The sequence below is a fragment of the Mycobacterium sp. BK086 genome (assembly GCA_004362315.1).
Taxonomy (GTDB): domain Bacteria; phylum Actinomycetota; class Actinomycetes; order Mycobacteriales; family Mycobacteriaceae; genus Mycobacterium.
Map to the genome: position 1 here is coordinate 1,316,727 of SNWL01000003.1, position 109,736 is coordinate 1,426,462.

A 109,736-nucleotide genomic window follows, 5' to 3' on the forward strand; every position below is an offset into this window, starting at 1 on the left:
GCTCCCCTGTATACCGACGACCTGACGCTGGGGTCGTTCAATTTGTACGGGCGGGCGTTTCACGCCTTCGACAGCCTCGATGCCGAGATCCTGGACCTGTTGACCACCGCGGTATCCCGGGCGATCGGCGACTTCGCCCGGTTCAAGTCCGCCGAGGACACCGCGGAGTCGATCCAGCGCGTGCTACAGACGCGGGCACCGATCGAGCAGGCCAAGGGCGTGCTGATGGCGATGCGGGGCATCGATGCCGACGAGGCGTTCGATGTGCTGCGCGTGCAGAGTCAGGCGACGAATGTGCCTGTCCGAGTACTTGCTGTGGATTTCCTGGACAAGGTCACCGGAAGCGCCGGCGAGCAGAACTAGAAGGTATTGACCAGCGTTCGGCGCTCGGACATTTCCCGCGACATCGTGTAGTGGTGGTAGTGCGTTGCGCACTTGACCACGCTGACGAACAAGACGCCGGGATCGGGCCGGCTGCGCAGCATCTTCCACATCCGACGCCGATAGACCTGCCGTAGGTGTTGATCCGGCACGTTCTTCATCAACAGCAGGAACAGACCGAACGCGCGGCCGCCGTCGAGCAGCTGCGCCTTTCTGCGCCGCCACGGATGGGCGTTCAGGTAGGCGTTACGGGCCCGTCCGAAGTCGAATTTGCGTGTCAGATAGAGACTTTCGAGCCGCTCGAAGTAGGAGTCGGGGTCGTAGAGGTCTCGCATCAGGGCGATGTAGCCGTCCCGCAACTCGTCGCGACTCATGTTGAGCGGAATCACGTTGGTGCCGAACGTCTGCTCGTCGTCGAGATCGAGGCGGCCCTCGGTCTTCAGGCGCGCGTGCAACGGGGTCTTGGGAATGGCGGCGAGCATGCCGACCATCGCGTGCATGATGTCGGTCTGATTGATGAATTCGGCTTGTTCCTTGAAGATTCGGGCATCGTCGTTGTCGAAGCCGACGATCATGCCGCACCAGACTTCCAGGCCGGAGTCCTGCACCTTGCGGACCCGGTCGACGATCGTCCCGCCCTTTTTCACGTTCTGATACTTCTTCGCCTCTTTCAGCGAGTCTTCGTTCGGGCTCTCGATACCGATGAAGACCACCGTGATGTTGGCGGCGACCATCAACTCCATCAGCTCGTCGTCTTCGGCGAGGTTCAGTGACGCCTCGGTGAAGAACTGCAAGGGATAGCCCTCGCGTTCCTGCCACGCGTGGACGTCGGCCAGTAGCACCTTGACGGCGGCTTTGTTGCCGATGAGGTTGTCGTCGACGATGAAGCCGATCGACAGGCCCGCCTTGCGCATCGCTTCCAGCTCGGCGATCACCTGGGCGCTGGTCTTCAGCCGCGGCTTGCGACCGAACGTGACGATGATGTCGCAGAACTCGCACTGGAACGGGCAGCCCCGGCTGAACTGAATGCTGCCGAAGACGTAGTTCTTGGTCTTGAGCAGGTCGTAACGCGGCACCGGGACCGTCGTCATATCGGTGCGGTCGGCTTGCTCATAGCGGTACTGGTGCCGGCCGTGCGCCCAGTCGTCCAGGAATTGCGGCCAGGTGGTCTCGGCTTCGCCGACGAAGATCGCGTCGGCCAGGCCGTCGAAGTAGTCCTCCCGCACGCTGACCCAGGGTCCGCCGACGACGACGAAGACGCCGCGGGACTTGAGCTCGCCCAGGATCTCGCGCATGCGCTGGCGCTGCACGATCATGCCGGTCAGCCCGACGATGTCGGCCCGCGCGACCTTCTCGAAGTCGATTTCCTCGACGTTCTCGTCGATGAGCGTGACGTGATGTTCGTCGGGCGTCAGCGCGGCCAGCAGCGGCAGGCAGGCCGTCGGCACATTGCACTTCTTGCCGAGCAGCGGAAGTGCGTGTTCCAGGCCCCAGTAGGACACCTGAAACCGAGGATTGATGATGACAATGTTGGCCACAGCGTCTGCTCCGAATCGAACTCGTAAGACGTCAGTCGGCGTTGCTTGCCAAGCGGAGCCTAGCAACATGACCTGGCCAAACGAGTCAATCGCACATAGTCGGGACGAGGCCCGGATGGAGCCTCTGCCAAATTGACGGTAACGCTGCGTCCTCGGTTCGGTCACGACCTTTCCCGGGCTCTGCCGATTTGGTCCTCACGGTGGTGTGATCGGACCGTGGATGCGGTCGGAGCGGTGAGTTATGTCCTCATCGGGGTCGCCGCCCTCGCCGCGCTCGGCGGCTACATCGCCGGGGTCGTGCGGCAGCGCAACAAGCGCCGCGTGCGTGGTTACTTCGCCCTCGGCGTCGTCACCGGATTCATGGCGGCGGTGATCACGCGACGACGGCTCGATCGGCTCGTGCCTGTCGCCCGTCGACTGGCACTCCCCCAGCGATTCGACAATCCGCTGACTCTCGCAACCTTGCAACTGCGACGGGGCTTGAATTCGGTGCTCACCCGGTAGCGTGCGGGCGTATGCGCTTCGGTAACTTCATGGCCCCCTTCCACCCGACGGGGCAGAACCCGACTCTCGCGATCGAGCGCGACCTCGACTTGATTGTGGCGATGGATCGCCTGGGGTTCGCAGAAGCCTGGATCGGTGAGCATCACTCGGCGGGATTCGAGATCATCGCCTCGCCCGAGGTGGTCATCGCCGTTGCCGCCGAACGCACCAAGCACATCAAGCTCGGCACGGGTGTGAGCTCGCTGCCGTACCACAATCCGTTGATGCTGGCCGACCGCATGGTGCTGCTCGATCACCTCACCCGGGGCCGGGTGATGCTGGGCTGCGGACCGGGACAGCTGACGTCTGACGCACACATGCTCGGTATCCCCGCCGACGAGCAGCGGCCACGCATGGAGCAGTGTCTCGACGCGATCATGCGGCTGCTGCGCGGCGAGACCGTGACCATGCACACTGACGGGTTCATCCTTCAAGACGCGCGCCTGCAACTGAAGCCCTACAGCGATCCGTGCTTCGATGTCGCTGTCGCAGCGTCGTTTTCGCCCACCGGGCCGCGCGGCGCCGGCAAGCACGGCATCGGCATGCTGTCGATCGCGGCGACCGCGAGGCAGGGCATGAACATGCTCGCGCATCACTGGGCGACCTGGGAGGAGGTGGCGCGCGAGAACGGCCACGTCGCCGACCGCTCGCAGTGGCGGCTCGTCGGGCCGATGCACCTGGCCGACACCCGCGAGCAGGCCGAGCGTGACGTCGAATACGGCATCGCCGAGTTCTCCCGCTACTTCAGCCACATCCTGCCCGCGGGTCCGGTCCAGGGCGACACGGTGGCCGAGATCATCGCCAACAACCGCGAATCGGGCTTCGCCGTGATCGGTACGCCTGATGACGCCATCGCCAAGATCGAGGAACTCATCGAGGCCAGCGACGGCGGCTTCGGTGCGTTCCTGCTTTTCGATCACGACTGGGCGCCACCGGCGGCCAAGCTGCACAGCTACGAGTTGTTCGCGCAGTACGTGATGCCTCATTTCACCGGCCAGCTCACGGGGCCGGAAGCGTCGCGGGACTGGGTGACCGCAAGCGGGACGCAGTTCGTGGACCGGGCCGCGCACGCCATCGGCAAGGCGATCGAAGACCATGCCGCCGAGCAGAAAGCGAAAACGTCCGCGCAATAAGCGGCTAGTGAAGTTCGGCGGCCAACGCGGTTTGCGACGACGAGGTGGGCGCGGTTGTGGGCGCGACCGTCGCGGGGGCAGGCACTGGCCCCGGCGCAGTCGGCCCGGGCGCCTCAGCGGGGTACCCGGGTGGCAGACCGTGCGAGGCGCTGTCGGGGTCGTAGCCCATGGTCGCCGGACCGTAGCCCGTCGTCGCCTGGTCATATCCGGGCGGCGGCCCATAGCCGGGCAGGTGTTGGGTGTAGCCGGCCAGCAGCTTCGCCGCGGCGAAGGACGCTGCCTGATCCGTGTAGCCCGGGACGTAGCCCTGGGTGTGCCCGCTCCACTCATTGCCTGGACCCGCGTGGCAGATCGGGTCGGCCGGATTGCACATGTCGATGGCTTTGTTGCCGAGCAAGGCGCTCGTCGTCGGCAGCGCTTGATTCGTGCGGGTCGCGACGTTGCCGAAGGTGGCCACGGCCGCGATGTTCTTCACGTATTCGGGCGGCAGCGAGCTACCCCACGGGATGCCGCCCACCGGAACGCCGGCGACGATGTCCATCACGCTGGCACCTTGCGAGTAGCCGCCCAGGATGATCTTGGTGTCGGGGCACGACGACACCGTCTGCTTGATGTGGGAGATCACGTCGTTGGCACCGTCGCCGCCGTGTAGCTGCAGCTTGCCGGCTTTGTAGTTCACCGCGTAGCTGTCGATGTTGAGCCCGGTGGCCTGCTTGCGCAGCGCGTCGACGAAGGCGTCACCCACCCGGCCCATGCCCGGGGGCTCATCGGTGCCGCGGGCGAAGATCACTTCGGCGTCGGCGCAGTCCGCGGCCGAAGCGACGGGCAGTGCAGTGGGAGCGACGAGCAGGACGCCGGCGGTCAGCAGTGCCGACGCGCCGAGCCCGAGCCAGCGGCGAGGAGCCCGCGTAGAGGCCACGAGGGTGCCAGGTAGGCGGACAGTCGGCATGCTGGGCTTTACCCCGCGTGCAGGCAGGGCAAACTTTTGTGCCTGGGATCACACAGCTGAGAATTTAGAGTGGTCGACTACGCATGACTGCTAGGTAGTGCACTACCTACGCTCGCCGGATGACCGCCAGCACGAGTGATCGCGAGCGAGCGTGGAGCTCGTTGTTCGCCGAAGTGAAGCGCCGCTTCCTCGATGTGCGACTCGACGGGCCCTGGGAGCTCGGGCACCGCAACGCGATCGAAGAGGCGGACAACCCCGTTGACTTGGTCGTCGAGCTCACCGGCTATAGCGCCGGATTGGCGGTGCACGGACGCGACAACAAGTTCGTCCAGCAGAAGATCGACGACGCGCTGGCGTTGTTCGTCAAGTACGGCTGAGCCGTCGGGGCAATCGTTGACACAGGCGCCGACACAAGACGGGCCAGGACTTTCGTCCTGGCCCGTCTTTCGTTCGGTGGAGCTGCCGGGAATTGAACCCTTAGGAGCAAAGCGATAGGCGCTGGTCACAGCCGGAATTGTTCGAGACAGCAGGTGCAAACGGACTTGCTTCTACCTGGGCAAACCGGAGGGTTGGTTGAAATTTTCAACAGCACCAGTGGGTCACTCACCCCTGGCCGCAAAGTTCGCTGCAGCCGCTCAGCAGCACAAATGCTGACAGTCCTCATCGTCGGCGGCATGGTGTCCATCCTGTCCATCGCAGCCCTCACCAAGGGCATGTACACCCACACCGAACCCGCCTGGTGGGGCCTGCTGGCCGCTGCCATCGTCGGAGTGGGACTTCTGGCGTGGTGGCTCGGTTCGATCGTTTACGCCGCGCTGCTGCCGCATATGCACCACCCTCTAATCGGATAGTCAGAAGGAGCTGAGATGACACAACACGTCTGCCAGCGCTGCGGCCACGAGGAGCCGTGCAGCTACGGGAGCTGGCCCGACCGTCACCCGGTAGTGGCTACCGTTGGCGGCCTGTTCGCTCTGGTCTTCATGGGGATGATGCTGAGCGTCCACCCGGTCTCCTCAGCTGTCATGATCGCCCTGGCGCTCAGCTGGGCCGGTGTGCGCGCCATCGCGCGGGAGTGGCGACGGCGGAACGCGCTGGTCGCCCGTGCCGACTACGAGCACGCTCAGATCCAGCTGCGGTCCACAATCCCGCCGCTGCCGACGATGCCCTACCCGCGCCGGCCGAGTGACCGATTCTCAATCGCCTGCCCGCCGGCCCGGACGCGCCCACTACCGCAGCGCAGATGATCCGGATATTGGTAGCGACCACCGCGGTCAGCGTGGCGTCGCTGATCGCCGCGCCCGCCGCTGCCGCCACTCCCCTGCCCGGCTGCTACCTCGAGCCCAGCGCCTACAACTGGTACAACCCGTGCAGCGGGCAAGCCCCGTGGAACCAATCGAATTACAGCGGCACCAACGGTGTTCCCGGCCAGTACGGGCCAAACGGCTACACGGCTGACACCGGCCAGCCGGGCGGCCCTCAGTGGTGCTTTGAGCACACCGGATCGTTCACCTGCCCCTAGCGTCGATGAAGACGTCAGCGAGAGCGATCCCGGGCCGGCGTTTCGCGACGAGGCTGGTGGCGTGACGGCGCGCCGCCTGCTCGGTGTAGTGACTCATCGTCGAGGCCTCGGCCCGCCCCTTGCGGCTCTCCGTCCAGTCGAGACGCCACATCGGCCGGCCATCCTCATCGACATCCATGCTCAGCGTCACGCTGGTGACATACGTGCTCATCGTCGCGCCCACGATACGACGAAAGCCGCCCCCCAGCCGGAGGCTGAGGGGCGGATCCCGGAGAGAACGTCAGGTTAAGGCGGGAACGACTTACCCGTCACTTCACGCGCCTCACGTCGATCGTTCTGCTGCTCGCGCACCAAGATGATGATCATGGGCACATAGATCAGCGCGGGGAACGTGTAGATCACGAACCGGATCTGCTGGCGGAACGCGAACTCGGCAGCCCACCACTCGATCCACACCGACGCTGCGGCCTGCAGCAGAAACGCCGACATCGCGACACACTTCACCAGGTACGGGGCGCCAATGAGGTTGGTCCACCACTTCGACCGGAACCCGTACAGGGTAGTGAACGCGGTGACTAGGACCGCAGCGACGGCCAGTGCGATATTCGCCAGGCGCTCGTAGTCGATGTCGAGCCAGATATCGGAGATGAACGTAGCCGGGATCAGCAGCGCGCCAATCCAGTACGCCCACAACAATATCGGCGGTGTGTTCTTCACGCGTGACCCCTCTTACCCCACGATTCCTGCAACATTTCAGTGAACCCGTTGCGCTCGAGCTGCCGCCGCAGCCCAGCCGTCGACCGCCGAGACTCGATGTCCATTACTGCCGCCGCCAGTAGCCGGCGGTCGGCGTCGGCGTTCTTCTGTTGGGCCTCCACCGTCCGCAACTCGGCGTCCGTAGCGCGCTGCCTGGCATCCGCAATATCGCCGCGAGCCCGATTCCAGAACCACATCAGTCCGCCCGCCCTTCACGAATGGCCGTGAGGATGCGTTCATTGACGGCCTCGATGGCGGTCTTCTCCGAGATCGACGTGGACAGCACCGCGATAGTGGTGTCCTTCTTTTCGTCGCTGGCCCGAAGCGCGGCGTTCTCGCGTTCCAGGGCGGCGATCTCGCGATCCCGGCCGGCGATCACCTCCCGGTGGTGGACACCGAGGATCAGGCTGCCGCGCTGCAGCGAAACCAGCAGGATCATCGCGACGATCACGATGACGGTGACGACACCGATGCCGTTCAGCACCTGCGGGTTCAGCAGTCCGCCCATCAGGTCGGCCCGGCGGGCAGGTACATGGTGTGGGTGAACTGGCGTTGGTAGGCGCCACCCCCACCGATCTTCACACCGCCGCCCTCGCCGCTGGACACCGCGGTGCCGTCAGGCAGGGTGACGGCCGTGTGGTGGCTATTCCAGGCGATCACAAGGGAGTTCGGGGCGCTCCCGTACCGGAACCCCCGCGCCAGGAGCGCGGCTTCCTCGTTGCCGGTGTGGAACCTGTCCCCGAATATGGGCCTGCCAGTGGCTGCGTTGGCCACCCACGAGGCCAGCCCAGAACAGTCGGTGCCCGCCGGGGTGTCACCGCCGGGGATGTACGGTGTGCCGCTCACCTGGACGATCAGCGCTGTGACGACCGTCAGCCAGGCGGGCATCAGCACGGTTCCCATCGGCCATTGCGGATGAAGCCGTGCAGTCCGCAGTCCGAGCAGCCGCAAGACGGCGAAACCGTCAGCGGCTCATGCTCGCCGGAAACGATGGTGTGGCCGTTGGGCTCGTTGAGCACCAGGCGCGGCGCGCAGATGATCACACCGCGCTTACCACCGCGATCGCAGGTGTGCCGCACACCGATCGAACCGTCCGGGTACCAAGCGGTCTCGACGCCGTCGCCATGATCCAACAGCACGTTGAAACCTCGGCTGAGGTCAGCGAGCACTTTCCCGGGCATCAGAGTCTGATCGCGTTGAGTCGGGCAATGTCGTCGCGGACAACATTGAGGCTGGCGATGCTCGGCGGCGGTTCCCGATCCTCCGGCAGCGGCTTGCCTTCACGGCCGAGCCGGTGGGCCTCCTCCAGTTCCGCCCGCCGCGCCTTCGCGATGCAGCACCGCGGATCCTGCGGCCCGTAAGCGCAGTTGCAGGCAGCGAGTGAGGGCATCACGGGGTCTTGCCGCGCAGGAACTGGTCGACCAGCCCACCCGGGGCCACGACAGCGGACAGGCCCGGCACGGCCGCGGCCACGCCCTGCACCAGCTGCACGCCCTGGGCTACCGACTGGCTGAAGTCGGTGAACGCGTTCGAGACGGCCTGCACTGACTGGACGGCCGACATCGCCGGCGGCAGCTCGGGTGCGGGAGGCGGCGGTGGCGGCGCATCGAACGTCCCGTTCTTCACCTGCTTGTTCGTCTTGTTCGCGACGAATCCGAACCCGAACGCGCCGGCCAACCCCATCGCGGCGGTGCCAAAGCCGGTGATCGCGTTGGCCTGATCTGCCGACAGCACTCCGAAGGTGGCCAGCGCGCCGATGAGCGGGAAGATCACGGCCAGCACGGCGTAGGTCTTGGTGCGTGTCGGGGCGTTGGGGTCGACGGGTCCTGCGGTCTGAACTGGGGTGGTCATCATGCGGCCTTTCCGATGGCGTTCTGCAACGCGGTCGGGTTGACCGCGAGGATGTAGTTGAGGACGCTGGTGGCCTGCTCGACGGCCCACGGGTCGATGCCGGGGTTGGGGTTGCCGTCGTTGACTTCCCACCATTTGGTGGCGCCGACGCCGCCGTTGGCGGTGGCCTTGACGAGGAGCAGCGCCCACAGCGCCCCGCGGATCGCGTTCGTTTCGACCCAATTCATGTGGCTCGTGGCGTCGGCGCCGAACGAGGCGTCATCACCAGACATGGTGCGGTCGTTGCTCGTTCGGTAAATCGACCGGGAGGTTTGCAGGGCCATGTGGTTCTCCAGTTCTGCGAGACGGTTGTAGAGCTGCTCGGCATCACCCATTCGGGTGTCGTAGCGGTCAGGGAACGCCGAAGACTGCACGGCCTGCGCATAGCTGCCCGGGCTGTTGGGGCCGTTGTAGTTCAAGCGCGCGAGCCGGTCGTAGAACAAGCCAGCCGACAGGGTGGGGTCCATGCAGGTGGCGGCATCACCCCACCACCAGCCGTTGGCGCCGTGGACGACCTGCTGCTGGAAGATCCCGACGCTGAACCCGTCAGCGCCGACCGCTTCACGCAGCGGATTCGTCATGGAGTCAGGGACTTTCGCGTTGGCATAGATGATGAAGTTCGACTCGACGTAGCAGGTCGCCAGCGCGATCTGGATTCCGCGGGGTGTGATGAGCCGCCGGTGTCCTTCTTGGATCACGTCCAGGGCGTGCCGGTCCTTGGCGTTCAGGTCGTTCGGCTCGGGGACGTGGACCGGTGCGGCCTCGCCGCTGGTGTTGGCGTAGCAGTAGCCCTTCGGACTGATCAGCCCGACGCACTGCTCAAGGGTCACCCAGTAGAAGAACGGCCGGAACCCGCTGTCGGCGATGCACACCGCGCGGCCGCCGCGGCCGTCGTAGTTGTCGTCATAGCCGACTGCCGACACGTAGTGGTAGATGGTGTAGCGGCCGTACCCGTCAGGGCTCTGGGAACCTTTGATGCCGCGGGGCGGGTTGGTGGCGGGACTGACCCAGTTGTTGATGACGCCGTGGCCGGTGTCGATCGACTGCTTCAGATTCCGCCAGTACGTTTCGATCTGCGCCGCCGAGGGCGGATCGTTGCGCACGTACACGGTGGTGTAGTTGGCGTCGGGCAACCGCACATCGAGGCAACGGTTTTCGATCCAGCTGACATCGTCGGTGCCGTTGGTGGTGGTGCCGATCTCGGCGATCAGCTGCGTCTCCGTGACGACAATCCCGACGGCGTTGAGGACGACCTGGGTGGCGGCGGGCCCGCAGTCCCAGCCCTTCTCCTGCGGGATGATGCCGTGATCGAACGCCAACACTTTCTCGGTCATGCGGACACTCCGATCGGTGCGGTCGCATCGCCCTGCTCGGCGAGCAGTTTGGTGAACGTGGCGAACGTCATGAAGAACCGGCCATCCCGACCCCATCCGTCACCCCAGCTGTTGAGGAAGGTGAGTGTCTTTGTCTCGTAGGAGATTCCGAGGCACAGGTACTCGTGCCCGCCCTGCACCGCGCCGCGTGGCCACACGAACCCTTGGATGTCGGGCGTGAACATCGCCTCATACCAGTTGGTACCGACGATCACGGGCTGCAGCTGCACGGCCGCTGCGAAGTGGTCGAATCCGAAGCAGTGCCGGTACCCAGTGAAGTAGCCGAGCTTCTTGCCGGCCTTCGCCGCCCCCAGCCCACTCGATCCCTCATCGGTGGGCGGGTAGGTATTGCTGGCGATGCCGTCGAGTCTGGTTGCCAGCGAGTAGATGTGGACGGCGTCGGCCTCGGTGAGGAATCCGCTCGGCAACGCCGGCCGCTGCGTGCTGCGGGACGGTTCGAAAAAGTCGGTGTTGATCAATTGCGCCGTCGCGTTGCCAGTGCACGCCCCCAAGTCGCCCTGATCGAGCACGGGTGCATGGTGGCCCCACAACACAGAGCGGGGCTTGGTGGCGCGCCGAGCCTCGAACTGGCGGGATCGCGCGTCATGATCCAGGAGGCGACCGAGAGTAGGCATCAGGCAATCCCTTTCGAGTAGCTTTGGGAGTAGATGGATCAGCGCAGGTCAGCGCCTGAGCAGCGGAGCCTGCTGGTTTTCAGCAGGTTTAGAGTTCGCGGATCAGCGGTGGCGTATCTCGTGCCAGACGTAGTGGCCGGCGGCGCCCAGGAGAATGAGGGCGAATGCGATCAGCCCGACCAGGACCAGGAGGTCCCAGTCGAGCTGGATGGTCATTTCACCAGTCGGGTTCGTTGCCGAGTGGCAGGTGGCCGAGGATGAAGCCGACGACGGGGATGATGCGGTGCCGACACCACGCTTTCCACCAGTAGCGGAACGGCACGTGATCGATGATCGGGCAGTCACACACGATGCAGCGCTGCTCGGCCATGGCGGTACCTCAATCCCTGGCAATGGCCGGTTTCCACAGATCGCCGTCGAACACCTTCGCCGCGACCGGATAGAAGCTGCCGTTCAACTGAACCACCGCACGACCAACGCTATTGGGGTCAAACGGATCCCGCACCACCGCATGCACCGAGCCAGTAAACACCTGGTCGTCGTGGCCGTAAAGGTTCGAGGCGCGCACCGTGGCGGTGTAACTGCCTGCGGTCGTGGGTGTTCCCGTGATTACACCGGTGTCTTCGTCGAGGTCGACGCCGACCGGGAGTTGGCCTGATTGCACCTCCCAAGTGATTGGCGTGGTGCCTGTGACGGCCAGCGTCTGGCTGAAGGCCTCCCCCACGGTGAGATCGTTCAATGCGGTTGTGGAGATGTCCGGTGCGCCACCGAATCCCACAGTGATGGCGCTGAACAGCCAGGCCGCGATCTTCGCGTAGCCCGAAGCGATCGGGTGAAGAAGGTCGGTGTAGAAGTCGGCGGTGACGAGGTTGATCTGCCGGCTGTCGATCATCCATACACCGTCTTGTGTGGTGGACTGCTGGATCGGTGGGGTGAGCGACAGATCCTCGCCGGGGACGAGGGTGGTAATGAGCGCGTTGAACAGATCGACGAAAAGGACTGTGTGGCCAGGCAGGAACGACTCGTAGGTGATGAACGGGGTGTGCTGGGTGGTGGCCAAAATTGGCGCCCCCGGGCAGCGGGTCTTGACGGCGTCGATGAACAGCAGATACTGCGCCGTGAAGGTGCCGGTGCTGATTTCATTGAACCCGTCCCAGATGATGACTAGTTTCGGGTTCGAGACGGGCAGTAGGTTCGCCTTGTAGGAGTTGTAGGTGGCCATCACCTGGCTGGGGATTCCGCCGAGCATCACCGTGATGGTGGGCGCCCTACCGCGGGTGGCCGTGCGCAACGAGACCGCCGCCCGGTACCCGTTGTTAGTGGGGTAATTCCACAGGTACACCTGAACATTCATGTCGTAGAGGTCACCGAGGAGAACGGCCAGCGGACCTGCCCAACTGTATTGGCTCAGTGCAGCATTCGGCGGGTAGTAGGAACCGTAGGCGGTGGAGTCGCCGACGACTTGGATGGTGGCCGACTGATCGCTGTTCAGCGCCGTGATCAACTGATCGAACGGTCCCGCCATCTATGCCGCCAGGTCCACGGCCATGCCGAGAACGTTGTTCGGTGTCCCGGATGCGACTGTGGCGGTGAACGTCACCGACGCCGCCCCGGCGGCTTCACCGATCTGCATGGGACGGTTCGGGGATGCCCCGGTTGGGTTGTACCGCGAGGTCTGGTTGTAGGCACTGAAACCACTGCCGACGACACCAGCCTTCAGGAAGCCCTGACAGATACGGTGACCCGCCGCCGAGGTGACCGTCTGCGAGGCGCTGGTCGTTCCGGCCGGGTTCGCGGTCTGAAGCGCGCCGACCGTTCCCACACCGGTGTAGGAAATGCTGTTGCACTGGGCAACCCAGGTGATGCCGCTGACACTGACCCCGACTGTCTTTGTGCCCGACGTCGAGTTGGTGTACTTGAACAGCGCCCCGAAGACGTGGTTGGCACCCGACGAACCGTAGTCGACCGGCGAACCCACCATCGTCATCGATGCCCCCCCACACGTCGCCGTCACGGTGCCCGACGAGCTCGACGGGCTGATCCATCCGACAAACAGCAACACCGTGGTGTTGGCGGCCGCCGTGATGGAGTGGGTCATGCCCGACGAGGTGAAGCTCGCCGACGTGGCCGAACCGCCGCCGATCGCGTCGAACGCAATGGGCGGGTTGACAGTTCCGGAATACACCGTGTCGGTGTGGCCGATGCTGTTCGTCACCCGGATGGTGAAGCTGTACGCGCCGGGCGTGGTGGGGGTTCCGGAGATCGTCGCGGTAGCCGAGTCGAACGTTAGGCCAGCGGGCAAAGACCCGGAGGGGTTCGACCACGTGATCGTCGGATAGCCGCTGGCATGCAGCGTTTGGGAGAACGCCACCGACGTGGTGATCGAGTCCAGGCTCGACTCGGTGATCGAGGGGGTGGATTCCAGCACAGATCCGGAGAACGCCTGATCGACAGACCCATAACCGTTGGTGGCCCGCAACGTGAAACTGTACGAGCCTGCTGCGCTGGGGGTTCCGGAGATCTCCCCGGTAGACGTGTTCAGTGACAGCCCAGACGGTAGCGACCCGGTGGGCTTGGACCACGTGATCGGTGTCGCCCCCGTCACCGACGGGGTCAGTGAGAACGCCACCGCCCGGTACAGGGTTCCCAAGCTCGACGTGCCGATCACCGGTGTGCCCGCCGCGATGGTGCCGGTGTATTGCTGGGTGTCGGAGCCGAACGCGTTCTCAGCCTGCACCGTGAAGTCGTAGGCACCCGAACTCGAAGGGGTTCCGTAGATCTGACCGGTGCTGGGGTCCTGCGACAGGCCTGTCGGCAGAGTTCCCGCGCTGACCGTCCAGTCGATGGGGGCCGTCCCTGTATGGACAGGGGTTTGAGAGAACGCCGCGCCCTGGCTCAACGGGTTCAGTGACGTCGTGGTGATGTTCGGAGGTGCCCCCGCAATCGATCCGCTGAAGGCCTGATCGTCGTAGCCGGCGGCGTTAGTGGCACGAATCGTGAACGAATACGCCCCCGACACTGTGGGGGTTCCGGAGATCACCCCGCTGTCCTCGTCGAGGTTGAGGCCGGTGGGCAGCGAGCCAACTTCCACGGCCCACGTCATGGGCACGGAGCCGGTGGCCACGATCACCTGCGAATAAGGTGTGCCGGCCTGCGGGGTGCCCCCGAGTGCGGTGGTGGTGATCACGGGGGCTACAGCGGCCAGGACGGTGCCGGTGAAATGCTGTGTGTCGGTGCCGTACCCGTTGGTGGCGGTGACGGTGAAGTCGTAGGCCCCTGTGGCGGTGGGGGTACCGGACAGCACACCCGCCGAGGTGACTTGAAGGCCCGCGGGTTCGGCACCGGCGGTGACCGTCCACGTGATCGGCTCGGTGCCTGCGGACACCAGGGTTTGTGCCACCGGGATACCTTTGTGGAGGTCGTCCAGGACCGTGGTGGAGATGGCCGGTGAACTGCCGGAGTAGTCCAGCCAAATGTCGCCTTCGAGAGCGTTCTCGGGTGGGACGGTGCCGGCCCAGATCACCGCGGAGGAGTTGTCACTAGGCCGCACATAGTCGGCGTTGCTGCCATGGGTGATGACTTGGCCCGAACCCTGGATCACGGCGGCGGCGACGAACTGCCAGATGGTGCCGTTGTACACGGCGTAGTCACCGGACGCGAACTCCAAACTTCCCGACCCGAGGTTCGCTGTGCCTTCAACGGTGGCCAGCCACGTATCACCTGCGGTGCCCGTGCCATCGTGCAGCGCAGGAATATTCGTACTCGCGTTCCACGTTCCCCGGTACCGCAGCGCAACACCGACGGGGCCTTCCGGGCCCTGTGGACCGTCAGGCAACCTGACGGGATCACCGACGGGAACAGAATCCCCATCAGCATTGGTTTTCATCGGCTGGGCGTAGCGGGTGTCGTCGTCCTGCGTGAACCCATCGAAACCCGCCCCGTCCTTCCCGGGGACGCCGCGCGCTTCTAGGTCGGTGGCGGGAACGGGGGTGAGTTCGTTGAGGGTTCCGGTCCACCCGGGGTTTTGGGCGGTGAACCAGAACGCCGCAAGGTTGATGCGTTTGCCGCCGATAACGAATTTCCCTGGCACATACTGCCATTGGAGTGTGTCATCGAACATGTCATCGGCGGCGGTGAGGGTGACGCCGGGGGTGTCGCTGACGGATTCCTCGTTGTGCTCGTCGAGGAGGATCTCGTACAGCAGGCCGTCGTCGCCGACGACGAACCGCCGCTCGGGAACGTACTCCACGCCGCCGTCGACGGGGACGGGCTGGCCGGCAGGAATGTTCGACACGAACTTGCCACGCAACCCGACCAGAGACTCACTGTCCTGCGGGCCAGCACCACTCGCGACGCGCTGCGACGCGCCGCCCGAAATGTGGAATTCGCCGAGTGTCATAGTCTGCGGTCCTCCATAATCAGGTACTCAGTTGCGTTGAGGGTTTGGCCCGCACTGGTGGTGATGGTGCAGCCCACCGGGTAGGTGCCGCCGGGATCGCCCCCTGAGATCAGAGCCCACGCGGTTTGTTCTTCAATGCCGAAGTCCTCGACCGTCAACCGTTCGGATGTGCTACCGAAGTCGACCTCGGTGACCGTTTCGTCTTCGGCCAGATCGTTGGACCAGTCGAACGGGCAGATCGCCGCACTGGACGGGTCCTTCGCCGGCCACACCGAAGCGGGGGGTGCTTCCAATCCGGGGATGATCCAGTAGCGGGCTGAGCGGTCGGCCTGGCGGGGCTTGTAGACGCTCATGTTGGCGACGGAATCGAACTCGCTCATCGTCGCCGCGGCGCTGAGGTGCACCGTGGCGGGGGTGAGGTCGAAACCCATGGCCGCCCAGTCGTCGTTGCCGCCCGCGCCGGGGAAAATGTATTGGGCGGCCGACAGGGTCACGTCATCATCGCCGGGGCCGTCGCCGAGCATCAGATGCCCGTACAGCACCTGAATGGCGTTAGCCCGCTGCACACCGCCGCTGTAGGCGCCTGTGAAGCCGGCCGCGACCCCGGCGGTGCAGTGCAGGCCCACGACGCGGTGGGCGGCGTTCACAGAGTCCACTTCGACGGCGTTGGCGGTCGCCGTCGACCCGGTGTTGACGGTGACCGCGGACCCCACCGATTCAACCCCGCCGTAGGAGGCCGCTGAAACCAGAATTGCCCGCGGTGACACCTCTGTCGGGATGCTGGACACCACCACACTCAGGGTGTGCTTCCCGAGGTCGACGTCCTGCAGAGCGAACGCCTTCATGAGCCGATGGTTGGAGGCCCACGCCACCGACGCCCCCGAGATCGCCGACAGGGCGTCACCGTTGAAGGTGGCCGCCATTCCGGCTGTCGAAATGTTCGTTCCGCCGACCAGGGCAACACCGACGATCAGGCAGGAATCCTCCAGCGCCGTCGACACATTCAGATCGACCGTGAGGGTCTTTGTTGTGGTCGCACCAGTGATGACCGCGCCGACAGTGCGGGCGGTGTCTTCAAGTACAGGCATCAGCCAGCCAGCCCAGCCGCCGGATAGGTGATGTCATCGGCGTCGAGAACCGGGTTGTCGCCGTCGGCGAGGATCCGCGCCGCCGCGAGCTTCCCGGATCGGATGAACGTTCCCCCGGTGGGTGCACTCCACTCGCTGATGTGGCTGGCGGTCCCGCCCGCGGTGATGGGGAACGGGGCCGTGCCGGCCGACAAGCTCACCGAGCCGCCATCGGCGGCGTTGTGGTTGAGCTGCTGGCGGGTCGCCGACCCGGCAAGGACGTGGGCGGTGCCGTTGGCGCCAGGGTCGCCGTCGTGCAACTGCAGCCACACAGAGCCGAATGAGAACGGGATGTTGTTGTAGACCGCGTCGAGGAACGAATTGATTACCGTGACGCTATATCCAAGGGTCATAACGGATTTCCTCTTCTTCTAGGTCTCTTGGATGGAGATGACGAATGACCGGTCGTCCTGGCGTCCCCGGTTGGTGGTGATGTGGCAGACCACGGTGTAATCCGTGTCGACAGTGCCGCCGCCGATCCAGGCGATAGCGGCGACATCGGTGAACGCCGGCTCGGACGCGAGATAGATACCGGATTCGAGTTCGAATCGGGTGGCGACGATGAAGTCCCCCCGCACAAGCAGGTTCCGCCAGTCGCACGGATAGTCCAGCACTGCGCTGGGGTCTTTGATGTGCACCGGGTGGTAAGGGTCTTCGAACGGGTTGTATCCCTTTGTCCCGGTGCCGAGTCCGACGATCGCAGTCATGCTGTGGCCTTCCGACGAGTCGTGTGGCTAGGAGGGCAGTGGGCCATAACGGGTTTCGTAATCGGCCTGGCTCAGGCTGGCGAGGACGCCGTTGACGGAGACGACGATGTTGCCGACCTCGACGAGCAGCTGCTGGCTGCCCTTGGTCATCTGCATTTTGTCGCCGTCGGCGTTCTCGAAACACATGACGCCGCCGAACCAACCGGCGGCCTTGAGCTCCTTGTAGAGGGCCCACATTTTGTCTTCATCGGAGATCACCCACCGCTTGATCCCGACGGTTACGGTGACATCCTCAGCGGAGCTATCGGTCACGGTTAAGCCCTTTCGTACCAAGAGAATGTGTCGATCACCGGCGCGGCGACGATGCTGGGGAATCCGTCGGCTGAGCGGCCGCCGACCACGATGTCGACGTAGGCCGGGTCAGGCGGGTAGGTCATCGCGGTGTCGTCGTAGGTGTGGAGCTCGAGCCCGTTTCTGCGGACCCGGAACATGTAGTCGTTGCTGCCGTCGGCTTCCCCGAGGTCGAACTCCCAGTACTCGCCGTCGGCCCGGGTATAGGACGACGGTGAGCCCAGCGAATGGAACCCTGGTGTGCCGCCCGACTCCACGATGTAGCCGGCCTGAATGGACGAACTGGTGACCAACACGCAGTACCCCTCGCCTGCAGCGAGATTGATGCGGTTGAACAGCAGCAGCGCCGAGCCTGTGCCGGGGATCTTCGTCGGCAGGTACACCGCCGTGGTGGTGGTGTTGCCGACGAAGTGGATGTCGTTGCGGCCGAAGATGCTGGCGTTGCCGAGGATCCCCGAGGTGGGGAACCGCATCTTGCCGGTGCCGTCGCGGTAGTACTTGTTGGCCGCCCCACCCCAGTGCCGTTCGTCGTACAACGGGCCCGGTGTGGTGAGGGCGGATCCGTCGAAGTTGTCTGAGCCGCACGTTCCGGAGCCCAACGTGATGCCGGCGACGGCGGCGTTGAGGGCCGCGATCTGCGACCATCCGTCGTCGGCGGTCTGCTGGGCGTTGTTGCCGATCCCGAGAAGCCCTGCGATGGTGTCGAATACGTCGGAGAAGATGCCGCCGGGGTTGGTCAGCCCTTGGAAGCCGTGGACGATCGCGTCGATCAGCTTCTGCAGGTCCTCGAACAGGGCCAGCAGGCCTGTGGCGGCGAGGACATCATTGATGAAGGTGGTGGCCGCGGTGACGACATCGAAGGCGGCGTCGGCGAAGTCGATGCCGCCGAGCATGTCTCGGAGGTTCTCGAACGGCTTCAGCAAGTCGGGTAGCGGGGAGTTGACCACGTGCCCGTCGTGGAACCCGAGAACCGCGACCAGCCCGTTGACCCAGTTGATCACCTTGGTCAGCCACACGATCCACGGGTCGATCGCGTTGGTGATCAGCTCGCCGATATCCCCGAAGATGCTGGTGTCGATACCGCGGAACAGGTCGACGATCGGTTTCAGCGCCTGCGCGAACGGCCCCAGGTCAGCAGGGCCGATACCGAGAGCGCTGAACAGTTCGTTGAGCGAGGGGAAGAGGCCGCCGATGCCGCCGAACAGGTCGCTGATCGCGGTCAGGAGAGCTTTGACGTCGGCGACGAACTTCTTGTCGACACCGAACACGCCGGCCCAGGCGGTGATCATGCTGTTGATGACGTCGACGAACTGCTGCTGGGGCACGACGTAGCCGAGGAAGAACTTCTGGGCGGCCTCGAAAAGGCTGATCGGGAACGGCCCGTCGCCGAACCCGAATAGGGCGCCGATCGCCGGCAGGATGTACTGCAGGTCGCCGAAGTCCAAGACACCTTCAGCGAGCTGCCCGCCACCGAGAAGCACCGTGATGTTCGCGACGAACTGCTGCAGCTGCTGGATCGGGTTCTGGGTGGCCTCATTGAGGCCTTGCATCTGCTTCTGTGCCTGTCCGGCAAGGAATTTGATCGCGTTGTCGTGGGTTTGGAGCATCCGGACCAGGTCCTCTTGCCCCATCGACAGGTCGAGGCCCTTGGACTCCTCAATGTTGGAGAGCGCCCGGTTCTCTTGGGTGACGTAGGGCTGCCCGCCGAAGTTCGGCATGCCGCTGGTCATAGCTTGATCTCCGCGTCGTCGAAGCAGACCCGACCTGCGGTCATCCCAGCGCCGACGTGCAGGCGCAGAGCGACTTTCGTCGACCCCGCGGGGGTGAGGACGTTGCCGGTGAGCTGCTGCCACGCCACCAGGCCGCGCAGCCCTTTCGGTGTGGCGATTTCGATGGCGTGGGTGGGGGTGAGGTCGTCGTCGTAGAACTGGGCGACCAGCTGGATCGCGCTGTCACTCGATGCGACGGCGTCGAAGCACTTCACCCACGCGGTCAGGGGGAAGATCTGGAAGTGGCTGACCCCGAACGGATCGCTGAGCAGATCGTGGTCGGTGCCGTCGGCGGTGATGGTGGCGCAGCCGAGCGCATTGTGGCCCTGGCCGGCGTCGTGGGACCAGCCGGGACCGGACGCCGTCCAGTTGTTGAGGTTGAAGTCGAAGCCGCTGTTGGCGTTGATGGTGCTCGACCCGTTCGGGAAGAAGATCGGGTCGTAGTTGAATTCGCCGTCGGCCTTCAGGGTGAGCGTGTAGGTGTTCTTGACGTCGTCGACGGTGATCGCGATGATCTTGTGGTCCTGGGAGATCTCCCCCACCCACGGCATCTCCCCCGACACCGTGATGGTGTCCCCGACGTCATAGGTGCCGAACGGGGCGTTGTCGTGGTGCGGGTCTACGGTGATCGACTCCCAGTAGGCCGGCGTTTGGCGGCGCGCCAGCAGCCGATGCGCCCAAGCTGCGGTGCGCTCGTTGGAGTCGAGGTTCGCGTCGATCTCGTTGAGGTAGCGGCGAACCCGATCGGGATCGGCGTTGGACAGCTCGCTGGAGTACTCGAAGCCCGGGTAGAAGCCCTGGATGCCGATGTCGCTGACCCAGTCGATCTGAGTCTCGATGTGCGGCTTACCCGATGTGACGTTCTCGTTGAAGATGAACGCCAGGTGATCCTGGATCACGCCGAGCCGCGGGTAGCCGAGTTCGATCTTCTTCGTGATGTCGGTGCGGTCGCCGTTCCATGCGCTGCGTTCGGCGTAGTCGAACGGAATGGTGCGGGCCAGGGCGTCGATGTAGTCGCCGCAGTCCAGCTTGTCTACGGCCCGCACGAACGTGGCGAAAAAGTTGATGCTCATCGCCGCGCCGGTGTAGTTGTAGCCGGGCAGCATCTCGATGCCACTCGTCTTCGGGAACACCTCGACACCGAGGTCGCCGTTGGGGAAGTCTTCCTGCAGGTGCCGCCAGATCTCGACCGGTGCCTCGAAGGCGTCGTTGGCGATCCAGTTGAGGTCCTCCAGCCACGGGATGCCCTTCGGGTAGCAGGCGAACCCCTTGGCTTTCAGGTGCAGCACACCGGTTTTCTCGTCGATCGTGGACGGCTGCACGATGCCGGTGGCCCAGATGCGGCGCTTACCCTGCATGGCCTTCTCAAGGTGGATCAGGTGGCCCCACGGCTTGAAATAGATGCCCTGGGCATCGTTCGGGTTGACGTCGAATTGGATGTCACACGGGCCCGAGAGCGCCCGCTGCACGATCAGGTTTGTGAACGTCATGTCCGGGCCGACGATGTCGCCGCTGACAATCTCCTGCACGTGGATCCGCCACCGGTCGTCCGGCCACACCACACCGTCGTCGCCCACCGCGCGCACCAGGTTCCACCGGATGCGGGCCGAGGCGTGGCCGGCCTTGGGGCTCGATCCCATCGCGGAGCCCGTCCACGAGACGCTGCCGCCGGCGGCCGCGAGGCGTTCCCGGCGGCCTACCGCTGAGCCAGCCAGTGCGATCGTGCCGCCGGCCGTACCGGGCATCTAGGAAGAGGACCCGTCGACCGCCAGGGCGGACACGGTGTAGTTGCCGTCGGCGTCGGCGGTGAGGTCGCCGGACAGCAGGAAGTTGCCCATCCACACCGCGCCGGGGCTGGTGTTGGTCCACAGGGAAACCCACTTGATGTCGCCGTTGGGCGCGCACCCGGTGAAGTTCACGGGTGCCGCCAAACCGTAGTCGCCGTCGCCGGTCACGACCGTCCAGGTCGGCACCTGCATGGGTGCGCTGCTTCGGTTGGCGGCGGCACCGTCGCCGGGGTTGTCGGTGTGCAGCCGCATCCCTCCGCACGCTGAGCGGATTGCGTTGGTGCCCACCACCATCGCTGCGTTACTGAATGGCATCGTGTGCTCCGATCAGACGGTGTTGTAGGCGTCGCGCCACAGCACGAGGCACTCGCTGTTGCGGCCGGTTCCGGTCGCAACCCACGAGATGGGGATGGAGGTGTTCGGCGGCATCGTCAGCCGGTCGAGGTACTTGCTGTTCCCGATCAGGGTGCGGCGGCGATTGATGCTGTTGGTGTCGACGATGCGCCGCTGCCACGGGTAGCTGCTGACCTCGACGGTGACACCCTCGTCGATGACGGTCTGCAGCTGGATCTGGTCGTCTCCGACGATCACCAGCGGGTTGGTTTGCGGGCCGGTGAGCAGCACCCGATACCAGGAGTTGGCGTCGCCGCCGTCGCGGGTGAAGCACACGGGGTCTTTGCCGTTGTACACCTCAGCTGCGAACTCGGCGTCGGTGTAGGTGAGGGTGTCGATGCGGGCGAACTCCGCGTTGACCCTGTGGAAATGGCTTCCCGGGCGCTTGCGGGTGTATTCGAATTTCCTTGGGCGGCCATAAATTCGGCGCACGGACCCGTATCCATCGCAGTAGATCAGCGGTTTCAGCGCGCCGTACTGCAGCCTCACCTCGTCGGCTTTCCACTCCGTCTGCAGGGCGGTGAGCAGCTTCGAGGACTTGATCACCAGGTCGTCAGGCAGGCTGTTCGGGATGTAGCCGACGGGTGCGTTGTCGAAGACGCCCATGGTGAAGGTGATCGGCCCGGCCTGCTGGGTGTCCTGACCCATAGTGACGGTGCTCGACAGCGGCACCATGAAGTCCTGGTTGTTGACGTTGTAGGTGCCGATCTTCACACCGACGACCGGGTACTTGGTGTGCTCACCGAAGACGACGTCACCGAGCTGCCACTGGTACGGGCGCAGGTTCTTGCTCATCAGAAGTTCGCCGCCGACAGGGCACCAGTGGTGCCGCCCGTGTGGACCAGCCACATCGTCTCGTTCATCATCTGCGCCGGGGACTGACCCGGTCCGGCGAAGATATTCAACTGAGACGGGCCAGGATTGGAGTTGCCGCGGCCGTTGTAGTCGTAGAAGTAGCGCATCCACGACGGCACCTGGGCCACGTTCTTCTGCTCCGGGTTGTCCATGCTGTAGGACAGCAGCTGGCCGGTGTTTTTGTTCAGCAGGAACCCGACGTTGCCCATCAGCTCCGTACCCCCGAGTCCGGTGAGGTAGCTCATGAACCGGCCGGCATAGCTCATCGTGATCTCGTACACCTGCTGGCCGAAGTCGATCGCCGCGTTAACGCCCTGCAGGACACCGGAAATCAGCGAGGCGATCGACCCGGCGGCCTGCAGCCCCTCACCGGCCGCGGCACCAGGGTTGCCGCCCATCGGGCCGCCGGCCGCTTCGGCGATCGACACAATCGACCCGATGGTCGACAGGATCTGGCCGGCCGAGCTGGCGATGTCAGCGGCGAACGTGATGTATTTCTGGACGTCGTCGACGATGTGGCTGATGTCCTCGGTGTTGCGGATGCCATACACCAGGCGGTCGGTGATGTCCTGTGTGGCGGTGAGCGATTCGAGGCCACTCTGGATCGCCTGGAAGACACTCGTCACCGCGTTTCCGGCGCTGCCCAGGATGCTCGATGCGGCGTCGATCGGGCCCTGCTGATTCTGAGTGAAGCCCTGCTGCTGCGCGATCTTGCTCTGCGTGGACTGCAGCGCGTCGATGGTGTTCTTGTTGCCGACCGAATCCTGCTTCTGCAGGGTGGTGATGGTCGAGCTGATGTTGTTCAGGGTGTCCGAGACGGTCTGATCGCTGGCGCCGGGCACCTGGGCGGCCGAGATCTGCTGAGCCAGCTCCGGGTTGCCCTGCAGATAGGCCTGCAGCAGCTGCTCGTTCACGCTGGCGTTGCGGGCCGTGTTGTCGGTCAGCTGATCGAGGCTCTGCCCGGACGGCAGCACGAGGCCCGCACCCGCGGCGGTGCCGGCCGCCGGGCGCGCCGGTGGGGTTGAGCCCGGGGTGAGCAGCGGGCCCGGCAGAAACCGGGCGTGGAAGTGGTCACCGTGGTTCTCGGTGACGCTGCCGCGGTCCTCCATCGGGGAGCTGGTGCCGTCGGCGTTGTACTGGGTCTGATCCCACAGGCCGTACTGCAGCCCGAAGTACTTGGCGTTGCGCAGCAGATAGTCCTTCAGCTGGTTGCCCAGCGCCTGCCCGGCCGCGGTGCGCACACCCATCTCGCCGCCGGGGTTGATGGAGAAGTCGATCGCCTCACCAGACGAGTGCTCGTTGTAGCCGTCCTTGGGCCGGTAGTCGTTGTTCACGGTGACCCCGGGGAACAGCTGCTTGATGATCTCCTCGGCGTTCGCCACGTTCGGGACGACCGCGCCCTGGGTGTCCTCGGTGTGAGGGCCGGTGTAGATCGATCGGCCGGTCGGCGAGCGCCCCGATGTCACCGTCCCCGAAGCAGTGCTCAGCGATGATCCAGCCAGCTGCGCCCACGACGGCCCCTTGGTCGTCGGCCCATAGGCGGTCATGATGGAATTCGCCAGACCCAGCTGCTGGGTCACGGCATTCCAGTAGTCCGAGCCCTTGGCGTTGCCTGCTAGCTGCGGGTTCTGCGTCAGCACCGCGGCCAGCAGCGGATCGCCGGGGTTCTTGCCGAGCTGCTTGGCGAACGCGTCGTAGAACGCGTTGATCGCGTAGTTCGGGTCGTTGACCTGTTCCAGCGTGCCCCACCCCGAGCTGGGTGACTGCTGGAAGAGCCCCGACACCAGCCCCGCAGAACCCTGGACACCGCCGGAAATCGTTGGGTTGAAGCCACTCTCGGCGGCGGCCACCGCCAGCGCGGTCTGGATCGCCGAATCGTTGAGGCCCCGCGCGCGGCCGGCGGCGATGATGGCCTTCTGGATGTCGTCCTTGCTCGAGGTCGGCGACAGGCCCAGTGGGATGTTCGGTCCGCCTGGTGTCGCGGAGTCGCCGCCCATGACGTCGTTCCACGTCGGGCCCTTCTTCTGCGCCTCGATCGCCTTGCGCTGCAGCTCGGACTGCTGCTGGGCGGTGATCTCCGCGGGGGTGAGCTTGCGCCAGCCGCGCTCGTTCAGGCCGGGGATCATGCCGAGTGCCTGCAGCATCGGTGAGATGACCTGCTGGGTGCCCAGATTGAAGCCGTTCTGGATGACCTGCAGGGCGTCGCCGAGGTCCTTCGCCAGGCCCTTGAGGCCGCGGCGGTCGGAGAACTGGTGACGCAGGTAGGCGGTGAGGATGCTGGTGTCAGCTGAAGCGATGTTGTCGGGCAGGAGGGCCCCGTCGGCGGTTGACCGGCCGCCGGCCGCGGGGGCGCCGCCAGCACTGGACAGGGCGCCCACGACGGCGCCGGCCGTTGCGCCCGCTGCCGCGGCGGCGGCCGGGTGTGCGGCGGCCATGCCGGCGGCGAAGTTGCGGACCACGTTGCCGCCCATCTGGTTGGGCGATGCGTCGTGCAGGGGGCCGCGGGCGGCGGGCGACTTGGTGAGCCAGAAGTCGGCGACGATATCCGCGATGTGCTTGGCGGCGTTGGTAACACCGCTCACCCCGACGCTGTCCGCGAGGCCCTGGGCGAAGTTCTTGAGCAGGTTCTTGCCCCAGTCCTTCGCGTCATCGACGAGTTTGTCCCAGATCTCGCCGACGTAGCCGAAGGCCTGACCCATAGCTGTCCAGACCGCATCCGGAATCCGGAGAATCACATCGCCGAACCCATCAGCCACCTTGCCGAGCCAATCCAGGAACGAGGTGAGCGCGTTGATGTTGAAGGTGATGACCTGGATCAAAGCGGTGATGGCGGTGACGAATTCGCGGATCAGCCCGATGATCGTCGGCATGTAGGGCATCAGCGCCTGGATCAGGGCGGTGAACGATGCGAACAGTTTGGGCAGCTGGGGCCCCACCCGAGTGGCCAGCTCCAGGAAAGTCTCTGTCAGCGGCGCGATCTGGGGCAGTAGCGCGACGAACGCGTTGGCCAAGTCGCCGAAGATCCTCGGCAGCTGCGGCCCGATCGTGCCCATCAGTTGCGCGAACGCCTTGGCCAACCCGGTCAGGAACGTGTTGATCGCCGGGGCGGTCGCCGCGATCTGCGGGCCCAGCTGCGCCATCACCTGAGCGAAGGTGTTGAACACCGTCTGCCAGCCCGGCGCGCTCGCCACACCGAGCTGGACGAACGCGGCACCGATCGAGCCCAGCCCGTTCAGCAGGGGCGGCAGCATCGGCAGGAACGCGTCGGTGGCTTGGCGCATCAGGGTGAAGAACCCGATCAGTGACTTCTGCCCGTCGGCGGACTGTGTCCAGTTCGCAAAGGCCTGCGTCAGTTGCTGCAGCCACCCCAGAAGGCCGCCGCCGCCGAACCGGTCCGCGACGTCCATGATGGTGCCGAACGCCGAGCCGAGGTTGAATACGATCTTGCCCAGGTTGGCGAGCCCGTTGATGCCGGCTTGAATCCAGTTGCGCAGCTGTCCTGATGCCACCATGTGCTCGATGACGGCGGCCAATTCGGTGATGCCCTGGGCTAGTCGGGTACCGATCTGCTCGAAGAACTTGGCGCCGACGACAGTGACGAGCCTGAACATTTGCACCAGCGGTGCGATAGCCGGGATCAGCGCCCCCAGGCCCCGGCCGACGTTAGCGACGAAGTCCTGGAAGCCCTGCATCATCACGGGCTGCTGCAGCAGCCCGATGAACTCGTGGGCGGCCTGCCCGAAGATCCCGGCCAGCTGCGACATGCCCGACGTCACCGCGGGCAGCCACGTCTGGATCAACGGGGTGATGTCGGCGACGATCTGGGCGAAGAACGACTCCTGGACCTCGCCGCCGGCCAGCTTGAACTGATCGCGGAACTGCGCGATCCCGATCATCGCCTGGGCGGCCAGCGGGGCCATGTTCTTGATGTCGTCGAGGAACTTCTTCGGGTCGTCGGCCATCATGTCGGTGAGCGCGTCACCGACCCCGTGGAAGGCGAGTTTCAGTGTCCCGGCGGAGAACACGACACCGGAGATGACAGCCGGCAGCAGTCCGAGCCCGCCCGAGAGCTCCCGGACCGCGTCGGCGAGCTCCACGATGCCCATGACGGAACTTCCGCCCGCCAGCCCGGCCAAACCACCCAGCGAGGTGACGCCCAGGATCAGGCCGGAGATCTTGGCGAACTCCATCTCGAAGCCCGCCATGGCCTTGAACCCGCCGACAGCGGCGTTCACCGCGACGGTCAACGTGTCGACGCCGACGGCCGCGCCCTCGAAGCCGGCCGCAACCTCCGGTTGGCCGAGCATCATCGCGCCCTTGGCGACCAGGCTCAGCGACTGGGACAGCTTGTTCGCCTTGTCGGCCGCGTTCCCGCTCTCCGCAGCTGAATTCGCCAGCCGTGTGGTCCACCCGTCCAGGCTGAGGTTGAGCCGCGGAATGAGCGACGCCATAGTGCTCAGGCCCTCGATGCGGGCAGCCTCGGCGGCGGCCAGCGCAGCGTTGGCTGCGGCGTGCTTGTTCTTCGCCTCGGTCAGCGCCTCCTCAGACGCTTTGATGTCGTCGAGGGTGGACTTGGCGTCCAGAAGCGTTGAGCGGCGGTTCTTCTCGGCAACCTCGACATCGCGGACCGCCGACACGACGTCCCGCTGGCGGCGTTCGTAACCGCTGGCTGAGGTCCCCGCCGAGTCGTAAGCCCGTTCGGTGTTCTCCAGCGTCCTGTTGGTTTTCGCCAGCGACTTGTCGGCCTCTTCCGACGCCACAGCGACCCGGTGCAGGTCGGTTGAGGCCTCGTCGGCGCCCTTGCCGTCGTAGTCGATGTCGATGCGGCCGTGGGCCCGCCCCAACGAATAGTCAGGCATCTAGGTCGAGATCCATGTCATCGGTGTCAGGACGGTCCTCGCCGCCGACGCGGCGGCTGTGGGGGGTCATCGACTCGCCGGGATCCGCGAAACCGGTGGTGGACGTGCTCATGTCAACTCCCATCAGCCGCTCCCACTCCCGTGTCCGTTGGATCTGCGCGATCGCCGCGTTGTTGCTCTGGCTGGCCTTCTCGAGCTGCACGGTGACGTGCCGGCCGAACGCCCAGATGCCACGGTCGAAATAGAAGCGGCCAATGTCGCCTACACACTCATCGAGGAGCGCAACATCACTGGGCCGTTGCCCGAAATGCTTTGCCCGCTCGTAGATCTCATACGCCAGATGTCGGTTGCTGGCGTATACTTTTCAACGCTTCGAGCTGCTCTCCAACGGCAGCCATGAAGATCGCGACCTTGTCTTCGAGTTCGATCTCGGCGACGTTGATCTGGGTGTCGGTGGACGGCTCGTCGAGGACGACCTTCGGGGCGACGACCGCCGCAGCGATGACACGGTCGATCGGGCCGAAGATCTTGGCGTTGCTCTTCGGATCGACCAGCGCGCGCAGCGCTGCTCCCTCGGCGGCTTGGGCGTCCTCGCCGCCGATATCGGCCAGCAGTTCGGGGGTGAACCCGTCCATCACCTCAATGAGGTTCAGCTGCAGCAGGTTGCCCTTGTTGAGCTTGCGGTAGCGCACGAATCCGCCGCTGGGCAGCTCGATGTCGTGCTCGCCGGCCTTGTTGAACCCGTATGCACGGGGAGCCGCCGCCGGCACCTCAGTGGGTGGCGGCGGCGGCTCCTGTGTCTGTACCGGGTCGACGACATCGACCGGCCCCGTGTAGTCCACGGGGTTGTCCTCGCGCGGCTCGTAGGCGCACCCGGGAGTGTGCGGATCCGTGATCGGGGTTCCGCAGCACCAAGTCCGCAGGGGCGGCGCCTCGGCTGCTGCCGGGGCCGACGCTGCGGGCTTGGCGCCCTTCTTGCTCTGCTTGGTGATCGGTGTCGTCATCTTGGCCTCCTACGGGCTCGAATGCGCTGAAGCGCAAGGGGTTGGGACTAGCTGGCGGCAGTGGTGAAGGTGACCGGCTCGCTGTAATCGCCGGTGACGCCGTCGACCACCGCGGCGACCACCGCGTAGTACGCAGTGGCGGCGGTCAGCGTGGTGACGGTCGTGCCGCTGCTGGACGGCTCGCCGCCATGGCCCGACGTGACCGCGGTGTAGGTGATTCCGTCGGTGGAGACCTTCACCTTGAAGCTGTCGGCCACCGCGATGTCGTTCCAGTCGAGGACCGCGGTGGTGGCCGTCAGCGTGCCGACGGTCAGGTTCGACGGGATGGGCAGCGGGTTCGGGGTCGGGGTCGATCCCAGGGTGGTCCGCTGCTCGTTGAAGTCGAACTCCCACAGGTAGTCGTCGGTGTCGCCTGGCATCGGGGAGCCCTTGATGTCGATCGTCGGGCACATGAAGGTGCCGTACTTCATGTCGGCCGAGATCTTGCCGTTGGCCTTGCAGCGGAACACCCGGGCGACGGTGTCGCCGCCGCCGTTGGAGATGACCTGGCCCTCGACGCGGAAGTATGGGCGCGGGTCGCTGGATCGCTTGCGCAGCTTGCGCTGCACGTTGGGCTCCACACCCGACTCGATCAGGCGGGCGCCGCTGAAGATCGAGAAGCACATCAGGTCCAGACCGCCGGCCTCCAGCGAGCAATCGGCGGTAGCGCCCTTGCCCTGCTGTGCGACGCCGGCCTTGTCGTCGCCGTCGAGGCTGTCGGTGTCCTCGGACTCGGCGAAGGCGAACGTGCGGGCCAGCGGCAGCCGGTAGCTGGTGTCGGCCAGGATGGTGCCGTCGGTGTCGATGTAGGGGGTGATCCACACCCGGTGGAGGCCGTAGGGCTTGGCGTCCGGGTTACCCAGTGATGCAACCATTTTAGGAATGGTCCTTTCGGTGTTTCCGGGCTCGGTGGCCTCCGCTAAACGGGTCTTGGAATGTCAACGTTTCGATGGGTTTGCAGTCCGGCAGCGAGTACCGGTGCAGTGCAACGGAATTGCCGGTGGTGCACCGGCGGTCGTTGCATTTGACCTCGAGCGTGTGGCCGTCGATGACCTTGAACTGAAGCGCCCCGCCTGCGCAGCGAACTTCAGCGACCGCCTCACGGGCGGCCACACGCTCAGAGCTCACTAGACCTTGTTGCCGTCGGCGTCGACCAGCTCGAACCGCTTGCTGTAGGTCCGCAGGTAGTCGAGCTGCTCTTCGGTGAACAGGGTCGCCGCGAGCCGGTAGTTGTTCGCCAGGCTCCACTCGTGATCGCGGGTCGCCGCGACACCGACCTTCTTCCAGTCGGCCACACTGATCCTGGCTTCGGTGCCCTCACCGAGGACCGGCTTGCGGGTCTTCAGCGCTTCGGCGGCCGCGGCCAGCTTGCGCGGGCCCGTGTACAGGACGAACTGTCCCTTGTGCGGATGGGCCTGCACCGCAGCCTCTTCGGCGGCGGCCACCTCGGCCTTCTCGTCGTCGGTCGACGCCCGCTTCGCCGCGGCTGCCGACTGGACCTTCGATTCGGTGCTTGTTGCCACCATGTTGAGTTACCTTTCGGTGTTTCTGTTGCCGCGCGGGATTACGCGTTTGCGTTGGAGCTCAACGCCATGTAGGAAGCCGGACGGCAAATCGTCTGGTAGCCGTCGTCTTTCACGTCCATGCCGCGGCCTTCGAACCCGATGTAGTCCAGGCGCAGACCGTCGCTTCCGACGAACGGTTCCCCGGAGTTGCAGGCCGCGCGGAAGATCGCGTCGACGCGGTCCAGCAAGCTGTTGACGCGGCCGAAGTCGGTGGATCCGACACCACCGGGGGTGGCCGGGACCGGCCAGTGGGCGTAGACGTCGAAGTGCTGCTCGGCGTTGTCCTGAATGTCTTCATCGAAATCGGTGTGCCGCCAGCAGATCACGAGGAATCCACCCAGCAGGTTCGGCGCCTGGTCAGCCTCGTGCTGCGGAACCACCACGAACCCCGTACCACCCAGGCCGGCCAGGGTGGCATCGCCGCGGAGTAGCTCGAGGACCGCGGCGCGCGCCATTATCGCTTCCGCAGTGCGGTGAGGCTGCCGCGCAGGCTCTTCATGAGCTTGCGACCCATGTAAGCGACTGTCGGCATGATGATTTGGTCCTTGCCGTGGTTGCTGATCTCCAGCCAGATGCCCCAGTCGACGCCGTGGCTGAACAGGATCGACTTGTGACTGCCGGCCAACTCGGGAGCGGTGAACAGGGCGGCGCGAGTCTCGCCGGGTGTCCGGTCGTCACGGTTGCCGGTGCTGTCGCGCCACGGGGCGTGCTCTTTCATCCGCTCCGCGCCCTGGACGGCGGTGAGCGTCATCAGCGAGTCGACGGTTCGCTCGAAGTCGGAGCCGATCGCGCGGGCGTCGTCAGCCATCGCGACGAGGCCGACGCTGAGTTCGGAAAGCCGGCCGTACCGCTTAGGCGCCATAGCTGTGCCCGGTGACCTTCAGGAAGGCGATGACGATCGCTTTGATCTGGTAGGGCTGAGAGTTGTCGACGCTGTCGACGACGTACTTGGCGGCGTAGTCCTCCCAAGAGTCGCCGACCTCGATCACCGCGTCGTGGGCGCCGACCATCTCGTACCGGAACTTGCGGGTGGTCCCCCGGTCGGTTTGGGCGTTCTCGACGCCGTCGAGGGCCTGCTTGTTGAACTTGGCGAAGATCTGCGGGTCCCGCGGCGCACCGGGCGTGTAGTCCTTGCCGCCGCCAGGCTTCTCGACGACGGTGCCGGTGGCCGGGATCAGGCTAATCGGCTGGCCGCGCAGCGTCAGCAGCTCGTCGACGGCGGCGCGGGCGTCGTCGGTCATGCCGTCGACGGGTGCGCTCATCAGCGGGTGATGTGCCCCGGGGCGACCATGATGGAGCCGAATCGCCGCTTGGGCTTGATCAGTCGGCACTTGTCGAGCTCGGCCGTGGTGAATTCCACCTTGCCGCGCGTCGGGTCCGACGAGTAGTAGCCGCGGCTGGTGGTGATGTCCGGGGTGGTGGTGCTGCGCTGGCTTGCGCCGTCGGGGTTGCGGAACAGGTCCAGAACCTTGTTGGCGACAACGCTTTTCACCCGGTTGAGGCGGTCAGGGTCACCCGCCGCGGTGGACTCGGCGGCGATCTCACCGGTCGACTTCCGCAGCGACGGGACCTGGTACATCAGCTCGCTCTCGACGTCGCCTATGCGGAGTCCGACCCAGGGCAGGCGGCTGTCGGGGAAGTTCCCCTCGTACCGGCCAGTCACATCCTCCGGGGATGCGAACTTGCCCTGGGTCGGCTCCGGATCAGTCATTCGACGCGGATGCCCTCAGCCTTCAGCGCTTCGACGATCTCGTTGCGCTTGAGGCCTTCGACTTCGAACCCCTGCTTGGCGGCGTAGGCGGCCCAGTCCTTCACCCCGGAGCCCTTGCCGATCATCGGGGGCGGCGGGATGTCCTCCGGGTCGACGTCGTCGTCCTGGCCGCTGTCGGCGTCGGCACCGGAATCATCCGCGTCGTCGACCTCGACGACGGCCGGCGCGCCGTCGGTCTCCTCCCCCAGAACGTAGGGGTTGGTGACCTGATCCGCGGCCCAGGCCGGGATCTTCTCGCCGGGCAGCACGATGACCGGGGCCCCCGTGCTGTCCTTGAGGTGCAGAGCGAACTGACTCTTGTTGACTGCCATGTGATCTCGCTCCTATCGGACCGTCGCGACGAACAGCTTGCGGCCGTCCTTGATCACCGGCATGACGACGGCGTCGACGTACGCGTGCTTGGTGAACGGCGGGTTGTCCTCGCGGATCAGCATGCCGACGATGCCCTGGGCCATGTTGACCTGAACGTTCTTGGCGTTCAGCTCGTACACGGTCGTCGGGACGCCCCAGGCGGTGAAGCCGACCTCGCCGGGATCGGCCGGCAGGAACAGGAACTTGTTGGCGGCGAGCACCCGGGTGGAGGTGCCGTCGACGTCGAAGTTGCTGTTGTAGATCGAACCGCCGGTCATGCCGGGGTTGGGCATCTCGATGGGAGGGAGCCCGAACCCGGCGATGAAGGCGTTGATCTCCGGGAGCGACACGTACGTCGCGCCGGTCTGAGCGCCCTTGATCGCGTTGATCAGCTGGGTGTTCTGCATCAGGTCCGATGCGACTTCCATGCTGGTCAGGATGCGGCCCGGCAGGGTGCCGTTGATGGCCACCCACGCATCACGCCAGGCGAGCATGTCCGTCAGCGGCACCGAGCTGCTGTGGTTGGACCACAGCGCACCGGACGGGGTCGTGATGTTGCCGGAGGGCACCCCGAAGTCCAGCGTCTGCACCACGCCGTTCTCGTTGAGGGTGAGGACACCGTCGGTGAGGACGTCGCCCCACGCCAGCTCGAGCCGGTTGTAGGCGTAGGCCGTCAGCTGCTCGAGGTCGTTGTAGATGGCCGTCTGCAGCCGGGCGATGTTCGTGCCAGCGGTCGCCAGATGCTCGATCTGGCGGCGCTCCCACTCACCTTCCTCCCGGAAGCCGCCCATCGGGATCAGCTTGACCCGGCCGACCTTCGCGGTATCCCGCGCGACCGGCGCGAACGAGCCGTCCCAGTTGCGGAACTGCAGAGTCCGGTTGGTCACGGTCAGCGTCGACAGGTCGATCGAGTCGGTGTCCTGATCCTCACGCGGGAACAGCTGCGTGAGCATGTTGTTCGACGGGATCGGCTGCTCCTGAACGAACGACAGGACATCCTCGGCGCCGATCGGCGCGGTCGAGTCGATGAGAAGTGACATTGGTTATGCCTCCCAACGGATCAGCGGAAGATCCGCCTTGCCATTTGTGTCGATTGCGCCGGAACCGGCTTGGAACGGCAGCTTGGCCACCGAGACGTCGCCGCGGACCATCTGCGACGAACCGACCTTGGTGGCCGTGGTGCCGTCGTCGCGGATCGCGCGGACATCGGTCCACAGCACACCGGTGGCCACGTTGCGTCCGTCGCCGGCCGAGTCGTCGTACGGGCCGTACAGGCCGGTCGCGGTGACCTTGCCCAGGATCGTGCCCGACGGGATGTACCCGTTGGCATAGTGCGCCGGGGTGATCGTCGCGATGGTCACCGTGTGCGTATTGCCGGACAGGCCAGCAGCATTCGCGGTGAGCAGTGCGATGTCCTGGCTGCCCAGGGCGCCCAGGAACGTGACCGTGTACGGGCCGCCGTCGCTGCCGGACACCGAGACGTTGCCGGCGCCCACAGTGGACAGCCCCGCCAGCGCGGTCTGCACCGCAGTGGCGGCCGCGTTGTAGGCGATGTTGCCCGTGGTCTGGCCGGCGTAGGTCAGGGTGAAGTTGCCGCTCGTCGCGTCGATCGTGACCTTCTGGGCCTCGTTCTGCGAGAACTTCGCGATGTCCAGGGTCACGTTGGGGCGATAACCATTGCCCTCGCGTGACCGATGCCAGGTGCGGTTTCCGACCTGAAAGGTCTTCGACTGCATCGAAATGTCGGTCGACATGACGTTGCTCCTTCTTGATTACTTGGTTTGTTGCTGGTTTTTGGCGCGGCGTCGTTCTGCTTCCGCGCGGCCGCCGTCGCCGGGCTTGCTGTCGGGCAGAGGCCCACTCCCGTTGCCGCCTTGACCCCAGTCGTACTGCTGCTGTTGTTGCCCGCCGCCTGCAGCGGGTGCGCCGAAGAGGGTCGTGAGGTGAGCCATCACCTTCGCCTCGTCGAGCTCGCCGGTTTCGCCGACGAACAGCTTCGGATCCGTGCCCGCCATGAAGGCGTCGCGCTTTTCCTTGTCTGGAATCACGCTCGACACAAGAGCTTTCATCTCGGACCGTAGGTACTTCGGACCCCACTCGGCGTCCGAAGCGGTGCGGCCAGACTTCTCCGCATCCTTCAGCGCCCTGTCGTTGGCCGAGAGTTGCTGCTCGTCTTGCTCCACCAGGCGCTTCCAAAGCGTGTCGACGTCATCCGGTGTGAAACCATGGAATCCGGCGAGCTTGTTGTCGGCCTGTCGGTTGTGGAACTTGTAGTAGGCGAGCTGCTGCTCGGTGGTCATGTTCGCCAGCGGCGTGTTCTCCGGGAACCCCTTATCGGCGTTCGGAGGCTGCTGTTGGGGGGCGCCTGCTCCCCCACCTGCCCCGGGGCCGTCCGTAGCGGGCGTGGCCGGGTCGGTGTTGGGTGTGAACAGCGACAGGAATCGGGCATTGTTGCGGTACATGGGGCTCCCATATCGGGGTGAGGGTTTGCCCATAGCGGGCCGACCGCCGGTTTCGGCGGAAGATTCTGGGGATACGAAAGAACCCCGGGAGCGTCAGCTCAGCGGGGTTCTAAGTGTGCGAGAGGTGTTATGCGGTTGCGCGGTGCTCGAGCAGGTGACCGAAGCCCTCGCTCTTGAGGGTGAACACCATTGCCCGCCCGGGGGTGTGTGTTCTGAGCCAGTCACGGATGCCGGCTTCCTGGCGCGCCCGGTCGGCGTCGTCGAGGTGCAGATGATTCAGCAGCGCCAGCGCCGACGTCGGCACGTAGTCAGCGGGCGCGACGAGGTCAAGGTTGTCCGAGAAGCGTTCGCTCACGGCCGGCTCACCTCCACCTCGATCACTGGCACCTCGCCTGAGGTGTCCACGTCCACGATACGCAGCAGAGCGCCCGTCTGAAAGAGGAGTTCACCCTGATAGGCCATCGTCGGATCACCCAGCGGTGGCATCCAGACTGCCTTGACGCCTGCCTTGGCGGTGATTTTCAGCATTGCGGGGTTGCGGCCAGGCTGAGTGAATTCGTCGCGCGCAACCTGTTCGTGGACCGAGGTCGACAGGAAGCGGCGCATGATCTCGTCCGGCCGGCCAGCAACCTGCTCTATGCCGGTACCGAAGGTGGCCTCGATCGACCGGATCCCCCGCCATACCTGCACGTCTTCAGGTAGCGGGAGCGTCAGGCGGCGCAACCCCTCAGCGACCGCGATTGAATCCTCTGACGCTGACGGGTCGTCGACGGCCGCTGCTTGCACCTGTTCGTAGTAGCGATCCAGCGACTGCCAGCGAGCGGCCAAGTCCTTCTGTCCCGCTGTCGCCCCGTCAGCTTGTCCGGCGAACAGCGCGTTCATCCGGTCCTCGGGATTGTCCCCCGCGGCTGGAGAGCTGGCCTTGGGTGGCTGCGGTGGCTTTCCGCCACCACCGGCGCCGGCCGCGGTCTTGGGGGCCTTCTCCGACCGGGATCCGGTGGAACTGCGGGCCTTCCGGGCATCGGCGGCGAGGTCGTCTTGCATCCGCGCGATCGTCGACTTGTGGTAGGTGACCTGGGGCGAGTCCTCGGCTGCGCCGGCCTCGCGGATTTTGGCGAGGTTGGCTTCCAGGATCGGCAGGTGCCGGTGCGCGATGTCGGCCTTTGATTCCGGTTCGGACGGGGCGATCGCGGCGGCGGCCCGCTTGCCGGCGGCGCTGCGCGGGTTGTATTTCTTGTCGGGCACCAGGACTGCGCCGAGTTCGCCGTGCTCGTCGACTTTGTATCGGGTGCGCTTCAGGTGCGCGGCCGATGTGCCGCCGGACTGCTTGTAGATCTGGCCCAGGTCGATGGCGTTGAGGTCGTCAGCCGGGTCGTAGTCCTCGGTGACCGCGGCGATGGTGCAGTTGCAGCCGCCGTGGATGGGCAGCAGCTCGGCCACGTGGTAGATCCGGTCGGAGGCCACGATGCACATGCCGCACGTTCCGGTGCGGGACAGCTCGGGGTGGATCACCCGCCGGTATCCGATGACCTTGACGCCGCGGCGGCCGCGGCTGCGCTTGCCGGTGTCGTCAAGGTTCGCGGCCCGCACGATCATCTCCTGCGAGGCGAATCGGTGCGCCAGCATGAGATTGGTGTCGACCAGGTTGTCGATGCGCCCCAGCGCTAGGTCGGCGGCGTTGGGATTGCCTTGCGACTGCGCCCACCGGTACAGCGCGGCGGGCCGGTTGAAGATCCCCCGAGTGGTCATGTCGGCGCGGGTCAGCTTCGCGGGCCCGTCAGCACCGGAGTAGTCGACGCTGACCGAATGACGCTGCAGCGCAAGCAGACCCTTCTTAAGAGTCGCCCCAGGTGCTCGGATATCCAGTGGGTTGGACGGGGCGGCCTGGATCAGGATGCCCAGGCTGGCCAAGCTTTGCTGCGTGCCCGCCGCGGCCATCCGCGCCACCGCGGTCTGTGCCGACTCCATCAGCGAGGCCGCCCGCTCGGTGAAGGCCTTCACCTGCGCTGCGTTGTACGGGTCCACCGTCAACCAGAGCTGCCGGATCATCGCCTTCGCCCACGTCGACGCTGTGTCGATCGTGGCGGCGGTCTGTTCCGCCGTCGCCGTCAGCGTGACGACCGGATCCGGCTTGGCAGACCTCGCGGCCACGATGGCCGCGGCGGCGGCCAACGCCTGCTCGTAGGACGCTGGGGCGTTAGTTGGTGCCGTCATCGGCGGCGCCGCCGTTTGCGTTGTCAGCGGCCGGCGGCGTCGGCGCCGAGCTGGCCGATGACTGCTGCTGGGTGCCTGGGACAGTGGCCAGTCCCATCAGCCTGTCGGCGTTGAGGCGGGTGATGTTTCGCGCCGTCTCATCCGGCGACATGTCCCAGATCCGCTCGCAGCGGTCCTCCAGCGACAAGGTCCCCACCGCTTGCGACGAGGCCGATGCCTGCTCGGCGAGGGTGTGGAAATTAATCGGTCCCCACTGCACCTGAATCCGGCGGGCCCGCTGCTGGTCACCGGCCATCGCAAACAGCATCCGCCACAGCAGCTTCGAGCGAGGCTCCAACCGTACACGCCGGTCACGGCACTTCGACGTCAGCGTCTCACGGAGCAGCCCGGCCCCCTCAGCGGAGCCGTCGGCTGCCTCCGGGGACACGTAGTGCAGCGGAGTTCCGGTGAGCGCGGCGAACTCCTGCACGTCGTCGCGCTTGCCCTTGAGGATGCTGTCGAAGCTAGTCTGCTGCGATTCCCAGATCTTGAAATCTGCTGGGATTTGCCATAATTCACCGGGTCCGGCGCGGAACACCTTGTTGAGGTCTATGGGTTCCTTGGACTCCGACCGTGGGCTGTCCTGGTCTTCCTCTTCGTCCTCGTCGCCGATCAGGCCGCGCTGACGCAGCGCCTGATACCAGAACCCGATGATCCGTTGCAGCGTGGTGTCGATGATGCGGTCGAGTAGATCCAGATGCGGCTCGTACTCGCCGAGCCCGAACTTGTTCGGGAAGTGGACGATTGGGATGCCGCCGAGCGCATCCAGCCCGTTGATGTCCTCAACCGTTCCGTCCCAGGTCCACAGGCCCGTGTTCTGGTTGAACAGGATCGGGTATTTCTTGCCGGGCAGGTACAGGAAGGCTTTGCGCTGCTCGAGGATCGGGTCGTACTGGTGCACCAGCGCTGCCCGTAGGCGCATCGGGTTGTTCAGGTCGGGGATTCCGATGCAGCGCCGCGGGTCGATCGCGTGGGCTGTAGGCATCGGCTGGCCGCTGGAGAGCTTGGGGCCGCCGGCGGTTCCGGGCACCGCCATGGCGTAGCCCTCGCCCATTGCGAATGTGTACTCGAACACTTCCTTGCTGACCGCACCGAAGCCGGTCTCTTCGATGATCTCGGCGGCCATGTCGTCGCCATCGGCATCGTTGTCGACCAGTGTCGAAATGTCCTGGACCTCAGTACGGTCCAGCATCGGCGCGATGCACATAGGCGCGTAGTTCGAGCGCGCCTTACGGAGTACTCCCCGGAACACCTCGTGGTATTCGGGCTGCAGCTGGGGCAGCGGTGGGTCACCGACGTTGTAGGACCACAGCGTGTCGAGGAACTCGTTGCGAGGTGTGGTGTAGCGACTGCCGCAGCTGCTCAACTCGCGGGTGTCCACCCGTCCGTTGAACATCGTGGGCCGGGTGTGCTTGTCCTGCCAGGGCCGCTGAGTCGGCTTCCCGAACATCGCGTTGAGCTTGAGGAACCATTCCTGCGGCTCCAGATCTGAGGTGGCACTTGTCAACTCGGCCACCCCTTCCTATCTGATTCGTCTGAATACACGCTTCTTGGGCTTCGGAACTTCGGGCAGCACGTCCATCCGGGCCTGCCAGGACAGGACGCCGGAGACGTTGAGGTCGAACTTGCGATCCGGGTGGATCTTGGTGAGCAGCCAGACCTTCTCGCCGGTTTCCTCATCGGCGACCAAGGTTGTGTTCTTGCGGCCGGCGTTTCTGGTGTGCCTGGTCAGATCACCGACGGTGCTCGGGTCGCGACCATCGCCTGGGGCGCTGTTGTGCTTGACACTTCCGCTGGCGATCGCGTCCTCGTAGGCGCTGAGCGCCTTGTACATCCGGCGGCGCTGGTTGGTCCAGAACTCTTCGACCTTGTCGGGGTGGTGCGCGGCCCAGGCGCCGACGGTGTAATTCCAGTGCGGCGGATCGGCGTAGAGCTTGAGCACCCGGTACTTGCTGAACAGTTCCTTGCGCTTCTCGTTGACCTCGTCCTCGTCGACTTCCCAGTCGTCGCCGGCATTGTGGGGTCGCTCCCACAGTCCTTCGGCCTGCTGGAGTCCGGTCTTGACGTCGGTGACCACAAAGCCGGTGGCGTCACGCTTGCGGGCGCCGTCGAATCCGATCGTGACGAACGCGCGCAGCGGAATGAACAACTCCGGGGTGTAGAGGGTGTCCCACTTCTTGACGTCCCAGGCCTGGGCGCCCTGCTGCGTCCAGCGGTTCGTCCACACCCGCTCGAGGTAGGCCTTGTCCGCCTTGGGTTTATCCCACCTGCCCGCCAACCGTTCGAGGTCGGTGCGCTCAGCGAGGTCATCCCCTGAGGCTTCGCGGATCGCCGCGATGCGGTCCTCGAACTTGTCCATGTCCCAGCCGTCGGAGGCCTGGCGGTGGAAATAGAACGTTGACACCGTCGACGATCGCTCGACCTCGCCGCGCGCGACGGCCTCGGCTTCGAAGTGGTCATCCTCAGCGACCGACTCCTGACCGGGTTCGCCGGCCGTAGTGACAGCCATACTCCACGGGTCCTGCGCGTAGCGCTTGCCGAGGTTTTCATCCATCGTGGTGACGGCCGCTTTTTCGGTCGGCAGGTAAAGGCGGTGCGTCTCGTCGAACCCGTTGAACGTCGTGCGGCCACCGTCGTTGGTGTCCGGCGCGGTGGCCACCGGGACGGCCTTGCCGTCGGCTTTCCCGTCGGGGCCTCTGCGGATGATGCGGTCGACGCCGACGTCGAAGAAGTCCGGGCCCAGGCAGTCATCGCCGCACCAGTGGCAGCGGTCGCCGTCGCATTCCTTGCAGTAGCAGCGCGCGATTCGGCAGTTCTCGCAGATGAATTTCAGCGCGCCGTAGGCCAGCTCCTCGACCTGGATCTTGGCGTTCGCCAGCAGCGGGATGAAAGGGTCGACGACGGCGCGGCCGGCTTTGAGTGAGCCGTCGCGGTTGTAGCCGTTGAATCGCACCGGCGCGTACGGGTGGAGCTCGGCGAACGAGATCTCACCGAGGAACTCGGTCTTGGCTGCGCCCTTCCGGATGGAGACGTTGGTCCGGTTGAAGCGGCGGCGGCCGGCGCGGTTGGCGCCTTTCGGCCAGTGCTCATACGAGCGGTAGGTGACGTACTGCCAGTCGTCGGCCATCGTGTAGGGCTGACCTTTGAGGTCGCCCGGGCCGAACACTGAGTGGGCTTCGAGGAAGTCGCAGACCTGATCGCCCAGAGTCGGCCAGAGGACCTTGTCGTCGGGCGGGACGATCAGCTCCACGCGGAGCCCTTACTTGACGGCGGCGAGTGCGCGCGCAGCTCGAGGATCGGTGCGCTTCTGCCCGGCCGATCGCGCCGAGCTGGCTGGGCCTTCCCCTGCGCGGCGCGCCGCGGTCTGTTGGGCGGCGGCCTCGCCGCGTTCGATCTCCCACTGCAGCGACCGGCGCGCCATCGGCGTCAGGCCACACGTCGCGAGCAGCTGCCGGATCTCGCCGGCCAACGCCTTGCATGTTCCCGCGGTGGTTCCGGGCTTCCAGAACAGCTGCATCAGCTTGGCTGCGAGGTACATCGTGTCGATGTCCGACTCGGTCCATTCGGGGACCATCGGCGAGGACCAGGCCCGCGTCCACCAATCCCGTACTTGCGGATGCCATTTCGTGCCCGCTGGCAGATCTGGAATCTCTGGATTCTCAACAGGTTTCAGCGTCGCCCGTGTGGCGGTCTTGTTCCGGCGAGCGCGAACGGACGGGTCCTTCGAATGTGCAGGCATTGGCGGGCTCCTATATCAGGACAAACGCAGCACCTCCCATAGCGGGAATGTGTTGTGGCACAGCATGTTTCGCTGGACATCAGCGCGATTTCGCCCCGGATCCGATTTTTCGGGAAGCGTACAGAGCTTTTTTTGCAGAACTACGCGGCGAGGGCGAGGGCTACCCGGGGGGACCTGGTACCCCTGGGGGGTGCGGCTCGCCCTCGCGCGGCGGCTCAGGCAGTCCGCGGTCAGCGGTCAGCGCCTTGAGGTCGTTGCAAGCACGGCACGCTGCTCGTGCGTTGTGCTCGTCGAGCGCCAGGCTCGGACGCCGGGACGCTGGCTTCTCTTTGTCGACCACCGTCGCGTGCCCGGTGCACACACCGACGTATCGGATCTGGCACTGGCGACCATCGCGATCGAGGATAAAGGTGCGGAACTGCTGCCACTCCCAGCTCGACGTCGCCTTGCTCGACGCTGTCCGTTCACCCTGCCAAGCGACCGTATGCGTTGGGCAGTAACGACGGTTGACGATCAGCTCTCGGCACGTTCCCTTACCGCCAGGACAGCGGCGTGGCGCTCGTGGCACCTAGCGCCTGAGGTGTGCCAGTGCCTGGCTGAGCAGGCCGTCGGTGACGTAGACGGGTTGTGAACCGTCCTTGGGGAAGTGACTGGTGATGCCGCATCGGTCACCGTCAGAGTCGATGTACATCGACCCAACAACCAGGACGTAGTCCGTTGGTATCGCCGGTGGATCACCCGGGTTATCGGTGTCGCGCTCCAGCAGCCGGAACAGCTCCGTCGCTGCCTCATCTAGCTTGCTGTAGGCCTTACGCCAATGCTCGTCCTGGCTCATCGCAGCCTCCCGCAAAACGAAACGGACCAGGCCCTGATTTTGGGCATGGTCCGTCGACGTCAACATTGTTGCACGCAACATCGCAGGTTGTCACGCAATTCGTGCCGTGTCGGTGTGTCACTGGTCGCCCGACGCTTGTGCGGCCCTGCGGTCGTTGTCCAGCCTGCGGGCGGTCGTGGAGCGCGTGCTGGTGTTGGCTTTGGCGTACTCGTAGACCTCGCTCGCCAGGTACAGGCTGGAGCCGTCATCAGCGGTGATGGGCTTGCTGATGTGGCCGCGGAAGGCCCAGGACCGCACCGTGGCCGGCGCGACGCCGACGAGCGCGGCTATGTCCTTGTCGGACATGAACTCCCCCGGAGCGGGTGTGTTCTGGGCGGCCAGGATGGTGGCTGCGAATTCTGCAGCGGTCACATCAGGGCAGTCCAGTGCCAGGGATATCTGCCACTCCCGCTGCGCCAGCAGCCACTCAGCTAGCTCGGCGCGCGCCTTCGTCTTGGCCAGCTCTTTTTCGAGCTTTTCGCGTTCCATCTCGTCCTTCCGAACCCAGATCAGGGTTAGATTCCGGTACTGCTCGTAGGGCCAGTCCAATTTGCAGTTCGCGCAGTTGATCTGGTCGATCTCTTTGTGGCCTGGTTGCTTCTCGTGACGGCGGGTCAGCGACCGGCTGGCGTTGCAGCGTGGGCACGGGAGCGACAGCCATTCCTTGTCGCCAGGGCTGGTGAGGGCCAGCAGTTTCCGGGCACGGCGGCGCAGCACAGTGAGGTGCTGGGCGATCTGCAGGCCTGTGTAGTCGTCCACGACGGTGTTCGGGATGTACACCGTGCCGAACTCAGACTGGTACTCAACAGATTCGCCAGGGAAATCGGTCTCAGCGGCCCCCAACCACACCGACACCTCGCAGTCCCCAAGACTGAGCAACGTGTCCACGTGCGGGCCAATCAGGGCCGTGCACGCCACCAGTGTGCGGATCTGCTCGGTGTCGCTGTTGTTCGTCGGCTTAGGCGCTGACGCGTTCAGTGTGTCGGCAACCGCGGCGGCGGCGCCCACCATCCACTCGACAATCGACACCTTCAACGCATCGACATCGGTGTTGACGTTGATCGGCGCCGACGGTGACCCTGACACCTTCTGGCTGATCCGCCGGCCGCTATCGCCGATGGCCACATGCAGCGACAGCCACGTCTCAACCATGTCGTCGATAGCCCGCTCGAACGCGTACAAGCAGGCCTCACACACAGAGCTGGGCTCCGACGTCAACGCTGGCTGATGCTGGCCGTCGGCGAACACCCGGCCGCGGCAGTCCTCACCAGACAGGCAGCGGTGGATCTCGCTGTCCGGGCGGGCGTCGCTCGTCGACTTCTCAAACACGCTGCCCCCTAATCCGATTCCGAGGTGCTTAGGCTGGCCGCGACGTTCTCCACCTCGGCGTGATTGTGTTTGTGGCACGGTCTGATTGGGTTGCGATAGCAGAGCGTCCAGTGGCGGTCCCGCCAACTCCACGTCCAAACCCGCAACAGGTCGGCGCCGCGGCGCTCCTGGGCCTCAAGATCGCGATGCGGCTCACGCCGGATGTGTGCGCGCGCCGCATACCGGGCGGTCCGGTCGCTGCGGTAAACCCCCAAGATCGTCAACGACTCCTCGTAATCCTGGACCGGGTCGACCAGCACCCACGCCCGATGGCTGTGCTCGGTAGCAGTCACGCTTTTGTTCGTCCTCTCGTGCTGATAACGGGTTCATATGTCAGGTTGACGGCTGCTCGCTGGTTTGCCGACCGATAGGCGGGTCGTACTCGTTTTGCCCGCAGTGTCCGCACGTTCGACTCTGGCCCTGATATCGCTCCCCAACGTCGATTGGCTCCCATTCGCCCCACTGATGGCCGAGCGTGGCGCAGGCCGATTGCTCGACGCATCGGGCGCACATCAAAAACCCTGTCGCCGGTCACCACCCAGTCGCTGTTGTGCAGCTCTTGCTCCAGGGCTTCACGGGTCTCGAAGTGGACTGCCCCGCCGTCGTCGTCGTAGCCGCCGAATGGCTCGTTGCATTCGTCGTCGTCGCAGCGGGCCTCAAAGCAGCTTGTCTGCTTGATCACTGGCTCAACCGAGCCTTGCCCGCGTGGACCATCTCAGCAAGGTTCTCCCAGACCGCAGCCCAATCCCCGTCCCCGTCTTCACCGATCAGGTGGTGGAGGCCGGTAATGTCCAGGACGTCCTGGTTCTGGCGGCGGATTATCTTGCCGCACTCCTCGCCCCCCCGCTTCAGTTGCTCGACTTCAGCTTTGAGTCGTTCGATGACACCCGTTGCCGACTCATCACGTCGGCGGAATTCCGCTATCAGCTGCTCCTGGCGCTCGACTTCGCTCAGCAGCTCGGGTACGAGAGTCCTGGCTGCTGCGATGAACTCGGCGTTACGCTCACTCGTCGGACCATCACCGGTGACCGCCGGCACGATATACGCGTACTTGGGATCCGGGCTCTCCGCGATGAGCACGTGGAGCTGCTCGCCACCGACCAGGGTCCCCGCCATGAACTGGGCGTGGGTCTCTGTGTCATCGTGAGGTGCCGTCCGGCGCTCCCACGGCGCGGGCGTGATGCCTTCCAATGCTGCCTTGGTTCGGTCGACGAGCGTGGCACGCCAGCACCACCAGCACTCCCGGTCGAATCCCTCAGCGTGTCCACCGATGTAGCTGCACTCGGCTGTCGTTCCGGTCATTCTTGATCACCTCTCAGTGCGCGGATGGCCCGGCGGACCCTCTCAGCGGCGTTGTCGTCGTTATCCATCAGGTGGGCATGGTGGCGCGGTCCGATCCACTCCCGAACGAACGCGTCGAAGGCGCCCACCGCCTCCTCGACGGGGTCCGTTAGGAATTCGATCGCCGAGAGGTCGGCGTTCGATGCGTGGAAGATCTCGCCGCGCTCGCACATCTCCTGGAACCGTTGGTTGGCCGCCTTGCCCGCTTCGGACTGGTCCCACTCGGCCAACTTCACAGGGTCAATCCCCATGTCCTGCAACGACCGAGCTATCTGATCGTCAGATGTCATGCTCTATTTTTTCCTTTGCTGGATGTGGTCGGATTCAGCCGATAACCGGGGCGGGCGGTCATTCGTCGCGGTCGTACTTCGACTCGTCGCAGTCATCGCCGGGATGCGCCGGGCAGTCCGGCTTTCCGATGATTCGCTCGTCGGGATATGCGGGATGCCACAGGCAGATGCACTTCACATATTCGCAGTGGACGGCCTGGATCATCGAGGCGAGGGCATCGACTCTCGGCGTTGCGCTCATGTCAGCTGTCCGGGTTCCGGCCGCGCCAACGCGGTGACAGGGACATCGCCACGTAGCCCGGTTCAAGCCCGAACTGGCCACCGGGCACCAAATGGGTCACGCACCGTAGGCACGACCGTCCCGAGTAACCGGACTCTGGGCTCCACTCGGCAAGTCTCAGCAGATCGCCGACCTTGAACCCTCGGTCGTCCTTACGGAGTTCGACCGTCTTTACCTTCGACTGGATCGCTTCGAACATGTCCGGCCACGTCTTGAGATCGTGAATTGTCACATCATTCTCCTAGTTTGCTGTCTGTGCCGATAAACCTGCGAATCGTTGGATCAGCCGTTAGTAGTACGAGGATTCGGGGTCGGGCCTATCTGACGCCTTCAGTGCAGCCGCAGCATTCCGCAGCAACGTAGCTACAGCCGCTTTGAGATTGCTGCCGCCCAGATCAAATCCGTTGTCCAAGTTCGACGCTGCGCGCTCGAACATTGTGGCGTCAGAGTCGCATGGGCCCTTGAATGCCACAGTGGGGATGGTCACGGGAAGCTGTCGGTGACCATCGGGGACCGGGCAATGTTCGAGAATCAGCTCGGTGCCGACATGACGCCAATGCCGGCCATCGTGATAAACACAGCCCTTACACACTGGGCAATGCCGTCCCGCGCTCGCCGCGGTCTCGTCGTTAGGCTTCACGACTCACCCCTCACCTGCGCGGATGGCCCGGCGGACTCTCTCAGCGGCGTTATCGTCGCTGTCCATCAGATGGGCGTGGTGACCCAGCGCCTCAAGCTGGCCGTCCGAGATGCCCAGCGCGACAGGGATGTTCTCGTGATTCGCCCACGAATCCCGCTCGACCCCGTTGTCAAGGGCCTGCGAGAACAGGCACTCCCTCAGATCCAGACCGGACTCGAAACACTCACGTGAGTGCAGGATGTAGATCTTCTGATCCGCCGTCACCATCCGGCCAAGATGGAACGTCGGATGCCGATCAACACCCACAATCTGCTCAATGTCCCCAGCCGGAACGAGATCCGTCATTGCGGGCCCCGGCGCGCCAGCTCGACGTCGAGAGCCGCGGCGATCAACGCGCCAGCCTTCGCCAAGCTCTCCACCGCGTCATCAGAGGGGCTGAAGGTCGATGCGTCCCACGGCCACCACGCGTCCGGGCCCTCACGGTCCCCCAGGTCCTCGCCCGCGGCCTCCGCGATCCGATCCTGCGCCTGCGCGGCGTAGGCGAACGCAGCCCGGATCAGCTCGTCGGGGCCATGCTCGGCATCGTGGTCGGGGGTATAACCCGTCACGATCTGGCGGGCCCGCTCGGCAGCGATCCAGCGCAGCCCCTCGGCGTTGACCTCGATGGTGTGACCCTGCAACTCAGGCATTGGATTTTCCCTTTCCGATATAACGAACAAGGCACGGAGAGTGCCTCGTCGAGGTGATCTTCACGAGCCCCAAACCCGCACGGAACTCCTCGGTTTCGAACGTGCACTTCACCCCAATCACGGCCCCACAGCCTTTCGCCACCGGCGGTGGACACGGGAACTTCAACGCACCCGTCTCCACGTACGGATCAGACGCATCGAGGCTCTGAGCGCGGCCCACGATCTCCTCATACGGCTCCGTCGTCACGCGCACTCCCCGCGGTGATGGGTGAAGCACTCCCGGCACAGCGGCGGATCACCGCGGCGCACGCTCTTGGCGCACTCCCGGTGCATCAGCTCCTCATCGACGTACTCGACGTCATCACCCGGGCGGATCCGGCCGTCGCCGTAGTTGCAGCTGTCAGCGGCGCAGTCGCCGGCATAGCGGGCCTCGAAGCTCATGCCGTGTGCTCCCGTCTCGGCTCACCGCAGTGCGTCGCGTCGGTGCCGTCGCGGCGGTAGGTGCACTCGTCGTCATCGGGATGTCCAGCAACAGGCAGGAAGTCGTGGCTGAGGATCGGGCCACCCTGCGGAATAACCCGGGTCGGGACATCGATGCCGAGCGCCAGGGCGACCGCCAAACGGTGGTGACCATCCCACAGTTCGCCGTCGTTCCCGACGATGATCGGCTCCTGGATACCGTCAGCGATCACCGCAGCCATCAGGACCAGCATCGAAAACTGGTCGTGCTCCCACAGATTCGCCAGCACGGGCGGCCAGGCTCCACCACTCGCCGGCTCGACGAGCTGCATCACCGCCGCCGCAGGCGTGGACTCGACAGGCACGTGGTCAAAGCACCGCCAGATAGCGTTGTAATCCGGGTCGAGCTGCCAGTCGCTCACGCTGCACCCCCGCGCAGCTTGCGCTTCATCCGGCGGCGCTCACGCTCCGACATGCCGCCCCACACCCCGAACCGCTCATCATGAGCCAGCGCGTACTCCAGGCAGTCATCACGCACGACACACCGCAGACAGATCCGCTTCGCCTCCCTGGTGCTACCACCGGGTATCGGGAAGAACGCTTCCGGATCCGTCTCGCTGCACAACGCATCCCGAACCCACGGCTCCTCAACGACGTTGATCTCCAACCCCGACGCCACCAACGCCTGACCGCGCAGCACCGTCGGGAATGCCTTGGCGTGGCCCATCGTTCCGCGATCCTCAGGCATGGCGCACCTCGTCTCCGCGCGCGCGGTCAGTGGGTTGCGGAGAAGTCCCCGATTTGCGTAACCCGGTAGTCAGGTTGCGGTAGAGGTTTTTGGTCCGTCTTGCACGCAGTGCATGACGGGTTCTGTTCTTGGGTAACTGTTCTACGGTGTTGCACGTACGGGGGTGCAAGGTGAGTTGCACGCTGGCCGTGCAAGATTCGAGGGTCTGATGTTGCACAAAAAAACGTGCAACATCGCGGCGGCCATCATGCACGGGAAGCGTGCAAGATCCGGTCAGCCATGTTGCACGGGAAGCGTGCAAGATTGGCGTGTTGATGTTGCACGCCTGCGGTGCAAGAAAATTCACTCCGCACCCCCCGAATTCGAATCCAGAACGATCGGCTGCGAATACGTCAACAACTCCTCAGGCTCAAACTTCCGACCACCCGCACACACCACGTACTGATGCCGACGCTCCACCAACGCCCCATCCCGGAAGTAATGCCGCTTGATCAGCCGGCCGTCCTTCTCCGCAGCCACCAGAGCCCTACGTGCCCGCTCCCGGTTCGAACCCCACCCGAGCTGCCTGGAGATCTCCGAAGCCGACGTCTCCCACACCCGGTTGTGCGGGTGCACACCCCACGACAGCAGATACGCCATCACCACAAACCCATCCGAGCCCAGCGCCTTATCGTGGGCGCCCGCCCTGATCAGGTCATGGCACAACACGGTGAACCGCTGACGCGGCGAATCACCAATCACGTGAATCGGATTCCTACGCCCCATCAGCCACCACCAGGGTCGGGCAGTTGTCCTTATGGCCCTGCGTCTCGACGTGGCAGCCGCAATCCGGGCAGCGCCCCATGCCCACGAGCACCGCTCGTGGGTAGGGAAGCCACATCGGAGAGTCAGACATGGGCAGGATCACCCTCCAGCTTTGCTAAGGCCGCCCGCATCCCAGTAATGGCGTTCTCCAGTGCGTCCAGCTGATTCCGCACCGGCCAGCCCGTCTGGGACGTCAATCGCCGCGCCGCGGCCTTCGCGGATGTGACCTCGTCGAGCACCGCGCGGATCTGCTCGATCTCACCCAACGTCGTGTGGTTGATGAAGCCGGGCCGCTGGTCGTCCCACACGATGTTGTGGCCCAGCGCCTTCTGCAAAGCCTGTAGCCGCTCGCGAGTGGCGCCCAGTACCCGACCGTCACTCTCGGCCTGGGCGAGCTCGACCTTCATCCGAAGTTGAACGCGATCCTCTACCTCTGCCGTGGCCGCTTGGCGCGCCTGCTCTTTGGCATCGGCGATGGCCTGAGCCCGTAGGGTGTCCCAGCGCGCCATCACCGACCGCACGGCATCCCACGACGGTGTATGGCCCTCCGGTTTACGCGTGGCCTTGACGAGTGCCCGCATCCGGGTCTTCGACGGGCCGGGCACCAACAGCCCCCACCCCGCGGGAAGTTCCCCGTCGTGCACGATCGCCGGATCAGAAACCACCAGCCACCACTCGTGGCACTGATCGGCCCAGCGATCAGCCTTCCCCGGCTTATTCAACTCCGAAAGCCAGTCAGAGCGACTGACTTTCAGCTCATGCCCCACTAACAGGCGACCGCTGGCCGACGTGAAGCCCACGTAAATCGCGTCGCACCCGCCTCCGGCGCACCCATTCCAGCCCACCTCAGGCAGGAACACGCCACCCGGCAGATCAATCCCAGGCTTGATGTAGTGGCGCTGAAGTAGCGCCCGGAGGTCCAAGGTGGCGCTCACCGAGCAGCCAACTTCTCGATCGCCGAGACCAACGTCTCAGCCACCTCGACGAGCCGATTACCGTCAGCAGGGCTCAGCTCGTCATTCGGGTCGACAGCCTCGATGATTAGCTGGACCATCACCGCGAACGCCCGGGCCGTGAGCGCGGGCATACCGACGTTGTCGGACAGCAGTTCCTGGTAGACCTCGATCAACTTGCCGAGACGCTCGGCGGCTTCCGCCCGGTACTGATCGGTCTCCGCCACCCACGCCGGTGACGGTGTCTTGAAAAGCGGGTTAGGTGTCATCACGCCACCCCCTGCTGGGCGCGCAGCGCGGCGAGCGCTGCCGATGGCTCCTCGTGGCGTTTGCAGGCCTCTGTGACCGCTGCTGGCGAGACGCCGGTGATATCCGGGTCGGCGGACACCGGGCGGCCGTACCATTGTCTGGCCTCCTGAACGCACTCGACGGAATCGCAACTCCCCATGGGCTGTTCACGGTCCTGACTTCCAACGCGGCGCATGTGATCGACGAGGCAGTGACCCGGGCTGGACGTATCGATGTCGTCGAGCATTTCGACAACGCCGACAGCCGCCAGGTGGCGCGCCTCATGGCCCGCTAAGGTGACGCCGCCGTCCTCGTCGTCGCGCTGCGTGGCGGCATGGAACACGTCGACGTCCTCCATCAGCAGCATCGAGCGTGGGCTGATCCGGTTGATCACGGCCAGCAGGTCGCAGTCCTTGCGGACATCACCGAGCGGCAGATACCAGATGTCCAAGCCGAAATGGGAGGCGATCGCCCGGGCCACCGACGTCTTACCCGTCCCGGGTGGGCCCTCATAGAGGTGGCCGCGATGCCACGGGATGCAGCGACGGGTGTACTCGTCCTCTTTGTCGAGGAAGGTCCCGACGTCGGCGACCAGGCGCTCCAGCTGCCCCGGCGGCAGAATCACACTGTCGAGGTCCCGGACAGGCAGATCATCCAGCCGCTGCCAATCCCCCCACTGATTGAGCATCCGGAACACAGGTGTGCGTTTCGACTCATGGCTACGCCGCGCCACCTGGCTGATCTCACCGAGCAACGCCTGCTGTGCCGCCAACGAGCTGGCGGTGAACTCGATCTCCGCTGGCTTCCAAAGCCGTTCGCTCTTCCCCGAGGTCTCCCCCGTGTACACCACAACCCGGATCCTGTGACCCGCGATCGTGACGACCTGCTCACGAGAGCCGTCATAACGCAGCCGCAGCCGCGGTGGAGTCTTGACCGGGCTGTCAGACGCCGGCATGTGGTTGTCGCTGCGCTTCGCCGTCCACGCCACCAACGCGTGATGCCGCTGCGGCGGCAACAACCCCAACACCCACTCATGCAACTCGTCGTAAATCTCATCCGTCGCCGACACCTTCACCGTGTACGTGGTGCGCTCACGAACCTTGTCGCGCAACGCCTTCGCCGCCGGCCACGCCAACTGACCAGCCGCCAACGTCATCGCGGTCCTGGGCGCGCGGTGCAGCAGGGTGGAGATCAGATCCGAGGCGTTGGACGGCGCTGCGGGCTTGACGGTTTCGGTCACGCGAAGTTCCCTTCGGCCAGGAAGTCGACGAGGGCCAAGACGCGGTCGACGTCGCCCGACCGGATCAGATCGGCTGGTGACTTGCCTTCCAGCATCCGGTTTTCCGCGTCGAGCCAGATCTTCACGCCGTCCGGCTGGTAGATCTCCAGCGCGGCTTTGAAGACCCGTTGACGTTGGGTCGCATAGAGCTGCTCCGCGCATTCGGTGCGCCACCTATCCCAGCTCGGGTCCGTCAGCTTGTGGTTGATCCACTCGTCGGCATCGAGTGTCGGTTCGAAGGGCTCCCGCTCGGTAGCGCAGCGGTCGCAGAGCTGGGTGCCCGCCGTCAAATGGTCATAGCAGAAGAACAGGCCGCAGCCCCGGTCACCGCCGTAGACGTCGTTGCCACACACGTAGGCCAGGCCGCGGTTGATCTCGGCGCCGCAGTCGGGGTGATCACACTGAGCCGGGACCCCGTACCCGACATCCCGATTCCAGTTGCTGTCGTAGCCGACCGACCAGCCCATCAGGCAGCGTCCTTGACCGGTCCGAACAGGCTGAAGCCCCGGGGCTGGTCGGCGACACACTGGGCATTCAGACCCTCGATCCAGATATCCCGGTCGATGCCCGTCGGGTGGAACTTGCTGTCCGGACGGTCAAGCCACGCCTCCCTCACTGCGGGATCGGTGGCCCACCGCAGCGCCTCAGCGTGGCTCGGGAAGTCGCCCGCGCACGCGTCCTGCTCGTGACAAGCCCAGGCCCGGGACGGCCGAAGAACCCGCCACAGAGCGCCCACCTTGAAGACGGCCCACGTGTTGCGGGTAACGAACGGGCACTCCCGGTCCTGCTCCGCGACATGACGACTCACGAGACCTTCTTTCGGGCGCGGGGGGCAGCCTTTGCTGGCGCCTTCTTCGCGGGTACGGCCTTCTTTGCGGTCTCAGCGGCCGGCGGCGTTGGCCTCTCCAGCCAGTCCCGCGTCCAGCTGACATTGGTGTCGCCGCTGAACCGGACCGGCATTACGACACCGACGAACTGATCGCCGATAGACACCAGTGCGCCCTTGTTCGGACTGGAGAGCTTGATTGCCATCTGGCGTGCGTTCTTGACCTTCGCGAACCGGGCGATCAGTTTCGGATCGAAACCGATGACCTGGACTGATCCCTCGATATCGGCTGCACGTTCCTCAACGATCTTGCGCCACTCAGGAAAAGTGTGCTCCTCCAGCTGCTTTGGGAGCGTCAGTGATTCACCGGTGGCGAACTCGAACGTCACCTGTGTCTCCCTGTTCACGACGGTCGCATAGAGCATTGATGCCCTGCACGCCTTCGCAACAGCCGCAACCAGCTTGGCCTGGTTGAGTGTCAACGACACCGAGAACTCGGCGCCACTCGCACCCTCCAGGTAATGGGCGGCCGCGGATCCCAGAACGAAGCGGTCCGTCGCGACGGCGATAATCCTGGTGCTAGTCGACTCCAGGTGGATCGCGTTGATCATCGGCAGCGTGGTGTCGCGGCTGGCGAAAAGCGCAGCATCTTCCACGATTCGGATCAGGTCCCCGATGAGAAGACGTCCACCCTGAAGACCTGCCCGTCTACTAGCGATGGCCTTTCGTCTCGGCGCGCGGCTAGTCACAATGCGTCCACCTCTCCGAAATCCAATGCCGCATCACGCAACCGCTTCGGGTGACGCAGCGACAAATCCAGATACTCGCTGTTGATATCGATGCCGATGTATCGGCGGCCGCTGCGTTGTGCGGCCAAACCTGTTGTGCCTGAACCGCTGAACGGGTCGAGGACTGTTCCGCCCGGCTTACAGCCAGCCACGACGCAATGCTGAGCCAGCGCCAACGGCATCACAGCGAAATGCGCTGCGGTGAACGGCTGAGTCGGAACCACCCACACGTCGCCCGGATTGCGGCCCCGCGTCAACGACTCCTCTGTAGGGTCTGGCCGTTCGCGGTGCTGGCGGGCAGACTGGCCGGGAACATCGGCCTCTTTCGTCTCGCGGTTGAACGACAGCGACGCTGGCACAGCCCGATCCGCGCGCCACGGTGTGGCGATGCTGTTCTCCTTGTTGGTTGCCCCGGAACGCGCGGTGCGCGAGGGCGTCCGGTCGCCGCTGTATTCGACTCGTACAGCGTCGAGATCAAACCCGTAGCGGGGCTGCTTGGAGAACAGGAAGACATTCTCGTAGCGACCAGACAGACGGTCGGTGATGCTCTCAGGCATCGCGTTCGGCTTGTGCCACACGATCGCGTTGCGCAGAATCCAGCCGTCATCCTGGAGGGCGAGTGCGACCCGCCACGGGATGCCCATCAGATTCTTCGCGGGAGGGGTTCCTGGGCGGATCGATCCCAGATGAGTGCCGGAGCGGTAGGCACCGCCGCGACGGCGGGCGGCGTTCATGTCGTCGCGATCGTCGTCGTGGCCCTGGTTGCCCCAGCTTCCGGCGTAGCTGTCGCCGAGGTTGATCCAGAGCGTGCCGTCATCGGCCAGGACGCGGCGCAGCTCGGTGAAGAGCAGACGAAGGTGCCCGACATAGGCGATTGGATCTGGCTCCAAGCCAAGGCAGCACGTCATTGCGGGAACGGCCACCGGCGGGGCGCCGAACACCGGCGAATACCGCAGGTCGGGCCAACTCGTTGGTTCCACACCGTAGTCGCGGAGCCCGAAGTATGGCGGCGAAGTGACGATGGAATCCACCGCGCCGTCTGGCAGTTTGGCGCCAACATCGAGCGCGTCGCCGTGGTAAAGGGTGACCTGGCCGTCGTCGAAGAACGGTTTCATGGCAGCCTTCCCACCGCTCGGAGGACCGCGGCGGCGGCCTGGACGAGATCGAGGTGCAACTGGTCGCCCTCATCAGCGGCGTCCGAATAGGCGCGGCGGTAGGCCTGCACCGGGGTCCACAGATCAGTCCCGTTGCCCTCTTCGCCCGCAAGGCTCTTCAACAGCTGTTCGGCAGCCTTCACCGGTGACATCGGCTTCATCACGCCACCTCGCGGATCTCGCGGTGATGGACGGCGCAGACATCGTCATAGTCGGCCAGGCCGGGGATCCACAGATCGTCGTAGTCGTCAGACCACGGGCACACGCACGGCCGCATCTCGCAATCGCCGCAGCACGCACCGATGAGCCAAGTCAGCGGCTTCACGCGGCCGATTCCCGACGCTTACCGGTGAACGTGTTGTTGGACACCAGAATTCGACGGCCCGGTGTCTTGTTGTACAGCGTCATCACCGCGATCGCCGTGCGCACCGGGCCCGAGCCGGCGGTGATCTCCCGCAGCTGGTGGGCGTTCGACTTCAGCTGTCGCGGATTCACCGACAGCATCACGTCGCCGAGACGCTTCAGATCGATCGGATCGTGCAGGTACCACAACACCAGAGCCACACCGTGAATCACCGCGGCGTCCAAACCATCCCGACGACCACCCCACACCTCGACGATCAGGTTTAGGGTCTGCGCCAACAGATCCAGGCCGCCGAGCTTGACGACCTTCTCCAGCGTGGACACACACGAGATCCGGTAATCACACGGCGACATGTCGACCTCGAGCCCGAGACGAGTGACGACCCGCTCGATGTCGGTCACCGCGGTGTCCCCCGACACCCTGCGTGCCTTCCAGTGATCCCAGGTGCCGGTCTGCTTGCGGTTGCGGTTCAGCTTGTCGAACAACTCCGCTTCGTCGGTGACCGAAAGCCCCTCGTGCACATTGACGACCAACTGGGGGGGGTCCACCAGAAAGCCCGCTGCCGCCCACCGGTGCTGCCCATCCACCACCGCGTAGCGGGGGCTTATCCCATCACCGCGGTCAGAAACCTCGATGATGCCGGCCAACCTGCGGTCCCACGTGCCGGCCATCTTCCGGGCGCGCGCGACGTCCAGGATCCGTTGATAGGTGGGGTCGGCGAAGATCTCATCGACCCGCAGCGTCGTCACGTACATGTTGCCGCTCACGACTCACCTCCGAGGATTCGTTTGACGGTGGTGAAGCCGACGCCGAGTTCGCGGGCGATAGTGCTCGGCGCGGTGCCCTGGCTGTTGGCGTAGAGGACGCGGGCGACCTTGACGCGGTCGATGTTGATGCCGACCACCTCAATGACGTGTTCGGCCGCGGGGAGGAACTTGGCTTCGTCGGTGGTGATCTCGTCATCGAGTCGGGCGACCAGCTCGGCGACTGATACGCGCGCTGCGGTGCGCTCGTCAGCGCCGGCCGACGCGGCGGCGTGAACCTCGGTGTGCACCTGGACGCTGACGGGCGCGCCGGGGTGCGCATCGCTGAGCATGGGCTCCACGTGGCGTTGTGCACTGCTGAGCGCCAGCAGGGACAGGGTGCTCCCGGCGATGCCCAGATCGATGGCTAGGGGCCACAGCCAGGCGATTTGTGTGCTCCAGCCGCCCCACCGGATCGCGAGATCCCGCAGCGCACTGAACGACAGGATGAACGCGGCCAGCGCCAGCGCGGCGGTAGTGCACAGCGCTGCGTAGTACGGAGCGCCGCCGATTCGGGCCTGCACGAGGACGTGCACGCCGTGTGTGGCGAACAGCATGACGATCGGGAGGGTGATCGCCATCGACGCTGCGATAGCGGGTGATCCGGCGTGCGGGGTGAGAAGTGCGTGGCCCACGTTGCCGGCCACCGAGGCGGCGGTGGCCGCGATCAGCCACACCCAGAAGAACCGTGTCGCTGCCGTGCGGGCAGCCTGAATGTCGGTCATGCTGCCGCCTGCGGGATGATCTCGCCGTCATCGGTGAGCTTCACCAACACCCGGACACCCTGGGTGATGTCGAAGCGCCACACCTCGACGTCGGCCGGCTCGATGACCTTGCCCTTGACGGTGTAGCCCATCTCCGCGGCCCAGTCCGGGTTCGCGGTGATCTTCCCGTGACACCCTGTCGTGCCGGATCCGCACGCCAACATCAGGTTCGACAGCACATCCAGGCCGCCCTGCGACTGATTCCGGCGATGATGGGCGTTCGTCGCGTGAGGGGCGCCGCAGATCTCGCAGCACTCCTGGGCGCGCTCACGCAGGTCGGCGCGCACCCGTTTCGGGATCTGCTTGCTCACTCGATACCGGCCAGCTGCTTGAGGAACGCCACCGCGTCAGCCGCCACAGCCTTCCTGGTGGCCTCGTCGGTATCGTCGGCCAGGACTTCCTCACCGAGGCCCAGAACGCGGGCCGTGGCGCCGAGGACGGCCAGCGACGTCGCGGCGGCGGCCATCGCCGGATCCTGGGGAACGTAGTTCTGGCCGCGCCAGTTCAGCACCGTGCCGTCGGCCTGAGCGAAACAGGCCGGACCGATCTCGATGATGTCGCCCAGGTGGTTCGGGTACGCCGAGCGGATCAGCTGATCACCGTGCTCGGCGCGCCGCAGGTACACCATGGTGGAGATGCCGAACTGCTGGCCGATGTTCGCCAAGGCGTCGGCCTCGTTGAAGTAGCGTTCGCCGTGGCTGAGGATCTCGTGGTTGCCGGCGTTCTCGGCATGCCAGCGGAACGGCTGAAAGTCGTTGAGGTAGTGGGCGTAAGCCTCGTCGCCCTCATCCTCGGTGAGCGCATTCCGTTCATCGAACTCCGCGCGCGTCACCGGCTGGTCCTCGATCAAGTCGACGTACACGACAGCGTGGTCGTCGTCTTTGGCGTCGTCCAGGGTGGTGTCCATGTCCATGTGTCTCTTTCTGTGTCAGGTGATTACGAACGGTCCACGACCAGCTCAGCGCCGCTTCTGAAGACGAGCCCGCGCCCAGACGATGCCGACAGCGATCGGGAAGGCCGCGAGACCCGCCACGATCGCTTCAGCGACGACGACCGCAACGAAATGCAGGGTGTCGGGCATCAGTCGGCGACCATCCGCTGCTGCTCGGCCTGCTCGCGCTGCCGGCGGATCTCGTAATCACCGGGGGCAATGCCCATGTAGCCGTGCTCCGGATGCGCCAGGTAGGCCTCAGAGCCCTCAGGGACGGACAGGGTGGCCACCCGAAGGTCCCGCGTCGAGGCGGGCTGCACATCGCAGTACACCGGCCCGTCAGCGGCATAGATGGCATGGGTGTTGCCACCCGATTCGCCGCGCACCACCGGCGTGCCCGCAGCCGGGACCGCGGTCTGCGCCCTCACCGCGGCGGGCCGCACCAGCACGTCACCCTGACGCTGCATCCCTGACTTCACCGGGATATCCAGATCGAAGTCCTGATCGGTGACCACATGCACACCGGTGGCCTCGATCAGCTGAGTCGTTGTTGCCATATCGATTCTCTCCCTTACTGTTTTCGACCCGGCTAGGTTGCGCGGGCCAGTTCCTTGTATTCCGACACCGGGACGTCGAACGTCCAGGCGGCAGCTTCCAGCGCGGTCTTGCAATCCGTGGGGATCGTCAAACCGAAGGTGTGGCGGGTTCCATCCCGCTCAACGGTGGCGTTCGTCGCGACCAGGGCACGAACGGGTAGATCGAGAACCTTGCTTGGGATGTCGTACAGCTCCAGCACCTGGCCGGGGTTCGCCGGATCGTCGCAGGTGTCAACGTGTTTGAACCCTGACGTTGCGATGAACTCTGGCCAGCCCATCTTTTCGATCGCACACCGCCGGATTTCGGTGTTGTCGTTCGCCATGATCTTGTCGGCACCCCAGTTGGTTTCGATCAGATCAGCCGGAACGCGCGTGCCATGCCACGCGTGATAGCTGTAGCCGTCCGCGAACAGCAGGGCAGGCCCGGTCGCGCTGTGCAGACGGCCCTGCTGGTCGCGCGACAGCACCGTGGGCCGATCGGTCAAGACCGCTGCGCCCTTCATCGGCCACCACCACCCGAGCTGTCGGCACGCCTCTGCTAGAGCGTCAAGCTGCGGCGAATTCTCCAGCCCCGCAAGGGGAAGCGCGCAGGTGTAGTACGCCAACCAGTACGCGTCCCACCACAGCGACAGCTCCATTCCGAGCTGATCCCAGAGCTGACCCCTGAGCTGATCCCCGAGCTGACCCCCGAGCTGACCCCCGAGCTGACCCCCGAGCTGATCCCCGAGCTGACCCCTGAGCTGACCCCTGAGCTGACCCCTGAGCTGATCCCCGAGCTGACCCCTGAGCTGATCCCCGAGCTGATCCCCGAGCTGATCCCCGAGCTGACCCCGCCCAAGTTCTTTGATGGCGGCAGCGGCGAAGACGCCCCCCATCGGGGAATCCATCCACACGATGACGCGAGGTTCCTCGATACCGGCCGCGCGATACGCGGCCCGGACGGCGGCCTCGGCCGCCGTCCGGGCGCAGCGCTCCGTGGAGAGTCCGAGTTCGAACCAGTCGGCCCCGACGCGCTGGACTTCCGCGACTTGGTCGGCGGTGAGCGGGGCGCCAAGTGAGACTTGAGGTTTCCCGGTCACAGTGCCACCACCTGGAAGCCCGAGAGGTACAAACCGGCCATCGACTCCAGTGCTGCGACAGCACCGCCGCGGTCCAGGACGGTGAATCCGCCCTCACCGGTGTCGACATCGGAGGGCGTGGCGTCACGCGCGACCATCACGGTCCAGAAGCCGAGCGGCTTGCTCTCGACCGCGAACGCGATGCCGATACCTGCGAACTTCAGCTCGACGACACGCTCCCCATCGGCGGTGACACCAGGGATCAGGTCGTACGGACGTTTGGCGACTAGACTTGCCACTGACATCGGGATTCCTTCCTAGTTGTGTATTCCGTTGTCGAACTGGTCCGTCGCTCATGCCCGAGCGGCGGACCGTCTACTTGCGGGAGATGTTGAAGCTGCCCAACAGATTCCAGGCGTAGCCCCGGTAGATCTCACGGCCGTCGTCGTCGAGGAACTCGTCAAAGAAGCCCTCACCAGACGCGGTAGGCCCCAGCTTGGGCACCAATGCGGTGCGCGCGAACTCGTCCGCCAGGACACGGGCGATGTCGTCAATCAGGTTGGGGCGCCCCGGGTCCGGTGCCTGGTTGGGGGGTGACACCGGACCCGGGGCAACATCCGCGCAGACCTCCCGGCACTCCGCGGACGATTCAGAAGACGAACGTCCCGGGCCCACGCTGATGCCGTCAGCGGTGTCGGGCCCGGGACAGCCCGCTGCAACCTGCTCGTGAGCGGGAGCGGACGATCCAGGGGGCGGGGCAAGCCATTCGGCAGGCCCGGTGCCGTGCCACGGCTCAAGGACCTCGGCGCGCTCCTCGGCCGCCGCCAACCGGTCGGCGCCGCCCATCGTCAGGAACGACTTCGCCCGGGCATCCAGCGGCCAGAACAGCTCCACGAGCGAGTCAGCCATGCGGCCCAGAAGCTCGACGGCGGCGTCGAACACCCGACGCGCGGTCACCAGCGGTTCCCGTCGACGTCCGCAGCCGACACTCCGACCGGCACCCGCGGCGCAGCATCCAGCTCGGCCTGGACACGCTCAGCGAAACGCCGATCCTCCCGGACCCACCAGCCCTTCGCCGCCCAACTGAAGCCGAACGCCGCAGTCAAAGCGAACAACTGGACCGTCATGACGCCGACCTCAACCGCCGACGCGACCCCTCCGACAACCCCTCCCAGAACGTCAGATCTTCGGAGTCGACCAGCGGGGCCGCGGGGACCTCGGCCGGCGTTGTCGGCTCCGCGTTGCGCCACCGGCGTGTCAGGTTCTCGACGTCCTCGTCGGTCATCCGCCACGAACGGCCAACCTTGAACCCGGTCAGCTCGCCGCTGTTGAGACGCCGACGCAGCCACCGAACACTGTCGGTCCATTCCGGCGGAAGATGAGCCGCCGCAACCTCTTCGAGCGAATGGGAGCGCTTCATACCGTTCTCACCACCCGGACGTGAATGTCCTGCGTTGCCGGGTCAGTGGTTACTTCGTAGACGCCTGGGCAAGGACTGCCGGGATCGGAGAGTAGATTGCCCCGCCACGACAACGGCTTTTCTTGAGCGGGGTCGGGGTGCCACACATGCTCAGTTCGGATGCTGTTGTCGATCCAGGCACCGGTCTTGACTTTTCGGCCATCAGAGTAGGTACCGCGGTCCCCGAATTCGGCAGCGAGGCCGTTGATCTCAGCCACGATGTCGGCTATCGCGCCGCACTCATCTTCGTGGCCGTGGCAGGCGTCGGATCCACCGATGGAGTCAATCGCCCAGTCCGTGCAGGAGTGTAGCCGCGCCGCAGCGTATTTCAGTGCGTCGTCCGCGCGCATCAGGCGGCCACCTCGCGGGCGATCAAGCGCGCGACCGCTTCAGCACCGTGCGGGGTGATCTTCAGGGTGTGCATGACCTCACCCTTGAATCGGGGTGCTTCGTGCGTCTCGATCGGCTTGAAGTACGAACGTTTGTGCGCGTAGGCCGAGTAGCGTCGGCGGATTTCGACGCAGCCCTTCGATTCCGAGTAGCGACGCTCCGTTTCGACGTAGATCCATCCCTTGTCGATAAGGAGGTCCCGCAGCCACTCTTCACCAACGTTGTTGTTCGCGGCGACGGTGCGGACTTTGAGGCAGTCGGTGTCGGCGACGTAGACCTCGAAGTAATTGACCTTGGGGCGTCGAGCGCGATCTTGTCCGCCTGCTGCTGGTTTTCCATGGCGAGCCGCTCGGTTCGGGTCCGGAGGATCTGGAAGGCCTCGAATAGCTTCTCGTCCTCGGTGAGTTCCCGGACGGGTGAGACCTGCTCGGCGTCGAGGAGGTAGTCACGGGTCTGGCGTGCGACCGGAGAGTCACGGAGCACCATCCCCAGCCGCAGGACGGCGCGCCGAGGGTACAGCCCGATTGATCCTGCGTTACGCGGCATCCCCAACTCGTCGGGAGTCAGTGACAACTTGTCACTGACTTCGAGCCTGCCGAGCACCTGATAGCCGTCATCGTCGAGCTCGTCGCGATTCCGCTTCACCGCTTGCCGAATCGCTTCGACAGACGTCTCGTAAAACTCGGCAACCATCTCCGTGGTCGCGTGCATGTCGTCGGGCAGGCATCGAAGAACACCCACCTTGTCGAGCACGTCGGTGCGGCCAGCGAGCGCGTCGCGCTCTGCGCGGGCATCCGGAAGTGTCAGGTCTGCGGACATCAGGCAACCGACTTCCCGCGCCGCGGTGGTGTGGCCGGCTGCACCGGGGGGCGCAGCGGCCCGTGCCACACGTTCAGTGGCTCAATCCCGAGCGCCTTGGCCCACGCGATCAGCAACCGGTCGCTGGCCTTTTTGTTGCCGTTCTCGACGTTGGAGATTCCTGCGTCAGTGATTTCCACACCCAGTTCGGCGATCCGGTCGGCCAACTGCACCTGACTCAGGCCGAGGCCTATCCGAACATCTTTGATCCGAACCATCGGTCCTAGCGGTTCTATCGCTGGCATAGCGACAACCCTAGACAACCATCGCTCGAATCGCAATACAATCGCCGATTTAGTTTCTGAGGTGCAAAACGACAAGTGTGTAACTATCGAAACCGTCGCTGAGCTGGCGCTAGACTTGTCATGACTTCACTGGACCTGTCGCGGTGGTGGCTGGAAGGCTTCACGACATGACAAATGAGACCCCTGCCCAGCGCCTGGGACGCCTAGTTCGTGCGCGCAGAAAGTCGCTGAGGCTGACCCAGGTTGATGTGCAGGAGCTAGGCGGCCCGTCGACCGCGACGCTCAGGCTCATCGAAGGTGGCAAACACTCCGACTTTCGGGACGGGACCGGAGCAGCCCTGGAGTCAGCACTTCAGTGGCTGACCGGGAGCATCGACGAAGTCCTCCGAGGTGGGGATCCGACACCGACGCGGACATCGCACTACCGCGAGGACGCCGGGTTGATGGTGAAGGAGTCCGAGGCGCTAGCCTCCCTGCGCGCGGAGTGGGCGCCAACCGCCGGCGAGCGTCAACGCGTCGCGAGGGCCGATCGCTCAGAGCGGCTGGCCGCGTGGGTAAACCTTTCCTTTCGGGCCGACGATGTCGATGCCGCGATACCTGCATTCGCCCCGGAGCCCGACGACGATCCGAGCGACATTGAGACGTACCTCGACGAGGTCGGCGGCCTGATCAACGCGGCCGAGGAATTGACGGACGCCGTCCACGAGGCGGTTCTGGAAGCTTTCGGCGGCGACGTCGCCCGACTGAGACAGATGAAGCGTGATGTTCGCCGTGCCAACCTGGCGAAACAGGGCCTGCATGAGAACCAAGTGCTTCCGGGATTTGACGAAGACGATGATCCCCCGCAGCGCAGCCCCCGCCCGATGGTGATCCTGTCGCTGACGGGCCCGGACAAAGGGGGACTTCGCGTGGTCACCCACGAGGAGTCGAAATCCATTCCGCGCGAGACATACGAAATCGTCTGCGCCTTCGAACCGGGCGCGAGCGACGAAGCGGCGCTCGCCGCCGCTCGGACGATTCTGCGGTCTCGCGATCCCGATAAGGCCTACAGGCCGGACAACAGTCCCGTGGACGAAGCGCCGCCTCTGGAGTTCCGAGACGCCGCGCGCTCTACTCCGACCGGCTACCTCAAAGGCAAGAGCGATCAAGGCGAGCCCCCGGACGGAGCCTGATTTGGCCAGATCGCGGGGCCGCCAGAGCCAAATCGGCCCATGGAACGAGCTGGGGATGAGGGAATAGACGGATGTCGGGGAAATCGAAGCGCACGCCGCCGCCGAAGCCGAAGCCTGGCTCGGAGTCGGCGGAGAAGATTGCCATCACGAAGTGGCGATCCATCGTGTCGATGGTGAAGGCGGGGATCTTAGGCGTCTCGGTGCCCTTGTCCATCCTTGCGGTATGGCCGCTCGCGGCTGTCCTTGCAGGCAAGACGACAGCGGTCAACGTGACCGTTGCCATCACCCTCACCATTGCCCTGACCATCACCAACGGCGTGACCGGAGCCTGGGGTTACCAGCAGAAGAAGAAGGCGCGGCACGCCAGGGCCCGGCTCAATGAACTGGAGCCGAGAATGGTGATACTGGGAGAAGAGAATGAGAGTCTCCGCCGCCGCAACGAAGCCCTCGAACGACAAGTGCCCCTGACCAGGCAAAAGCCGGCCAAAGATTGAGGGCCGGGCATAATATCACGGTCGTTACCGATTTACTGATTACAAACACGGGCATTTCGGGCATGATGGTCAGATGAAGAGAGGCAAACGATGAGTACCGCAGTAGTGCTCTTCCTGGGCTTCTTGCTACCCCTGGCAGCAGGCTGGTTCGCGCTGCTGTGGGGACGGCCGGCAGTCGCTCGTGCTCGAGTGGAGTACGAGGCTCTCCGGATTCGAGATCGCGTGATGGATGGCATCCTCTCCGGTGACATCAGCAAAGACGACCCCCGAGCTCAGGACGTGCTCAAGTACTGCGACTTCTTGGCGGATCACTCGCGGGAGTTGTCGTTGTCGGTTGCATGCGCCGTGTGGACGGGGATGCGGGAGGCTGGTATCGATCCACACCAACGCGCACAGGAGAAGGCAGCATCGCGCGTTGGATCTTTCCTCGGAACTGAAGGTGGAAGGCGGCGATTGCAGGAAGCCGAGGCGGAACTCGACCACTCGATCGCCAGGTACTTCGTGCACGGCTCCACGCTCTGGTGGATCTTGTCACCAGCCCAGCGCGTTACGCGGTACCTGCGATCGCGCCAGTCGCCGTCGTTAGACGTACCCATCCCAGCTGACCCTCCGAAGCCGGGCGAGCTTGCGACTAAGGTGCGGGAGGCATCCCGAGGTCAGTCCTTCCCGCCCGCTCTCTGGACCGTTCACGGCCTGAAGACGGCTTCTTAGTTACAATGGTGTAGTTCCTGGTCAGACCCATTTGTGTCGGACTGACCGCCTAGCGTCCGCTCCATGACAGCTGAGGCGAGATGGCATCCATGGCGGATCCTGCGCAACGACCACGCTGAGGTCGACGTCTCCTGCCGCTACCAACTCCCCGAGCATCTGATGGGCATGCAGCACGGTGCCCGGATCTGGTTGTGCTCGACACTGACCCAGGCTGAGCGCAGGTGCACGCTCACGCACGAATTGGTGCACCGCGAGCGCGGACCCGTACCAACCGACCCGGCAGCGGCCGCACGCGAGGAACAGATCGTCGACGAAATCACCGCGCGCCGGCTCATCGCCTTACCGGCACTCGTTGCCGGGCTGCGGTGGACACGGAACCCGATCGAGCTCGCCGAGCAGCTGTGGGTTGATGAACCCACACTGCGGACCCGCATGGACACCCTGGACCCGGTCGAAGTCGCCGAGATCGAGCACCACCTGGACGGAGACTGGCTATGGATCCCCTGACCCCACAGCAGCAAGCGATCCTCGACGTGGAGCAAAGCTTCTGGTTGACCGCCGGGGAGAAGGAGGACGCGATCCGCGCGCTGGGCCTGTCGCCGGTGCGCTACTACCAGCTGCTCAACCGGCTCGTCGCGACCGAATCGGCACTGGCGTACGCTGCGGTGACCGTGAATCGGCTTAGCAGAATTCGCTCTACAGACCCCTAGTTTGCCTTGAAGAACGCAGGGTCTCCGATGCCGGTGGTTAACGTCCATAAACCGTCTGCTCCGCTCGGGACGGCGACACACACGTTGCCCTTTGCTGTGCCGCCCGGGTAGAGGTCCCCGACGTCGCTCAATGGGTTGGGAAGGACCCCACAGTCGTCGTCGTAAGTCCGGTTGTCGGCGCCGACAAATTTGATTCGGACACCGAAGATGAGATTGCCGGTCTTCTCACCGACATAGGTGGCGGTGACGGGGACGATCCAATACTCCATGCCTGGCTCAGGTTCATCGTTGAAGCGGTTCTCCGCGGCGACTTGAGTCCCCGCTTCACGGGGCTGGCCGAGGGTGATTTGCCAGTCCCGACTCGTCACTTCCTGCCCGATCGGAAACGGATTGTCTCTGCTCCCTTCACGGGCCCGGGCGTTGTTCTCGGTCTCCGTGGCTCCAGACCCGGCTGATGGGGTGAAGTCGGACTTGCCGAACGCGTCACTGAACGCATGTGAGACGAGCGTGAGGAAAACAACTGCGCCAACCACCATCCCAACGATCGAGACAATGATGGCGGCGACACTCGTGCCCTTGGTTTGGCCGGAGAGACACACGCCGACGATGCCAAGTATTAGCGCGATCGGTAGTAGCACCCACCCGACGATGAGCGCGCCGGGGAAGCAGGCGAACACGAACCCGACGATGCTGGCGATCAGGGCGATGAGTCCGAGCACGTTCCGCCTCACCGCTGGCGGCACCGGCGGCGCCGCGGCAGTTGGGTAGGGCCAATTCCCCGGCGGTTGAGTCAACTCTCCCCCTAGTGCGTTTGTCGGGGCTGCTCGAGCACAGATGATCTTGCCCCGTGTCTGCCTGCTACGCCGAGTGAATCCCCCAGAACGCTGGCCATCGCCGATCTAGGTGTCGTTATCACCGGCCGGGGCGACGAGCATGGTGGCCAGCGCGGTCGCGTTGCCTTGCCCTGATGTTCGGTCGAGGTGGCCGTAGATGTCGACAGTGGTCTTGATCGACTCGTGTCCGAGGTGTTCCTGGATGGCCGGTAGCGGCCTGCCCAGTTGGATCAGCCAGGACGCGCAGGTGTGCCGCAGATCGTGGATACGCGGTAGGAGCAGGTCGCCCGACTTGGTGCGGCCGCCATCGATCCCGTCAGGCCAGGTTCGGGCGACGGCCGGTGTCCACACGTTGGACCGGAAGTTCGGTGCCCGCACCGGGCCGCCCTGAGCGCGGCGGCCTCGGCCGGGGTTGGTGAACAGCCATGCTCCGGTGTAGTCGAGGTTGTCGAGCACTTCCTTAGGGACGTTGATGGTCCGGATGCTCTTGGGCGTTTTCGGCGGTCCGAGGCGGTAGGGGTCGCGCTTCCATGCGCGCACGATCCGCACAGTGTTGTGCACTCTGCTCACATCGGAGGGCCGCAGTGCGGTGGCTTCTGACCAGCGGCATCCTGAGGTGACGAGGAAGTCGACGAGCGGCTGCCAAACCCCGGGCATCTCGGCGAGCAGCTGGTGGTACTGGCCGTGCTCCAGGAAGACGGGGTCGTCTTTTTCGTCGGTGGGGAGCTTGGTGCCTCCGGCGGGGTTGGCCGGGATGTGGCCGGCGGCGACGGCGGCGGCGAGAGCTGCGGAGAGTAGGCCGTGCTTGTTGGCGATGGTCTTCGCGGACACACCTTTGGCCCGCATGGCCTGCACCCACTTGGCCACGTCGTCTTTGGTGAGCGCCTCCAGTGGGATCGCCCCGAACGCGGGCCGGATCTCGGTGCGGACGTAGCTGCGGTAGTCCTTGGGGGTGCGCTCGTCGACGCCGGTGAGGTGATCGATGTAGCGGTCCACCCAGTCGGCCACCGTCATGCGGAGGCGGGGTTTGCGCTGGATTCGGGCGATCTCCTCAGCGCGTTCGGGGCCGACCTGGCTGACGAGTTCCTTGAAGCGTTCGGCTACGGCGGGGTCGTCGAAGCTGAGGCTGCGCTGCTTTTTGGCGTGGCGGTAGTACACCCGGTAGGTGATGGTGCCGTCTTTGCGGGTGTAGGTGTCGATGGTCGCCACGACGGCAAGATATCAGGATTGTGTTGAAAAATTGTGTTGAAAATGTATCGTTGATCCTGTTCGTATGGCTTGACCTGCATGAAGTTGTGGAGCTGCCGGGAATTGAACCCGGGTCCTACGGCATTCCCTCAAGGCTTCTCCGTGCGCAGTTCGCTATGCCTCTACTCGGATCTCCTGATCCCGCGAACAAGTCAGGATGACGATCCCAGTCGCTGTTTGATGTCCCCACGGATCCCGCGACCGAACCCGTGGGTGGGTCCCTCTAGATGACGCCAGGGTCCGGGTCGAGGGCACTCCCGGTCTGACGGATTAGCTTCGCTTAGGCAGCGAGAGCGTAATCGCGCTGATTGGAATCGGCGCTTAATTGGTTTGCAACGACGCTTACGGTGGTCCCTGCCTGCACCGGCACGCTTCCCTTGATTCGATGCGCGAAGTCGAAACCGTTCAGCCCCTCGCACCCCGGCCGAGGTTCGACCGGATTTCCAATGGTACGCGAGGTGTAACCCGCAACTGAAGTGCATTAATCCGTGCGTCGAGATCGACGTTCTGCAGCGATCTGCTCGCACTCTTGCGGCGGTGTGTCGGTTTGGCCGAAAACGCACACCAGAAAATGAGACTTTGTCTACAGTGAGACGGTGTCTGAAAGCTTGCGCGTGCGGAAGCGACAGCGAACCCGCGAACGCATCGCCACCGCAGCCGCCCAGTTGGTGATGCAGAACGGGCTGTCCGCCACCACCGCCGACCAGATCGCCGAGGCGGCGGACGTCGCCCGCGCGACGTTCTTCCGATATTTCGAGTCCAAGGAGTACGCCGTCGCCGAGGGGTTCACCTCGACCTGGATCGCCGCGATCACCGACGCGCTCCTACGCCAACCCGCCGAGCTCTCGGTCAACGAGGCACTCACGGCGGCGTTCGCCGAACTCACCCCCGGCTTCGCCGCCGTCGAGCACAACATCGCCGAGATCGAACGTCAGACCCGCGACTCGCTGAGCCTTCGCGCGTGGACCCTGTTGTGCTACCTGAACTTCGAGACTGCCATCGCCGAGGCGATCGCCGCCCGACTGCCCGACCTCGTCGTCGACGACCCCCGGCCGCGGCTGATCGGAGCGCTGGCAATGGCGTCGGTCCGGATCTCCATCGACGACTGGCTACGGGACGGCGGATCGCTGTCCGATCGGATCTCCCGCGCGGTCAACTCCATGGCCGCCTGCCCAATCAAGGAATGAGGAGCACATGAGTGGCGAAAAGTCGCTGGAGGCCTGGGGATTCGTCCGCAAGGTCCTCGACGACCTAACCGGCCAGATCACCGAGGACGCCCGCGACGAACGCGAGCTGCTCGAAGGGCTGCGCGTGCTCAATCGGGTGACGGCCCTGTGCACCGAGCTTTCGGTCGACGTCGATCCCGACTATCCGCGTTTCGTCGACATGTGCACGCCGTTCCGGTTCGTCGGCGGCCCCAACCCGCACGGCTCCTATCCGCTGGCCATGATCAGCGGTGACCGGGCCTACCGGGTTACCGGCACCCGCGGCACCTCCACCTATCTGGGCCTGCAGGTGCTGGCCGGCACCGGGATGAACCCGCGCCGGATGAGCAACTACCTCTCCGACCGCGATCTGGACCTCGACGACGGCGGCGGATTCAATGTCGTCTTCGCCGCGTCCCGGCCCGCCGACAGCGACCTCGCCGGCGCCCAGTGGATCGAGATCCCCGATGACGCCACCTCGATCGTCGTGCGCGACTACATCGCCGATCCGACCACCGAAATCCCTGCCCACCTTGACATCTCGCTGCTCGGGGAGGCACCGCCACCCGCACCGCTGACCGACGAGGTGCTGGCCGGCCAGCTCACCGCGATGGGCTGGACCATCGTCAAGCTCACCACCCTGCATCGCACCGTGCGCCCCGATCTGCTGGAGACTCCCAACATCCTGATCACCTCGGGCGCGGAGAACCTGGGCGGCGAGAACACCACCCCGGACAATCTCTACATGCTCGGCATGTTCGACCTGCAGCCGAATCAGAGCCTGCAACTTACCTTCCAGCCGCCCGAAACCCGCTATTGGTCAGTCACTTTGGAGAGCATCTGGCACGAATGCCTCGAGCCGCTGGTGCGCAACAGCTCGGTGACCAACAAGGGCGTCAGTGTCGATCCGGACGGCAAAGTGCGTGTCACGATCGGTGCCGAAGACATCGGCGACGGCCACTGGCTGGATACCGGCGGACGTGGCCGAGGGTTCGTGATCGTGCGCTGGCTGGACAACCCCAACGCCCCTGACGTGACAGTTCGCTTGCTGGAGAAGGAGGTTCACTGATGACCAGTGCAATCGAGGCGCGGCTCGATGCGGACAAGTTGATCGAGCAGGCCAGCGAGCTGGCCGGAAGTGATGACATGGGCGTCGACGACGGCTGGCGGGAGAACCTGTCGCGGCTGATCGAGGACTTCGTCGCCGAGGCCGACCTGTCCCCTCTCGGCGTGGAGATCGCCGCGGCCGACATCCTCGTGCCGCTGCGCAATCGGATGCAGATCACCGCCTGGCGCAAGGAACATCCCGAGATCGCCCAGGAACAGATCGAGCGGCCGATCTTCATCCTCGGCCAACCACGCACCGGCACAACGATTCTCTACGATCTGCTCACCCAGGACCCTGATCTGCGCGCACCGCTGACCTGGGAGGTCGACAACCCCTTCCCGGTCCCCCAGCCCGACACCTACGAGACCGACCCGCGCATCGAGCAGACCCAGGCGCAGCTGGAAATGACCGAGCAGCTGATGCCCGGTTTCATGAAGTTCCATCCGATGAGCGCGCGCGGCGGCCAGGAATGCGTCCGGATCACGGCAGGCACGTTCTGCAGCATGATCTTCAACACGCAGTACCGGTTGCCCAACTACGCACACTGGCTGAACTACGAGGCCGACCACAGCGCCGCCTACTCCTACCACCGCACCTACCTGCAGCACCTGCAGTCCGGCGTTCCCGGCCAGTGGCTGCTGAAAAGCCCCGCGCACACCTGGCAGCTGGACAAGCTGCTCGCCGAATACCCCGACGCGATTCTGGTTCAGACGCACCGTGATCCGCTGGTGGTGATCTCGTCGATCAGCGCCCTGATCGCGCACCTGCAGAAGTTGGCCAGCGACAGCGCATCGGTCCAGCGCGCCGCCGAACTGTGTTGGTCCGACACCCTGTTGGGGCTCGAACGCACGATGAAGATGATCGACGACGGCGTGATCGCCGACGACCGGATCATCGACGTGCAGTTCGCCGACTTCATGAGCGATCCGTTCGCGACGATCGGGACGATCTACGACCGGTTGGGCCGGGAGCTCACACCGGTCGCCGAACAGCGCATGCGCGACCATCTTTCGGAGAACCCGGGCGACGGCGGCGGCAAGCGCTACACGTGGGCCGACACCGGACTCGACGCCGCCGAGCTGCGCGAGAAGGTCCGCCCCTACCAGGAGCGCTTCAACGTGCCGAGCGAAACCCTGCGGTAGCTAGCGGACCGCCAGCATCGCCACGGCAACCAGCGCCAGCACCATGCCGAGCACCTGCCAGCGGGTGACCCGTTCACGCAGCACCACGATGGCCAGTAGCACCGTCGCGGCCGGATAGAGCGACATCAGCACACCGGCCAGCGACAGCATCGAGGCCTGCAACGCCAACAACGTCGCGACATTGGCTCCGGTGTCCAACAGCGCGGCGGTCACCGCCAGCTTCAACGGAAATCCGCGTGGGGCATGGAAATTGCCGCTCAGCGCGGCGACGATCAACACGATCGCGGTGGCCGATACCCGCGCGAAGAACAGCGGCCAGAGGTGCGCGTCGCTCGGAGCCTGATGCAGCAGCACAAAGTTGAGCCCGAACGCCAGACCCGAACCCACGGTCAGCCACGCCACGGTCGCGGTGAACCGGTGTGGGTGCTCGTCCTCGTCCGTCGCTTGCCTGCTGACCAGGGCGACCGCGATCAGGGCCAGCACGGTGCCGACGCCGGCGATCACGCCCGGCCGCTCCCCCAGAACCAGTCCGGCGGTCACCGGCACACTCGCGACGAGAACCGCGGTCAGCGGCGACACCACCGAGATCGGTCCCGCGCCCAAGGCCGCGTAGAACCACCAGACGCCGAACGCCTGACTCACTCCACAGAGCAGACCCCACACCACGGCCGGCGTCGAGACCGTACCGCCCATGAGCAGCGCAAGGAGCCCGAGCAGCACCATGGCAATCGGGTAGGAAACCAGCACGACGCGCAGCGCGGCCACCCGTCGTGCCGCGATACCCCCGACGAAATCGCTGACGCCGTACCCGATTGCGGATGCCAGCGCGAGCAGGACCCCGATCAGAGCTTGCCCTTGGCCCTGCGACCGAGTTCCCGGATCACCTCGCGCTCCGCGTCCCGGCGGGCCAGGTCTTGGCGCTTGTCGTGGGCCTGCTTACCGCGCGCCAACGCCAACTCGACCTTGACCTTGCCGTCGTTGAAGTACAGCGACAACGGCACCAACGTCAGGTTGCCGTCGCGGATCTTACCCACCAACGTGTCGATCTGGCTGCGGTGCAGCAGAAGCTTGCGATTACGCCGCGGCGCATGGTTGGTCCATGTGCCGTGGTGATATTCGGGGATGTGCAGGTTGCGCAGCCAGATCTCACCGTCGTCGACGGTCGCGAACGCGTCGGCCAGTGACGCGTGCCCCTCACGCAGGCTCTTGACCTCGGTGCCCTGCAGCACGACGCCGGCCTCGTAGGTGTCGAGGATCGAATAGTTGTGCCGCGCCTTGCGATTGGTGGCGACAACTTTGCGCTCGGGCTTCTTGTCCGGATTCTTGGCCACAGCTACTTCCGTACATACAGGCGCAGCGTGACGTAGGCCGTCAAACCGGACATCGCAAGGCCGACAGCGAGCATCCACGGCGCCACGTAGACAACGATGTCCTTCCAGTCCACGCGGGCAACCAGATTCACCGCATAGAACTGGGCGAGTGCGTCGTCGAGGAACAACGCCTGCACCACGACCAGCCCGACCACCGCGATGGCAACACCGATGAACGCGGCCAGCATGGCTTCCAACAGGAACGGCAGCTGGGTGTACCACCTGGTCGCGCCGACCATCCGCATGATGCCGATCTCGGTACGCCTGGTGTAGGCGGCGACTTGAACCATGTTGGCGATCAACAGGATCGCGCCTATCGCCTGCACTATCGCGATCGCGAACGTGACGTTGGACAGCGCGTCGAGCACCGCGAACAGGCGGTCGATCAGGTCCTTCTGGTTGAGGATGCCGCGCACCCCGGGCTGGCCCTGCATCGCCTTGTCGAATTCGACGTGCTGGTCCGGGTTGTCGAGCTTGACGATGAACGACGCCGGGAACGTGTCCTTCGAGGCGTCCTTCGCGAGTTGTGGCAGCTTGACCAATGCGAAGTTGTAGGCGTCCGTCTGATTGAGGAAGCGCACCGACTTCACGTCGTTACGCGCCTCGATCTTGGCGCGCAACGCTTTACACAGATCGCCGTCACAGGTCTGATCGTTGGACGAGATGTCGTCGGTCAGGAAGATCTGGCTCTCGACGCGGTCGAGGTAGATATGGCGCGATTGCTCGGCCATCCGCAGCACCAGCAGACCGCCGCCGAACAGGCCGAGCGAGATCGCCGTGGTCAGGATCATCGCCACGGTCATCGTGACGTTGCGGCGAAGTCCGGTGAAGACCTCGTTGATCAGGAAGCCGAAGCGCACTTAACGATCCATTCCGTAGATACCACGCTTCTCATCGCGGACGAGCCTGCCCAGGGACAGCTCCACCACGCGCTGACGCATGGAGTCGACGATGTGGTGGTCATGGGTAGCCATCACGACTGTGGTGCCCGTGCGGTTGATCCGCTCGAGCAGATCCATGATGTCGCTACTGGTTTCGGGGTCCAGGTTTCCGGTGGGCTCGTCGGCCAGCAGCACCAGCGGCCGGTTCACGAACGCCCGCGCGATCGCGACCCGCTGCTGCTCACCCCCGGACAGCTCCGCCGGCAGCCGATTGGCCTTGCCCGACAGGCCGACCATCTCGAGCACCTCGGGCACCACCCGGTTGATGGTGTCGGGCTTCTTGCCGATCACTTCGAGCGCGAAGGCCACGTTCTCGAACACGGTCTTCTGCTGCAGCAGCCGGAAGTCCTGGAAAACGCAGCCGATCACCTGGCGGAGCTTGGGGATGTGACGCCCCGACAGCTTGTTGATGTGGAACTTCGATACCTGGAGATCGCCGGACGTGGGCGTCTCCTCAGCCAGCAGTAGCCGCATGAACGTGGATTTGCCCGACCCCGAGGGGCCGATGAGGAAGACGAACTCACCCTTGTCGATCTTGACGCTGACATTGTCGAGGGCGGGCCGCGCCGACGACTTGTACTGCTTACTGACATGGTCGAGGGTGATCATCACGGCACGCCAGTGTAGCCGGAGGCCGCGCTACTGCGTCGGAGCAGCGGGCGTGACCATGGGCCCCTGCCCCGGCGCCGGGGACGGAATCGGCGTGGGTGTCGGCGTCGGCAGGCCCGGGATCTGGAACGGCAGCGGGCCCGGCGGCGTCGTGGTCGGCGAGGTGGGAGACGTCGGCGACGTGGTCGACGTCGGCGACGTCTCCGAGGTCGTGGGCTCGGTCGTCTCCGTCGTCGTCGTGGTCGTCGGCGTCGTCGTCCTGGTGGTCGTGGTGCGGTCCCGCACATCGGTGCGCGGCACCCAGGTGTAGGACGGGTCGGGGATGAAACCCGGGGGCACCATCTGGGTGGCCGGGGGCTCCGGGGCCGCCGCGGGCTGGTAGGTGGCGTACAGCCACCAGACGGCGATGAACGCGGCCAGCAGCGCGGCGGTGGACGTGCGAACCCGGCCCCACAGGATGTAGTGGGGCCAGCCGCGGCCTTCTCGACGGGTCGGCATCAACTTCACTTCGGCGTCACCGGACCCTGCGTCTCTTCGGCACCGCCCGCGGTCGCCGGGTGCACGAGCGCCTCGACCACCGGCGAGCTGTCCCCCGGGCTCGCGATGCCGGCGCGCATCAGCGCGGCGATCACCAACACGCGAAGCTTGCGGCCGACTTCGAACTGCTTACCGGGCAGCGTGCGCGCCACCATGCGCAGATTCACGGTGTCGAGTTCGATGCTTTCCACTCCCATCAGCTGCGGGGCATCCAGGAGCAGGTCCTTGAGCCCGGGGTCGTTGATCGCCTTCTCGGACACCCCGTGCAGCACTTCGTTGACTTGGTTGAGGTCGGCGGTCGTCGCGACCGGGATGTCGATGACGGCCCGCGCCCAGTCCTTGGACAGGTTCTGGGTCTTCACGATCTGCCCGTTGGGGATCGTGAGCACTTCACCTTCCGAGGACCGGAGCTTGGTCACCCGCAGCGTGACGTCCTCGACGGTGCCCGTCGCTTCCTTCGCGATACCGGCCACCGTCAGCGACACCAGATCACCGAAGCCGTACTGCTTCTCGGTGATGATGAAGAACCCCGACAACAAGTCCTGAACGATCCGCTGGGCGCCGAAGCCCAGTGCCGCGCCCAGAACCGCCGCGGGGGCGACCAGCGAGCTGACCGGAACCGCGAGGATGTCGGTGGCCTCGACGACCACCATGACGCCCAGCAGGGCGATCGCCACGTACGAGATGACCGAGGCCACCGCTTGGCGGTGCTTTGCGCTTTCCGAACGGACCAGCGCGTCGCTCTCGCGGAAGTCGGCGTCGATGCGCCGGGAGATCTTCTGGGCCGACCAGTTGATGAACCGGGCCATCAGAAGGCCACCGAGGATCAGCAGCGTGATGCGCAGACCCTTGGTCAGGATCCACTCGCCGATCGTGCCATGCCAGAAGTCATGCCAGCGAGCGGAGAACTCGATCGCCTGAAAGTTAGTCGTCATCTTTTCGGTTGCGCCACCGGATCCCGGCCTCCAGGAATCCGTCGATGTCCCCATCCAGTACCGCCGCGGGATTGCCGACCTCGTACTCGGTCCGCAGATCCTTGACCATTTGGTAGGGGTGCAGAACGTAGGAGCGCATCTGATTGCCCCAAGAACTGCCGCCGTCGCCCTTGAGCGCGTCCATCTCGGCGCGCTCTTCCTGGCGTTTGCGCTCCATGAGCTTGGCCTGCAGGACGCGCATCGCAGACACCTTGTTCTGCAGCTGCGACTTCTCGTTCTGGCAGGTGACGACGATACCGGTGGGGATGTGCGTGAGTCGAACCGCCGAGTCGGTGGTGTTGACCGACTGGCCGCCGGGGCCACTGGAGCGGTAGACGTCGACCCGCACATCCTGCTCGGGAATGTCGATGTGGTCGGTGGTTTCCACGACGGGCAGCACCTCGACATCGGCGAACGACGTCTGACGGCGGTTCTGGTTGTCGAACGGGCTGATCCGCACCAGCCGGTGGGTACCCTGCTCGACCGACAGCGTCCCGTACGCGTAGGGGGCGTGCACCGCGAACGTCGCGCTCTTGATGCCGGCCTCCTCGGCGTACGAGGTGTCGAAGACCTCGACGCCGTAGTCGTGCTGCTCGGCCCAGCGGATGTACATCCGCATCAGCATCTCAGCCCAGTCGGCGGCGTCCACCCCGCCGGCGCCGGAGCGGATGGTGACCAGCGCCTCGCGCTCGTCGTACTCGCCGGACAGGAGGGTCCGGACTTCCATCTGCTCGATATCGGCCTGCAGCGACTTCAGTTCGGCGTCTGCCTCGGCCAGCTCGTCGTCGCCACCCTCTTCAGCCGCGAGCTCGTAGAGCACCGGCAGGTCGTCGAGACGCGAACGCAGCCCTTCGACACGGCGCAGCTCGCCCTGAGCGTGGGACAGCTCGCTGGTGACCTTCTGGGCGTGGCTCTGGTCGTTCCACAGATTCGGGTCGGCGGCTTCGTGTTCGAGCTTCTCGATCTTGCCGCGCAGTGCATCGATGTCGAGCACCCGTTCCACCGTGGTCAAGGTGGTGTCAAGGGCGGCGATATCTGACTGACGGTCGAGGTCCACGGGTTCTCAGGGTACCGGCGCCGCGACACGTTGTGATCCACGGCGGCTCCTGAGACTTCTGGGGCGGCTGAGCCGGTTGCGCGTCTAACATCACATTCGTAACCAGGATTGTGCGCCGCGCAGCCCAACGCGGCGCTTCTCGACTGCGACGCGACAGCCCCTTGCGCGCGGCCGGGTCCGGACAGAAAGCGCGAGAATGCGTCCTTACTATGTCGCGATCGTCGGTGCAGGACCCTCGGGATATTTCGCGGCCGGCGCGCTGCTGAAATTCGCCGATACGTCTGTCGCCGACGGCGGACCGGATGTGCACGTCGACATGCTCGAGATGTTGCCCACCCCCTGGGGTTTGGTGCGCTCCGGAGTGGCGCCGGATCATCCGAAGATCAAGACCATCAGCGCCCAGTTCGAGAAGATCTCGCTCGACGAGCGGTTCCGGTTCTTCGGCAACATCCGGGTGGGCGAACATGTCCAGGCCGAGGAGCTCGCGCAGAAGTACGACGCGGTCGTGTACGCGATCGGGGCGCAGTCCGACCGCCCGCTCGGCATCCCCGGCGAGGAACTCGCAGGCAGCGTCGCGGCCGTCGACTTCGTCGGTTGGTACAACGCGCATCCGCATTTCGAGGACATGACGCCCGATCTCTCGACCGGGCGCGCGATCGTCGTCGGCAACGGCAATGTGGCGCTCGACGTCGCACGCATCCTCGTCAGTGATCCTCGCGAGCTCGCCAAGTCCGACATCGCCGACCACGCGCTCGACCTGCTGCACGCGAAGGGCGTCGAGGAGGTCGTCGTGATCGGGCGCCGCGGCCCGTTGCAGGCCACGTTCACCACGCTCGAGTTGCGTGAGCTGGGCGACCTCGAGGCGATGGCCGACGTGGACGTTCTGATCGACGCCGCCGACTTCGAGTCCATCACCGACGAACAGCTGGAGGCGGCGGGTAAGACCGCCAAGCTGAACATCAAGGTGCTGCGCGGCTATGCCGAAACCGAACCGCGAGGAGCCAAGCGCCGCATCGTGTTCCGCTTCCAGACCTCGCCCATCGAGATCAAGGGCGACGGTCGGGTTGAGTCAGTCGTGCTGGGCCGCAACGAACTGGTCGACGAAGGCGGTCGCATCGTCGCCAAGGACACCGGAGTGCGCGAGGAACTGCCGGCCCAGCTCGTGGTGCGCGCGGTCGGCTACCGCGGCATCGCCACACCGGGCCTGCCGTTCGACGATCGTTCGGGCACCATCCCGCACACCGACGGCCGCGTCGAGGGCAGCGACAACGAATACGTCGTCGGCTGGATCAAGCGCGGCCCGTCCGGGGTCATCGGCAGCAACAAGAAGGACTCGGCAGACACCGTGGCGACACTGCTGGCCGACCTCGACGGCCGCGAGCTCGGCGACGTCGGCGACGACCATGGCGAGGCGCTCGTCGAGTGGCTGCTGTCGCATCAGCCCAAGCTGATCACCGACGACCACTGGAAGCTGATCGACGCGCACGAGCGCGGCGCCGGCGAGCCGCACGGCCGGCCACGGGTGAAGGTCACCAGCGTCGCCGAGCTATTGCGTATCGGGCACGGCTGACGACGATCAAACCTCGCAGGTATCCCGCTCACGCTCGATGGACAGTCCACCGACCGGACCGGCGGTCCGCGCGATGAGGGGGGTCACCGCGGCGGCGAGCGCCAAGCCGGCCGAAACCATGATCACCGCGAACGCGCTGTAGCTGTCGACGATCACGCCGCCGATCGCAGTGCCGATGGCACCGCCGACGAGCGCACCGCTGTTGAGCCACCCGAATGCCTCAGCGGCGGAGTGCTCGGCGATCTGGTGCGACACCATGACGTACAGCGCGGCCAGCGCGGGCGCGAAGCCCAGCCCCGACGCGAACAACGCGGCGAGTTGCAGGCCGTAGCCGTCGACCAGACCGAACAGCGCTGTGCCTGCGGCCACGACGGTCATCGAGATCGCCAGACCACGCACACCCAGTTGCCGATGCCCGAACAGCACGCCGCCGATCAGCGACCCGAGACTGGCCACACCCAGCGCCACACCCGCGGAGAGGTTGTGGTTGCCGAACAGGGCGAGCACGCCGACCTCGAGGGCCATGAACGACGCGACCAGCGCGAGGCTGGCCACCATGGCCAGGATCACGGCGGGGTTCGTCAGGACCCGGCCGAACGCGACCGTGCTGCGCACCAGCGCCGGCCGCAGCCGGCGAGCGCTGAGCAGGAACCACAGGGTCCCCACCACCGTGACACCGGCGGAAAAGAGCAGCGGGATCGCGGTCGAGATCGCCGATGCGAGGAATGTCGCCGCGACCGGACCGATCACCCAGATGAGTTCCTGTGCGGTGGTATCGAGCGCGAACAGCGCACGTAGACCGTCACCGGGCACCATCTGCGGATACAGCGCGCGGGCCGCGGGCAGCAGCGGCGGCACCGAGGCTCCGATCAGGAACCCCAATCCCATGAGCACGGTCGCGGGAACGTGGACGAAGGCGAGCGCCAGCATCGCGGCGGCATTGATCACGGCGCCTGCCACCAGCGTCGGCACCATGCCGATCCGGCCGAGCAGGCGCGCCGTCACGGGCATCGCCACCGCTTCACCGATGCTGGTGGCCGCGACCACCGCACCCGCGATCGCGTACGACCCCGTACGGGCCTGCACGTGCAGCAGGATCGCCAGCGACAGCATGCCCAGGGGCAGCCGGGCGAACAGCTGTGAGGCGGTCACATTGACCACGCCCGGAACTCGTATGAGCTCTGCATAGGCGCGCACGGTTATCACTCCATCAATTAGTTCTACGTCTCCAATGCGCCCCCAACTGTACCGTCCAGACGGTACAGTTGGAAACCGATTAAACTCGCCCGATGACGACCTCGCGCGAGCGCATCCTCGATGCGTATGCCGACGCGCTGGCCGTCGACGGCGAGCGTCATGCCACGTTGGACGCGGTGGCCGCACGGGCCGGGGTGTCCAAGGGCGGCCTGCTCTACCACTTCCCCGCCAAGGATCAGCTCGCCGAGGCCCTGTGTGACCGATTGATCGCACTGGCGGCCGACGACGTTGAACACATGCGCAACGCGGCTGACGGGCCCGCACGGCACTACATCCGCACATCGCACTTCGCCAACACGCCCCTGGATCGCACGCTCGTCGCGGTCGCCCGGCTTCAGCAGGCCGGCGATCCCCGGGCGCGAGCGGCGATCGAGATGATTTCCGATCAATGGCTGAGCGTGCTGACCGAGGCGCTCGGCGACCGTGACGTCGCGCGCACGATCAAGCTGATCGGCGACGGCCTCTACCACCACGCAATGTCCAACGCGCTGGGCGGACCGCCGCGAACCCCGCTCGACGAGGGACTGCTCGCCGTGATCGACCGCATCATCGATCAGTGCGTGGACGCGCCGCGCGGTTAGTGGAGGCCCGCCGCTCGCCCCAATACGGGCATGGGGTTGGTGCCCGCCTCCGAGCGACAACTCGCGTCATCGCAGAATTCATCGAGATCGACGTCAGCGTGCGGCACTCCGAGAGGCCACCACGCCAGCGTCAATCTCGATGGGCCCGGACAACTTTCGGCCGACCCATCCACCGATTGTCGCTACGAGGCGGGCGAGAAGACCACCACTTCCCCGCAGAGCCCGATTGCCTACTGAGACTCTGGTGGCGCGAAGTACCAGTTGTCCGGATTCTTCGGCGAGTACACCACCGGGATGAGCTGACTGATCGTCGGCCAGTTGTTCACGTCGACCGCCATCCGTTGGTAGACCACGTGCTCGTTGACGGTGGGACCGTTGATGACGCCACTGATCGTGACGTACTGCTCACCGATCGCGTCGGGGCGCGGGCTGACCCCGGTCACCAGCAGCGTGCCCTGCGCCACCTCACCGCGGGGCCCGCGGCGCATGAGGCGTGGCGCCAGAACGAGCGCCAGTGCGCCGACGATCAGCAGTATCACGAAGAACTCCCACATGCGGCCATGGTAGGACTGCTGGCATGAGTGGCCACGACGTACAGGAAGACCTCTCGGTGGCGGTGGAACTCGCCCACCGGGCCGACGCGATCACTCTCGACCGGTTCGGAGCGCAGGACCTGCGCATCGACACCAAGCCCGACCTGACACCGGTCACTGACGCCGATGAGGCCGTGGAGGCCGACCTGCGAGCGATGCTGGCGCGCGAACGCCCCGGCGACACGGTTCTCGGCGAGGAATACGGCGGGACGGCCACCTTCAAGGGCAGGCAGTGGGTGATCGACCCGATCGACGGAACCAAGAACTTCGTGCGCGGGGTGCCGGTGTGGGCGAGCCTGATCGCACTCCTCGAGGACGGCGTGCCGGTCGTCGGCGTCGTCAGCGCACCGGCACTGAACCGGCGCTGGTGGGCCGGGCACGGACTGGGTGCGTTCGCGAGCACCGGCGGCACGCCGGCGCGCAGGCTGGCCGTGTCGGGCGTGGCCGATCTGGGCTCGGCGAGCCTGTCGTTCTCCAGCCTGTCAGGCTGGGCCGACCTGGGCCTGCGCGAGCAGTTCATCGACCTGACCGACGCGGTGTGGCGGGTACGCGCCTACGGCGACTTCTTCTCTTACTGCTTAGTCGCCGAAGGAGCCGTCGACATCGCCGCCGAACCGGAGGTCAAGCTCTGGGACCTGGCCCCACTCGACATCCTCGTGCGGGAGGCGGGCGGCACCTTCACCAACCTCGACGGCCAGCCCGGCCCGCACGGCGGCCACGCCGTCGCCTCCAATGGACAGCTGCACGACGCGACTCTGGCCCGCCTGGCCCGGAGTTAGTACCCGGGGTCGAATTCGACCGGGAGGGTCGCCGGTCCGCTCAGTCCACTCAGCGGCTTCCACGGTGCTGGACCGGTGCGTCGAATGTTGGGCATCCGCCGCGCCATGACCGTGAGCGCCTCGGTCAGTTCGAGGCGGGCCAGATTGGCCCCGAGGCAGTAGTGCACTCCACCGCCGAAGGTTTGCATCGGCAACGCGGCGGTGCGGGTGATGTCCGGGCGATCGGGTTCCTCGCACACGGTCGAATCACGGTTGGCCGCAGCCGAATTGAGGATCACCAGGGTTCCCGCCGGGACGGCGTATCCGGCAACGTCGACATCCTCGACCGTCATGCGCAGCGTGCCGAACACGATCGGCGAATGACGCATGGTCTCTTCCACCGCGTTCGCGGCGAGCTCTGGATGCCGCGCCAGCAGCGCCCACTGGTCAGGGTGATCACACAGCACCGATACCGACGCGGCGAGCTGATTGCGGGTGGTGTCCGTACCCGCCATCAGCAGGCCGGCCACCAGCATGCGAAGTTCCGCGAGGGTCAGCCGGTCACCTTCGACCTCGGCCCGGATCAGATCCGACACCAGATCGTCGGTCAGGTCGCGGCGTCGCTCGGCGACCATGCCGTCGACGTAGCTGTCCAACTCGTCCCACGCGGCCAGGATGGACGGCACCGAGTCCGCGGCGTTCCAGCTGAACGCCTTGAAGAATTCGTCGGTCCAGGCGGCGAACTGCTCCCAGTCTCCGTCGGGAACACCGAGAAGTGCGCAGATGATCGGAATCGGATAGTGCCGGGCGATGTCGGAGACGACGTCGCATCGGCCGTCGGCAGCGCACCGGTCGACCAGTCCGTTGATGACATCGGTGACGGTGGTGCGCAGTCGCGAAGTCGCCCTCGGCGTGAACGCCTTGCAGACCAGGCGCCGCAGCCGATGGTGCTCGTCGCCGTCCATGTTGATGATGGTGGCGACCACCCGGTCCCACAGCGGACCCGACGTGATCCCCTGGGACGCGAGGAACATCCCTTGCGGCACGCGAAATCTCCGATCGCGCGACGCGTCGTGGACGAGTTCATAGGTCAGGAATTCCGGGCCGTGCGGCCCGATCGCAATCGGAGCTTGACGGCGCGCGCTCATCAGCATCGCCAACGCCTCGTCGGGGTTCGTCACACTGTCGTAGTCGACGGCGGGCAAGCCGGCGTCGAACACATTTGGCATTCGCGGTGCGTCGATGGTGATCGTCATTTCGGCCCCCAGACCTGCTCGAATAGCTCTGAGGTCGAGTCTGCGACGCCCATGCGGCGGGGATGCGAGTAGACCACTACCCCATTTCGCCGCGGTGTGACCTACCCAACAAAACCCGCAGGCCGTCAGGGGTTCCAGGAACTACCTTACTTTGGAGTAAGATAGGCCCCAGCGAGATCTGACCAGCACCGCCCACCGTCGACGAGGCTGACGAAAATGACGAACACACTTCCACCCACCACAACGAGCGCCCGGGCCCGCGACAGCGCGGTCGGGCAGTTCAAGCACAAGCGATCCCTCACCGATATCGGCCTGGCGCTCATCACTCCGGTGGTCGGCCAGGAGTTCCTGGACCGCTATCACCTGCGCGATCCGCTCAACCGCGGCCTGAAATACGGTGTCAAGCAGGCATTCTCGACCGCCGGCGCCGCCACCCGCCAGTTCAAGCGAGTCCAGGGCATCGGTAAGGCGCCGACGCGGCTACGGCCAAGTGGCGCCGACTATTTCGACCTCACTCCCGACGACGATCAGAAGATGATCGTCGCGACGGTCGACGAGTTCGCCGAGGAGATCCTGCGCCCGGCCGCTCATGATGCCGACGACGCCGCCACCTATCCCCCGGACCTGATCGCCAAGGCCGCCGAGCTCGGGATCACCGCGATCAACATTCCCGAGGACTTCGACGGCATTGCCGAGCAGCGCACCACGGTCACCAACGCACTGGTGGCCGAGGCGCTGGCCTACGGCGACATGGGCCTGGCGCTGCCGATCCTGGCTCCCGGCGGTGTCGCGTCGGCGCTGACGCACTGGGGCAGTGCCGACCAGCAGGCCACCTATCTCAAAGAGTTCGCCGGCGAGAACGTGCCGCAGGCGTGTGTGGCGATCGCCGAGCCGCACGCCCTGTTCGACCCGACCGCACTGAAGACCACCGCGGTGCGCACCCCAAGCGGCTATCGCCTCGACGGGGTCAAGTCGCTGGTGCCGGCTGCCGCTGACGCCGAATTGTTCATCGTGGCAGCACAACTCAACGGCAGACCGGCGCTGTTCATCGTCGAGGCAGCCACGCCCGGCGTCTCGGTCACAGCCGATCCCAGCATGGGCATTCGCGCCGCCGCCCTCGGCCGCGTCGAATTGACCAAGGTCTCGGTGCCGCTGTCGGCGCGCCTGGGCGAAGAGGGACCAGAGGCCGACTACGCCCAGGCTTATTCCGAAGCAATCGCATTGTCGCGCTTGGGCTGGGCCGCGCTGGCCGTCGGCACCTCGCACGCCGTGCTCGACTACGTCATCCCCTATGTGAAGGAACGCGAAGCGTTCGGTGAGCCCATCGCTCGCCGCCAGGCCGTCGCCTTCATGTGCGCCAACATCGCCATCGAACTCGACGGCCTGCGGCTGATCACCTGGCGCGGCGCCGCGCGCGCAGAACGCGGCCTGCCGTTCGCACGCGAAGCCGCATTGGCCAAGAAGCTGGGTACCGACAAGGGCATGCAGATCGGCTTGGACGGTGTGCAGTTGCTCGGCGGTCACGGCTACACCAAGGAACACCCGGTCGAGCGCTGGTACCGCGATCTGCGGGCCATCGGCGTCGCCGAGGGTGTTGTCGTCCTGTAAACGTCACGGGTTAACGAACGGAAAAGACTGCCATGGCAATCAATCTCGAACTGCCGCGCAAGCTGGAAGCCGTGATCGAAAAGGCACACCAGGGCGCCGCGGAGATGTTGCGACCGATTTCGCGCAAGTACGACGTCGCCGAGCACGCCTATCCCATTGAGCTCGATACCCTCGCCACGCTGTTCGAGGGCATCTCGGAGGCCAACACGATCTCGTTCGCCGGCACGGAGGCCTTCCGTGACAGCGATGACGGGCCGAAGGGAAACATCAACGGCGGCAACATGTCCGCGTTGCTCAACGCCCTCGAGATCTCCTGGGGTGACATTGCTCTGCTGCTGTCCGTCCCCCGCCAGGGCCTCGGCAACGCCGCCATCTCGGGCGTCGCCACCGATGAGCAGCTGGAGCGGCTGGGCAAGAACGTCTGGGCCGCAATGGCGATCACCGAACCGTCGTTCGGATCCGACTCCGCGGCAGTGTCCACCACCGCGGTGCTCGACGGCGACGAGTACGTGATCAACGGCGAGAAGATCTTCGTCACCGCCGGTTCCCGGGCCACCCACATCGTGGTGTGGGCGACACTGGACAAGGCACTGGGCCGCGCGGCCATCAAGTCGTTCATCGTGCCGCGGGAACACCCCGGGGTCACCGTCGAGCGTCTCGAGAACAAGCTCGGCATCAAGGCCTCCGACACCGCGGTGATCCGCTTCGACAATGCGCGCATCCCCAAGGACAACCTGCTCGGCGACCCGGAGATCCACGTGGAGAAGGGTTTTGCCGGGGTCATGGAGACCTTCGACAACACCCGGCCGATCGTGGCGGCGATGGCCGTCGGCGTTGCCCGGGCCGCGCTCGAAGAACTCCGCACCATCCTGACCGAGGCGGGTGTGGAGATCTCCTACGACAAGCCCGCTCACGCCCAGAGCGCGCCCGCCGCGGAATTCCTTCGCATGGAGGCCGATTGGGAGGCCGGCTACTTGCTGACCGTGCGTTCGGCATGGCAAGCCGACAACGCGATCCCGAACTCCAAGGAAGCCTCGATGGGCAAGGCCAAGGCCGCCAGAGTGGCCAGCGACATCACCCTCAAGGCCGTCGAATTGGCCGGGACCGCAGGCTATTCCGAGCAAACCCTGCTGGAGAAGTGGGCCCGCGACTCGAAGATCCTCGACATCTTCGAAGGCACCCAGCAGATTCAGCAGCTGGTGGTGGCCCGCCGGCTACTCGGGCTGTCGTCGACCGAGCTCAAGTAGCCGCAGCGACGGCGGTCAGCTCCCGCTGGGTCTCGTCATCGAGTTCGATATCGGCGACGGCGAGGTTCTCGTCGAGGTGCCCGAGTGACGACGTACCCGGGATCAGAAGCACGTTGTCGGCGACGCCCAGCGTCCACGCCAGCGCGATCTGCGCCGGGGTGTGGCCCAGCCGTTCGGCGGCACCGGTGATCAGGTGGTGCGTCAGCACCGGGTTCACCTCGTGGAACGCCGACCCGAGCGGGAAGAACGGCACGAACGCGATACCGCGCGCGACGCACTCGTCGAGCACGGGCTGCGATGTGCGATCCACGAGGTTGAACGGGTTCTGCACGCAGACGATGTCGGTGAGCTCCAGCGCGTGCAGCAGCTGCTCGTGGGTGACATTGCTGAGCCCGATCCCGGCGATCAGCCCCTCGTCACGGGCGGTGATCATCGCCCCGAGCTGATCGGTGAACAGCGAATCGGCCTCGTTCTCCATCACCCGCAGGTTGACGGCGGCCAGCCGGTCCACGCCGAGCGTGCCCAGGTTCTCCTCGATGCCTGCCCGCAACTCGTCCGGCTGGTTGTAGGGCAGCCACGCGCCCTGGTCATCGCGGCGGGCGCCGACCTTGCTGACCAGGGCCAGGTTCTCGGGATAGGGATGCAGCGCCTCGCGGATCAGTTCGTTGGCCACGTTGGGGCCGTAGAACTGCGAGGTGTCGATGTGGTCGACGCCGGCATCGACGGCCCGGCGCAGGACGGCCAACGCCTGATCGTGGTCGCGCGGCGGTCCGAACACCCCCGGACCGGGAAGCTGCATGGCGCCGAATCCGACGCGGTGAACGTTGTAGCCGGCCAATGGGAAGCGTGTCATGGGATCATCCATTCGCTTTGAGGTCGAATTGTTTGACGTCAAACCATCTTGCTCGCGCGCTACGCTCCTTGTCAACCGAGGGAGGTGAAGCAACATTCCAAGCTCAGCACACGGCGACGAATCCCGTCAGCGTGCCGTCGAACTGGCGGACGCGTTCGGCCGCGCCGGCAAGACGCTCGTCCGGGCCCTCGACGAGCGACTCGGTGACCACGGGGTGTCGACCCCCCGCTCGAAGGTCCTCTTCGAGGTGAACCGCTGCGGGCCGGTCCGCCTCACCGACCTCGCCCGGGCGGTCGGCATCACCCAGGGCACCGCGTCGACCCTGATCGACGCGCTCGTGCGCGAGGGCCTTGTCGAACGGTGCGCCGACGACTCCGATCGCCGAGTGACCTTGCTACAGACCACCGCGACCGGCCGGCGCCAGGCTGAAACCTGGGCGACCGCCTACACCGCCGCCGCGCACGAGTTGTTTTCCATCCTGTCCGCCAAGGAGCAGCTGCTCCTCACCGACCTGCTGCAGCGGTTGGCGGATTCGGTCGGCGACTGACGCTCAACCCGCCGCGCGCACCTGGCACGGCACCCCGTTGACCACCTGGGTATTGCTCGGCACGTCAAGTAGATCCGGCGGATTGAGCAGATTCGAGTTGACGCCGGGATGCGCATTGGCGACCCCCAACCGGCTGCCCGGAACCCCGTGCCCCCACCCGTGCGGCAGCGACACCACCCCGGGCATCATCTCGTCGCTGATTTCGGTGGGTACCAATACCTTTCCCTCGGATGTGCTGACCTCGGCGAGGTCGCCGTGGGCCACCCCGATTCGCTCGGCGTCATCGGGATGGATCAGCAGCGTGCACCGGTCCCGGCCGCGCATCAACGCAGGCACATTGTGCAGCCACGAGTTGTTCGACCGCAGATGCCGCCGGCTGGTCAGCAGCAGCGAATCCTCGGGGCGGTCCAATCGCGCTCGCAGTCGCGGCACATCGTCGACGAAGAGGTCGTGCAGCAGCTCGACGGCGCCGGACGGCGTGGTCACCGCGTCGTCCAACCGGCCGTCCTGCAACTCCCCGAGCCGCAGTCCGTCGGGTTGGGCGCGGACGTCGTCGAGGGTCAACCCGCCGGGGTTGGCACCCAGTCCGTCCCCCCAGGGACCCAGCCTGACATAGAGATCGAAAATACGCTCGGGCCCTTGGCCTTTCAGCACGCCCATCACCTCGACCGGATCCCGCCCGGTCAGCGGAGTGCCGGGTTGCGCGCACATCGTGGCGACCAATCCGCCGGTGTACAGGTCGTCCATCGCGACGAGGTCGACGTCGGGCACCGGAGTGCCCAGCACCGCACCCGAAAGGCGCAGAAGCACTTCCCATTCCGACGGCCGGCCCGGATCTGGCGCGAAGACGGGTTCCGACCACTTCAGGCAGGATGCGACGGCGTACATCCAGTAAAGGTCGTCGGCGTGCGGGCGCTCCAGCGGTGAGAGCCCGGGGAAGATGACGTGGGCATGGCGAGTGGTCTCATTGAGCCAATTGTCCACGCAGATAAGCGCATCCAGCGAACTCAGCGCCTCGTCGATCCGGCCCGCCGCGGGTGCCGAGATCGCCGGGTTGCCCGCGACCGCGATCACGGCGCGCAACCGCCCCTCCCCAGGCGTGAGAATCTCCTCGGCCAGGCAGCTCACCGGGAATTGGCTCAGCACCTCGCCGATACCGCGGACCCGCGAGGTGAAACGGCCGAATTCCCAGCGGGGCCCGGTCTGATCGGGTGGCTTCATGAACATCGGCGAGTACACCGCCGGCGTCGGGAACACAGCTCCGCCACGCCGGTCCACCGCGCCCAACGCCGTGTTCAGCACGAACACCAACCAGGTGGCCAGCGTGCCGAACTCTTGCGTACACGCGCCGATTCTGCTGTAGAGCACGGGATTCGACGCCGACGCGAGATCGTGAGCCAATCGGCGGATCGTGGCAGCCGGGATCCCGCTGGGGCCTTCGACCGCCTCGGGCGTGAAGGGTTCGGCCAGCGCGATCACGCCAGCGAGGCCCTGCACGCGGCCGTCCAGGTGCGGATGGTCGCGCAGCAACCCCTCGGCGGCCAGCGTTCGCAGCAGCGCGAACAACAGGAGCGCATCGGTTCCGGGGCGGATCGGCACCCATTCGCCTGCGCGTTGCGCGGTCTCCGTGCGCCGCGGATCGATGACCACCACCCGGCCGCCGCGCTTGCGGATGCCGGCGAGGTGGCCCGTGACGTTGGGCGCCGAGAGCATCGACCCCTGCGATGCAGCCGGGTTGGCCCCGATGATCACCAGGTGGTCGGTGCGGGCCAGATCCGGAATTGGCGCGTTCCACATCCCGCCGAACACCAAGGTCCCGACGACATTGAGCGGCCACTGGTCGACGGTGCCCGGCGAGTAATACGCGCCCATCCCGGCGGCCGAGGCCATGCCGACCAGGGCGCCGATATACGAGCTCAAGCCCAGGTTGTGCGCCACCGGGTTACCGACATACACCGTCAAGGCCCGCGCGCCGTCACTGTCGAGCACCGGGCGCAGAACCCGCTCGGCCTCGGCGAAGGCCTCCTCCCAGGAGACCGCGATATGGGTTCCGTTGGCCTGCTTGATCATCGGTGATCGCAGCCGGTCGGGATCGTCGTGGATCTGGCCGAGGGCCGTTCCCTTGGGGCACAGGTGGCCCGCCGACCAGACGTCGTCGGGATTGCCGCGGATGTCGGTGACCCGATCGCCGTCGACGGTGACCTTCAGGCCGCACATGGCCTCGCACAGCGGGCAGGTCACCCGGTGGGTGATGAGATCTGCCTTATCCGACGACTGTCTGGACACCTGTCCATATTAGCCAGGCCACGGAGGCCCGCACAATGGTCAGGACCCGTCCCGGCCGGCGCGCCAGTCCCCGATGGCCGTCACGCGCCGGCGCTGCTGGGCGGCGGCCCCGCCGTCCAGGGGCCGGTCACGCTCCTCGAGGTAACCGATGACCCGCTCGCGATGCTCGACAGGATTGGCGTCGTCGTATTTGAACTTCGCCTCCACCCGGACCACAGCGAGCCGCGCACCGCGGATACCGGGCAGCATCCGGCCGTACGGGTCTTCCCCGACCGCGACGTCGGCGTGGCGTCCCTCGGGCTGAAAGTCACCCAGCTGGCTCCTCAGGATCTCGACCTTGCCCTGCGGGTCGTCGACAATCGTTGGACGGCAGACGAATTGGACTGAGGCGTAGTAACTGGTCGGCACGCCGTCTTCGTCGGGACCGCCGGCCTTGGCCCGCCAATAGGACGGGATGTAGGCGTAGTCGCCGATCACCGCCAGCCGCACCTCAGTCGCGGCTTCCAGATGCGGCCAGACCGGATTGGGCCGGGCCAGGTGGATGAGCAGCTCGTCGCCGGCCAGGGTGAAGTGGGTGGGTAGCAGCACGGGGGCCTGCGCGGGGTCCACGTTGTTCACCGCGAGCACCCCGAACCGGTCGGTGGAGGCCAGCCACTCCCGCCACTCGGCGGCATCCTGCGCGGCGTCCCACGGATGAATCAGCATGCTCCCTATTGCACCAGGGGATGCAAGAGGTTTACAGCTGCGCGTACACCGTCTTGGTCTGCAGGTAGCTTTCGATGCCCGCGCGGCCCCACTCGTAGCCCCAACCGGATTGTTTGTAACCACCGAAAGGCATCGCGTGGTCGAACACCATCTGACAGTTCAGAGTGACGGTGCCCGACTGGATGCGCTTGGCCAGCCGATGCGCGCGGGAGATGTCCTTGGTCCACACGGTGGCGGCGAGACCATAGTCGGAGTCGTTGGCCAGGGCGACCACTTCGTCGTCGTCATCGAACGGCAGGACCGCGACGACGGGCCCGAAGATCTCCTGCTGATACAGCCGCATCCCGGGGTCGACGTCGGTCAGCACAGTCGGGTGAACGAAGTATCCCCGGCGGTCGAGGCGGTGCCCCCCGGTCACCACCTCGACGCCGTCGCGCCTGCCCTCATCGATGAATCCCATGACGCGGTCCAGCTGCTTCTCACTGATCAGCGGCCCGATCAGGGCGTTCTCGTCCGTGGGTCCACCGAGCTGCACCGAGTTGGCCATGGTGGCCACCGATTCCACCACCTGGTCGTAGACCTTGCGGTGCGCGAAAATCCTTGAGCCGCAGATGCATCCCTGACCCGAGTGGATGAAGATCCCCATCGACGCCATCGTGGCGGCCATGGAAAGGTCGGCGTCGTCGTAGATCAACACCGGCGATTTCCCGCCGAGTTCCAGGGTGACGCGCTTGAGATTGCCGCCCGCGGCTTGCGCGATGCGCTTGCCGACCTCGGTGGATCCGGTGAACGCGATCTTGTCGACGCCGGGATGCTCGGACAGCGCCGCACCGGCCGTGTGCCCGTACCCGGTGACCAAGTTGACCACGCCCTCGGGGATCCCGGCCTGCTCCAGGATACGCATCAGCAGCAGCGCCGAAAGTGGTGTCTCCTCAGCGGGTTTGACCACGCTACTGCACCCGGCGGCCAGTGAGGGGGCGAGCTTGGCACAGAAATTGAAGATCGGCCCGTTCCACGGGAAGATCAGCCCGACCACACCGTAGGGCTCCTTGAGCGTGTAGGCGTGCATGTTGGAGAACGCCCCGGTGATACCGCCCGTCTGCTGCACGTCGTGGGCGATGCCTTCGACTTTGGTGCACCAGCCCGCGTAGTAGCGGAACATCTCGGCGCACGTCGCGGTGATCATGTTCGCCTGCATATACGGCATGCCGGTGTTGAACGAGTCGATCTCAGCCAGGTCGGCGGCATGCTCATCGATCAGATCGGCGATCCGCCACAACACTTTCGCGCGCTCATTGCCGGGCCTGCCCGACCACACGCCCGCTACGAAGCTGGCCCGGGCACGCGCTACCGCGTCGTCGACGGCGTCCACTCCGCCGTCGGCGAATTCGGCGATCGGCTCTTCGGTGGCCGGGTTGATGACCGTGATCCGCTCCCCGGTTCCGGGGCGTGCGGCGATCTCGTCCAGAACGGTCTGCAGCGTCATAGGTCTCCCCTGATTCAGGCGACGGGCGTGTAGGTCAGGTGCAGTTCGCTCAGGCCGCGAAGCAGGAACGTCGGCTCGTAGCGGTAGCGCCGGTCGCCGTCAGGACCGTGGTGGTTCTCGTCGATCGCGATATCGGTCATGCGGTCCAGCAGGCGATTCAGCGTGACCTTGGCCTCGACCCGAGCCAGCGGCGCACCGGCGCAGGTGTGAATGCCGCGGCCGAATGTGATGTGCTCGCGCACGTTCTTGCGGTCCAGGTGGAACTCATCGGGCCGGTCGAACTTACGAGGGTCCCGGTTGGCCGCCCCCAGGCACAGCATCAGCACGGTCCCGGCCTTGATGTCCACACCGCCCAGGTTGGTGGTCTTGCGCGCCAGCCGGAAGTCGACCTTCGTCGGACTCTCGATGCGCAGCGACTCTTCGATGAAGCTGCCGATCAACCCGCGATCCGCCCGCAGCTTGTCCTGGAGATCGGGACGTTCGGCCAGTACCCGAGTCGACGCGCTCAGCAGCTTCACGACAGTCTCCTGGCCCGCGGCGAACAGGAAAGTCGCCGCGCGGACCACGTCGACCACATCCGGTGTCGAGCCGTCCGGATAGGTCGCCGCCGCAAGGGAACTCAGCACATCCCCGCGCGGCTGCCGGCGCCGGTCGTCGATATAGCCGGTGAACTTGCCGTCCAACCATTCCAGCGGATTCACCGCCACGGGCGTGTGATCCAGTGCGCCGACCGCACTCCCGGGCTCCTTGCCCGCACCCAAGCTCTGGCGGAACTCCGCGCGGTCCTCGTCGGGCACACCCAGCAAGTCGGCGATCACCAAGGTGGCGAAGGGCTTGCCATACTCGCCGAGGAGCTCGCACTTCCCGTTGCCGATGAACTCGTCGAGTTGGCGATCGGCCAACTCCCACATGAAGTCTTCGTTCTCCTTGAGACGCGCGGGAGTCAGCAGGCGGCTCAGCAGCGACCGCGCCCGGGTGTGCTCGGGTGGGTCCATCACCACCATCATTTCGTTGATGGGAAACAGGTGCCGGTGCGCCTCGATCTGCTCGGAGATGTCGTCGCCCTCGGGGACGAACGGCAGGGGCGGGAACGGTCCGCCGATGGCGTTCACCGCAGAAAACGTCTCGTAGTCCTTGAAGGCCGCGACCGCCTCGTCGTAGCCGGTGACCGCCACGACCCCGTAGTTCGGCTCGCGGAACACCGGGTTCTGCCCGCGCAGGTAATCCAGATAGGCGTAGGGGTCCTGAGCGATGCCCTGGTCGGAAAAGTAGTCGGCTGTTGCCAGATCGGTCATTCTTGGCTCCCTTTCACGATGCTGATGGCTTGGCGCGGGCAGGCGGCCACCGCGGCCTCGACCTGATCGCGCAGCGCGTCCGGGGGTGACTCGAGACAGGTCGCCAGGTCGTCGGACCCGACATCGAACACCTCGGCAGCCAACTCGACGCACAGGGCATGGCCCTCGCACAGGTCCCGGTCGACCTGCACGCGCCAACGAGCCGCAGTCATCGAGCCCTCCCTCTCCTCGTTTTTGATCGATCGATCAAATTCTGATGCGTCATGCTTATCACGAGCGGGATCGTCTAGCCAAGTATTGAATTGTCCTGAGAGGATGGCCCGTATGGCGTCGACCGCGAAGACCAAAGAGAAGGACGCCGGCGCGCGTGAACGCCTGATGGAGGCGACCGCTCAGATCATGCTCGAAGAGGGGTACGCCGCCGCGACGTCCCGGCGTGTGGCGGCGCGTGCCGGAGTCCGATCCGCCCTGGTGTACTACTACTTTCCGACGATGGATGATTTGTTCGTCGCGGTGCTGCGATCGGGTTCCGACGCCTCACTGGGCCGGATGCGCCAGGCAATCACCGCCGACGAACCGTTGCGGGCCCTGTGGTCCATCAATACCGATCCACGCTGGACGGGCCTGTACACCGAATTCGTCGCGCTGGCCAATCACCGCAAGGTCATCAGCGCCGAACTCAAGGCCTACGCCGAGCGGGTCCGCGATATCGAAACCGCTGCTGCCACAGTGGCTCTGCGAGCACACGGCTTCGACATCAGCGAGTACCCGCCCGTGGCCGTCTCGATGCTCGTTGCACAGATCGCCCGCAGTCTGTGCAACGAGAGCGCCATCGGGATGACCGAGGGTCACGAGGAGATGCGAGAGCTGGTGGACCGCTTCCTGAATCGGTTCGCCTCGACCGAACAGGCGAAAGCTACTTGAGCATGCTCCCCGCGTCCACGGTCATCGTCAGACCGGTGACGTAGCGGGCCTCGTCAGAAGCCAGGAACAGCACCGCGTTACTGATGTCGACCGGCTCGACCCAGCCGATGGGCAGCACATGCATCATCTGCGCCACCACCGCCATATCGTCGGGCCCCGGGTTCTCCAGGTCCGGACGGAACAGCTTCATCGTGCCCTCGTTCAAGAACAGCGGGGTGTTGACGTTGGTGGGGTGCACCGTGTTCACCCGGATCGAGTGGTGTCCGAGTTCGACGGCGAAGGTGCGCATCAGTCCGACCACGCCGTGCTTGGCAGCGATGTAGTGGCCGGTATGCGGGTAGGCCTTCAGACCACCGACCGAACTGGTCAAGACGATCGACCCGCCGCGACCTGCCGAGATCAGATGCGGTACAGCCGCTTTCACAGTCTTCCAGACGCCGGAGAGATTGACGTCGATCATGTCGGTCCAGTCCGACTCACTGACGTGATCCAGCGTCTGACCACCATTGCCGATTCCCGCGTTGGCCACGATGATGTCCATACGGCCCAGCTGCTCGACTCCGCTGTCGACAGCGGCCTTGAGCGCGTCGTAGTCGCGGACATCGACCTCTGCGGTCACGATCCGTCGGTTGAGACCCTTGACCAGATCTGCCGTTTCGGCCAGATCATCCGGCGTCGCCGCGGGGATGTCGTCATTGCTGCTGATGCGTTTGCACACGTCGACGGCGATGATGTCGGCACCCTCCTGGGCCAACCGGATCGCGTGACTGCGGCCCTGGCCCCGCGCCGCACCGGTGATGAAAGCGACCTTGCCTTCGACTCTTCCAGCCATGAATTCCCTCGCCTCTCAGAATTTGATCGAGTGATCAAATTCTGACGTAGGCCCGACCACGGTGTCAAGGTCAGCGCATCGCGATGCGGATGTTCTTCACCTGGAGGAACTCGTGTAGGCCTTCGAGCCCACCTGTCCGTCCGAAGCCGCTCTGTTTGTAGCCGCCATACGGCCCCTGTGGCGCCATGTCACTGAACGTGTTGACCCAGACCGATCCCGATTCGAGTTGCCTGGCGACGCCATGAGCGCGAGCGAGATCGCGGGTGTGCACGAATGCATTCAGCCCATAGGCACTGTCATTGGCTATCGCCACGGCGTCGTCGGCGTCGCGGAATCTGATCACCGAGACCACCGGCCCGAATGTCTCGATCTGGGCCAGCTCCGACGCGTTGTCGACGTCACCGAACACCGTTGGCTCGATGTAATAGCCCGACGCCAACTCGCCACCGATGCGTCCGCCCCCGGTGAGCAACTCCCCCGACCCATGATCGACGGCGTCGCCGATAACAGACAGAATGCGGTCGACGGCACTCTCGGCGATCACCGGCCCGAAGGTAACGGCCGGATCCAGGGGATCCCCCACCTTCGCCTCGGAAATTCGGGCGAGGAATGCGTCAACGAATTCATCATAGATGTTGTCCTGCACCAGAATCCGGCTGGCACACGCGCAGCTCTGTCCTGACTGCATCAGCGGCCCTTGATGAGCCGCGAGCGCTGCCGCGGTCTGCAGGTCGGCGTCGTCGAACACGATGTTGGCCGACTTGCCGCCCAGTTCCGCCACCACGGGTGTGAGATTCGTTGTGGCAGCGGCGATGACCTTACGGGCGGTCACACCCCCGCCGGTGAAGTGCACCTTGCGAATCTCGGGGTGGCGGGCCAGCGCGTCACCACCCTCCGCGCCCGCAGGTACCACGTTGACGAGGCCAGGTGGCAGGCCCGCCTCGATGCACAGTTCACCGAACCGCAGCGCCGCCAGCGGTGCCAGCTCAGAAGGTTTGAAGACGACCGCGTTACCGGCAGCCAGCGCCGGCGCCACGCACGAGGCCGCGACGGCCAGTGCGCCGTTCCACGGTGCGATGACGGCCACCACACCGTAGGGTTCGCGTTCGATCAGGTTGATGTCGAATGAGCCGTTGACCGGGGTGCTGGCACCGTGCGGTTTGTCGACGTAACCGGCGTAGTGGCGCAGAAACCGTTCGAGCAGCAACGCGGTGCCCGCATACGAGATCGGTACGGCGTAGTCATGCACGTTGAGCTCGGCGAGTTCGCCGAGATGCGCGTGCACCACGTCGGCCAGATCGATCAGCAGGTCCCGCCTGCGATCCACGGTCAACGCCATCCAGGCGCGGTGCGCCTCCCATCCGTTGGCCACCGCACGATCGATCTCCTGCGGGCCCGCCAGCGAGACAACCACATTCGGCCGTCCGGTCGCAGGATAGATGTGGTCATGCGCACCCGCAGAGGACTGTCCGATCCGCTCGCCGCCGATCAACAGGCCGGCCGGTGAGATCACGATGCGCCCGCTTCGCTGCGCCACTCCTCGAGGACGCGTTGTTGCTGCTCGGTGATGACCTGATTGAGATGCGATGCCTTCGGCCAGCCGTAGTAAGCCGCGAAATGCAGCGCCAGTTCCTCCATTTCGGCGAAGGAGACATCGCGACTCTTCAGCGCCGCGTAGACGTGACTGATGATCGGGATGAGCGTGTCCTGGAACGCCACGCACGCGACCGTGATGAGCCTGCGTTCCTTCATGCCCAGCCCGGGGCGAAGCCACATCTCGCCGAACACGAAGTTCAGGATTCCGGCACCCGAGTAGGGGTTGTCCCGGACGGGTGCGTACGGAATGCAGTTGATGTCCTTGAACGACTGCTCGCCGACCAGCAGCCGGCCCTCCGGATCACTCGGTGTGATCAACGGCAGCAACGGCTCTGGTGGCGGTGGCGTCTGCCCCCGGTCGGCGTGGATCCGCTCCCACTGTTCGTCGACGAGCATGTTGAACCACGACGCCTTGGGCCACCCGGCGTATACCGCGAAATGCAGTACCGTTTCCCGCATCTCGGCGATCGACACATCGCCACTGTTGAGGGCGGCATACACGTGATCGCGCAGCGGCGCCTCGGCATCGGCCGCTGCCACACACGCCAGGGTGACGAATCGTCGATCGCGCCGGCTCAGCGCGGGGCGCGACCAGATCTCGCCGTACACGAAGTCGATCAGCCCGCTGCCCGCCGGAGTGTCGTCCTGCGGCGCAGGGAATGTCATCACCTCGGCGAACGACTGCCTACCGCGTTCGCGGCGGTCGCTGTCGATCGCGGTCATCGGATGGTGACCCCGGCGTCGACCTTGAGCTCGGTGCCGGTCACGTAGCGCGATTCGTCGGAGACCAGGTAGAGCACCGCATTGCTGATGTCGATCGCCTCGACCATCACCACCGGCAGCGCATTGAGGAAGATCGGGACGAGGTCTGGCCTGCCCTCACCGAGCACCTGGTGCAGCGACTCGGGCCGCATACCCGTCTCGACACCGGTCGGGTGCACGGTATTGACCCGAACATTCACCGCGGCAAGTTCATTGGCGAGCGCCCTGCTCAGTCCGACGACGCCGTGTTTGGCGGCCGTGTACGGAAGGTGCAACGGGGTGCCCTTCAGCCCGGCCGCCGAGCTGATGTTGACCAGGCTCCCGCCGTGCGTGACCAGGTGCGGCAGCGCCGCGGCACAGGTGTTCCAGGTCCCGATCAGGTTGACGTCCAACACCGTTCGCCACTGCTCAGGCGTGGTGGCGTCCCAGGCCCCTACCGTGAGCACGCCCGCATTGGACACCGCCGCGTCCAGACCGCCGAGTTGCTCGACGCCGTAGTTGACGGCGTCGGCCAGCGCGGCGGCATCACGCACATCGACGACGTAGCGGACGGCGCGGCGGTTGTGTTTCTCGACCAGTCGGGCCGTCTCGTCCAGCTCTTCCCGCGTCGCCAGCGGATACTCCACCTCGGGCAGCGATTCGCAGATGTCGACCAGAATCAGGTCAGCACCCTCTTCGGCCAGCCGCACGGCGTGACTACGGCCCATCCCCCGCGCTGCGCCGGTGATCAGAACCCGCTTGCCGGCCACCCGCCCTGTCGGTTGCGTCATCTCTCTCCTAGAGCTTGTTGGTGAAGCCGGCGTCGACCGGGAAGGTCACCCCGGTGACGAACTTGGCCTCGTCGCTGACCAGGTAGGCGATCGCGGCGCTGATGTCCTCGGGCTCGAGCATGTCGATCGGCATCGGATTCTGCAGATGCGGGCCGCCACCGGGATAGTTCTCGAGGAAGGCGACCATCGCGGGATTGACGGCCATCATCGTGCGCACGGCCGTCGGATGCACCGTGTTGACCCGAATGCTCTCCGGGGCAAGCGCATTCGCCAGTGTTCGCATCAGGCCGACGAGGCCGTGCTTGGACGCCGCATAGCCCAGACCGCCGCCCTGCACACCGCCGAATCCGCGCAGCCCCGCCGTCGAGCTCGTGAACACGATGGACCCGCCGCGCCCTCCGGCGATCAGATGCGGGATAGCGGCCTTGGCGGTGTGGAAAGCGCCGACGAGGTTAACGCCCAGGACGTCGTTCCACTGCTCGAGGTCTTCCTCGATCGTCAACTCGCGAAAGGCCATTGCGGCGATCCCAGCGTTGGCACACACGATGTCCAGACGTCCGAAGTGTTCCACGCCGCCGTCCAGGGCGGATTTCAGCGCGTGGAAGTCACGCACATCGGCGACCGCGGCAATCATCTTGCCGCCCTTGGCCTCAACGAGTTCGACAGTCTCGTCCAACTCGCCACGGCTGGCCATCGGATAGCCGTTGGAGGCGATGTCGGCGCAGATGTCCACGCCGATGATGTCAGCGCCGTCGGCGGCCAGCCGAACGGCATGGCTTCGCCCCTGGCCGCGCGCAACACCGGTGATGAACGCGACCTTGCCGTCCAGAGAGCCCATATTCCTGCCTTCCCCGCAGTGCACAGTAACCGTGTTACTGCGGTACAGTAACCGCGTTACTCATCGACGGCAAGGGCATTCGTGGACAGCGCTGAGAAGACCACCGGCACCGCGGTCGGCACCCGCGACCGGATCCTCGACATCGTCGTCGACATCCTGGAAAACGAGGGGTACGACGCCGTTCAGCTCCGCGAGGTCGCACGCCGGTCGCGGACCTCGCTTGCCACGATCTACAAGCGCTATCCCACTCGTGACCATCTGATCCTGGCCGCGCTCGAATCCTGGATGGACGAGCATCGCTACGCGGGCTTGGCGCGGCAACACCACGAGCCCGGTGAGTCGATCTACGACGGGTTGATGCGCGTGCTGGGCACCATCTTCGAGCCGTGGGAACGGCATCCCGAGATGCTGAAGGCCTACTACCGCTCGCGGGCGTCGACCGGACGCGAACTCGTTCTCGATCGCGGCCTCGACAGCGTCATCCCCGCCGCGATGGAGGTACTGGGCGGCGTCGACGAAAGCTTCGTCGCCGATCTCGACAGCGTGGTGGCCACCTTGGTCTTCGGACTCTCCGGACGCTTCGCCGCCGGCGAGATCGCCATCACCGACATCCTGCCCACCATCGAACGAACGGTCCGGTGGTTCACCACCGGGTATGAGGCGACCCGCAACTAGTCCAGCGACACGGGTCTACGGTCGTGCCTATGGATTCCTTCACCGCACTGCTGGCGCGTCAGGATGGCGATCAGATCACCACTGCGATCGAGACACTCGACGCGGGTGATCTGCCACCCGGCAACGTCACGATCCGCGTCGCCTATTCCAGTGTCAACTACAAGGACGCACTGGCACTGACTCCCCGCGGCGGCGTGGTCCGGCAGTACCCGATCGTGCCGGGCATCGACCTCACCGGTGAGGTCGTGGAGTCGGGGTCCCCTGAATTCGCCGTGGGAGACCAGGTTTTGGCGCACGGCTATGACATCGGCACCGGACACCACGGCGGTTACGCCGAGTACGTCCGGCTGCCCGCCGAACAGATCGTCGCGCTCGGCAAGTTGACCCCGCGGGAGGGTGCGGCGATCGGCACCGCCGGCTTCACCGCCGCGATGAGCGTGGAAGCGCTGATCTCCCACGGCATCACACCGCAGGATGGTCCGATCGTGGTGACGGGCGCGACCGGCGGCGTGGGATCTGTGAGCGTCGACATCCTCGCCGCGGCCGGCTACCAGGTGGTCGCCTCCACCGGCAAAGCGCAAGCGGCAGAACATCTCAGGGCCTTGGGCGCCGCGGAGGTGATCGGGCGCCTGCCCGAGGATCCCGACGCCAAGCCGCGCCCACTGGGCAAGACCCGCTGGGCCGGTGCGGTCGACTGTGTCGGCGGGGCCACCCTGGCCGACGTCATCAGCACGCTCAAATACGGCGGCGCGGTGGCGGCCAGCGGCCTGACCGGTGGGCCCGGACTCAGCACAACGGTCATGCCGTTCATCCTGCGGGGCGTCTCGCTGCTGGGCATCGATTCGGTGCAGCTGCCGATCGCCACACGCCGCGGGCTGTGGCAGCGGCTCGGTGGCGATCTGAAACCGCGTCACCTGCACGACGTCACCCACGAGGTCGACGTCAAGGACGTCGTCGCGGTCATCGACCAGGTACGCGCCGGGACGTACTCCGGCCGCGCGGTGGTGCGCGTCGCCGGCGGCTTTTAGCCGCACAACAACGAAAGCGGGCCGCCGGCAGATGCCGACGGCCCGCTGTTCGTTGAACTGTTAGGCGGCGCCCAGGTACTTCTGCAGGTCGGGCTTCATCGCCTGAAGCTCGCGACCCCAGTAGGCCCAGTTGTGGGTGCCGTTGTCGGGGAAGTTGAACACACCGTTCTTACCGCCCGCGGCGAGGTAGTTGTCGCGGAAGGTGATGTTGGTGCGAATGGTCAGGCCCTCCAGGAAGGTGGCAGGCAGGTCGCCGCCACCCAGCTCGTTGGGCTGGCCGTTGCCGCAGTAGATCCAGATGCGGGTGTTGTTGGCGACGATCGCGGGGATCTGCACCATCGGGTCGTTGCGCTTCCAGCCGCTGTTCGGGTCCTGCGTCGGGCCCCACATGTCGTTGGCCTTAAAGCCACCCGCATCACCCATGGAGAGGTTGATCAGGAACGGCCACTGGCCTTCAGACGGGTTCAGGAAGCCCGACATCGAACCGGCGTAGATGAACTGCTGCGGGTGGTACACCGACAGGATCAGCGAGGCCGAGCCGGCCATCGACAGACCGATCGCGGCGCTACCGGTGGACTTGACCTCCCGGTTGGCGGCCAGCCACTGCGGCAGCTCGCTCGTCAGGAAGGTCTCCCACTTGTAGGTCTGGCAGCCGGTCTTGCCGCACGCCGGCGAGTACCAGTCCGCGTAGAAGCTGGACTGCCCGCCGACCGGCATGACGATCGACAGACCGGACTGGTAGTACCACTCGAACGCCTGGGTGTTGATGTCCCAGCCGTTGAAGTCGTCCTGAGCACGCAGGCCGTCGAGGAGGTAGACCGCAGGAGAGTTCGGGCCACCGCTCTGGAACTGGATCTTGATGTCGTGGCCCATCGAGGGCGACGGAACCATCAGGTATTCCACGGGCAGGCCGGGGCGCGAGAACGCGCCCGCAGTAGCGGAACCGCCCACGAGGCCGATCAAGCCCGGAAGCGCCGCCGTCACGACCGCGGCGACCGCGAATCGGCGCGACCATCCGCGCACCTTGTTGAACAAGGAAGTCACAAATCCACCCAGCTTTCTATGGACCCCGAGTACTCGGATTGCAGAGTTGAGTAAAACATGTCGTCTCGAACCTGTGAAAGTCCGCCACGTTACACATTCGTGATTCCGGCCTTGTCAGCGGGGCAAACGAAAACTAATGTCACTTTTAGTTTTCCGCACGCCCGCACCTCGACGCCGATCTCGGGAGCTCCCATGGAATCCTTCACTCACCTGCGCAAAGGCACGACCCCGCGGCGGCTGCACGCCGATCTCGACGGCCTCAAGGACGATGAACTGGGCCGAGGTGGATTCACCGGCCGGACCGCCAATATCTACCGACGCAACGATCCGACCACATTTCGGGCGACCGGCCCGTTACGCCCGCTCGACGTGCTGTCCAGCGAGCTCAAACCAGGCGACCTGACCGACCCGGCCGGGGCGCCGCTGTTGCTGTTCTCCAACCCTGATTGCCGCATCTCCCTGAGCCGGCGCGAGGCGGCCATGCCGTTCTACGTGCGCTATATCGACGGCGACCTGCTCTGCTTCGTGCACGAGGGCACCGGAGCGCTGGAAACGGAATTCGGCCCGCTGTCCTACCGCACCGGCGACTGGATCTACATCCCGAAGGCGTGCACGTGGCGTCAGACGCCGTCCTCGGCAAGCACGTGGCTGATCATCGAGGCCACCGACGAGTTCCGGGTGCCACCGGCGGGGCCGCTCGGCAGGCACTGGCCCTTCGACCCGTCGCAGGCCGTGATCCCCGACCCCGCGCCCAGCACCGAGGGTCCGCACAACAACGGTGAATATGAGGTGCGGCTGTATCACCGGCCGATCGACGGCATCGAGACGACGACACTGATCTATCCGCACAACCCGATCGACGTCGAGGGCTGGCGCGGCGACAACTACGCGTTCACGTTCAACGTCGACGACTACAACGTGATCACCTCCGACAGCGTGCACCTGCCGCCGATGGTCCATCTGTTCATGGAGGCCACGGGCGTCTACGTCTGCAACTTCCTGCCCAAGCCGGCCGAATCGGTGCCCGGCACCGAACGCACGCCCTGGTATCACCGCAACGTCGACTTCGACGAGATCGCGTTCTTCCACGGCGGCTCCCTCTACGGCATCCCGATGCCACCGGGGCTGATCAGTCATGCCCCGCAGGGCGTGCACCACGGCGCCCCGGAGAAGGCGCGAGAACGAGCCCGACGCAAGTTCGACGATTTCGACAAAGTGGATTGGAAGGTCATCGCCATCGACACCCGCAAGCGGTTGGTTCCCTCACCGGAAGTTCTTGCCAACGATCTGGGGCAACACTGATGGTCACCCCGGTCAAGCGTGCCTACGAGCGCATTCCGTATCTGATTGCCTACCAGAACAATTCGGCTGTCCGCGATGTGTACGGCGGGGTGGCCGAGCTGGTCGTACTGGAAAGCTACCTGCTCAAGCCGACCACCCCGTCAGACACCGTGCTGGTATTCATGCACCCGATCGGCGGGGGCGCCTACCTTCCGATGATCAACGCGCTGGCGCGCGCGGGCCATCACGTCATCTACTGCAACAGCCGGTTCCGCGGCACCGACTCGGCACTGCTGATGGAGAAGGTGGTCGAGGATCTCGGCGAGTGCATCAAGGATGCCAAGAATCGGCTCGGGTACTCCAAGGTCGTGCTGGCGGGCTGGAGCGGCGGCGGCTCACTGTCGGTGTTCTATCAACAACAGGCACAGAACCCGACGATCACGGCCAGCCCGTCGGGTGACGGGCCCGATCTGACCAAGCTGGGCCTGCTGCCCGCCGACGGCATCATGCTGCTGGCCGCCCACATCAGCAGGCACGGCACGATGACCGAGTGGATGGACGCCTCGATCCTCGACGAGAGCGACCCGACCAAACGAGATCCCGAACTCGACCTGTACAACCCGGACAACCCCAACCAGCCGCCGTATACGCAGGAGTTCTTGGAGCGTTATCACGAGGCGCAGGTGGCCCGTAACCGGCGGATCACCAAGTGGGTCAAAGAAAAACTGGCCGAGCTGAAGGCAGCCGGTCGTCCCGACGACGAGTTCTCGTTCGTCGTGCACGGCACCATGGCCGACCCGCGCTGGCTCGATCCGACCGTCGACCCCAACGAACGCAAACCCGGCACCTGCTACCTGGGCGACCCGCAGGTGGTCAACATGAGCCCGGTCGGACTGGCACGGTTCTGCACGCTGCGCAGCTGGCTGTCACAGTGGAGCTATGACGACGCCAATGGTGACGCCGTGAAAGCCGGGCCCGATATCGCGGTGCCGGCGCTGGTGATCGGCAACCTCGCCGACGATGCCTGCACGCCCAGCCACACCCGTCGGCTGTTCGAGGCGATCGGGCATCCTGACAAGGAGATGCACGAGATTCCCGGCGCAAACCACTACTACTCCGGGCCCGACCAGAAGGAGACGCTGCGGCAGGCGGTCAGCATCGCCACCGACTGGCTGGTTCGACACGACTTCGCAAAGGCAGACGCATGACAACTGGCCCCTTGGACGGCATTCGCGTCATCGAGGTCGGCACGCTGATCTCGGGACCGTTCGCGGGCCGGCTGCTGGGCGATATGGGCGCCGAGGTGATCAAGATCGAGCCGCCGGGCGCGCCCGACCCGCTGCGCACCTGGGGGCAGGCCGAACTCGACGGCCACCACTTCTTCTGGACGGTGCACGCACGCAACAAGAAGGCCGTCACCCTCAACCTGCGCGAGGACCGCGGCCGTGAGCTGTTCCTCGATCTGGTCGAACGCTCCGACGTCATCGTGGAAAACTTCCGGCCCGGCACGCTGGAGAAGTGGGGTCTGGGTTACGACGTTCTGCGCGAACGTAATCGGGGCATCATCCTGGTCCGGGTGTCCGGTTACGGGCAGACCGGGCCGGAGGCCAAGAAGGCCGGCTACGCATCGGTCGCCGAGGCCGCCAGCGGGCTGCGCCACATGAACGGCTTCCCCGGCGGTCCCCCGCCCCGGCTGGCGCTCTCACTCGGCGACAGCCTGGCCGGGATGTTCGCCGCCCAGGGCGCATTGGCCGCGCTGTACCGCCGCACCGTGACCGGTGAGGGGCAGATCGTCGATGCGGCGCTGACCGAATCCTGTCTGGCCGTGCAGGAGTCGACGATCCCCGACTACGACATCGGCGGTGTGGTCCGCGGACCCTCGGGTACGCGGCTGGAAGGTATCGCCCCGTCCAACATCTATCGCAGCGCCGACGGCAGCTGGGTGGTGATCGCCGCCAACCAGGACACCGTGTTCCGGCGGCTCTGCGCGGCGATGGATCAGCCTGAGCTCGCCGACGACGACCGATTCGTCAATCATGTTGCGCGGGGCCGTAATCAGGACGAGCTCGACAAGATCATCGGCGACTGGGCGGCGGCCCGCGAACCAGCCGACATCATCAGCACACTGAGCGAGGCCGGTGTCATCAGCGGCCCGATCAATACCGTCGCCGAGGTCGTCACCGACCCGCAACTGGTGTCGCGCGGCATGATCGCCGATCACTGGGACGAGCGCATCGGCCGCAACGTCAAGGGGTGCGGCGTGGTCCCGGTGCTGTCCGAGTCGCCGGGCACCATCCGGTCGGCGGGCTCGTCGCGACCCGGCCAGCACAACACCGAGATCTACGCCGATCTGCTGGGCCTGCCTGCCGAGGAGATCGCCGACCTCGAATCCAAGGGGGTGCTATGACCGAGCTGCCCGCACACGTCACGATCCGCGAGGTCGCCCTGCGTGACGGCCTTCAGATCGAAGAACCAATTCCGTTGTCGGCCAAGCTGGAACTGCTGGCCGCCATCGCCGCCACCGGCGTCCGCGAAGTGGAGGCGACGGCCTTCGTCTCCCCGTCGAAGGTGCCCGCGCTGGCCGACGCGGCCGAGTTCGCCGCGCACCTGAGCGACTACCCCGATATCGACTTCTCCGCGCTGGTGGCCAGTCCCAACGGCGCCAAGCGCGCCATCGCGGCCGGCCTGCGGTCGCTCGAATACGTCGTGTCGGCCGCCGACGCGCACAGCAAGGCCAACGTCGGACGGAGCAGCGCAGAGGCCACCGCGCAGATCGCCGAGATCGTGGCGATCGCCCACGATTCCGGTGTCAGCGTCGAGGTGATCATCGCCACCGCGTGGGATTGCCCGTTCGACGGTCCGACGCCGCCGCAGCGCGTGCTCGACATCGTCGACGCCGCATGCCAATTCGGTGCCGACCGGCTGGCGATCGCCGACACCATCGGCACCACCACTCCGGGGCGGGTCACCTCACTGATGAACCGGGTGAAACCCCGCATCGGCGACCTGCCGCTGGGCGCCCACTTCCACAACACCCGGGGCTCCGGGCTGGCCAGCGCGTACGCCGCGGTGGCGGCCGGGGTGAACCGGCTGGACTCCTCGGTCGGCGGCCTCGGCGGGTGCCCCTTCGCACCCGGCGCCAGCGGCAACATCGCCACCGAAGACCTGGTGTACCTGTTGCGCGACAGTGGGATTGCCGTCGACGTCGATTTGGAGGCCGCGATCCGCGCCGCTGCCGTCGCACGTTCGGTCATCGGCCACGACCTGCCCAGCGCGCTACTGCGGGCCGGCGACCGAATCCTGAACTGAGCGAACGCCATGGAGTCGACCCGAGTGGATCGGTGGTTGTGGGCGGTTCGGCTGACGAAGACCCGACCGGACGCGGCGGCGGCGTGCCGAGGTGGGCACGTCCGGGTCAATGACCGGGTGGCCAAGTCCTCGACCGCGGTATCGCCCGGTGACCAGGTGCGCGCCCGTGTCGGCGACACGACGCGGATTGTCGAAGTGGTCCGGGTCTTTCAGAAGCGGGTCGGCGCCGCCGATGCCGTCACCTGCTACCTGGACCGCACGCCCGCCCCGCCCCCGACGGCGTCCGTGCCGGTGGCCGCCCGCGATCGCGGCGCGGGGCGTCCGACCAAACGCGACCGCCGCGTCCTGGACAAGTGGCGCGCGAGCCAGGGCTGAGCGGCGCTACTTCCGCAGCGTGAACTGGCAGACGTCGGTGTAGGTCTTGCGGAACAGGTCCGCACACCCGGTGAGGTACCTCATGTAGCGCTCGTAGACCTCTTCGGACTGAATCGCGATCGCCTCGTCCCGGCGCGACTCGAGGGCGGCCGCCCAGAGGTCGAGGGTTTTGGCGTAGTGCTGTTCCAGTGATTGCACGAGATCGGTTGTGAAGCCTGCCTTTCCGGACAACTCGACCACCGCCTCACGTGTCGGCAGGTGGCCGCCGGGAAAGATCTCCACCGACAGGAACTTGAAGAATCGCAACAGGCTCATCGTGATCGGAAGCCCGCGCTCCTCCATCTGCGCGCGCGGGATCTGCATGATCGAGTGCAGCATCATCACGCCGTCGTCGGGCAGGGCGTCGTAGGCGAAGTCGAAGAACGCGGTGTAGCGGTCCGCCCCGAAGTGTTCGAAGGCCCCGATCGACACGATGCGGTCGACCGGTTCGTCGAACTGCTCCCACCCCTGCAGCAGCACGCGACGGCTGCGCTGGGTGTCCATCTCGGCGAAGGTTCGCTCGACATGCGCCCGCTGGTTGCGGCTCAGGGTCAGCCCGACGACGTTCACGTCGTACTTCTCGATCGCCCGGCGCATCGTCGCGCCCCATCCACAGCCAACGTCGAGCAGAGTCATTCCCGGCTGCAGGCCGAGTTTGCCCAACGACAGGTCGATCTTGGCCAACTGCGCTTCGTGCAGGGTGGCGTCGTCGCGCTCGAAGTATGCGCAGCTGTAGGTCTGCGTCGGATCGAGAAAGAGTCGGAAGAAGTCGTCCGAGAGGTCGTAGTGCGACTGCACGTCGTCGAAGTGCGGGTTCAGGACGGGCGTCTTGCTGAGTGCGTGTGACAAGGAAGGACCTTAGGGTTGGGCTGGATGTGCGCAGCTCCATCTGCTCAAGAGCCTCCCCGACTTTCTGGAGTGTACGCAACGCAGCTGAGAATCGTTGCCAGAAATGCTGTTGACGGCGTTGAGGCAGGTCACGACAGCTACCCCGGGCCGCGGCACTCTTGCCAATGACAAGAACGAAAAGTAACGTCAGCTTTAGTTTTTTCACCGGCGAGCGCGGGGGCCAACCATGGAACCGTCCAGCCGTCCGCATAACGCGGACGGGGCCAGTGACGGCCCGCGCGCCCTGAGCTCCAAGGGCCGCCAGACCCGCCAGGCCATTGAAGACGCCGCACGGAAACTGTTCGCCGAGCGCGGCTTCCACGGCACGACGCTCGGTGACATCACCTCAGCGGCAGGCCGGTCACCGGCGGTGTTCTATCGCTACTTCGACGACAAAGAGGATCTGCTGGCCGCGCTGGCCGGCTCCTTTCTGCACGACGTCGTGCTGCCCTCGGGGCTGCGCCTGCACCTGCCCGAATCCCCGGACGACACCCGGTTTTTCGTGACCGTCGTGACCGCCTATTGGGACATGTTCAAGCAGAGCATCGGGATCATGGTCGCGGTGGATCAGCTCGCCAACACCCAACCCCGCTTCGCCGTCCTGCAGAGTCAGTTCCGCCAGTTCGGCATCGACATCGTCTCGGCATCGGTGCTGCGCGCCCAGGAACACGGCTACGCGGCCGGCTTGCAGCCCGAACACACCGCGCTGGCGATCGCGTTGCTGTTCGAGCAGTTCACCACGGTGTGCCTGCGTCCCGACAGCGCCGGCCTCGGCCTGCGCCTGTCGGACGCCGAGGCCATCACAACCTTGTCCACCATTTGGAAGAAAACGCTCTACGGATTCTGACCCGCAAGGAGATCATCGTGGATTTCACTCTGCCCGAACACCTTCTGAGCCTGCTGGCTGAGATGGATGCGTTCATCGAGGCTGAGATCAAACCGCTCGAACGTGAGCACATGCAGTATTTCGATCAGCGCCGAGAGTACGCGCGTACCGATTGGGACAACGGTGGCATCCCGCGCCGGGAGTGGGAGGATCTACTCGACGAGATGCGGCGTCGTGCGGACAAGGCCGGCTGGTTGCGGTACGGGTTGCCGTCGAAGTTCGGTGGTCGCGACGGCAGCAATGTGGACATGGCGGTGATTCGGGAGCATCTGGCGCACAAGGGACTTGGCCTGCATAACGATCTTCAGGACGAGTCCTCGATCGTCGGTAATTTCCCGCAGGTCATCATGATGGACCGGTTCGGCACCGATGCGCAGAAGGCCGAGTGGATCGAGGCCATGCTGACCGGTAAGCGGTCGATGGCGTTCGGGTTGACCGAACCCGACCACGGCTCGGATGCCACCTGGCTGGAGACCACGGCGGTGCGCGATGGCGACGATTGGGTGATCAACGGATCCAAGCGCTGGAACACCGGTGTGCACCGGGCCACCCATGATCTGGTGTTCGCCCGTACCTCCGGTGAGGCCGGTCAGGCCCGCGGAATCAGCGCGTTCCTGGTCCCCTGTGATGCCAAGGGTTTCGAGGTGCCGTTCTATTGGTGGACGTTCAACATGCCGACCGATCACGGCGAGGTCGAACTGCGCGACGTGCGGGTTCCCGCCGACGCCGTGCTCGGCGAGCTCGATCACGGGCTGGAGGTGGCCCAGACGTTCCTGCACGAGAACAGGATTCGCCAAGCGGCCAGCAGCCTGGGGGCCGCGCAGCACTGTATCGACCGCGCTGTGGAGTATGCCGGCAAGCGGGTGACGTTCGGCAAGCCGCTGGCGGTCAATCAGGCGGTGCAGTGGCCGCTGGTGGAGTTGCAGACCGAGGCGCAGATGGTGCGGCTGCTGGTGCGCTATGCGGCCTGGGAGCTGGATCGCAACCACCATCTCGAGGTGTCGGACAAGGTGTCGATGGCCAACTATCGCGCCAATCGCCTGGTGTGTGAGGCGGCCGATCGGGCCATGCAGGTGCATGGCGGCGTCGGGTACAGCCGGCACGAGCCGTTCGAACACATCTATCGCCATCACCGCCGCTACCGGATCACCGAGGGGGCTGAGGAGATTCAGATGCGGCGGGTGGCCCAGCGGATGTTCAAGTTCGGCAAGCCGGCCCGCTGACGTGGCCGCTGAGACACTGTCCGCCGATCTGGCCGGGGTGCTGGCCCCGATCCTCGGTTCGGGAACCGAGATCGACAATCTGCGCGCGCTGACCGGCGGGGCGAGTCGCACCACGTGGGCGTTCGACGCGGTGACCGGAGCACAGCGCCGCGCCCTGATCCTGCGGACCGGACCGCCCGACGATGTGCACGCCGGGATGGAGCTGGAAGCCGCCGTCCAGAAGGCCGCCGCGGCCGCCGGGGCCCCGGTTCCCGACGTACTGGTCGCTTCCGATTCCGTTGAGACACTGGGTAATCCGTTTCTGATCTGCGGAGAGATCGCGGGCGAGACCATCGTGCGACGCATTCAGCGCAACCTCGACGACGATGGCCGCGCCGCACTGCTGCGGCAATGCGCGCAGGCGCTGGCCGCGATCCATCGCGGCGCTACCGACGCCCCCGGCCTGGCCGCGCAGGACGATGTCGCCGAATGGCGGCTGCGCCTGGACGAAATGGGCGACACCACAGCCACATTCGAATGGGCATTCCGGTGGCTTGAGGCGCACCGACCGCCGCCCTCTCCCCTGCGGCTGGTGCACGGCGACTTCCGGATGGGCAACCTGATCGTCGAGGGCTCGAACCTGGCGGCCGTGCTGGACTGGGAACTGGTCCATATCGGCGAGATCTATGAAGACCTCGCCTGGTTCTGCATCCGGGCCTGGCGCTTCGGCGCCCCGGCGACCATGGCCGCCGGCGGGCTGGGCAGTATCGACGATTTCATCGCCGCTTACGAGCAGGCCGGCGGCTCACACGTCGACCGCACGGCATTGCAGTGGTGGCTGGTGGTGGCCACCCTGCGCTGGGGGGTGATCTGCCGATTCCAGGCCGAACGCCACCTGTCTGGCCAGACCCGATCGGTCGAACTCGCCGCGATCGGGCGGCGCGTCTGCGAAACCGAATGGGATCTGCTGGACCTGCTGGAAGGCGCGTCATGAGCGGGCTCAACGGGCGGCCCACCGCCGCCGAACTCGTCGCCGCCGTCGCCGAATTCCTCGAAGGCGACGTCCGGGACAGCACCACCGGGTCGGTCAACTTCCACGCCCGGGTCGCCGCCAACGTCCTGCGCACCGTCGAACGCGAGCTGCTCGACCAGAGCGCGGCCGAACCGCTGGCCGCACTCGAACAACTCGGCTACCCGGACGAAAACACCCTTGCCACTGCCATCCGCGCCGGCGACCTCGACGACCACGACCTCATGGCGACGCTGCGAGCCCTGGTCCGCCACCGACTCGCCATCGCCCACCCCGGCTACGACCAACCCGAAGGAGCGACGCGCTGATGCCCACCCACGACCAGATCATCGAGGTGGCCGACCAGCTGTTCGCCGCCATCGCCGGCGGTGATGTCGCGGCTGTCACCGCACTGTGGTCCGAGGACGTCGCTGTCTGGCACTCGGGCGACGATCGTGACAACGACAAGCGGCGCGCGCTGAAGGTGATCCGCTGGTACGTCGGCGCCACCACCTACCGGCACTACGAGGTGCTCGACCGGCAGGTGTTCGACGGCGGGTTCGTGCAGCAGCACCTGCTGCACTCCACGACCAACAGCGGTGAAGACGTGGCACTGCGGGTATGTCTGGTCGTGAAAATCGGCGACGACGGTTTGATCCGGCGTATCGACGAGTATTTCGATCCCGCCGAACTGGCACCGCTGTTGTCCTGAAAGGGGTCCCCATGGCGCAACTACAGGCACTGCTCGACGAAGCCGGCAATTGGCAACTGGTGTCGGACCGATCCTCGGTGCGGTTCAAGAACAAGACGTTCTGGGGCTTGGCCACCGTCACTGGCGAATTCACGGAAGTGCGCGGTGCGGGCCAGATCGCGGCGAACGGCACGGTGTCCGGCGGGCTCATCATCGGGGCGGCGTCGCTGAAGACGGGTATCGGGAAACGCGATGACCACTTGCGTTCGGCCGATTTCTTCGACGTCGAGGAGCATCCGACGATCCGGGTCGAGGTGACAGGCGTGGAGCCCGCAGGGACGAACACCGCCACTGTGCACGCCACCCTGACCGTGCGCGGCACCACCCAACCGCTGCCCATGACCGCCACCGTCGACCGGTTGGCCGACGGGACTGTGCAACTGACGGCGCACACGACCGTCGACCGCACCACGTTCGGTGTCAGCGGCAACATGGCCGGCATGATGCCGGTGAACACGACGCTGCTGGCCGACGTCGTCTTTGCCAAGGTTGACTAGAACCTGCCGAACGCGCTAGGCGGCAGGGGTTTTCGCAGTAGCATCGTCGGCGTGTCTCGTCCCGGTGCACAACCACTGCACGTCCTGGTGTACAGCAGCAATGCCCGCACCCGCGAGCAGGTGCGGCTGGCGCTGGGTAAGCGCGTCCATCCCGAGCTCCCCGAGCTGACCTACACCGATGTCGCGACCGGCCCCATGGTGATTCAGATGATGGACGCCGGCGGGTTCGATCTGGTGATCCTCGACGGCGAGGCCGCACCGACAGGCGGCATGGGCATTGCCAAACAGCTCAAGGACGAGATCGACGACTGCCCGCCGGTGCTGGTCCTGACCGGCCGGCCCGACGATGCGTGGCTGGCCAACTGGTCGCGCGCGGAGGCGGCGGTGCCACACCCGATCGATCCGATCCGGCTCGGCGACGCGGTCGTCGATTTGCTACGCACCCCGGTGTAACGCACTAAACGCCAAATACGCTGTCGC

Annotated in this window: 137 protein-coding genes, 1 other RNA gene and 1 pseudogene (1 of these 139 only partly in view); 35 read left to right on the plus strand and 104 right to left on the minus strand. The window is 65.5% G+C overall.

The genetic code is table 11. From position 1 onward, the window contains the following. Positions 1-363, plus strand: partial view of an ANTAR domain-containing response regulator gene (locus EV580_RS06400; RefSeq protein ID WP_133690221.1) — the 3' end only. The gene continues 465 nt to the left of window position 1, outside the view; only the last 363 of its 828 coding nucleotides appear in the window; its start codon lies beyond the left edge, outside the window; it ends in the stop codon at positions 361-363. Here the strand turns inward: EV580_RS06400 and EV580_RS06405 are convergent. After that, positions 360-1,919, minus strand: coding sequence for a B12-binding domain-containing radical SAM protein (locus EV580_RS06405; RefSeq protein WP_133690222.1), 1,560 nt, complete (start codon positions 1,917-1,919; stop codon positions 360-362). The two genes, EV580_RS06400 and EV580_RS06405, sit on opposite strands and share 4 nt — an antisense overlap. A 216-nt stretch (positions 1,920-2,135) precedes the next feature. Between EV580_RS06405 and EV580_RS06410 the strand changes: the two genes are divergently transcribed. Further along, positions 2,136-2,423 carry a hypothetical protein gene (locus EV580_RS06410; protein WP_133690223.1) on the plus strand — a complete coding sequence of 96 codons (288 nt, stop codon included), beginning with the start codon at positions 2,136-2,138 and terminating at the stop codon, positions 2,421-2,423. Between the two features lie 11 nt (positions 2,424-2,434). After that, entirely contained in the window at positions 2,435-3,595 is a 1,161-nt protein-coding gene (locus EV580_RS06415; RefSeq protein WP_133690224.1) for an LLM class flavin-dependent oxidoreductase, read from the plus strand. 4 nt (positions 3,596-3,599) lie between these two features. Here the strand turns inward: EV580_RS06415 and EV580_RS06420 are convergent, their stop codons facing one another. Next, a complete protein-coding gene (locus EV580_RS06420; RefSeq protein WP_133690225.1) occupies positions 3,600-4,544 on the minus strand; it encodes a cutinase family protein in 945 nt (314 codons plus the stop codon). Between the two features lie 119 nt (positions 4,545-4,663). Between EV580_RS06420 and EV580_RS06425 the strand changes: the two genes are divergently transcribed. From EV580_RS06425 to EV580_RS06440, 4 genes are all read left to right on the plus strand, one after another. Continuing rightward, positions 4,664-4,921 (plus strand): hypothetical protein, encoded by a 258-nt coding sequence (locus EV580_RS06425; RefSeq protein WP_133690226.1) that lies wholly within the window; start codon positions 4,664-4,666, stop codon positions 4,919-4,921. 270 nt (positions 4,922-5,191) lie between these two features. Further along, complete coding sequence (locus EV580_RS06430) at positions 5,192-5,395, plus strand: hypothetical protein (RefSeq protein WP_133690227.1); 204 nt, start codon at positions 5,192-5,194, stop codon at positions 5,393-5,395. Between the two features lie 15 nt (positions 5,396-5,410). Next, a complete protein-coding gene (locus EV580_RS06435) occupies positions 5,411-5,788 on the plus strand; it encodes a hypothetical protein (protein WP_133690228.1) in 378 nt (125 codons plus the stop codon). Beyond that, positions 5,785-6,063, plus strand: a complete 279-nt coding sequence (locus EV580_RS06440) for a hypothetical protein (protein WP_133690229.1) — start codon at positions 5,785-5,787, stop codon at positions 6,061-6,063. The genes EV580_RS06435 and EV580_RS06440 overlap by 4 nt, the downstream gene beginning before the upstream one ends. On the opposite strand, the gene EV580_RS06445 is transcribed toward EV580_RS06440, so the two are convergent. The 76 genes and pseudogenes from EV580_RS06445 to EV580_RS06800 form a co-directional block, all read right to left on the minus strand. Further along, positions 6,050-6,274, minus strand: coding sequence for a hypothetical protein (locus tag EV580_RS06445; RefSeq protein ID WP_133690230.1), 225 nt, complete (start codon positions 6,272-6,274; stop codon positions 6,050-6,052). The two genes, EV580_RS06440 and EV580_RS06445, sit on opposite strands and share 14 nt — an antisense overlap. 74 nt (positions 6,275-6,348) lie before the next feature. Then, a complete protein-coding gene (locus EV580_RS06450; protein ID WP_286171471.1) occupies positions 6,349-6,780 on the minus strand; it encodes a putative phage holin in 432 nt (143 codons plus the stop codon). Continuing rightward, positions 6,777-7,016: a DUF7620 family protein gene (locus tag EV580_RS06455; protein WP_133690231.1), complete on the minus strand. Its 240-nt coding sequence runs from the start codon at positions 7,014-7,016 to the stop codon at positions 6,777-6,779. Before EV580_RS06455 ends, EV580_RS06450 begins: the two co-directional genes overlap by 4 nt. Next, positions 7,016-7,327, minus strand: a complete 312-nt coding sequence (locus tag EV580_RS06460) for a hypothetical protein (RefSeq protein WP_133690232.1) — start codon at positions 7,325-7,327, stop codon at positions 7,016-7,018. The genes EV580_RS06455 and EV580_RS06460 overlap by 1 nt, the downstream gene beginning before the upstream one ends. Positions 7,328-7,341: 14 nt before the next feature. Then, positions 7,342-7,722: pseudogene (locus EV580_RS06465) on the minus strand (peptidoglycan endopeptidase); the annotation flags it as partial. After that, complete coding sequence (locus tag EV580_RS06470) at positions 7,707-7,958, minus strand: hypothetical protein (RefSeq protein WP_133690233.1); 252 nt, start codon at positions 7,956-7,958, stop codon at positions 7,707-7,709. The gene EV580_RS06470 and the pseudogene EV580_RS06465, both read right to left, overlap by 16 nt. 41 nt (positions 7,959-7,999) lie before the next feature. Next, positions 8,000-8,209 (minus strand): hypothetical protein, encoded by a 210-nt coding sequence (locus tag EV580_RS06475; RefSeq protein ID WP_133690234.1) that lies wholly within the window; start codon positions 8,207-8,209, stop codon positions 8,000-8,002. Next, a complete protein-coding gene (locus EV580_RS06480; RefSeq protein WP_133690235.1) occupies positions 8,209-8,670 on the minus strand; it encodes a hypothetical protein in 462 nt (153 codons plus the stop codon). The genes EV580_RS06475 and EV580_RS06480 overlap by 1 nt, the downstream gene beginning before the upstream one ends. After that, positions 8,670-10,043 carry a C39 family peptidase gene (locus tag EV580_RS06485; protein ID WP_133690236.1) on the minus strand — a complete coding sequence of 458 codons (1,374 nt, stop codon included), beginning with the start codon at positions 10,041-10,043 and terminating at the stop codon, positions 8,670-8,672. Before EV580_RS06485 ends, EV580_RS06480 begins: the two co-directional genes overlap by 1 nt. Then, positions 10,040-10,717 (minus strand): C1 family peptidase, encoded by a 678-nt coding sequence (locus EV580_RS06490; protein ID WP_133690237.1) that lies wholly within the window; start codon positions 10,715-10,717, stop codon positions 10,040-10,042. Before EV580_RS06490 ends, EV580_RS06485 begins: the two co-directional genes overlap by 4 nt. A gap of 217 nt (positions 10,718-10,934) precedes the next feature. Beyond that, positions 10,935-11,087, minus strand: a complete 153-nt coding sequence (locus EV580_RS33645; protein ID WP_166654595.1) for a hypothetical protein — start codon at positions 11,085-11,087, stop codon at positions 10,935-10,937. Positions 11,088-11,096: 9 nt separating this feature from the next. After that, positions 11,097-12,242, minus strand: coding sequence for a putative Ig domain-containing protein (locus tag EV580_RS06495; RefSeq protein WP_133690238.1), 1,146 nt, complete (start codon positions 12,240-12,242; stop codon positions 11,097-11,099). Next, a complete protein-coding gene (locus EV580_RS06500) occupies positions 12,243-15,116 on the minus strand; it encodes a putative Ig domain-containing protein (protein WP_133690239.1) in 2,874 nt (957 codons plus the stop codon). Continuing rightward, complete coding sequence (locus EV580_RS06505; protein ID WP_133690240.1) at positions 15,113-16,204, minus strand: phage fiber-tail adaptor protein; 1,092 nt, start codon at positions 16,202-16,204, stop codon at positions 15,113-15,115. The genes EV580_RS06500 and EV580_RS06505 overlap by 4 nt, the downstream gene beginning before the upstream one ends. Further along, positions 16,204-16,596: a phage tail fiber protein gene (locus EV580_RS06510; RefSeq protein WP_133690241.1), complete on the minus strand. Its 393-nt coding sequence runs from the start codon at positions 16,594-16,596 to the stop codon at positions 16,204-16,206. Before EV580_RS06510 ends, EV580_RS06505 begins: the two co-directional genes overlap by 1 nt. A gap of 18 nt (positions 16,597-16,614) precedes the next feature. Beyond that, positions 16,615-16,950, minus strand: coding sequence for a phage fiber-tail adaptor protein (locus tag EV580_RS06515; RefSeq protein ID WP_133690242.1), 336 nt, complete (start codon positions 16,948-16,950; stop codon positions 16,615-16,617). A gap of 27 nt (positions 16,951-16,977) precedes the next feature. Continuing rightward, entirely contained in the window at positions 16,978-17,262 is a 285-nt protein-coding gene (locus tag EV580_RS06520) for a hypothetical protein (RefSeq protein WP_133690243.1), read from the minus strand. A gap of 2 nt (positions 17,263-17,264) precedes the next feature. Then, positions 17,265-19,031 (minus strand): DUF7257 domain-containing protein, encoded by a 1,767-nt coding sequence (locus tag EV580_RS06525; RefSeq protein ID WP_133690244.1) that lies wholly within the window; start codon positions 19,029-19,031, stop codon positions 17,265-17,267. Then, positions 19,028-20,815: a hypothetical protein gene (locus EV580_RS06530; protein ID WP_133690245.1), complete on the minus strand. Its 1,788-nt coding sequence runs from the start codon at positions 20,813-20,815 to the stop codon at positions 19,028-19,030. The genes EV580_RS06525 and EV580_RS06530 overlap by 4 nt, the downstream gene beginning before the upstream one ends. Then, entirely contained in the window at positions 20,816-21,172 is a 357-nt protein-coding gene (locus EV580_RS06535) for a hypothetical protein (protein ID WP_133690246.1), read from the minus strand. It lies immediately after the preceding gene. 12 nt (positions 21,173-21,184) lie between these two features. Further along, positions 21,185-22,045: a hypothetical protein gene (locus EV580_RS06540; protein ID WP_133690247.1), complete on the minus strand. Its 861-nt coding sequence runs from the start codon at positions 22,043-22,045 to the stop codon at positions 21,185-21,187. Then, positions 22,045-26,964: a phage tail protein gene (locus EV580_RS06545; RefSeq protein ID WP_133690248.1), complete on the minus strand. Its 4,920-nt coding sequence runs from the start codon at positions 26,962-26,964 to the stop codon at positions 22,045-22,047. The genes EV580_RS06540 and EV580_RS06545 overlap by 1 nt, the downstream gene beginning before the upstream one ends. After that, positions 26,957-27,166, minus strand: a complete 210-nt coding sequence (locus EV580_RS06550) for a hypothetical protein (protein ID WP_133690249.1) — start codon at positions 27,164-27,166, stop codon at positions 26,957-26,959. Before EV580_RS06550 ends, EV580_RS06545 begins: the two co-directional genes overlap by 8 nt. A gap of 127 nt (positions 27,167-27,293) precedes the next feature. Further along, positions 27,294-27,968, minus strand: a complete 675-nt coding sequence (locus EV580_RS06555) for a DUF7391 family protein (RefSeq protein WP_133690250.1) — start codon at positions 27,966-27,968, stop codon at positions 27,294-27,296. A 47-nt stretch (positions 27,969-28,015) separates the two neighbouring features. Continuing rightward, positions 28,016-28,882, minus strand: a complete 867-nt coding sequence (locus tag EV580_RS06560; RefSeq protein ID WP_133690251.1) for a fibronectin type III domain-containing protein — start codon at positions 28,880-28,882, stop codon at positions 28,016-28,018. Between the two features lie 252 nt (positions 28,883-29,134). Continuing rightward, on the minus strand, positions 29,135-29,533 hold the full coding sequence (locus EV580_RS06565) for a hypothetical protein (RefSeq protein WP_133690252.1): 399 nt from the start codon (positions 29,531-29,533) through the stop codon (positions 29,135-29,137). A 38-nt stretch (positions 29,534-29,571) separates the two neighbouring features. Next, positions 29,572-30,027, minus strand: coding sequence for a hypothetical protein (locus EV580_RS06570; RefSeq protein ID WP_133690253.1), 456 nt, complete (start codon positions 30,025-30,027; stop codon positions 29,572-29,574). Continuing rightward, the gene (locus EV580_RS06575) at positions 30,027-30,434 is read right to left on the minus strand and encodes a hypothetical protein (RefSeq protein WP_133690254.1); all 408 of its coding nucleotides are present in this window, start codon (positions 30,432-30,434) and stop codon (positions 30,027-30,029) included. The genes EV580_RS06570 and EV580_RS06575 overlap by 1 nt, the downstream gene beginning before the upstream one ends. Further along, on the minus strand, positions 30,424-30,834 hold the full coding sequence (locus EV580_RS06580) for a hypothetical protein (protein WP_133690255.1): 411 nt from the start codon (positions 30,832-30,834) through the stop codon (positions 30,424-30,426). The genes EV580_RS06575 and EV580_RS06580 overlap by 11 nt, the downstream gene beginning before the upstream one ends. Further along, a complete protein-coding gene (locus EV580_RS06585; protein WP_133690256.1) occupies positions 30,834-31,283 on the minus strand; it encodes a hypothetical protein in 450 nt (149 codons plus the stop codon). Before EV580_RS06585 ends, EV580_RS06580 begins: the two co-directional genes overlap by 1 nt. After that, on the minus strand, positions 31,280-31,654 hold the full coding sequence (locus EV580_RS06590; protein ID WP_133690257.1) for a hypothetical protein: 375 nt from the start codon (positions 31,652-31,654) through the stop codon (positions 31,280-31,282). The genes EV580_RS06585 and EV580_RS06590 overlap by 4 nt, the downstream gene beginning before the upstream one ends. A gap of 12 nt (positions 31,655-31,666) precedes the next feature. Next, entirely contained in the window at positions 31,667-32,734 is a 1,068-nt protein-coding gene (locus EV580_RS06595; RefSeq protein ID WP_133690258.1) for a major capsid protein, read from the minus strand. Positions 32,735-32,737: 3 nt separating this feature from the next. Further along, positions 32,738-33,448, minus strand: a complete 711-nt coding sequence (locus EV580_RS06600; RefSeq protein WP_133690259.1) for a head decoration protein — start codon at positions 33,446-33,448, stop codon at positions 32,738-32,740. 18 nt (positions 33,449-33,466) lie between these two features. After that, positions 33,467-34,156 carry a hypothetical protein gene (locus EV580_RS06605; RefSeq protein WP_133690260.1) on the minus strand — a complete coding sequence of 230 codons (690 nt, stop codon included), beginning with the start codon at positions 34,154-34,156 and terminating at the stop codon, positions 33,467-33,469. A 127-nt stretch (positions 34,157-34,283) separates the two neighbouring features. Beyond that, the gene (locus tag EV580_RS06610; protein WP_133690261.1) at positions 34,284-34,511 is read right to left on the minus strand and encodes a hypothetical protein; all 228 of its coding nucleotides are present in this window, start codon (positions 34,509-34,511) and stop codon (positions 34,284-34,286) included. Next, entirely contained in the window at positions 34,508-36,370 is a 1,863-nt protein-coding gene (locus tag EV580_RS06615; RefSeq protein ID WP_133690262.1) for a hypothetical protein, read from the minus strand. The genes EV580_RS06610 and EV580_RS06615 overlap by 4 nt, the downstream gene beginning before the upstream one ends. Then, positions 36,354-37,925 carry a phage portal protein gene (locus EV580_RS06620; protein ID WP_133690263.1) on the minus strand — a complete coding sequence of 524 codons (1,572 nt, stop codon included), beginning with the start codon at positions 37,923-37,925 and terminating at the stop codon, positions 36,354-36,356. Before EV580_RS06620 ends, EV580_RS06615 begins: the two co-directional genes overlap by 17 nt. 6 nt (positions 37,926-37,931) lie before the next feature. After that, positions 37,932-39,659 carry a terminase large subunit domain-containing protein gene (locus EV580_RS06625; protein ID WP_133690264.1) on the minus strand — a complete coding sequence of 576 codons (1,728 nt, stop codon included), beginning with the start codon at positions 39,657-39,659 and terminating at the stop codon, positions 37,932-37,934. A 9-nt stretch (positions 39,660-39,668) separates the two neighbouring features. After that, entirely contained in the window at positions 39,669-40,148 is a 480-nt protein-coding gene (locus tag EV580_RS06630; protein ID WP_133690265.1) for a phage terminase small subunit, read from the minus strand. 568 nt (positions 40,149-40,716) lie between these two features. After that, entirely contained in the window at positions 40,717-40,983 is a 267-nt protein-coding gene (locus EV580_RS06640; protein WP_133690266.1) for a DUF7213 family protein, read from the minus strand. 117 nt (positions 40,984-41,100) lie between these two features. Further along, positions 41,101-42,351: a helix-turn-helix transcriptional regulator gene (locus EV580_RS06645; RefSeq protein ID WP_133690267.1), complete on the minus strand. Its 1,251-nt coding sequence runs from the start codon at positions 42,349-42,351 to the stop codon at positions 41,101-41,103. A gap of 8 nt (positions 42,352-42,359) precedes the next feature. After that, positions 42,360-42,683, minus strand: a complete 324-nt coding sequence (locus EV580_RS34185) for a hypothetical protein (RefSeq protein WP_286171472.1) — start codon at positions 42,681-42,683, stop codon at positions 42,360-42,362. A gap of 385 nt (positions 42,684-43,068) precedes the next feature. After that, positions 43,069-43,692, minus strand: coding sequence for a hypothetical protein (locus EV580_RS33650; RefSeq protein WP_166654538.1), 624 nt, complete (start codon positions 43,690-43,692; stop codon positions 43,069-43,071). Further along, the gene (locus tag EV580_RS06660; RefSeq protein ID WP_133690268.1) at positions 43,689-44,021 is read right to left on the minus strand and encodes a hypothetical protein; all 333 of its coding nucleotides are present in this window, start codon (positions 44,019-44,021) and stop codon (positions 43,689-43,691) included. Before EV580_RS06660 ends, EV580_RS33650 begins: the two co-directional genes overlap by 4 nt. 58 nt (positions 44,022-44,079) lie before the next feature. After that, positions 44,080-44,262 carry a hypothetical protein gene (locus EV580_RS06665; RefSeq protein WP_133690269.1) on the minus strand — a complete coding sequence of 61 codons (183 nt, stop codon included), beginning with the start codon at positions 44,260-44,262 and terminating at the stop codon, positions 44,080-44,082. A 1-nt stretch (position 44,263) separates the two neighbouring features. Beyond that, positions 44,264-44,533: an ASCH/PUA domain-containing protein gene (locus EV580_RS34475; RefSeq protein WP_133690270.1), complete on the minus strand. Its 270-nt coding sequence runs from the start codon at positions 44,531-44,533 to the stop codon at positions 44,264-44,266. 411 nt (positions 44,534-44,944) lie between these two features. Then, positions 44,945-45,286 (minus strand): hypothetical protein, encoded by a 342-nt coding sequence (locus tag EV580_RS06675; protein WP_133690271.1) that lies wholly within the window; start codon positions 45,284-45,286, stop codon positions 44,945-44,947. Continuing rightward, complete coding sequence (locus EV580_RS06680) at positions 45,283-45,630, minus strand: hypothetical protein (protein WP_133690272.1); 348 nt, start codon at positions 45,628-45,630, stop codon at positions 45,283-45,285. Before EV580_RS06680 ends, EV580_RS06675 begins: the two co-directional genes overlap by 4 nt. Before the next feature lie 243 nt (positions 45,631-45,873). Next, positions 45,874-46,071 (minus strand): hypothetical protein, encoded by a 198-nt coding sequence (locus tag EV580_RS06685; RefSeq protein ID WP_133690273.1) that lies wholly within the window; start codon positions 46,069-46,071, stop codon positions 45,874-45,876. Beyond that, positions 46,068-46,511: a ParB N-terminal domain-containing protein gene (locus tag EV580_RS06690; protein WP_133690274.1), complete on the minus strand. Its 444-nt coding sequence runs from the start codon at positions 46,509-46,511 to the stop codon at positions 46,068-46,070. Before EV580_RS06690 ends, EV580_RS06685 begins: the two co-directional genes overlap by 4 nt. Beyond that, positions 46,508-46,837, minus strand: coding sequence for a WhiB family transcriptional regulator (locus tag EV580_RS06695; protein ID WP_286171473.1), 330 nt, complete (start codon positions 46,835-46,837; stop codon positions 46,508-46,510). The genes EV580_RS06690 and EV580_RS06695 overlap by 4 nt, the downstream gene beginning before the upstream one ends. A gap of 342 nt (positions 46,838-47,179) precedes the next feature. Next, entirely contained in the window at positions 47,180-47,578 is a 399-nt protein-coding gene (locus tag EV580_RS06700) for a hypothetical protein (protein ID WP_208114569.1), read from the minus strand. A 13-nt stretch (positions 47,579-47,591) separates the two neighbouring features. Next, on the minus strand, positions 47,592-47,732 hold the full coding sequence (locus EV580_RS33655; protein ID WP_166654596.1) for a hypothetical protein: 141 nt from the start codon (positions 47,730-47,732) through the stop codon (positions 47,592-47,594). Further along, a complete protein-coding gene (locus tag EV580_RS34190; RefSeq protein WP_286171474.1) occupies positions 47,725-48,576 on the minus strand; it encodes a hypothetical protein in 852 nt (283 codons plus the stop codon). The genes EV580_RS33655 and EV580_RS34190 overlap by 8 nt, the downstream gene beginning before the upstream one ends. Beyond that, positions 48,573-48,863: a hypothetical protein gene (locus EV580_RS06710; protein ID WP_133690276.1), complete on the minus strand. Its 291-nt coding sequence runs from the start codon at positions 48,861-48,863 to the stop codon at positions 48,573-48,575. The genes EV580_RS34190 and EV580_RS06710 overlap by 4 nt, the downstream gene beginning before the upstream one ends. After that, positions 48,863-50,122, minus strand: coding sequence for an AAA family ATPase (locus EV580_RS06715; RefSeq protein WP_133690277.1), 1,260 nt, complete (start codon positions 50,120-50,122; stop codon positions 48,863-48,865). The genes EV580_RS06710 and EV580_RS06715 overlap by 1 nt, the downstream gene beginning before the upstream one ends. Further along, positions 50,119-50,628, minus strand: a complete 510-nt coding sequence (locus tag EV580_RS06720) for an antitoxin Xre/MbcA/ParS toxin-binding domain-containing protein (RefSeq protein ID WP_133690278.1) — start codon at positions 50,626-50,628, stop codon at positions 50,119-50,121. The genes EV580_RS06715 and EV580_RS06720 overlap by 4 nt, the downstream gene beginning before the upstream one ends. Next, on the minus strand, positions 50,628-50,969 hold the full coding sequence (locus EV580_RS06725; protein WP_133690279.1) for a hypothetical protein: 342 nt from the start codon (positions 50,967-50,969) through the stop codon (positions 50,628-50,630). The genes EV580_RS06720 and EV580_RS06725 overlap by 1 nt, the downstream gene beginning before the upstream one ends. Next, on the minus strand, positions 50,966-51,598 hold the full coding sequence (locus EV580_RS06730) for a beta clamp domain-containing protein (protein ID WP_353619818.1): 633 nt from the start codon (positions 51,596-51,598) through the stop codon (positions 50,966-50,968). Before EV580_RS06730 ends, EV580_RS06725 begins: the two co-directional genes overlap by 4 nt. Positions 51,599-51,732: 134 nt before the next feature. Then, positions 51,733-52,890, minus strand: a complete 1,158-nt coding sequence (locus EV580_RS06735; RefSeq protein ID WP_133690281.1) for a DNA-methyltransferase — start codon at positions 52,888-52,890, stop codon at positions 51,733-51,735. Beyond that, entirely contained in the window at positions 52,887-53,090 is a 204-nt protein-coding gene (locus EV580_RS06740) for a hypothetical protein (protein WP_133690282.1), read from the minus strand. Before EV580_RS06740 ends, EV580_RS06735 begins: the two co-directional genes overlap by 4 nt. Continuing rightward, positions 53,090-53,254, minus strand: coding sequence for a hypothetical protein (locus EV580_RS33660; RefSeq protein ID WP_166654598.1), 165 nt, complete (start codon positions 53,252-53,254; stop codon positions 53,090-53,092). The genes EV580_RS06740 and EV580_RS33660 overlap by 1 nt, the downstream gene beginning before the upstream one ends. Beyond that, positions 53,251-54,060: a DUF6551 family protein gene (locus EV580_RS06745; protein ID WP_286171475.1), complete on the minus strand. Its 810-nt coding sequence runs from the start codon at positions 54,058-54,060 to the stop codon at positions 53,251-53,253. The genes EV580_RS33660 and EV580_RS06745 overlap by 4 nt, the downstream gene beginning before the upstream one ends. Next, positions 54,057-54,821, minus strand: coding sequence for a DUF2637 domain-containing protein (locus tag EV580_RS06750; protein ID WP_133690283.1), 765 nt, complete (start codon positions 54,819-54,821; stop codon positions 54,057-54,059). Before EV580_RS06750 ends, EV580_RS06745 begins: the two co-directional genes overlap by 4 nt. After that, entirely contained in the window at positions 54,818-55,171 is a 354-nt protein-coding gene (locus EV580_RS06755) for an HNH endonuclease (protein WP_133690284.1), read from the minus strand. The genes EV580_RS06750 and EV580_RS06755 overlap by 4 nt, the downstream gene beginning before the upstream one ends. Continuing rightward, positions 55,168-55,767: a hypothetical protein gene (locus EV580_RS06760; RefSeq protein ID WP_133690285.1), complete on the minus strand. Its 600-nt coding sequence runs from the start codon at positions 55,765-55,767 to the stop codon at positions 55,168-55,170. Before EV580_RS06760 ends, EV580_RS06755 begins: the two co-directional genes overlap by 4 nt. Before the next feature lie 51 nt (positions 55,768-55,818). Next, positions 55,819-55,941, minus strand: coding sequence for a hypothetical protein (locus tag EV580_RS34195; protein ID WP_286171476.1), 123 nt, complete (start codon positions 55,939-55,941; stop codon positions 55,819-55,821). After that, positions 55,941-56,348, minus strand: coding sequence for a DUF8820 family protein (locus EV580_RS06765; RefSeq protein WP_133690286.1), 408 nt, complete (start codon positions 56,346-56,348; stop codon positions 55,941-55,943). Before EV580_RS06765 ends, EV580_RS34195 begins: the two co-directional genes overlap by 1 nt. Positions 56,349-56,380: 32 nt before the next feature. Further along, positions 56,381-57,466, minus strand: coding sequence for a DUF6745 domain-containing protein (locus tag EV580_RS33665; protein WP_166654599.1), 1,086 nt, complete (start codon positions 57,464-57,466; stop codon positions 56,381-56,383). Next, positions 57,463-57,750 (minus strand): hypothetical protein, encoded by a 288-nt coding sequence (locus tag EV580_RS06770; protein ID WP_133690287.1) that lies wholly within the window; start codon positions 57,748-57,750, stop codon positions 57,463-57,465. The genes EV580_RS33665 and EV580_RS06770 overlap by 4 nt, the downstream gene beginning before the upstream one ends. Before the next feature lie 70 nt (positions 57,751-57,820). Beyond that, positions 57,821-58,402, minus strand: a complete 582-nt coding sequence (locus EV580_RS06775) for a hypothetical protein (RefSeq protein WP_133690288.1) — start codon at positions 58,400-58,402, stop codon at positions 57,821-57,823. Next, positions 58,399-58,572 (minus strand): hypothetical protein, encoded by a 174-nt coding sequence (locus EV580_RS33670; RefSeq protein WP_166654600.1) that lies wholly within the window; start codon positions 58,570-58,572, stop codon positions 58,399-58,401. Before EV580_RS33670 ends, EV580_RS06775 begins: the two co-directional genes overlap by 4 nt. Further along, positions 58,569-58,865: a hypothetical protein gene (locus EV580_RS06780; protein WP_133690289.1), complete on the minus strand. Its 297-nt coding sequence runs from the start codon at positions 58,863-58,865 to the stop codon at positions 58,569-58,571. Before EV580_RS06780 ends, EV580_RS33670 begins: the two co-directional genes overlap by 4 nt. Beyond that, positions 58,862-59,254, minus strand: coding sequence for a hypothetical protein (locus tag EV580_RS06785; protein WP_133690290.1), 393 nt, complete (start codon positions 59,252-59,254; stop codon positions 58,862-58,864). Before EV580_RS06785 ends, EV580_RS06780 begins: the two co-directional genes overlap by 4 nt. Beyond that, the gene (locus tag EV580_RS06790; RefSeq protein ID WP_133691072.1) at positions 59,254-59,679 is read right to left on the minus strand and encodes a phage antirepressor KilAC domain-containing protein; all 426 of its coding nucleotides are present in this window, start codon (positions 59,677-59,679) and stop codon (positions 59,254-59,256) included. The genes EV580_RS06785 and EV580_RS06790 overlap by 1 nt, the downstream gene beginning before the upstream one ends. A gap of 433 nt (positions 59,680-60,112) precedes the next feature. Then, positions 60,113-60,397, minus strand: a complete 285-nt coding sequence (locus tag EV580_RS06800; protein ID WP_133690291.1) for a helix-turn-helix domain-containing protein — start codon at positions 60,395-60,397, stop codon at positions 60,113-60,115. A 443-nt stretch (positions 60,398-60,840) separates the two neighbouring features. Between EV580_RS06800 and EV580_RS06805 the strand changes: the two genes are divergently transcribed. From EV580_RS06805 to EV580_RS06820, 4 genes are all read left to right on the plus strand, one after another. Next, entirely contained in the window at positions 60,841-61,569 is a 729-nt protein-coding gene (locus EV580_RS06805) for a hypothetical protein (protein ID WP_133690292.1), read from the plus strand. Positions 61,570-61,640: 71 nt separating this feature from the next. After that, positions 61,641-62,063 carry a hypothetical protein gene (locus EV580_RS06810; RefSeq protein ID WP_133690293.1) on the plus strand — a complete coding sequence of 141 codons (423 nt, stop codon included), beginning with the start codon at positions 61,641-61,643 and terminating at the stop codon, positions 62,061-62,063. A gap of 774 nt (positions 62,064-62,837) precedes the next feature. Continuing rightward, positions 62,838-63,281 carry a hypothetical protein gene (locus tag EV580_RS06815; protein ID WP_208114570.1) on the plus strand — a complete coding sequence of 148 codons (444 nt, stop codon included), beginning with the start codon at positions 62,838-62,840 and terminating at the stop codon, positions 63,279-63,281. Beyond that, on the plus strand, positions 63,269-63,484 hold the full coding sequence (locus tag EV580_RS06820; RefSeq protein WP_133690294.1) for a DUF3263 domain-containing protein: 216 nt from the start codon (positions 63,269-63,271) through the stop codon (positions 63,482-63,484). The genes EV580_RS06815 and EV580_RS06820 overlap by 13 nt, the downstream gene beginning before the upstream one ends. Here EV580_RS06820 and EV580_RS06825 read toward each other — a convergent pair. From EV580_RS06825 to ssrA, 3 genes are all read right to left on the minus strand, one after another. Next, positions 63,481-64,203 carry a hypothetical protein gene (locus EV580_RS06825; protein ID WP_133690295.1) on the minus strand — a complete coding sequence of 241 codons (723 nt, stop codon included), beginning with the start codon at positions 64,201-64,203 and terminating at the stop codon, positions 63,481-63,483. The genes EV580_RS06820 and EV580_RS06825 overlap by 4 nt on opposite strands. A 180-nt stretch (positions 64,204-64,383) precedes the next feature. Next, positions 64,384-65,526 (minus strand): tyrosine-type recombinase/integrase, encoded by a 1,143-nt coding sequence (locus EV580_RS06830; RefSeq protein WP_133690296.1) that lies wholly within the window; start codon positions 65,524-65,526, stop codon positions 64,384-64,386. An 84-nt stretch (positions 65,527-65,610) separates the two neighbouring features. After that, positions 65,611-65,978: a transfer-messenger RNA gene (ssrA, locus tag EV580_RS06835) on the minus strand. A 183-nt stretch (positions 65,979-66,161) separates the two neighbouring features. Between ssrA and EV580_RS06840 the strand changes: the two genes are divergently transcribed. From EV580_RS06840 to EV580_RS06850, 3 genes are read left to right on the plus strand one after another with little or no spacing between them, the layout of a single operon-like run. Beyond that, the gene (locus EV580_RS06840; protein WP_133690297.1) at positions 66,162-66,752 is read left to right on the plus strand and encodes a TetR family transcriptional regulator; all 591 of its coding nucleotides are present in this window, start codon (positions 66,162-66,164) and stop codon (positions 66,750-66,752) included. Between the two features lie 7 nt (positions 66,753-66,759). Further along, the gene (locus tag EV580_RS06845; RefSeq protein ID WP_133690298.1) at positions 66,760-67,839 is read left to right on the plus strand and encodes a DUF1214 domain-containing protein; all 1,080 of its coding nucleotides are present in this window, start codon (positions 66,760-66,762) and stop codon (positions 67,837-67,839) included. Then, a complete protein-coding gene (locus EV580_RS06850) occupies positions 67,839-69,020 on the plus strand; it encodes a sulfotransferase family protein (RefSeq protein ID WP_133690299.1) in 1,182 nt (393 codons plus the stop codon). The genes EV580_RS06845 and EV580_RS06850 overlap by 1 nt, the downstream gene beginning before the upstream one ends. Here EV580_RS06850 and EV580_RS06855 read toward each other — a convergent pair whose 3' ends face one another. Genes EV580_RS06855 through prfB form a run of 7 tightly spaced genes read right to left on the minus strand, consistent with a single transcriptional unit; the run spans position 69,021 to position 74,508 of the window. Further along, positions 69,021-69,866 carry an EamA family transporter gene (locus EV580_RS06855; protein ID WP_370629622.1) on the minus strand — a complete coding sequence of 282 codons (846 nt, stop codon included), beginning with the start codon at positions 69,864-69,866 and terminating at the stop codon, positions 69,021-69,023. Continuing rightward, positions 69,863-70,351, minus strand: a complete 489-nt coding sequence (gene smpB, locus EV580_RS06860) for an SsrA-binding protein SmpB (protein ID WP_108060582.1) — start codon at positions 70,349-70,351, stop codon at positions 69,863-69,865. Before smpB ends, EV580_RS06855 begins: the two co-directional genes overlap by 4 nt. Before the next feature lie 2 nt (positions 70,352-70,353). Continuing rightward, positions 70,354-71,250, minus strand: coding sequence for a permease-like cell division protein FtsX (gene ftsX, locus EV580_RS06865; protein WP_133690301.1), 897 nt, complete (start codon positions 71,248-71,250; stop codon positions 70,354-70,356). Next, the gene (ftsE, locus tag EV580_RS06870) at positions 71,251-71,940 is read right to left on the minus strand and encodes a cell division ATP-binding protein FtsE (protein ID WP_133691074.1); all 690 of its coding nucleotides are present in this window, start codon (positions 71,938-71,940) and stop codon (positions 71,251-71,253) included. Positions 71,941-71,970: 30 nt separating this feature from the next. Further along, positions 71,971-72,438, minus strand: a complete 468-nt coding sequence (locus EV580_RS06875) for an Rv3103c family proline-rich protein (RefSeq protein ID WP_133690302.1) — start codon at positions 72,436-72,438, stop codon at positions 71,971-71,973. 5 nt (positions 72,439-72,443) lie between these two features. Beyond that, a complete protein-coding gene (locus tag EV580_RS06880; protein ID WP_133690303.1) occupies positions 72,444-73,412 on the minus strand; it encodes a mechanosensitive ion channel family protein in 969 nt (322 codons plus the stop codon). Then, complete coding sequence (gene prfB, locus EV580_RS06885; RefSeq protein ID WP_133690304.1) at positions 73,402-74,508, minus strand: peptide chain release factor 2; 1,107 nt, start codon at positions 74,506-74,508, stop codon at positions 73,402-73,404. The genes EV580_RS06880 and prfB overlap by 11 nt, the downstream gene beginning before the upstream one ends. 196 nt (positions 74,509-74,704) lie before the next feature. On the opposite strand from prfB, the gene EV580_RS06890 reads away from it, so the two are divergent. Then, on the plus strand, positions 74,705-76,078 hold the full coding sequence (locus EV580_RS06890) for an FAD-dependent oxidoreductase (RefSeq protein WP_133690305.1): 1,374 nt from the start codon (positions 74,705-74,707) through the stop codon (positions 76,076-76,078). Positions 76,079-76,084: 6 nt separating this feature from the next. Here EV580_RS06890 and EV580_RS06895 read toward each other — a convergent pair whose 3' ends face one another. Beyond that, positions 76,085-77,275: an MFS transporter gene (locus tag EV580_RS06895; protein ID WP_133690306.1), complete on the minus strand. Its 1,191-nt coding sequence runs from the start codon at positions 77,273-77,275 to the stop codon at positions 76,085-76,087. A gap of 92 nt (positions 77,276-77,367) precedes the next feature. On the opposite strand from EV580_RS06895, the gene EV580_RS06900 reads away from it, so the two are divergent. After that, on the plus strand, positions 77,368-77,916 hold the full coding sequence (locus EV580_RS06900) for a TetR/AcrR family transcriptional regulator (RefSeq protein WP_133690307.1): 549 nt from the start codon (positions 77,368-77,370) through the stop codon (positions 77,914-77,916). A gap of 230 nt (positions 77,917-78,146) precedes the next feature. On the opposite strand, the gene EV580_RS06905 is transcribed toward EV580_RS06900, so the two are convergent. After that, a complete protein-coding gene (locus tag EV580_RS06905; RefSeq protein ID WP_133690308.1) occupies positions 78,147-78,470 on the minus strand; it encodes a hypothetical protein in 324 nt (107 codons plus the stop codon). A 23-nt stretch (positions 78,471-78,493) separates the two neighbouring features. Here EV580_RS06905 and hisN point away from each other — a divergent pair, with 23 nt between their 5' ends. Beyond that, entirely contained in the window at positions 78,494-79,288 is a 795-nt protein-coding gene (gene hisN / locus EV580_RS06910; protein WP_133690309.1) for a histidinol-phosphatase, read from the plus strand. Here hisN and EV580_RS06915 read toward each other — a convergent pair. Further along, the gene (locus tag EV580_RS06915) at positions 79,285-80,523 is read right to left on the minus strand and encodes a cytochrome P450 (protein WP_133690310.1); all 1,239 of its coding nucleotides are present in this window, start codon (positions 80,521-80,523) and stop codon (positions 79,285-79,287) included. The two genes, hisN and EV580_RS06915, sit on opposite strands and share 4 nt — an antisense overlap. Positions 80,524-80,739: 216 nt before the next feature. Between EV580_RS06915 and EV580_RS06920 the strand changes: the two genes are divergently transcribed. Then, positions 80,740-82,131 carry an acyl-CoA dehydrogenase family protein gene (locus EV580_RS06920; RefSeq protein WP_133690311.1) on the plus strand — a complete coding sequence of 464 codons (1,392 nt, stop codon included), beginning with the start codon at positions 80,740-80,742 and terminating at the stop codon, positions 82,129-82,131. A 32-nt stretch (positions 82,132-82,163) separates the two neighbouring features. Beyond that, complete coding sequence (locus EV580_RS06925; RefSeq protein ID WP_133690312.1) at positions 82,164-83,378, plus strand: acyl-CoA dehydrogenase family protein; 1,215 nt, start codon at positions 82,164-82,166, stop codon at positions 83,376-83,378. Here EV580_RS06925 and EV580_RS06930 read toward each other — a convergent pair. Then, a complete protein-coding gene (locus EV580_RS06930) occupies positions 83,371-84,231 on the minus strand; it encodes an oxidoreductase (RefSeq protein ID WP_133690313.1) in 861 nt (286 codons plus the stop codon). The genes EV580_RS06925 and EV580_RS06930 overlap by 8 nt on opposite strands. A 214-nt stretch (positions 84,232-84,445) precedes the next feature. Here EV580_RS06930 and EV580_RS06935 point away from each other — a divergent pair, with 214 nt between their 5' ends. Next, positions 84,446-84,778 (plus strand): MarR family winged helix-turn-helix transcriptional regulator, encoded by a 333-nt coding sequence (locus EV580_RS06935; protein ID WP_286171477.1) that lies wholly within the window; start codon positions 84,446-84,448, stop codon positions 84,776-84,778. A gap of 3 nt (positions 84,779-84,781) precedes the next feature. Here the strand turns inward: EV580_RS06935 and EV580_RS06940 are convergent, their stop codons facing one another. The 5 genes from EV580_RS06940 to EV580_RS06960 form a co-directional block, all read right to left on the minus strand. After that, positions 84,782-87,031, minus strand: a complete 2,250-nt coding sequence (locus EV580_RS06940; RefSeq protein WP_133691075.1) for a molybdopterin-dependent oxidoreductase — start codon at positions 87,029-87,031, stop codon at positions 84,782-84,784. Between the two features lie 72 nt (positions 87,032-87,103). After that, positions 87,104-87,769 carry an FMN-binding negative transcriptional regulator gene (locus EV580_RS06945; protein WP_133690315.1) on the minus strand — a complete coding sequence of 222 codons (666 nt, stop codon included), beginning with the start codon at positions 87,767-87,769 and terminating at the stop codon, positions 87,104-87,106. 31 nt (positions 87,770-87,800) lie between these two features. After that, complete coding sequence (locus EV580_RS06950; protein WP_133690316.1) at positions 87,801-89,255, minus strand: aldehyde dehydrogenase family protein; 1,455 nt, start codon at positions 89,253-89,255, stop codon at positions 87,801-87,803. A 14-nt stretch (positions 89,256-89,269) separates the two neighbouring features. Next, positions 89,270-90,550, minus strand: a complete 1,281-nt coding sequence (locus EV580_RS06955; protein ID WP_133690317.1) for a cytochrome P450 — start codon at positions 90,548-90,550, stop codon at positions 89,270-89,272. Further along, on the minus strand, positions 90,547-90,762 hold the full coding sequence (locus tag EV580_RS06960) for a ferredoxin (protein WP_133690318.1): 216 nt from the start codon (positions 90,760-90,762) through the stop codon (positions 90,547-90,549). Before EV580_RS06960 ends, EV580_RS06955 begins: the two co-directional genes overlap by 4 nt. 112 nt (positions 90,763-90,874) lie before the next feature. On the opposite strand from EV580_RS06960, the gene EV580_RS06965 reads away from it, so the two are divergent. Then, complete coding sequence (locus EV580_RS06965; protein ID WP_133690319.1) at positions 90,875-91,474, plus strand: TetR/AcrR family transcriptional regulator; 600 nt, start codon at positions 90,875-90,877, stop codon at positions 91,472-91,474. On the opposite strand, the gene EV580_RS06970 is transcribed toward EV580_RS06965, so the two are convergent. The 5 genes from EV580_RS06970 to EV580_RS06990 all read right to left on the minus strand — a co-directional run bounded on the left by EV580_RS06970 (position 91,467) and on the right by EV580_RS06990 (position 96,272). Beyond that, entirely contained in the window at positions 91,467-92,306 is an 840-nt protein-coding gene (locus EV580_RS06970; RefSeq protein ID WP_133690320.1) for a mycofactocin-coupled SDR family oxidoreductase, read from the minus strand. The genes EV580_RS06965 and EV580_RS06970 overlap by 8 nt on opposite strands. A gap of 70 nt (positions 92,307-92,376) precedes the next feature. Continuing rightward, positions 92,377-93,843, minus strand: a complete 1,467-nt coding sequence (locus tag EV580_RS06975) for an aldehyde dehydrogenase family protein (RefSeq protein ID WP_286171478.1) — start codon at positions 93,841-93,843, stop codon at positions 92,377-92,379. Then, the gene (locus EV580_RS06980; protein ID WP_133690322.1) at positions 93,816-94,625 is read right to left on the minus strand and encodes a carboxymuconolactone decarboxylase family protein; all 810 of its coding nucleotides are present in this window, start codon (positions 94,623-94,625) and stop codon (positions 93,816-93,818) included. Before EV580_RS06980 ends, EV580_RS06975 begins: the two co-directional genes overlap by 28 nt. Then, positions 94,622-95,434: a mycofactocin-coupled SDR family oxidoreductase gene (locus tag EV580_RS06985; RefSeq protein WP_133690323.1), complete on the minus strand. Its 813-nt coding sequence runs from the start codon at positions 95,432-95,434 to the stop codon at positions 94,622-94,624. Before EV580_RS06985 ends, EV580_RS06980 begins: the two co-directional genes overlap by 4 nt. 7 nt (positions 95,435-95,441) lie before the next feature. Continuing rightward, positions 95,442-96,272 carry a mycofactocin-coupled SDR family oxidoreductase gene (locus tag EV580_RS06990; RefSeq protein ID WP_133690324.1) on the minus strand — a complete coding sequence of 277 codons (831 nt, stop codon included), beginning with the start codon at positions 96,270-96,272 and terminating at the stop codon, positions 95,442-95,444. An 81-nt stretch (positions 96,273-96,353) separates the two neighbouring features. Between EV580_RS06990 and EV580_RS06995 the strand changes: the two genes are divergently transcribed. Together EV580_RS06995 and EV580_RS07000 are read left to right on the plus strand one after the other, a co-directional pair. After that, the gene (locus EV580_RS06995) at positions 96,354-96,947 is read left to right on the plus strand and encodes a TetR/AcrR family transcriptional regulator (RefSeq protein ID WP_133690325.1); all 594 of its coding nucleotides are present in this window, start codon (positions 96,354-96,356) and stop codon (positions 96,945-96,947) included. A 29-nt stretch (positions 96,948-96,976) separates the two neighbouring features. Continuing rightward, positions 96,977-97,975, plus strand: a complete 999-nt coding sequence (locus EV580_RS07000; RefSeq protein ID WP_133690326.1) for an oxidoreductase — start codon at positions 96,977-96,979, stop codon at positions 97,973-97,975. A 60-nt stretch (positions 97,976-98,035) separates the two neighbouring features. Here the strand turns inward: EV580_RS07000 and EV580_RS07005 are convergent, their stop codons facing one another. Beyond that, on the minus strand, positions 98,036-99,019 hold the full coding sequence (locus EV580_RS07005) for an esterase family protein (protein ID WP_166654601.1): 984 nt from the start codon (positions 99,017-99,019) through the stop codon (positions 98,036-98,038). A 192-nt stretch (positions 99,020-99,211) separates the two neighbouring features. Here EV580_RS07005 and EV580_RS07010 point away from each other — a divergent pair, with 192 nt between their 5' ends. Genes EV580_RS07010 through EV580_RS07030 form a run of 5 tightly spaced genes read left to right on the plus strand, consistent with a single transcriptional unit; the run spans position 99,212 to position 103,984 of the window. Then, entirely contained in the window at positions 99,212-100,321 is a 1,110-nt protein-coding gene (locus EV580_RS07010) for a homogentisate 1,2-dioxygenase (protein WP_133690327.1), read from the plus strand. Next, positions 100,321-101,508, plus strand: a complete 1,188-nt coding sequence (locus tag EV580_RS07015) for an alpha/beta hydrolase family protein (RefSeq protein ID WP_133690328.1) — start codon at positions 100,321-100,323, stop codon at positions 101,506-101,508. The genes EV580_RS07010 and EV580_RS07015 overlap by 1 nt, the downstream gene beginning before the upstream one ends. Then, positions 101,505-102,707 (plus strand): CaiB/BaiF CoA transferase family protein, encoded by a 1,203-nt coding sequence (locus EV580_RS07020; protein ID WP_133690329.1) that lies wholly within the window; start codon positions 101,505-101,507, stop codon positions 102,705-102,707. The genes EV580_RS07015 and EV580_RS07020 overlap by 4 nt, the downstream gene beginning before the upstream one ends. Continuing rightward, positions 102,704-103,609, plus strand: coding sequence for a hydroxymethylglutaryl-CoA lyase (locus tag EV580_RS07025; RefSeq protein ID WP_133690330.1), 906 nt, complete (start codon positions 102,704-102,706; stop codon positions 103,607-103,609). Before EV580_RS07020 ends, EV580_RS07025 begins: the two co-directional genes overlap by 4 nt. A 9-nt stretch (positions 103,610-103,618) precedes the next feature. Then, on the plus strand, positions 103,619-103,984 hold the full coding sequence (locus EV580_RS07030; RefSeq protein WP_133690331.1) for an RNA-binding S4 domain-containing protein: 366 nt from the start codon (positions 103,619-103,621) through the stop codon (positions 103,982-103,984). Positions 103,985-103,990: 6 nt separating this feature from the next. On the opposite strand, the gene EV580_RS07035 is transcribed toward EV580_RS07030, so the two are convergent. Next, a complete protein-coding gene (locus tag EV580_RS07035) occupies positions 103,991-104,872 on the minus strand; it encodes a cyclopropane mycolic acid synthase family methyltransferase (protein ID WP_183502474.1) in 882 nt (293 codons plus the stop codon). 226 nt (positions 104,873-105,098) lie between these two features. Here EV580_RS07035 and EV580_RS07040 point away from each other — a divergent pair, with 226 nt between their 5' ends. The 7 genes from EV580_RS07040 to EV580_RS07070 are packed head-to-tail and all read left to right on the plus strand — an operon-like array spanning position 105,099 to position 109,709. Then, positions 105,099-105,758, plus strand: a complete 660-nt coding sequence (locus tag EV580_RS07040) for a TetR/AcrR family transcriptional regulator (protein WP_183502476.1) — start codon at positions 105,099-105,101, stop codon at positions 105,756-105,758. 17 nt (positions 105,759-105,775) lie between these two features. After that, positions 105,776-107,020, plus strand: coding sequence for an acyl-CoA dehydrogenase family protein (locus tag EV580_RS07045; RefSeq protein WP_133690332.1), 1,245 nt, complete (start codon positions 105,776-105,778; stop codon positions 107,018-107,020). A gap of 1 nt (position 107,021) precedes the next feature. Continuing rightward, a complete protein-coding gene (locus tag EV580_RS07050) occupies positions 107,022-107,993 on the plus strand; it encodes a phosphotransferase family protein (protein ID WP_133690333.1) in 972 nt (323 codons plus the stop codon). Next, on the plus strand, positions 107,990-108,337 hold the full coding sequence (locus tag EV580_RS07055) for a DUF6285 domain-containing protein (RefSeq protein ID WP_133690334.1): 348 nt from the start codon (positions 107,990-107,992) through the stop codon (positions 108,335-108,337). The genes EV580_RS07050 and EV580_RS07055 overlap by 4 nt, the downstream gene beginning before the upstream one ends. Continuing rightward, on the plus strand, positions 108,337-108,720 hold the full coding sequence (locus tag EV580_RS07060; RefSeq protein WP_133690335.1) for a nuclear transport factor 2 family protein: 384 nt from the start codon (positions 108,337-108,339) through the stop codon (positions 108,718-108,720). The genes EV580_RS07055 and EV580_RS07060 overlap by 1 nt, the downstream gene beginning before the upstream one ends. Before the next feature lie 11 nt (positions 108,721-108,731). After that, positions 108,732-109,256 (plus strand): YceI family protein, encoded by a 525-nt coding sequence (locus EV580_RS07065; protein WP_133690336.1) that lies wholly within the window; start codon positions 108,732-108,734, stop codon positions 109,254-109,256. Between the two features lie 51 nt (positions 109,257-109,307). Continuing rightward, a complete protein-coding gene (locus EV580_RS07070) occupies positions 109,308-109,709 on the plus strand; it encodes an Rv3143 family two-component system response regulator (protein ID WP_133690337.1) in 402 nt (133 codons plus the stop codon). The last annotated feature ends 27 nt before the right edge of the window (positions 109,710-109,736 follow it).

Coding starts and splice junctions, on each gene's coding strand:
- EV580_RS06565 (WP_133690252.1), bottom strand. CDS start 29,533: ATGGTGGCAACAAGCACCGAATCGAAGGTCCAGTCGGCAGCCGCGGCG.
- EV580_RS06710 (WP_133690276.1), bottom strand. CDS start 48,863: ATGACACCTAACCCGCTTTTCAAGACACCGTCACCGGCGTGGGTGGCG.
- EV580_RS06480 (WP_133690235.1), bottom strand. CDS start 8,670: ATGACCACCCCAGTTCAGACCGCAGGACCCGTCGACCCCAACGCCCCG.
- EV580_RS06490 (WP_133690237.1), bottom strand. CDS start 10,717: ATGCCTACTCTCGGTCGCCTCCTGGATCATGACGCGCGATCCCGCCAG.
- EV580_RS06880 (WP_133690303.1), bottom strand. CDS start 73,412: ATGACGACTAACTTTCAGGCGATCGAGTTCTCCGCTCGCTGGCATGAC.
- EV580_RS07025 (WP_133690330.1), top strand. CDS start 102,704: ATGACCGAGCTGCCCGCACACGTCACGATCCGCGAGGTCGCCCTGCGT.
- EV580_RS06455 (WP_133690231.1), bottom strand. CDS start 7,016: ATGTGGTTCTGGAATCGGGCTCGCGGCGATATTGCGGATGCCAGGCAG.
- EV580_RS06945 (WP_133690315.1), bottom strand. CDS start 87,769: ATGCTGATTCATCCGTGGGACGCCGCGCAGGATGCCGCCGAGTGGCGG.
- EV580_RS06730 (WP_353619818.1), bottom strand. CDS start 51,598: ATGATCAACGCGATCCACCTGGAGTCGACTAGCACCAGGATTATCGCC.
- EV580_RS06420 (WP_133690225.1), bottom strand. CDS start 4,544: ATGCCGACTGTCCGCCTACCTGGCACCCTCGTGGCCTCTACGCGGGCT.
- EV580_RS06540 (WP_133690247.1), bottom strand. CDS start 22,045: ATGAGCAAGAACCTGCGCCCGTACCAGTGGCAGCTCGGTGACGTCGTC.
- EV580_RS06915 (WP_133690310.1), bottom strand. CDS start 80,523: ATGACGATCACCATCGACGCACCGCGAATGCCAAATGTGTTCGACGCC.
- hisN (WP_133690309.1), top strand. CDS start 78,494: ATGAGTGGCCACGACGTACAGGAAGACCTCTCGGTGGCGGTGGAACTC.
- EV580_RS33655 (WP_166654596.1), bottom strand. CDS start 47,732: ATGTCTGACTCTCCGATGTGGCTTCCCTACCCACGAGCGGTGCTCGTG.
- EV580_RS06435 (WP_133690228.1), top strand. CDS start 5,411: ATGACACAACACGTCTGCCAGCGCTGCGGCCACGAGGAGCCGTGCAGC.
- EV580_RS06925 (WP_133690312.1), top strand. CDS start 82,164: ATGGCAATCAATCTCGAACTGCCGCGCAAGCTGGAAGCCGTGATCGAA.
- EV580_RS06640 (WP_133690266.1), bottom strand. CDS start 40,983: ATGAGCCAGGACGAGCATTGGCGTAAGGCCTACAGCAAGCTAGATGAG.
- EV580_RS06560 (WP_133690251.1), bottom strand. CDS start 28,882: ATGGTTGCATCACTGGGTAACCCGGACGCCAAGCCCTACGGCCTCCAC.
- EV580_RS06785 (WP_133690290.1), bottom strand. CDS start 59,254: ATGCGCGCGGACGACGCACTGAAATACGCTGCGGCGCGGCTACACTCC.
- EV580_RS06990 (WP_133690324.1), bottom strand. CDS start 96,272: ATGGGCTCTCTGGACGGCAAGGTCGCGTTCATCACCGGTGTTGCGCGC.
- EV580_RS06875 (WP_133690302.1), bottom strand. CDS start 72,438: ATGCCGACCCGTCGAGAAGGCCGCGGCTGGCCCCACTACATCCTGTGG.
- EV580_RS06585 (WP_133690256.1), bottom strand. CDS start 31,283: ATGACTGATCCGGAGCCGACCCAGGGCAAGTTCGCATCCCCGGAGGAT.
- EV580_RS06970 (WP_133690320.1), bottom strand. CDS start 92,306: ATGGCTGGAAGAGTCGAAGGCAAGGTCGCTTTCATCACCGGTGCGGCG.
- EV580_RS06615 (WP_133690262.1), bottom strand. CDS start 36,370: ATGACGGCACCAACTAACGCCCCAGCGTCCTACGAGCAGGCGTTGGCC.
- EV580_RS06530 (WP_133690245.1), bottom strand. CDS start 20,815: ATGCCCGGTACGGCCGGCGGCACGATCGCACTGGCTGGCTCAGCGGTA.
- EV580_RS33670 (WP_166654600.1), bottom strand. CDS start 58,572: ATGACGGTCCAGTTGTTCGCTTTGACTGCGGCGTTCGGCTTCAGTTGG.
- EV580_RS06950 (WP_133690316.1), bottom strand. CDS start 89,255: ATGACGCTGCAGACCGTTCTGGACGAGATCGCCGCACGCCCCGGAACC.
- EV580_RS06955 (WP_133690317.1), bottom strand. CDS start 90,550: ATGACCGATCTGGCAACAGCCGACTACTTTTCCGACCAGGGCATCGCT.
- EV580_RS06810 (WP_133690293.1), top strand. CDS start 61,641: ATGTCGGGGAAATCGAAGCGCACGCCGCCGCCGAAGCCGAAGCCTGGC.
- EV580_RS07000 (WP_133690326.1), top strand. CDS start 96,977: ATGGATTCCTTCACCGCACTGCTGGCGCGTCAGGATGGCGATCAGATC.
- EV580_RS06415 (WP_133690224.1), top strand. CDS start 2,435: ATGCGCTTCGGTAACTTCATGGCCCCCTTCCACCCGACGGGGCAGAAC.
- EV580_RS06800 (WP_133690291.1), bottom strand. CDS start 60,397: ATGCCAGCGATAGAACCGCTAGGACCGATGGTTCGGATCAAAGATGTT.
- EV580_RS06500 (WP_133690239.1), bottom strand. CDS start 15,116: ATGACACTCGGCGAATTCCACATTTCGGGCGGCGCGTCGCAGCGCGTC.
- EV580_RS06595 (WP_133690258.1), bottom strand. CDS start 32,734: ATGTCACTTCTCATCGACTCGACCGCGCCGATCGGCGCCGAGGATGTC.
- EV580_RS06850 (WP_133690299.1), top strand. CDS start 67,839: ATGACCAGTGCAATCGAGGCGCGGCTCGATGCGGACAAGTTGATCGAG.
- EV580_RS06505 (WP_133690240.1), bottom strand. CDS start 16,204: ATGCCTGTACTTGAAGACACCGCCCGCACTGTCGGCGCGGTCATCACT.
- EV580_RS06445 (WP_133690230.1), bottom strand. CDS start 6,274: ATGAGCACGTATGTCACCAGCGTGACGCTGAGCATGGATGTCGATGAG.
- EV580_RS06900 (WP_133690307.1), top strand. CDS start 77,368: ATGACGACCTCGCGCGAGCGCATCCTCGATGCGTATGCCGACGCGCTG.
- EV580_RS06665 (WP_133690269.1), bottom strand. CDS start 44,262: ATGAGCGCAACGCCGAGAGTCGATGCCCTCGCCTCGATGATCCAGGCC.
- EV580_RS06695 (WP_286171473.1), bottom strand. CDS start 46,837: ATGCCTGAGGATCGCGGAACGATGGGCCACGCCAAGGCATTCCCGACG.
- EV580_RS07055 (WP_133690334.1), top strand. CDS start 107,990: ATGAGCGGGCTCAACGGGCGGCCCACCGCCGCCGAACTCGTCGCCGCC.
- EV580_RS07020 (WP_133690329.1), top strand. CDS start 101,505: ATGACAACTGGCCCCTTGGACGGCATTCGCGTCATCGAGGTCGGCACG.
- EV580_RS33650 (WP_166654538.1), bottom strand. CDS start 43,692: ATGACCGGAACGACAGCCGAGTGCAGCTACATCGGTGGACACGCTGAG.
- EV580_RS06545 (WP_133690248.1), bottom strand. CDS start 26,964: ATGCCTGACTATTCGTTGGGGCGGGCCCACGGCCGCATCGACATCGAC.
- EV580_RS06675 (WP_133690271.1), bottom strand. CDS start 45,286: ATGACGGATCTCGTTCCGGCTGGGGACATTGAGCAGATTGTGGGTGTT.
- EV580_RS06820 (WP_133690294.1), top strand. CDS start 63,269: ATGGATCCCCTGACCCCACAGCAGCAAGCGATCCTCGACGTGGAGCAA.
- EV580_RS06515 (WP_133690242.1), bottom strand. CDS start 16,950: ATGACTGCGATCGTCGGACTCGGCACCGGGACAAAGGGATACAACCCG.
- EV580_RS06805 (WP_133690292.1), top strand. CDS start 60,841: ATGGTGAAGGAGTCCGAGGCGCTAGCCTCCCTGCGCGCGGAGTGGGCG.
- EV580_RS06425 (WP_133690226.1), top strand. CDS start 4,664: ATGACCGCCAGCACGAGTGATCGCGAGCGAGCGTGGAGCTCGTTGTTC.
- EV580_RS06765 (WP_133690286.1), bottom strand. CDS start 56,348: ATGGCAACAACGACTCAGCTGATCGAGGCCACCGGTGTGCATGTGGTC.
- EV580_RS06525 (WP_133690244.1), bottom strand. CDS start 19,031: ATGACCAGCGGCATGCCGAACTTCGGCGGGCAGCCCTACGTCACCCAA.
- EV580_RS06510 (WP_133690241.1), bottom strand. CDS start 16,596: ATGACCCTTGGATATAGCGTCACGGTAATCAATTCGTTCCTCGACGCG.
- EV580_RS06600 (WP_133690259.1), bottom strand. CDS start 33,448: ATGTCGACCGACATTTCGATGCAGTCGAAGACCTTTCAGGTCGGAAAC.
- EV580_RS06905 (WP_133690308.1), bottom strand. CDS start 78,470: ATGTGGGAGTTCTTCGTGATACTGCTGATCGTCGGCGCACTGGCGCTC.
- EV580_RS06980 (WP_133690322.1), bottom strand. CDS start 94,625: ATGACCGCGATCGACAGCGACCGCCGCGAACGCGGTAGGCAGTCGTTC.
- EV580_RS06930 (WP_133690313.1), bottom strand. CDS start 84,231: ATGACACGCTTCCCATTGGCCGGCTACAACGTTCACCGCGTCGGATTC.
- EV580_RS07030 (WP_133690331.1), top strand. CDS start 103,619: ATGGAGTCGACCCGAGTGGATCGGTGGTTGTGGGCGGTTCGGCTGACG.
- EV580_RS06740 (WP_133690282.1), bottom strand. CDS start 53,090: ATGAAGCCGATGTCACCGGTGAAGGCTGCCGAACAGCTGTTGAAGAGC.
- EV580_RS06605 (WP_133690260.1), bottom strand. CDS start 34,156: ATGTACCGCAACAATGCCCGATTCCTGTCGCTGTTCACACCCAACACC.
- EV580_RS06845 (WP_133690298.1), top strand. CDS start 66,760: ATGAGTGGCGAAAAGTCGCTGGAGGCCTGGGGATTCGTCCGCAAGGTC.
- EV580_RS06760 (WP_133690285.1), bottom strand. CDS start 55,767: ATGGACACCACCCTGGACGACGCCAAAGACGACGACCACGCTGTCGTG.
- EV580_RS06890 (WP_133690305.1), top strand. CDS start 74,705: ATGCGTCCTTACTATGTCGCGATCGTCGGTGCAGGACCCTCGGGATAT.
- EV580_RS07065 (WP_133690336.1), top strand. CDS start 108,732: ATGGCGCAACTACAGGCACTGCTCGACGAAGCCGGCAATTGGCAACTG.
- EV580_RS06555 (WP_133690250.1), bottom strand. CDS start 27,968: ATGACGACACCGATCACCAAGCAGAGCAAGAAGGGCGCCAAGCCCGCA.
- EV580_RS06735 (WP_133690281.1), bottom strand. CDS start 52,890: ATGAAACCGTTCTTCGACGACGGCCAGGTCACCCTTTACCACGGCGAC.
- EV580_RS06770 (WP_133690287.1), bottom strand. CDS start 57,750: ATGTCAGTGGCAAGTCTAGTCGCCAAACGTCCGTACGACCTGATCCCT.
- EV580_RS06580 (WP_133690255.1), bottom strand. CDS start 30,834: ATGAGCGCACCCGTCGACGGCATGACCGACGACGCCCGCGCCGCCGTC.
- EV580_RS06460 (WP_133690232.1), bottom strand. CDS start 7,327: ATGGGCGGACTGCTGAACCCGCAGGTGCTGAACGGCATCGGTGTCGTC.
- EV580_RS07060 (WP_133690335.1), top strand. CDS start 108,337: ATGCCCACCCACGACCAGATCATCGAGGTGGCCGACCAGCTGTTCGCC.
- EV580_RS06430 (WP_133690227.1), top strand. CDS start 5,192: ATGCTGACAGTCCTCATCGTCGGCGGCATGGTGTCCATCCTGTCCATC.
- EV580_RS06985 (WP_133690323.1), bottom strand. CDS start 95,434: ATGACGCAACCGACAGGGCGGGTGGCCGGCAAGCGGGTTCTGATCACC.
- ftsE (WP_133691074.1), bottom strand. CDS start 71,940: ATGATCACCCTCGACCATGTCAGTAAGCAGTACAAGTCGTCGGCGCGG.
- EV580_RS06815 (WP_208114570.1), top strand. CDS start 62,838: ATGACAGCTGAGGCGAGATGGCATCCATGGCGGATCCTGCGCAACGAC.
- EV580_RS06575 (WP_133690254.1), bottom strand. CDS start 30,434: ATGGCGCCTAAGCGGTACGGCCGGCTTTCCGAACTCAGCGTCGGCCTC.
- EV580_RS06570 (WP_133690253.1), bottom strand. CDS start 30,027: ATGGCGCGCGCCGCGGTCCTCGAGCTACTCCGCGGCGATGCCACCCTG.
- EV580_RS06590 (WP_133690257.1), bottom strand. CDS start 31,654: ATGGCAGTCAACAAGAGTCAGTTCGCTCTGCACCTCAAGGACAGCACG.
- EV580_RS33645 (WP_166654595.1), bottom strand. CDS start 11,087: ATGGCCGAGCAGCGCTGCATCGTGTGTGACTGCCCGATCATCGATCAC.
- EV580_RS06495 (WP_133690238.1), bottom strand. CDS start 12,242: ATGGCGGGACCGTTCGATCAGTTGATCACGGCGCTGAACAGCGATCAG.
- EV580_RS06965 (WP_133690319.1), top strand. CDS start 90,875: ATGGCGTCGACCGCGAAGACCAAAGAGAAGGACGCCGGCGCGCGTGAA.
- EV580_RS06440 (WP_133690229.1), top strand. CDS start 5,785: ATGATCCGGATATTGGTAGCGACCACCGCGGTCAGCGTGGCGTCGCTG.
- EV580_RS07010 (WP_133690327.1), top strand. CDS start 99,212: ATGGAATCCTTCACTCACCTGCGCAAAGGCACGACCCCGCGGCGGCTG.
- EV580_RS06475 (WP_133690234.1), bottom strand. CDS start 8,209: ATGCCCTCACTCGCTGCCTGCAACTGCGCTTACGGGCCGCAGGATCCG.
- EV580_RS06750 (WP_133690283.1), bottom strand. CDS start 54,821: ATGACCGACATTCAGGCTGCCCGCACGGCAGCGACACGGTTCTTCTGG.
- EV580_RS06920 (WP_133690311.1), top strand. CDS start 80,740: ATGACGAACACACTTCCACCCACCACAACGAGCGCCCGGGCCCGCGAC.
- EV580_RS06720 (WP_133690278.1), bottom strand. CDS start 50,628: ATGGGCTGGTCGGTCGGCTACGACAGCAACTGGAATCGGGATGTCGGG.
- EV580_RS07015 (WP_133690328.1), top strand. CDS start 100,321: ATGGTCACCCCGGTCAAGCGTGCCTACGAGCGCATTCCGTATCTGATT.
- EV580_RS06630 (WP_133690265.1), bottom strand. CDS start 40,148: ATGCCTGCACATTCGAAGGACCCGTCCGTTCGCGCTCGCCGGAACAAG.
- EV580_RS06485 (WP_133690236.1), bottom strand. CDS start 10,043: ATGACCGAGAAAGTGTTGGCGTTCGATCACGGCATCATCCCGCAGGAG.
- EV580_RS06685 (WP_133690273.1), bottom strand. CDS start 46,071: ATGAGCTTCGAGGCCCGCTATGCCGGCGACTGCGCCGCTGACAGCTGC.
- EV580_RS06680 (WP_133690272.1), bottom strand. CDS start 45,630: ATGCCTGAGTTGCAGGGTCACACCATCGAGGTCAACGCCGAGGGGCTG.
- EV580_RS34195 (WP_286171476.1), bottom strand. CDS start 55,941: ATGCCCGACACCCTGCATTTCGTTGCGGTCGTCGTCGCTGAAGCGATC.
- EV580_RS07040 (WP_183502476.1), top strand. CDS start 105,099: ATGGAACCGTCCAGCCGTCCGCATAACGCGGACGGGGCCAGTGACGGC.
- EV580_RS06660 (WP_133690268.1), bottom strand. CDS start 44,021: ATGACATCTGACGATCAGATAGCTCGGTCGTTGCAGGACATGGGGATT.
- EV580_RS06780 (WP_133690289.1), bottom strand. CDS start 58,865: ATGAAGCGCTCCCATTCGCTCGAAGAGGTTGCGGCGGCTCATCTTCCG.
- EV580_RS06960 (WP_133690318.1), bottom strand. CDS start 90,762: ATGACTGCGGCTCGTTGGCGCGTGCAGGTCGACCGGGACCTGTGCGAG.
- EV580_RS06535 (WP_133690246.1), bottom strand. CDS start 21,172: ATGCCATTCAGTAACGCAGCGATGGTGGTGGGCACCAACGCAATCCGC.